The sequence below is a fragment of the Planktothrix agardhii genome, assembly GCF_904830935.1.
Taxonomy (GTDB): domain Bacteria; phylum Cyanobacteriota; class Cyanobacteriia; order Cyanobacteriales; family Microcoleaceae; genus Planktothrix; species Planktothrix agardhii.
Map to the genome: position 1 here is coordinate 1 of NZ_LR882952.1, position 115,343 is coordinate 115,343.

Below are 115,343 nucleotides of genomic sequence, written 5' to 3' on the forward strand. Positions count from 1 at the left end.
TTACAATCCTCTATCTTATCATATCTTTCACCAAATCTTACATAATTTGTTCACTAAATTACTTCTAATCAAGATTTGCGTTGGTGTAGCCTTCGGGTGTAGCCTTGAGCATAGCGAAATTGAAGGTCAACGGGATGAAAACGGCTATTGTTGTTTTTGATATTGATGGAGTAATTCGGGATGTCGGAGGTTCCTATCGACGGGCGATCGCAGATACCGTAGAACAGTTTACCAGTTCCTACCGTCCCAGCATCACCGATATTGATGATCTCAAATCAGAAGGAATTTGGAATAACGACTGGGAAGCCTCTCAAGAATTAGTCTATCGTTACTGGGAAGCCCAGGGACAAAACCGCGCCGAGATTTCTCTAAACTATCAACAGTTGGTTGATTTTTTCCAGTCCCGCTATCGTGGCTCAAATCCCGATGAATGGAGAGGTTATATTACCTCTGAGCCCCTACTGTGTACCCCTAAATACTTTCAAGACTTGACAGAAAATAATATTTCCTGGGGTTTCTTTAGCGGGGCGATGCGGGATGAAGCCCTCTATGTTTTACAGGGTAAACTGAATTTAGGTGATCCCGTATTAAGGGCGATGGAAGATGTCCCCGGAAAACCTGACCCGACGGGACTTTTTGAAGCGATCGCCGAATTAGAAACCGCAGAAAATTCACCAACTCCGGTTTTTTATGTTGGGGATACGGTGGCTGATTTATACACAGTAACAAGAGCAAAACAACTCCAACCCGATCGCATTTGGGTCGGTGTGGGGATACTTCCGCCCCATATTCAACAGGCTGATCCAGAACGTCGTCAAGCCTATCAACATAACTTAGAAACCGCCGGAGCAACAATAGTATTAAGTCATTTAGAAGCATTAACCCCAACAATAATTCAGCAATTAATAGTTTATAAATAATCCCGTTCTTGCGCTTGGGCGCACTCTTATTTTCTTATTTAATATGAAAAACACAATTGATATTGTCATCCTTTCTAATGGCCCAGGTGAAATCACAACTTGGGTATATCCCGTTATTCAAGCATTACGAAAACAGCTACAAAATAAATTTTTTCAGGTGAGAATTTCCCTAATATTATCTCCTTGTCCTAATGCTACAGGAAATGAAGTTAATATTGCTAGTTATTACCCGGAAATTGATCGAATTCAAGGCGCGGAATATTTTTGGCAATTTTTGTTATTCGGAAAAACCGCAGCTAATTGGGACTGGTATCAAAAAGGTGTGGTTTTATTTTTAGGAGGAGATCAATTTTTTACTTTAGTAATTAGTAAAAAATTGGGATATCGGAGCGTTATTTATGCCGAATGGGAAGCGCGCTGGTGGCGTTATATTGATCGGTTTGGGGTAATGAAATCAGAGATTTTAGATGATATTCCCCAACCCTATCAAGCTAAATTAGAAGTGATTGGAGATTTAATGGCAGATGTGACTTTATCGAGTTCTTCTGCTATTGTTTCTGAGGATATTATCATTGGATTATTACCCGGTTCTAAAGCTATAAAATTAGCTCAAGGAATGGCATTAACCTTAGCAATATCCGAATATTTACACCAAAAACGTCCCGAAATTAGATTAGTTATTCCCGTTGCTCCTACCTTGGATTTACAAACCTTAGCCAAATTTGCCGATTGTGAATCTAATCCTATTATAGCACAATTTGGCGGAATTTCGGGAAAATTACACTTAGGAAATCCGGCTTATTTGGAAACTCAAAATGGGGTTAAAATCGAACTTTATACCCAATTTCCCGCTTATGATTTACTCTCAAAATGTCAGATATGTTTAACTACAGTTGGAGCAAATACCGCTCAATTAGGAGCCTTAGCTGTACCGATGATTGTATTATTACCTACTCAACAATTAGATGCAATGCGGTCTTGGGATGGTATCCCCGGAATTTTAGCTAATTTACCAGGGTTGGGTGCTATTTTTGCTAAAATTATTAATAGATTAGTATTAAAACAGGGTAAATTATTTGCTTGGCCAAATATTTGGGCAAAACAGGAAATTGTTCCCGAATTAGTCGGAGAACTTCAACCGGAAGATATCGGAAATTTAGTCTTAAATTATTTAGACCATCCCGAACAATTAGAAGCAATGCGTCAGCGTTTACGACAAGTTAGAGGAAAACCAGGAGCAGCCCAAAAATTAGCAAATATTGTGATTAAGGAATGCTTAAAAATCACAACCTAGAACGATGTTTTATTTTACCCATAGCTTTACAAAATTCTCACGAATACATATAATATATGTATGCAAGTTGAATGGAATCCTGAAAAAGCTAAAAGCAATTTACAAAAACACGGGGTATGAAACCGGAATATGATTTTCATCAGGCTAAACGGGGTGCAATCGTCCCACAAGAAGGTAAAACTCGCATTACCATCTATATTGATAATGATATCTTAGAAGCGTTTAGACAAAAAGGAGACGCTGAAGGGAAAGGTTATCAAACAATGATCAATCAAGCGTTACGACAATCTCTTAATCAAGCTAAACTTCCCTTAGATGAAGATACACTACGCCGGATTTTTCAAGAAGAACTGCGGGCTGTAACTTTAACATCAGCAGAAATCCAAACAATTTTTTGAGAATTAGTTAATCAATAGAGTAGATTACAAAACTATAACCCAAAAATCACCATGCAAATCACCCTTGAACTCCCTGATGAAATAGTAGAAAAATTACAGTCTGTTAATATTTCTCGGCGTATTTTGGAACTAATCACCGCCGATTATTACCGTCAAGGTCAAATCGGTGCTTCTGAAGTAAGACGAATACTCAAATTTTCTTCTCGTTGGGAAACCTACGAATTTCTTAAGCAAGAAAAAGCTTATTTACCTTATACTGAAAATGATTTAGAACAAGATGTTCAAACTATTCGTCATCTTTTAGCTTCAGAATGATTATTATTTCTAATACTTCGCCGATTAATTACTTGATTTTAATTGGACAAATTGACTTGCTTCCGCAATTATTTTCACAAATTATTATTCCCTGTGCAGTTTATCAAGAATTATCAGCTAGAGATGCACCGGAAAATGTGAGAAATTGGATCATAAATACACCTAATTGGCTCAAAATTGAGACTGTTACTCAACCTGCTGACGAAATAATAGATTTACTTGATCCTGGTGAACGTGAAGCGATTCTTTTAGCACAACAACTTAATGCTGATTTAGTTATTTTAGATGATATGAAAGCAAGACGCATAGCGATAGATAGAGGTTTATCTATTACAGGAATACTGGGTATTTTGGATCAAGCCACAACGATGAAACTGATCAACTTATCTACAGCCATCGACAATCTTCAAAAGACATCTTTTTGGGTATCGGAAAGTTTGTTACAAAGATTGTTAGATAAACATAATTTGTAAAATAGATAATACCCACCCAAGCTGCAATAATAGAGTTAAACTAATATAACATCTTTAACTTATGAAAAAATATTCCACAAAGTTAATATCCTTTGGATAGATCAATAGTATTATTTAATATTAATCCCTCCTGACTATTTTGCATGGCTGTAATAATTTGTGGAGCTACACAAGTGGGAATAGTTTTCGCCGCAATATGAGGAGTTACAATAATTTGAGGATGTCTCCAAAAAGGATGATTTTCGGGTAAGGGCTCAATTGGAAAAACATCTAAACAAGCGCCGGAAAGTTGACCGGATGTTAACGCAGTTAATAGATCTTCCTCAACTAAATGCTTACCCCTAGCTACATTAATTAAATAAGCTCCTTGAGGTAAAGCAGCAAAGGTTTTTTGATTTAAAATTCCCTCGGTTTCGGGTGTTAAAGGTAATAAACAAACTAAAACCGAACATTCACTTAAAAATAGATTTAATTGTGTTTCTCCCGAAAAACAATTAATATTATCTAAAATTTTAGGTGTCCGACTCCAACCTCGCACCGAAAACCCCAATATATTTAATTTTTGAGCAATATCTGAACCCAAAACCCCTAACCCTAAAATTCCTACGGTACAATTTTCCGTATTTCTAGGGGATAAACCTCGCCATAATTGTTGATTTTGTTGAATTTTATAGTCCGCAAATTGACGATGAAACTGTAAAATTGCTAAGAGAATATATTCCGACATTTGGGAGGTTAAAGATTCATCTACTAACCGGACAATGGGAATATTAGCAGGTAAATTTGGATCTCGTAAAATATGATCCACACCCGCACCCGTTGAGATAATTACCTTTAAATTAGGGAATTTTTCAATAACTCCTAATGGGTGCATCCAAACTAAAACCGCGTCAATATCTGCTAAATTATCAACATCGGGATAAACTTCGATTTTTAAATCGGGTTGATGGGTTTTAATTGCAGAAATCCAAACTTGAGTATCTTCAAATTCCCCTAATAATAAGAGAGTCATTTTTTTTATCCTCTAAATAGTTATTAACCATTTTTGAAATTCACGCCGAACAGAAACTCGACCCGATTTAATATTATGTTTAATAATTTGTGGCAAACTTTCTAATGCTATTTCAGGAAAGACTAAACTTCTAGGTGTTTGTTGATAATCTTCACCCTGTAACTGATAAATTTTAAGTTTATTTTGATCACAACGCCAAACTTCAGGAATGCCTAAACGAGCATACATTGAACGTCTGGATAGAGATTTTTGGGTTAAATCAATTTCTAAGACTAAATCCGGGGGAGGATTTTCGAGTAAACTAATGGTTAATTGTTTCTCAATAGCAGATAGATTTTGAATATAAAAACAACTATCCACTTCTAAACTAATTTGTAAATCCGGTCGTTGCCATAATACCGAACCCAAACAACGATAATTAATGTTTTGTAAATCCAATAAAGCAATAATAAATTCTTCTAAAATTTCACGATATTCTTGATGTTCAAGTGAGGGGGTAATTAATTCTAAAGTTCTATTATCATAAGCAAGGAGCGTCTCGCCATTTTTTTGCCGTTTAAACAAAATCGTTTCTAAATCCTGCCAAGGGATATTTTTTAGGAGGATATTACCAGGATGAGAAGATTTAGACATTGCAGCCACAGGAAAACTATAGAATAATTTATGTGATTGTATCTGATCTTGGTACATCAATATAGACCAAAATGATCTAAAATAGGATAATCAAAATTTAATTATTTTGCGAAATCGTCCCATTTTAGGAGAAATTGACTTATGCCCAGAGGGTCTTTTGCACAATTGAACAACACCACGACAACACAAATCACCTTCTATTATGATAATGGTCATGAGGAATCTTTTAGCGTTCCGATTCCACCTGTGGAATTAGTTCAGCAACTCCCCCAACTTTTAGATCAATCATGGCTGACTTTTCACCTGATTGATCAAACTGTTATGATTAATATGGCTAAGGTGGATAAAGTGGAGTTAAAACCGCCAGTTCCTGAGTTACAAGGACAGGGAATTTTCCTCAATTCTCAACGGGTAACTGCCCTCCATCGGGGTGCTGTCGGTCGTTTAAAAATGACTGAATAAAGTTATTAAATAACCCATAAAATTCGGTGATTTATGCCAACTGTATCTTTAATTCGGACTCATTCTTATCACCCTCAAATATTAGAAACATCCCTGGAAACTTTACTCGAACCCATGGGAGGAATGACCGCTTTTGTGAAACCGGGCGATCGGGTTTTACTCAAACCAAATTTATTAACTGGAAGTCGTCCAACCAAAGAATGCGTCACGCGCCCGGAATTGGTGGCGGCGGTGGCTAAATCGGTGATTCAAGCGGGAGGAAAACCCTTTTTAGGGGATAGTCCTGCCTTTGGGAGTGCTTTAGGTGTCGCCCGGAAAAATGGTTATTTACCCTTAATTGAATCCTTGAATTTACCGATAGTTGAATTTAAAGGAAAACGCTATGAAACCGTCGGGGAAGGGTTCGATCATTTACGGTTAAGTAAAGAAGCCATGGAAGCTGACGTGGTGATTAATTTACCTAAATTAAAATCCCATGTTCAATTAACCCTAACCATGGGAGTTAAAAATCTTTTTGGTTGTGTCCCCGGAAAAATGAAAGCCTGGTGGCATTTAGAAGCGGGAAAAGATGTTGATCGGTTTGGGGAAATGTTAGTAGAAACTGCTAGGGCAATTAATCCCAATTTAACCATTTTAGATGCTATTATTGGTCATGAAGGCAATGGCCCCAGTAATGGAGAACCAAAGGAATTAGGGATTTTAGCCGCGGCGGATCATGTATTTTCTTTAGATAGAACTGTTGTTGATCTGCTTCAGGTTGATCCGAGTTGGGTTCCAACTATTATGGCTGCTCAACGATTAGGATTATGTACCGAATTAGCGGAGATTAATTATCCTTTATTAACCCCTAAAGAATTACAAATTTCCGATTGGAAATTACCCGCAGCTTTGGTTCCAATTGATTTTGGTTTACCTAGGGTTTTGAAATCTACTTTTCGACACTTTTATATTCGTTGGATTAAGGAACCGATGGAAACCTATGGTAATTCTAAGTGATTTATCTAGCCTAAAAATTCTAGGGCTTGATTAATTCCGGCTCTAACTGATGTGCTACATTCCATCAAAGCTTGATGTTCAGATTCGGTTAAATCGAGTTCCAAAATCCGTTCTACTCCCCGACAACCTAACCAGGCGGGAACCCCCAGAAAAATATCGTTTAAGCCATATTCCCCTTGTAAATAAGAACAGGCGGGTAATAATCTCAATTGTTGACGTAAAATAGATTCCACCATAATTCTAATCGAAGATGCCGGGGCAAAATAAGCTCCTCCTGTTTTTAATAATTGTACAATTTCTCCCCCGCCCTGACGGGTACGTTCGACAATTTTATTAATGGTTTTTTGATCAATTAATTCTGTAATTGGAATCCCATTAACAGTTGTATAACGGGGTAAAGGAACCATTAAATCCCCATGACTTCCTAATACGGTGGCATGAATATTCGCCATAGACATTCCTAATTCCATAGCGATAAACGTTTGAAATCTCGATGAATCTAAAACCCCAGCCATGCCCATCACGCGATGGGGTTCAATCTTTGTTGCCTGCCAAGCAATATAAGTCATAATATCTAAGGGATTAGTCACAATAATAAATACTGCATCCGGGGAATATTGAATTGATTTTTGAGCCGCATCGACAACAATTTTGGCATTAATACTAATTAAATTATCCCGCTTCATCCCAGGAATTCGAGGCTTTCCGGCAGTTATAACAATAATATCTGAATTAGCAGTATCGCGATAATCATTTGTGCCAGTTATTTGTCGATCATGACCTTCCACCGAACCCGCTTGCATTAAATCTAAAGCAATTCCTTGAGGCACTCCTTCTAAAATATCCAATAAAACAACATTAGCAATATTTTGTTCAATAATACGCTGGGCGAGGGTACTTCCGACTTTTCCCGCCCCAATAATAGAAACCCGAGTTGAATGACAAGAAGGAGGAAAAAATGGAATCGATAACATAATAGGTAATAGGTAATAGGTAATAGGTAATAGGTAATAGGTAATAGGTAATAGGTAATAGGTAATAGGTAATAGGTAATAGGTAATAGGTAATGGGTAATAGGTAATAGGTAATAGGTAATAGGTAATAGGTAATAGGTAATATTATAGAAATCCGCACCTTCGAGATAGTAAGTACCTAAACAAAATTAATTACACATCCTCCACCCTGTTCCCTCCCCCCCTAGCCCCCCGGGGGCTGTTCCCTCTCTCAACTAGGTAATTGATTTTGTGTAACTACTTATTTCTTCAACTGATAACTGATAATGCGGATGCTTGATGACTGATTAAGCTGATTCTAATTGATCCAATCTTAACCAAATATTAGGGGTGGGAACTTGTCCAAATTTAATCAGGGCGTAGTCCCCCCGCAATTCCATGATTTCCCCTTTAGTTTCAAAAATATAAGCAGAAAATCGAGGATCACTAGCTTTTGCTTCTAAGCTGTTTTCTAACTTTTCCCGAACCGCGTGAACAAAATCACCTTTTTTAATGCCCATAACTCGTTAACTTCCCATGGTTATAAAATCTTACCCAATTTTAAGGGTTTATCGGGGTATCCGAGCAACCATTGGTGTCAACTTAAGGAAAAATATAGGAGGCGATCGCAACGGGATTAAAATCCAAATTTTTCTGACGGGGGATACATCCTAGTTAAGAGCCTGTGAAATAAAGAATCCACTCGGCTTTAGCCAGTGGAGGTTCAACGACGCGGAGAAACTGGGGAGAGGTCACACCCGTTTTTGGAAAAAATCAAACAGCCCTGTCCCGATTCCCTCCACTGGGTGCTATAGTTTAGAATTGTCTGATGTTAAGTGGCTGTTTATTTTTAAACCTGCAATTATGCTACTGATTACCCTATTACTCTACACCGCTTTAGCGGGTGCTTATTTATTAGTGCTTCCGGCTGCCTTATATGCCTATATGAATGCTCGTTGGTATGTAGCCAGTTCCTTTGAACGAGCCTTTATGTACTTTTTAGTCTTCTTCTTTTTCCCTGGATTAATTCTTCTGGCTCCTTTTATAAATTTCCGTCCTCAACCTAGAAAAATTGCCAGCTAATGCGACGAATTGATGTTATTGCTATTGGAATGCTTGTCTTTTTGACAGGTGGATCGATCTACCTAATTTTACAATGGGTGGGTCTGAATAGCTTTGATGCTGGCATCTGGAGTCAAACGTTTTTAGTAGGTGGTTTATTTATTTGGTTACTCACTTATTTATTCCGAGTGGGAAGTCGAAATATGACCTATAACCAACAACTAAAAAACTATGAAGATGCCGTTTTACAAAAACGACTAGAAGAAATGACTCCAGAAGAACTGGCTCAACTTCAAGCGGAAGTCGAAGAAGAGAAAAACAAGTAAAAATTTTACTATTTTTTTCTTCTCTTGCTCTGCAATAATTGGATAATAAATTAGTCTATTTGAGTTTAATTTTAATGATTTCTGTTTCTCAATGCTTTGAAGCTTTAAGAACTTCGGACAAAAAAAACTGTGCTTTAATTCCGTTTATTACCGCCGGTGATCCGAACTTAGAAACAACGGCGAAAGCCTTACAAGTTCTGGATCAAAATGGAGCCGATTTAATCGAATTAGGAGTTCCTTATTCTGATCCGTTGGCAGATGGCCCAGTCATTCAAGCGGCTGCAACTCGCGCCTTACAAAAAGGAACTCGTTTAGATCAAGTATTAGAAATGGTGGCAACCGTTAGCCCAACGCTGAAAGCCCCCATTATTTTATTTACCTATTATAATCCCATTTTGCATCGAGGGATTAAACCCTTTTTAGAACAGATTTATCAAGCCGGAGCTAGGGGTTTAGTTGTCCCGGATTTACCTTTAGAAGAAGCAGAAACCTTACTACAACCCGCCCGTGAAATTGGCATAGAAGTCACGTTACTGGTAGCACCCACTAGCCCTAAAGAACGAATTGAATTAATCGCCCGTCAATCTCAAGGGTTTATTTATTTAGTCAGTGTCACTGGGGTCACAGGAATGCGATCGCAAGTTCAAACCCGTGTTGAAGATATCCTGAAGGAAATGCGGAGTCTTACAGATAAACCCATTGGAGTTGGGTTTGGGATTTCTCAACCCGAACAGGCTACCCAAATGCGAAATTGGGGTGCGGATGCGGTGATTGTTGGTAGTGCTTTTGTCAAACGATTAGCTCAAGGAACACCGGAACAAGCTTTAGCAGATATTGGTCAATTCTGTCAAGATCTAAAAACAGCTATCAGAAATTAGGCTACAAAACCAGGTTTGTAATTCACGGATCTGAGCGGTTAATTGAGGGGTTATGATGTTTTTTGAAGCTTAATGTAGCTTGTTCAACAATTTTTGTGTATAATTTCGCTAAGATGTGTTCCGATTAAACAAACACTGCGATCTACTTAATGTTTGAACTCTTGGCTTAATTTTTACGGGTTTCACAGAAAAAAGCAAGAACGCTGGAAGTATTGTGTTCCCATAAACACATTACCTCCAGCTCCTTGAAACCCTCGTAATGTGCCTTTCTGTTTTTTATTATTGCAAGCTGGCTTAGGGATTTCAAGAGGTCTTTTGCAATCACCCACTTTTTCTGGTAATGCAGTCTCTAAGTCTTGAGGGAAGGGGTTTTAAGCCATCAAGCGACCGAGCTTGACAGCAAATTACCAAAAGGCGGGTTCTCTCTTTAACCCTTCTCTGTGATTTTGAGTCAAATGATCTGGCAAAATAATTATTCAGCTTCACCAATTAAAGTAAACAAGGCGGGTTCTCTCTTTAACCCTTCTCTGTGATTTTGAGTCAAATGATCTGGCAAAATAATTATTCAGCTTCACCAATTAAAGTAAACGCCGCCCAATAATAAGGATCAGGATATTGATTTTTCATCGTTAACATCGCTTGTCGTAACGCTTGGGCTTTGTTGGGTGTCGTCTGTAAGTTCTGATAAAATTGTACCATCAATTGAGAGGTTTTTCGATCATCTATAGCCCATAACGACATCACTAAACTCGGAACTCCTGTATTCAAAAACGAACGAGATAACCCAATCATCCCATCCCCGGTTAACCGTCCAAGTCCAGTGTCACAGGCACTTAAAACCACTAATTCTGCATTTAATTTTAAGTCAAAAATTTCATCCGCCGTTAATAATCCATCCTCCGAACCCCCAGGAGTTAACGCTACGCTACTATTTAAAGGTTGAATATTATCAACAATTCCGTGAGTAGCAAAATGAATAATTCGAGCAGTTTTCAAGCGTTCAACTACCGTTGATTCTGTTGCATTGGCTCCAATTAAAGCCGAAGTATTGAACATTTTAGCAATCTCAATCGCTTCTTTTTCAGCATAGCGAAGGGAAGCTAACGGTTGAGGTTCTTCCCCTGGACTCGTTGCAAGTTTCGGCATTTGTGGATTACCCACAATCACAATATCTTGGGCAGAAGAAGACAAATTTTGCCGTTGTTTGTGAGTCGTTTCTAACACAGTAATGGCAGGAGACATTACAATTGTATGTTTTTCAATTAAGAATTTTCCTTCCTCATCTACCAAAGCCGCAAAAGGTAGATAAAATAAAGCGTCTGTGGGAACAAAAATTACTCGTTCATCTGGGTTAGTCGGTAATAAATCTTCAATGGGTTTAATTAACAGTTGATGGAGTTCTTTTAACTCTCGATATTGAGGAGGAGTGCTTGTCAAATTAGAACGAGTTACAACATTAGAACTAGCTGAAGCGGTAATAAAATCACTTCTACAGACATCATTACCAAAGCAACGCGCTGCGAAAATGAGACGACCTAGAGAAGTGTTTTGTTCTTGCCAAAGAAGTTTAAGATCGGTTTGTCTAAACTCAACTTCTCCAGTGGGCTTAATTACCCAAATATATAATTCTGACGCTAGGTATTGTTCTTTACCGTCTCGTGAAAATTGATCAAAAATCCTAGAATATTGAACAATTGTTGCATTTTGTTGTCGAGCAATGGCTTGGAGTTGGGCTAAAGAAACAACCGGAGAAAAGGGTTCTGAATTGGGGTTGAATCGTTGAGTTAATAACTCGACTAACGCTCTCCCCCGACCTCGTTCAGAAACTTCTAAAGCTGGCTCAGTTTTATTTTGAGCAATTAAAACTTGTTGAAGCAGATTATAGGAACTGCGTTGAGTGTCGGAAAGAGATACTTTATCGAGGTCGTCTTGAATTCCTTGTCGCAGAGATTCCCTGACTTCGAGACTAGAAAACAGATATTTTTCAGCTTCAGGAAAATTCTTCAATTTAAACAAAGCAAGACCCAAATTATTGAGAGCAAGTCCTTCTCCATTGCGATCGCCGATTTCACGGAAAATAGTTAAAGACTGTTGAAAAAACTCTATTGCTTTTTGATATTGTCCTAAGCGATTGTAAGCAAGACCCAAATTATTGAGAGCAAATCCTTCTCCATTGCGATTGCCGATTTCACGGGCAATAGTTAAAGACTGTTGATAAAACTCAATTGCTTTTTGATATTGTCCTAAGCTACGGTAAACAGAACCCAAATTATTGAGAGCAATTCCTTCTACATTGCGAGCGCCGATTTCACGGACAATAGTTAAAGACTGTTGAAAAAACTCAATTGCTTTTTGATATTGTCCTAAGCTACGGTAAACAGAACCCAAATTATTGAGAGCAATTCCTTCTACATTGCGAGCGCCGATTTCACGGACAATAGTTAAAGACTGTTGAAAAAACTCAATTGCTTTTTGATATTGTCCTAAGCGATTGTAAGCAAGACCCAAATTATTGAGAGCAAATCCTTCTCCATTGCGATTGCCGATTTCACGGAAAATAGTTAAAGACTGTTGATAAAACTCTATTGCTTTTTGATATTGTCCTAAGCTATTGTAAGCAATACCCAAATTACCGAGAGCAAATCCTTCTCCATTGCGATTGCCGATTTCACGGAAAATAGTTAAAGACTGTTGAAAAAACTCAATTGCTTTTTGATATTGTCCTAAGCGATTGTAAGCAATACCCAAATTACCGAGAGCAAATCCTTCTCCATTGCGATCGCCGATTTCACGGGTAATAGTTAAAGACTGTTGATAAAACTCAATTGCTTTTTGATATTGTCCTAAGTCACTGTAAGCAATACCCAAATTATTGAGAGCTTTTCCTTCTCCATTGCGATCGCCGATTTCACGATAAATGTTTAATGCAGTTTCTAAAGACTGAATTGCGGCTTGGTATTGGCTAGTTGTATTTTGTTGTCTTCCCTGCTCTAATAATCGGTCTGCTTCGGCTTTTCGTTCTGTAACCGTTTGGGCGAATACTCTATTACCCCTCTCAAATTTTTTCCCCAATAGGAGTGGAGAGGGAATTGTTAAGGTTAAACTGGTTAATAAAGTGAATAAAGCGATTAATCCTAGACGTGAGTTCATGGTACTGGGGTAGATACGTCGGGTATTAGTATCAATTTAACCTCGTTTTTGAGAATCGGCAAGATTTTTTGACAATTGTGATTCAGAGTTTATATGAAATTCCTAAATGTTTGCTACAAACCCCCCCTGTAGACCAGGGCTGTTTCATTCTGGAGACAGATTCCTGTGTGACCTCTCCCCCAACCCCTCTCCTGCAAGGAGAGGGGAGAAAAATTCCTAATATGAAATCTCTGAGAGATTTTAAAATATTAATTGCTCCCCCTTCCCTTGCAGGGAAGGGGGCTGGGGGGTTAGGTCACAGAGGTTTATAAAATCTTAAAGCCATCAAAACTCTTGTTGATGGCTTTAAGATCAGGAGTCAGTCTTGAGAAAAAACAGTCAACCTAACTGTATTGTTGACTAGAATTTTTTTCAGGTTCTAAATTAAACAAAGTTTGTAAAGTTTGCATCGCCCGACGTCGAGCTTCAATATCCTGTTGAGCGCGAAGTTGTACCATTGGATCATGAAGAATTTTATTAACAATTCCTCGCGTTAAAGCTTCAATCACTTCTTGATGTTTATCAGCAAATTCTGTCCCTAAGCGAGATAAAGCTTTTTCTAATTCCTGTTCTCGAATCGTTTCGATTTTATCGCGTAAACAGTTAATCACGGGTACTGTTTCTAAACTGCGCCACCAAACATCAAAGGCTTGTACTTCCTCTTCCAATAAAACTTCCGCTTCCTGAGCCATTTGACGGCGACTTTCATGGTTTTGCGCGACAACCGCTTTTAAATCATCCACATTATAAGCTTGAATATGGGCTAACTCATTCACATCAGTAGCGACATTCCGAGGAACAGAAATATCGACTAACATTAGGGGTTGAGATTGGGTTAAAATCGTTTCTAATTTAGCTCGGTCTATAATGGGTTCGGTCGCCGAGGTACTGGTAAATACAATATCAGAATTTGCCATTACAGACATCATTTCCGACATGGTATAAATTCGTAAATCAGCATCGGGAAATTGATTAGCTAATTCTTTAGCCCGTCCTAATGTCCGATTGAGAATAGAGATTTGGTTTGCACCTTTAGAGATTAAATGCTGAACCAATAGGCGAGACATTTTGCCCGCACCTAAAATGGCAACTCGATAATTACTTAAGTTCTGGACTTTCATCTGTACTAATTCGACCGCAGCCGAACTAATAGAAACTGCTCCTGTACCAATACTGGTCTCGGTTCTGACCCGTTTTCCGGCTGTTAATGCTTGGGTAAATAAACGGTTTAGAATGCGACTAATTCCTTTATATTGTTGGCTTAATTTATGGGTTTGTTTGACCTGGGATAAAATTTGTCCTTCCCCTAGAACTAAACTATCTAACCCGGCAGCGACCCTCATTAAGTGCATGATGGCATCATCATGAATTAGGGTAAATAAATGGGGGCGTAATTGTTGTAAAGGTAATTTACTTTTTTCCGATAAAAATTGAGTAACTTCCCGAATTCCCGGTTGAGTTTCTGTTGCTACTAAATAAATTTCTAAGCGGTTACAGGTGCTAAGAATTGCAACTTCTTCGATATGGGGATAACTTAATAAATGAGCGATCGCAGCATCCAGTTGAGGTTCGGGAATACTCAATTTTTCACGCACCTCAACGGGGGCAGTCTTATGACTTAGACCGACAACAGCAATATTCATACAACAGTTGTTATAAATACGGTTTCAAAAATCAGTAATCAGTAATCAGTAATCAGTAAATCGCTAATAGTTTTCCAGTGTTAGTTAAAAAACCAAAAACCAAAAACCAAAAACTGATGACTGATTACTGATGCTTAAATTTTAGTGCAACTGAATATTTTTGGGTTGGCCAAACATATGAACAGTATCGACAAACCGAGCAGTTTTAGACAGAGAAGAAATAACTAAACTTTGAGTCCGAGCACCACCACTAAAGAAGCGCACGCCTTGCATCAAAGTACCTGGTGTAATTCCACAAGCCGCAAACAACACCGTTTCACCGGAGGCTAATTCATGGGCATCATAGACCTTATCAGCATCATTGATTCCCATTTCTTCGAGGCGATTTAGATTACCTTCTCTGCTTTCCCCAATCAATCCGGTTTTCACCACTTCTGGATCATAGATTAACTGACCTTGGAAGTGACCGCCTAAAGCCCGCATGGCAGCAGCAGAAATTACTCCTTCTGGTGCAGCCCCAATTCCCATGAGTGCGTGAATATTGGTTCCCGAAAAGGCACAGGAAATGGCAGCAGAAACGTCTCCATCACTGATCAAACGCACCCGGGAGCCGGCTGTGCGAATTTCATTGATCAGGTCTTTGTGGCGGGGACGATCCATGACCACCACCACTAAGTCCTCAATGGAGCGGTTCATGCAGTCGGAAAGAATTTTCAGGTTTTCGGTGGCAGATTTGTTAATATCAACGTGATTCTTAGCCACCGCCGGGGCTGCTAATTTCTTCATGTAGAAATCAGGAGCCGCAAATAGACCGCCTTTTTCAGAAATTGCTAAGACGGCCATGGAGCCATTTTGACCATAGGCGACTAAGTTAGTTCCTTCGCAGGGGTCAACGGCGATATCAATTTCTAGCAGTTCGTCGGGGTTACAGAATTTGGATGGATCGTCTTGGGTACAGATCCCGACTTCCTCACCAATATAAAGCATGGGGGCTTCGTCTCTTTCTCCTTCCCCAATTACGATCCGTCCTCTCATGTGAATTTGGTTCATGCGTTTACGCATGGCTTCCACGGCCACATGGTCGGCCCCATTTTTGTCGCCTTTCCCCATTAAACGAGCCGATGCGATCGCAGCTTGCTCGACGACTTCAATAATCTCTAACCCAATAACATTATCCACAGAATTTTTTCCTCCCAAGAACTGAGATTGCCGAATTATTAGACACTCCCAGTGTTTTAGTCTATCAGAGGGGGGGATGCGGTTTTCATTTGGGGGAGTTTAGTTTTTGTTAATTTTTACTGCGAGTCAGGGGAGTCAGCATCTATTAAACGTCCTCTGGGCTAAAAAATCGCTGCTGTCAGCAAACAGGCTTCTAAATCCAGGGTGGCCAATTGGTTGTAAGCCTGATTAATCAAACGTTCTCCCCGTAAGGCTCCGGTATTGGCCCCCGGACAAATATGGTGCAGGGTATCGGAATTAAAGCCCTCTAATATTAATCGAATACTGTTTAATTGTCGTGGCCAATGGAAGGTTTTGGCGGTGCGGAGGGGAACAGGTTGGCCCTGGAGATTTGGTAATAGATGACGTCCGGTGAACAATACTCCCCCATGTCCACTAAAATAGAGGCAGGATGAACCCGGAGAATGTCCTGGTGTCCAAAAAACCGAACTCTGGGAACTCAACTTTAACTCAGTCTCAAAAGTGTTGACGTTGGACTCAGGTAGTAAATAGGCTTCTTGCTCTTGGATCAGAATATTGCATCCGGTGGATTTTTGAATTTCGCGCGATGAGCCAATAGCCGCCCGATGGGTAATAAATAACCACTGAAGGCCCCCTAGCTGCTCGATAAACTGCTGATTAGTCCGATTCCAAGGGGGAGCATCAATTAGGATATTCCCCTGGTTCTCTACAATGAAATAGGCTGTTCCGCCCAAGGTTTCCCGGTTGGGTGGGAAGGCATAAACATTTTCCAGCACAAGCTGGGGGGGTTTGGGTACAGAACGCTCCTGTAACATATTATTAGATTAATTTTTAGGGTTTGACACTCCCACCCCTACGCTACGCTAAAGGGGTGGGATTCTCGGATCTAGTCCAATCAAACAAAGATAGTTGAACATACTCTGTTTGATTGTTTTTCACCGAGTTCGGGGGTGTGCCAAACACCCCATCAGCTAAACCGGATGAATCCATTACAGAAGCATCTCTCTGTAGGTCTATTTGTTATAGGTACGATGGGTTTTACTCTGATTTAGCCATTTCACCATTACCATTCACGATGGTTCGGATACATCTTTACTTTACATTACACATGGACTTCTTGCTCGATAGTTACCGGATTTGGCTTCTAGTAGTTCTACCTTTTAACCCCGCTTTAGCCTGTTGGTTGCTACCCATACAAACTAGGGGTTATGCTTTCACCTCAGCACTTGAGGGATAGGACTTGACGCACAGCGTCTCACCTACAAATGTAATCAGTTATCACCAGTTTCATCAACTGGGTTGACCGTCCCGTAATCTTTTAGGCTTACTTTAGGTCAAACGAATCGTACTGAGGTATATGGTGCAGGTCTTTTAATTAATTTCAATCCTTTAAGAGCCAACTTATAATTAAGTTTTTGTTCCAAAGAATAATAAGACCAAGTGTGTCGAGATTGACCAGAATCAGAACGAGATTTCTGTCTCTGTTTCATTGTGTTTCGACAACCTTCTAAATCCTCTATAACAACATCGGCATTATGATATTCAGCAAAACGAAGAATTTTAATTTGATCGTCCGAGTTATCTTAGTCATGGCAACCATGATAACATAAGGTTGATGAATCGTGTGTATCGACAATGATCGACAATGACAGAAAATCAGTACAAAAGAAAAAACACATCAGTGAGCCTGATTAACTATCATTTTGTCTTTTGTCCTAAAAGACGGAAAAGGGTATTAGTCAATGAAGTAAGTAGAAAATTGGAAGAAATTATCTACCAAAAAGCAAAAAAGCTAGAGTGTGATGTCCTAGCTCTGGAGATAATGCCCGATCATGTGCATTTGTTTATTAGTTGCCACCCTTTAGTTGCCCCATATCAAATTATGTTTAGAATCAAAGGGGCATCATCAAGAATATTAAGAAAAGAATTTCCTCATTTACTTAAACTGCCTTCTTTGTGGACTAGGAGTTATTATTGTGGGACGGCTGGTTGTGTATAAGAGTGAAACTATCAAGAAATATATTGCAAACCAAAACTCTCATTAACCTTCACTCCGCCGAAAGGCGGGTATTCTACATCCCACGCTTGAAAGACGTGGGCTTTGAATACAGTTATTGTAATTGTCGATTTTAACTTAATTAAAACTACCGATGATCATGTTATTTTGGTTAATAATTTTGGGGTTGATGACCTACTGGCTTCTGCAAAGGGGTGTGGCTCAAATTACCCGGACTCCGGTTTGGTTACTTTGGTTGGTGATGATGACTCCGGCGTTCATTTGGGGGACTTGGATTTGGATCTACGATCAAAAACCGATTCCCGCCGAGTTAGTGATTATTCCCTTTATTGTTTGTCCCTGTTTATATTGGTTTTTGGTGCAGTGGGGGCGTCTTCCTCCGCCATCACCGGAATCAGATATTGCTACTCCAAAAAACTCGATTCTTCCCCTGGAAAAACCCAGTTTACCACGCCCCCTAGATCAACAGGAAGAAGACATTCTTCGCAGTTGTTTTCCTTGGACGGTGTTTCCCTTACATAATATTGAATATCGTTTACAATCGGTGATTTGTCGGGGTCAGTTACGGTCTAATCCTGATCGGGCTTATCAGACGATTAGAGACAATATTAAGGCTAAATTTAGCGATCGCTTTTTAATTGCTTTTCAACAGGATCTTCAAGATAAACCATTTTTTGCTTTAGTCCCTAATCCCTATCAAGAAAAGGCTGATTCGATTCAATCTCAACCATTAGGTCAGCCGATTTTGGCTTTATGTTTATTTTTAATTACTCTATTTACAACCACGGTAGCGGGTGTTGAAATGGCAAATATTCCCCTGGATGATTGGCAAGACAACCCCAGTTTATTATTGGCAGGACTACCCTATAGTATTGCTTTAATGGTAATTTTAGGGATTCATGAGTCCGCCCATTATTTAACGGCTCGCTGGTATAAAATCAACGCGACTTTACCTTATTTTATCCCGATTCCTTTTTGGTTAGGAACTGTGGGTGCTTTTATTCAAATGCGATCGCCTTTTCCCCATCGTCAAGCATTATTTGATATTAGTATTGTTAGAGTTTTATCTGGATTTATCATCAGCTTACCGCTATTAATTTTGGGGTTAAGTCAGTCAACGGTTGTTCCTTTTGATCCGAAAATTTCAGGATTTTTAAATTTTGAATCCTTGAATCCTAGTTTTTCATTTTTATTAACAGTATTAAGTAAGTTTATATTAGGTGCTGGGTTAACTTCTGAACACGCGATCAATTTACATCCAGTGGCGATCGCTGGATATTTAGGATTAATAATCACAGCATTTAATTTAATCCCAATCGGACAACTAGATGGCGGTCATATTGTTCATGCTATGTTGGGTCAAAAAACCAGTCTAATTATCGGTCAAGTGGCACGATTCTTAATCTTAATTTTAGGATTAATTCACAGTGAATTTCTGATCTTTGCCCTATTATTATTCTTTTTCCCTTTACAAGATGAACCCGCATTGAATGATGTCAGTGAACTCAATAATATTCGAGATATTATTGGGTTATCAACCTTGGGATTATTATTATTAATAATACTCCCGATGCCTTCTGTTATTGCTCAATTGTTGAATTATTAAGTAGGTAATGGGGATCACGGATTTAAGAGGATTTCACGGATTTTAATCTGCTATTCATTACCCATTACCCATTACCTATTTGAAAGATTATCTCATAAATGCCCGCGAAGCTGGATAATAGAATAGGGATTGAAATTTTGCTTGTCTTTCATTGGCGGGCTCGGGTGCTTCATCCCATAAACTTTCATAGAAAAAGAACGAAAACCCTAAGCCATTTTGACGCGCCGCTTGTATCTTAGCTTGAATTTGTTGCATCAAGATCGGTCGATTTCTTAAACCCGTTAAAATTCCTACTCCAGTCGGAATTTTTCCCCGCGCCTCTTGAATTTCTGGCTTAATTAATTCTCTAGTAAAACTCGGTAAATCGGGTCGATAAATCTGTACAATTAACTCATCAACTAGATTTTTTTTCACCCAACTAACCCAATCTTGCAGATGACTATTATAAGCAGTATGATAGGGATTGGGAGCAACGGAAAAAATCGCTTTAGGATTTTTCGCTTTCACGGTTTTATTCAATTTTTCCACAAATTCTGTAATTTTATTCGCACGCCAACGCACCCAAGTTGGGTCTTTTGGGTCTTTTGGAGGGAGTGAATTTGTTTGTTGCTGATACAACTTAACCGTATAGGGATCATAACCAAATTCAATCGGTAAACTCAAGTGATCATCAAATTGGATACCATCCCCCTGATATTGAGTCATGACTTCCAAAACTAAATTGGTAATTAATTGTTGTACTTCTGGATGAAAAGGATTTAACCAAACTACCTCTCCGGCGGCGCCTTCCCAGGTTTGAATTCCATCTTGACGGCTGGTTAACCACTGGGGATGATTTAAAGCTAATTCCGAAGATGGTGAGGTCATAAATCCAAATTCAAACCAAGGAATTACTAATAATCCTTTTTGATGACTTAGATTAATTAAATCTGCTAAAATATCTTGTCCCTGTAACCCTTTACGAATAAATGGTTGAAAACCTCCCGATTGAGCAACTCCACTGGGATAAAATACATAACCAGAATTCCAAACTACCGGATAAATCGTATTAAAATTGAGTCTTGCTAGTTGATTAACTGCTTCCTGTAATTTAGCATGATCTCTAACAATATCTGTATCATTTGTTGTCACCCAAACTCCTCGAATTTCTGGAAATATTTTGGGAGTATTCGCAATACCAGGGTGAGCAGATAATAAAACTATTAATCCCAGCCCCAAAATCATCAGAGAAATTGATTTAAGTATTTGTTTTGTGCCTTTTGAAAGACCATATCGCCACGAATTTTTCGCCATGAAACCCAAGTGTATAAGTTTAAAACAGAAATCATCAATTTAGCAGATAACCCTGTATTTTTAGAATATTTTAATAATTTACCAAATTTTAAAGATAATCTTAAGGGTTGTTTATTATTCCCATAATATAGCACAAAACCTGAACTTTAATCAAAGGAGTTAAACATGACCTATGTAGATGGTTTATCTATTGAACAATGGTAAATTAAGTAATAAATAAGCGATCGCACTAATTACCATTTAGAAGGATTATTCTGAACTACTTAATTGTTCAATCATGTCATAAACTTGATTAAGTTGTTCTTCTGTTAAATCCGCTATTTTTTCTTGAATCATTTTTTTTGTAACCATAGTCAATTGCCCAAACAACTATTAATTAGATCATAATCTATAAATCATCTTTTCTTGAAAATCCGTTTACCAGTAACTCCCGTAAACTTCCCATTACAATACAATAACTAAAATCAAGGTATTACAGGAGAACACCCCAACCTATGCTACAAGCCTATCGTCAACACGCCGAAGAACGCGCCCAACTGGGAATTCCGCCCCTTCCCCTCAACGCCGAACAAACCGCCGAACTCTGCGAACTCTTGAAAAACCCGCCGGAGGAGGAGAAAGAATTCTTGATGACACTACTCAGAGACCGTATCCTCCCCGGTGTCGATGAAGCCGCTTATGTCAAAGCCGCCTTTTTAACCGCCATCGCCAAAGACGAAATTACCAGCCCCCTGATATCCCATCAAGGTGCCGTTTCCCTTTTAGGTACAATGGTAGGCGGGTATAACGTCCAATCTTTAATCGACTTACTTAAAGCCCGTGATGAGAATATTGCCGCCGCCGCCGCTACCGCCCTCAGCAAAACGTTGTTAGTCTTCGACGCCTTCCATGATGTTCTGCATTTATCAGAGGTTAACCCCTTTGCTAAACAAGTTATTGACGCTTGGGCGGAAGCAGACTGGTTTATCGGACGTCCGAAACTGCCGAAAACCATTACCGTAACTGTCTTTAAAGTCCCAGGGGAAACCAACACCGATGACCTTTCCCCCGCTACCCACGCCACCACCCGCCCTGACATTCCCTTACACGCCTTAGCTATGTTGGAAAGTCGGATACCGGGAGGGTTAGAAACCATTGCCGAACTGAAGAAAAAAGGGCATTCTGTCGCTTATGTCGGAGATGTGGTTGGTACGGGTTCATCTCGTAAATCGGCGATTAACTCAGTGTTGTGGTATATTGGCAATGATATTCCCTACGTCCCCAATAAACGCTCAGGGGGTTATATTCTGGGGGGAAAAATTGCCCCTATTTTCTTTAATACCGCCGAAGACTCCGGCGCTTTACCCATCGAATGCGATGTTAGTAAACTGAATACTGGGGATGTGATTACTATTTATCCCTATAAAGGAGAAATTACCAACGAAGCCGGAGAGGTGATTTCTACCTTTACCCTCAAACCGGATACTATTTTAGATGAAGTCAGGGCCGGGGGTCGGATTCCCTTATTAATTGGTCGCAGCTTAACCGATAAGACCCGTCAAGCATTAGGTTTAGAACTTTCTAATTTATTTGTACGTCCAACCCCCCTTACTAAGGGGGGATCAAGGGGGGATCAAACCGCAAAAGGCTTTACCCTGGCCCAGAAAATGGTCGGAAAAGCCTGCGGGTTGGCGGGAGTACGTCCGGGGACATCCTGCGAACCGTTGATGACCACAGTAGGTTCCCAGGATACCACAGGCCCGATGACCCGGGATGAACTGAAAGAACTCGCCTGCTTAGGATTTTCGGCTGATTTGGTGATGCAGAGTTTCTGTCACACCGCAGCATACCCCAAGCCCGTTGACATCAAAACCCATCAACAATTACCCGATTTCTTCTCCACTCGGGGCGGTGTAGCCCTGCGTCCGGGGGATGGGATTATTCACTCTTGGTTAAATCGGATGTTGTTACCCGATACGGTGGGAACTGGGGGCGACTCCCACACCCGTTTTCCCCTGGGGATTTCCTTCCCTGCGGGTTCGGGGTTGGTAGCATTTGCCGCAGCACTCGGTGTGATGCCGTTGGATATGCCGGAATCGGTGTTAGTCAGATTTAAAGGAGAATTACAACCGGGTGTTACCCTACGCGATATTGTCAACGCCATTCCTTACGTTGCCATGCAGCAAGGCAAGTTAACGACGGAGAAGGCAAACAAGAAAAATGTTTTCAATGGTCGGATTATGGAAATGGAAGGCTTACCAGATTTAAAGGTGGAACAAGCCTTTGAATTAACCGATGCAACGGCAGAACGTTCCTGTGCTGGGTCTACGATTAAGCTCAGTCAAGAAACTATTGCTGAGTATTTACGTTCCAATGTTGCCCTAATGACTAATATGGTCGCCCGGGGTTATCAAGATGCTAAAACGATGATGCGACGGGTGGCAAAAATGGAACAATGGTTAGCAAATCCGGTGTTAATGGCAGGGGATGAAGATGCCGAATATGCTGATATTATTGAAGTGGATTTGAACCAGATCAAAGAACCCATTGTGGCGGCTCCCAATGACCCCGATAATATTAAGTTAATGTCCGAATGTACGGGAGACAAAATTGATGAGGTGTTCATTGGTTCTTGTATGACGAATATTGGGCATTATCGGGCGGCTGCTAAGATATTAGAAGGGGCGCCAAAAACCAGTGTTCGTCTGTGGATTTGTCCCCCAACTCGCATGGATGAAAAGCAATTGCGGGATGAAGGAATTTATGAGGTTTTTGATGCTGTTGGGGCGAGAACGGAGATGCCGGGATGTTCCCTTTGTATGGGAAATCAGGCGCGAGTTGCTGATGGGGTAACGGTGTTTTCAACCTCGACTCGTAACTTCAATAACCGCATGGGTAAGGATGCGCGAGTCTATTTAGGTTCGGCGGAATTAGCGGCGGTTTGTGCGTTGTTAGGACGAATTCCAACGGTTGAAGAATATCGGGAAATTGTGACTAAGAAAGTTGACCCGTTTGCGGCGGATTTATACCGTTATTTGAACTTTGATCAAATTGCTGGATTTGAAGATGAAGGTCGGGTAATTCCATTAGAAGAAATGCCGAAAATTGAAGATATTTTGGGTATTCCGGCGTTGACCTAACCCCCCTATCCCCCCTTCCGGTGCGAGGGAATGGGGGGATGATCTGGTAGACTTTTGTTGTGATTACAAACAACTATCTTACTCTCTTTTCCTGTAACACAATGATGGAATAATTGTATATACTGGTGTTGTGATCACAAATACTAATCTTGCTCCCCTTTCCTACTCCCTGCTATACTTAGGCCATTGATCCTGCGACAATAAAGTAGTATAGTTTTTAAGTCTTTCTCAAAGAGGTTATCAAGTAATTTTGCCCGAAATTATAGATTATGAAATTAGACGGGAATTATTAAGAGCGAATGCGGCTTATTATTTACTAAATTTAATAGGATAAGGGAGATTTGATGAATGATTCAAACCTTTAAAAATAAAGCTCTTGAAAAACTCTTTCAAGAAAATATTAATAAAGGAGTACCTCATAATTTAGAAAAGAAAATAAGAATTAGATTAGAGGTCATAGATTCAGCATTAATGTTAGAAGATATTAGATTACCAGGTTATGATTTACATGAACTTAAAGGCGATCGCCAAGGAACTTGGTCAATTAAAGTATCAGGAAATTGGCGAATTACCTTTAGCTTTGGGGATGGTGAGGTTTATGATGTCAACCTCGAAGATTATCATTAAAATAGTAAAGTATGTAATTCATCAGGAAGGTTAAATTATGATACAGAAAAGAGACAATTTGATCCAAGATAGACCCGAAAAACCAGTACATCCTGGCGAAGTTATTGCAGATATTTTAGAAGATTTAGCAATTACTCCGACACAATTTGCCGAAATTTTAGGAGTCTCTAATCAAGTTGTTAATGAGATTATTCAAGGTGAACAACCGATTACTGTTGATTTAGCTATTAGAATTGGTAAAGCTTTTGGTAATGGTTATAGACTTTGGTTAAATCTTCAGCAAAAAGTTGATGTTTGGAATGCTTGGCAAATTCATCAACAAGAATATGATCAAGTATTAACTTTAGTTTAATTAAAGTTAATATAGGGCTAAAGCCCAACTACAAACTTTAAAATTTAGTACAATTCATGGAGGTTTGATTATGGTTTTGAATTGGTAATTAATGACAAAAATCTTGATTTTCAAAGATAGTGTTTTGGAAACTCAAAAAACTGAAGAACTGAGGCAGAGCCTCATAGAAAGTATTCCCAAGCTGAGGCCTGGGAGCAAGCAAATATTTATTTCAATTAACTTACTATTTTAGTATATATAATTTCAACAATATCTCTTACCGTTTCTAAAGTCTCTGCTTCTGAGTCATTTATTTCTATATCAAATTCTTCTTCTAACTCGAATATTATATTTATATAATATTGAGAATATTCATCTGTAAATATTGTTGTTTGAAGAATTTTAATAAATAGTTTCTTATCAAAAATTTCATTAGAATCTAATTCATCAAACTCATCACACAAATCATATTCACAACATATTTTATATACTCTAATAAAAATATCTGATTTTGTTTCATCAAAATTTAATTCTGGTGGTAAAGTTTTAAGAAAATCAATATTTTTAATTTGCTTTTCAACTTTTTCAGCTTTAATTCTTATCATTTCAAGACGAGCTTTTTCTTCGGCTTCTCTTAGTTCAGCCTTTATATTTACAATTCGCTGATCTATTATATCTCTAGCAAAAGACATTGAAACTTTATATCCACTTTGACTATGAATTTTACTCACTATATCCCAGACCAATTCATCTTTATTTAACTCGATTTTTTTTAAATCTTCTTGAGAGTTAGTTAATTTTTGATCTAAATATTTATTGATCGCAATTTTTAAAACATGAGACTCATAAGCTTGATCTGAATTATTCATTATAATAATTTAACCTCAAAAATCAACAACATCTATTATAAAACAACATAGTTACTACTGATCACTTTTGTGAGGAAGTTAGGATGCGATCGCTTGTTGTAGGGGATATTGAGGTGCGTTAGCGCAGCTTACCGTAGGTATCCGCTTTTATGGGAAGTTGGGAGTGCGATACTAATTTCTGTTTTTCACTAGGAGATTGTTGTTCACTCGCAACTTCTAACCAACCTTCGATCGCCTCTTTCACCATTTCCATTAAATGTTCGTAACTCTCACCCCAAGTATGACAACCAGGTAACGCCGGAACACTCGCACACCAAACATTATCTTCTTGCCAAACAATTACTTTAATTTTCATATTTTGATTATTTATTAGTACAATTTAACTAATTTTATCACAATCCAATATTAACTGGCTACAGGAGAAGATCCCTTTGCTTTTCTAACTCAGTTCATTTGTTGAAATGCGATCTCGCCTGATAAAATGGATATTATGCTATAATAATATTACCGTTATCAATAATAATATTATGAAAACTAAAGAAATAATTATACAAGAATTAGAACAAATTCCCGCTTCTCAACTTGATGAGGTCTTAGATTTTATCCGTTCTCTCAAGCCAACATTCCAACCCAGAGAGAAACCCTATAAACCGATTTGGGAAGTCGCTGATGATATTATTAAGGATATTCCTGAAGAAGTCTTAAGCCAATTACCTAAAGATGGGGCAGAACATCATGATTTATACCTTTCTAAAAACCTTTATAAAGACTCATGAAAACTATTTTTGTAGATACATTTTATTGGGTAGCTTTAATTAATGTGGCTGACTCATGGCATCATTCTGTTAGAAATTATAGTCAGACTCTCAATAATGTTCAACTGGTGACAACAGAAGAAATATTAACAGAAACGATTAATTTTTTTGCCTCTTTTCCATCCCCGATGAAAAAAAGCAGTTTCTCAGTTAGTTGCCCAAATTATAGCTGATAGTAATATAACGGTTGTACCTCAAAGCCACGAATCTTTCACGGCAGGTTTGGCGTTATTTAATAAACGATTCGATACAGGATATAGTTTAACAGATTGTATTTCTATGGTGACAATGAAGCAACTCAATATCACTGAAGTTTTAACCCATGATAAGCATTTTCAACAAGAAGGTTTGATAATTTTGTTTAAAGATAGTTGAATAGATGCGATCGCACCTTTCCCTAATATTCTTATCAAAACAGCGATCGCTTTTTTCACGATTTCCATGTAATGTAGGAATACTCCCATGCCAAACATGATAGAGTCCTTTAGGACTCACTACATAGTAGTAAGCCCTGAAGGGATTAATCAGAGTCCTAAAGGACTCACTACGAAATTAATCATTGAAATGCTTAATAATTGCATCAGCAAATTCTGAACATTTCAAGGGTTCAACCGGGGGTTCCATTAACCGAGCTAAATCATAAGTGACTTCTTGATTAGCGATCGCTCCACTTAACCCTTTTTTAATCAAATCAGCGGCTTCTTGCCAACCCATATATTCTAACATCATCACCCCCGATAGAATCAGAGATCCTGGGTTAACCCGATCCAGTCCGGCGTGTTTGGGTGCAGTGCCATGGGTTGCCTCAAAAATAGCACATTCATCGCCAATATTTGCCCCTGGGCCCATGCCTAAACCTCCGACCATGGCGGCAGCCGCATCGGATAAATAATCCCCGTTTAAGTTCATCGTAGCCAGGATAGAATACTCATCGGGACGGGTTTGAATCTGTTGGAAAATACTATCGGCAATCCGGTCATTGACCATAATTTTTTCCTTCCATTTCCCATTACCGTGAGTTTCCCAAATGGTATTAAGAACTCCTTCCACTTCTTGAGAAATCTCCGCTTTTTTCTCAGGAGTTAGGGAATCATAACCTGGGTCAATCATCTTGGCATTATCTTCAATGGAAAGATCGGGATTTTTTTCTTTATTCCCTAAAATCCAAGATTCCCGTTCGGTGATACATTCATTACGAAATTCCGTAGTTGCCAGTTCATAACCCCAATCTCGGAAGGCTCCTTCGGTATATTTCATAATATTACCTTTATGCACCAGCGTCACCATTTGTTTATTTTTAGGTAGACGCAATGCTTGATAAATAGCCCGACGAACTAACCGTTGAGATCCGGTTTTACTAATGGGTTTAATTCCAATTCCCGAATCCAGGCGAATTTGTTTTTTCCCATGTTCAGGAGTCGCCGGAATTAACTCCGTATTCAGAAAATTAATTAATTTTTCCGCAATTTCGGTTCCCTGACGCCATTCAATTCCTAAATAAATATCTTCGGTATTTTCCCGATAGATAATCACATCTAATTTTTCTGGGGTTTTGTGGGGGGAAGGGGTTCCAGTGTAATATTTACACGGACGTACACAGGCATACAGATCATGAATTTGTCGTAATGCCACATTTAAAGACCGAATCCCGCCTCCGATGGGAGTAGTTAAAGGCCCTTTGATGGCGACACCATATTCCCTGATGGCGGTGGTGGTGTCTTCCGGTAAATATTGATAAGTGCCGTAGAGTTCGCAGGCTTCGTCCCCGGCGTAGACTTTAAACCAACTAATTTTACGTTGATCTCCGTAGGAGGCTGCAATAGCCACGTCTAAAACTTTCTCGGTAGCGGGCCAGAGGTCAATCCCTGTACCATCTCCCCGAATGAACGGAATAATCGGATTATTCGGGACAATGGGTTCGCCATTGTTGAAGGTAACTTTCTCGCCTGTGGTCGGTGGAGTGATTTTGTCGTACATATTCCTAAGAGGTGGAAAATAAATTTTCCCTATTTTGTCATGATTGTTTACACCGATTCCCATTATCGACTAAAAAATTTTAGTTTTTCTGTTAAAATTGGCACAAGTATTCTGAATATTTATATTATCCTAGGGGACTTAGGCAGGCACACTATATATGGTGTGCAGCAAGCCATCAAAAAAGAAAGGTAATTGTTAGAGTTATCGACTCCTCTGTAATTAACGATTGATTTAACTGAGGATCAGTATTTTTTGGTGGAATTACGTTCAGGAAGTGATGCTTTAAAACCCTTACAAAATAAAATGAAAGAATATCAAGAAAATGGGGCGAAATTATGCTGGCTAATTGATCTAAAAAATAAACAAGTTGAAATTTATCGTCCTGATCAAGAAGTAGAAATTCAGGAAAATCCTACAACATTATCCGGGGAAATATTCTACCCAGATTTATCTCGGATTTAACATCTATCTGGTAAAATGTAGTAAGCCATTCAGGGCTTCCATACTCAAATTAATATTAATTTAGGGAGCATGAAAACAGAAGCAGCACTGGCAATTTTAGCAAATCACACAGAAGAATTAAAAGATTTGAGAGCGATCGCGGGGATAAGACATAAACACCACCTTTCAGTTTCGGGTTTCGGGTCAGTGTTCTTGATATAATCCCTTCTCAGTAATATTGGAAACGGAAAGGGAAATCATGTCAGATTGGAAAGTTATTGAGGGTGGGGTGACTGCCCCTAGAGGGTATCGGGCTTCGGGAATTACTGCGGGATTGAAAGCATCGGGATTACCGGATTTAGCTTTAATTGTCTCTGATGTAGATGCGATCGCCGCCGGGGTATTTACCACCAGTCAAGTTAGAGCCTCCTGTGTTGATTATTGCCGTCAACAACTACAAACCAAACCCAGTGCCAAAGCCATTTTATGTAATTCAGGACAGGCTAATGCCGCGACAGGAGCCGCGGGTTGGACGGATGCGGTAGACTCGGCCCAAGCCCTAGCCCAAGTCCTCAATATTGCACCGGAATCGATTTTACTGGCTTCTACTGGAGTCATCGGTCAACGGATTAAAATGGATATCCTCAAGGCTGGGATTCCCAAGTTAGTTGAGGAATTGTCAGAGAATGGTAACGCGGCCGTGGCTAAGGCGATCATGACTACGGATTTAGTCCCGAAAACCATTGCCTTAGAAACCATGTTTGGGGATCGTCCCGTGAGAGTGGGGGGAATTTGTAAAGGTTCGGGGATGATTCACCCCAATATGGCAACTATGTTAGCTTTTGTCACCTGCGATGCGGTGGTTTCTCCTGCCCTCTGGCAAGAAATGTTAAGTCGTGCGGCTAACCGGAGTTTTAATCAAGTTACTGTGGATGGCGATACGAGTACGAATGATTGTTTAATTGCTTTGGCAAATGGGGCGTCTCGGACTCCAGCGATTACGGCTATGGGGCCAGAAGCGGAAAAATTAGAAGGAATGTTAACGGCCGTTTGTGAATATTTGGCCAAAGCGATCGCCCGGGATGGGGAAGGGGCAACCTGTTTAATTGAAGTTCAAGTTTCGGGGGCAGAAGATGAAGCCTCGGCTTGTAAAGTGGCTAAAACCATTGTAGGTTCTTCTTTGGTGAAGTCCGCCATTTTTGGTCATGATCCCAACTGGGGACGAATTGCGGCGGCTGCTGGCCGGGCGGGAGTCCATTTTGATCAGAATGATTTAGAAATCCAATTAGGGGATTTTGTTTTAATGCAGCAGGGTCAACCCCTACCTTTTGATCGGAATGCGGCTAATGAGTATTTAAAACAAGCCAAAACAGGAGAATATCTCAAAGAAGATACTGTATTAATTTCAGTTAAAATCGGTAATGGCTCCGGTGTGGGTAAAGCCTGGGGATGTGATTTAAGTTATGACTATGTAAAAATTAACGCTGAATACACCACTTAATCAGTGATCAAGTATCCGCATCATCAGTTATCAGTTTATTTCCTGTTCCCTGTTGCCTATTCCCTGTTCCTTCACAAAAAACACAGGTTTCTTCCCGTTGAATTTCCCCGGAACAATCTCGAATTTCTGTATAGCCTTTTCCCTGACAATGGGGACAGATTTGATCAATGATTTTATTTTTTTTCATAAGATTAAGCCCTGAAGGGCTTACTACGGTTTAATTATTCGTTCCTACCATGGGAAAGGATAATTGATTGAATTGAGTTATTTTTTCGGAAGTGGATTTTAAGGGGGTTTGATTTAAACTATCAAAAATATAGCGGGAAATTTTAGGGAAAACCTGTTCATTTTTTGAATAGGCGGGATCATCTCCAAATACGGCTAACACATAAATTGCTTTATCGTTTAAGGTTCTAACAAAGGCGACTTCTTGACGAGAACGACTGGTATAACCGACTTTAGAAGCATAGTAAATATCGGGAGGTAAGGATTCTCCTAAAAATCCAGCAACGGAGTTATAATCAATATTTTTCCAGGCTTTTGGGTTTAAATCACGGGTTAATAAATATGCCATTTTGGTACTAGCTAAGGGAGAAATAGCTTGTTTTGTGTAGATTTCATACATTAATCGGGCTGTTTGGTCGGTGGTGACGAAATTTCCTTTGGAATAGGCGGGATTTTCTCGTAATTGTAAATCTCGACCTGTGGGTTCTTCTCCTATCCCAGTAATTGGATAATTTTTAGTGGTTAAATTAATTCCAGTATAACCGGATTTCTCAAAGAATTGATTAACTTGACTGCGTTTTTCTACCCATTTATCTAATTCTGATTTGTCTAATTTTTCTCCTGATTCGGTTTTGGTAATCGCATCAACAATGCGGCTGGCTGAATCATTATCGGAAATTCGCAACATCTGGGATAGGTCGGTATAAAAGGGGGATTCCTTGGGAATATATCCTTTTTCTGCATAGCCAAAAAATTGAACCATCCAAAATAATTTGGCAACACTGGCGGGAAATCTGAGTTTAGTATTGTTATATCCGGCGATGTTATGGGTAGCAGATTTACTAACATCAATTAATGTAATAGATAGGGATTCTGTGGGTAATCCTTGGTTTTTGGCAATATCAACTGCACCATCAATAATAGTTTGTAAGTCTTGATTGGGGGCTAAATTAGGAGGAGTTTTAATATTATAAACTACGGTTTTATCGGTTTCGGTCGCCGCTGGGGCAGAAATGGTAATATTCTGAGTTTGGGGTTGCGGTTTTGCAGGTGGAAATAATAGCTTTAACAGTGCTCCGACTGTCCAATTAACGGTTAGTAATAGGGCAATTAAAAATATAATTCGAGGGTAGTTTAATTTGGCTAATCTATGAGGTGTTCTAGTCCCTACTCTAACAGGCGATCGCCTTAAAGAACGATTAGGAACAGTAGAATTTCTAACGGAACGACGACGTTGGGTAATATAAGCCATATTAGAGACAATAGGAAAATAAATCTAGGATAGCAGAAGTGGGCATTCATCCCAACAACGAAGTTTTTTAAGTTAACGATAATTATACCAACATATTTATTCCTCCACATCGGGTAAAGTTAAAGCAATTTGATAGATTTGACGACGGGGTAAGGAGGTAGCGTCTGCGAGTTGGCGACTGGCTTGAGAACGGGTAATCCCTTGTTGGAGTAGACATTGGAGTTCGGCCTTAATTTGATCTTCGGTGATCACGGTTGGGGTTTCGGTGACACCCGCAATAACTAATGTTAGTTCACCTTTGGGGTTGTGATCTTGATAGTATTGTACTGCATTTTCCAAGGTTCCTCGCCAAAATTGTTCATGGATTTTTGTTAATTCCCGTGCAATTACAATAGACCGTTTTGAGCCTAAAATTAGAGCTAAATCTTCTAAGGTTTCCACAAGACGATGGGGTGCTTCATATAAAATCAGGGTGCGAGATTCGGTTTGTAAAGCGCTTAAACGCTGTTGACGTTCTTTGTTTTTGGTAGGTAAAAACCCTTCAAAAATAAATCGATCTGTGGGAAGTCCCGCCGCACTTAAAGCTGTTATACTAGCACTAACTCCCGGAATCGGAATTACAGCAATATTTGCTTCAATACAAGCCTTAATTAGTTCATATCCGGGGTCAGAAATTCCTGGCATTCCCGCATCCGTAACCAAGGCAATTGTATGTCCCTGACTCAGAGATTCCACCAAACTCGGAATCCGGCGTTGTTGATTATGTTCATGGTAACTGAGTTGGGGAGTTTTAATCTCAAAATGGTGTAATAGCTTGCCCGTATGACGGGTATCTTCGGCGGCAATCCAATCGACACTTTGTAAAATTTTTATCGCCCGCAAGGTGATATCTTCTAGGTTCCCAATGGGAGTTCCTACAATATAAAGGGTTCCAGCTTGATTGGTCATCTTAAATTTAAGGCTCTACAGAAATATAAATGTGATATAAAATACACTTATTCAAGGATAATATCAGATATCCTTGAGAGTTGACACAACTACTTTATAGTTGTTATGCCCTTTATTTAAAAATACAAGAAAACATATAATTTCTTAGAGTTTTGATTTGAATTTGGTTTAAATAATCCCATGGTTAAAGGTTTATTTGTTGGATTGATTACACTCGATTTGATTTATTCCATTACTCAATATCCCCAGGAAAATCAAAAAATTGTTGCTTCTGATTATACCGTTGCAGCCGGAGGGCCAGCGACTAATGCCGCCGTTACTTTTAATAGTTTAGGCAACCAATCCATACTATTAGGTGGATTAGGAAGCCATGACCTAACTCAACTAATTAGAAAAGATTTACAACAATATTCTGTTAATATTATAGACTTAGATTCAACTCGTTTAGAAGCACCTCCTGTTTCATCTATTATGGTAAATAATACCACCGGAGAGCGCACCGTTATCTCAATTAATGCTACAAAATCTCAAATCTCAAACCACTCAAATTTATCCCAATATTTAGACAATATTGATATTATTTTAATCGACGGTCATCAAATTCCCATCAGCCAAAGTTTAATTCAACAGGCAAAAATCAAACAAATTCCTATTATTTTAGATGGCGGAAGTTGGAAAACAGGCTTAGAAACTATTTTACCAGATATTGACTATGCCATTTGTTCTAATAATTTTTATCCGCCCGATTGTCAAACCTCTGAAGATGTTTTTGCCTATCTTCAAGCTATGAATATTCCTAATATTGCCATTACCCAAGGAGAAAAACCGATTCAATATATTAGTCTCAAAGCAGGAAACGGTAGTATCCCCATTCCCACGATTCAATCAGTTGATACTTTAGGTGCGGGAGATATTTTTCATGGAGCATTTTGCCATTTTATTCTATCTGAAAACTTCCCCAACGCCCTAGCTAACTCCGCTCACATTGCATCTCAATCTTGCCTACATTTCGGTACTAGAAAATGGATTGAATGCTTAAATAATCACTAATTCTTGTAGACAACTGAGAATAATTAGGATATAATTAAAATATATTCTTACTTCCGGTTTTCACGAGTCAGATTTTTATTAAAATCTCTTATTATTAATATGACTGATATTCAACCCTTAAAAATAACCCTTCCCCCCTTACAAATTACCTTAAATGATCGCCAACAAGTCAGCTTGCAATGGCTTCCTCAATCCCCTGTAACAGAGTCTCCTCAACATCCTCAACCCCCGGAAATTCCTGAACCTCCTCCGCTTCCTGATGGTTGGAAAAAATGGATTGCAGCTAATAAGTTTCTGCATAAATCCGATGATGCCTTAATTGAATGTATGGTTAAAAATGGGATTGATGTTAAGTTGGCCGTTGAGGAAGTCACAAACCTCGCTAACCAACCCTATTTTCAAGCCGCACAGGAGGTTTTACAAAAGCTAGAAAAATTAGAATCTATTCTACAAATTCAAAACCAATTATCAGCTCTAGGATCTAATTATAATAGTATTCCTCGGATTCCGTTTCTATCCAAAGATGAATTTTTAGACCAATATTATTCCCAAAATAAACCCGTTATTTTAACAGGTATCATGAAAAATTGGGAAGCAATGGAACGATGGACACCAGACTATTTAAAAGAAAATTATGGCAATGTTAGTATTCAAGTCCAGGGAAATCGTGACTCCGACCCGAATTATGAAATTAATTTAGAACAGCATCGAAAAACGATGTTATTTGGAGATTATATTGATTGGGTAGTGCGGGCGGGAGAAACCAATGATTACTATATGGTTGCCAACAATAACACCCTGAATCGTGAAGAAATGCAGGGACTTTTTGAGGATATGGAGGTATTTCCCGAATATTTAGACCCAGCACAAACAGTGGGAAAAACGTTTTTCTGGTTTGGTTCAGCCGGAACTGTTACACCCTTACATCATGATACCATTAATATCTTTTTAGCTCAAGTTTCTGGGCGAAAATTAATTAAAATGATTTCCCCTGAACAGACCCCATTTATTTATAATAATATCGGGGTATTTAGTCCCATTGATCCGGCAAATCCTGACTATAATCGTTATCCATTATATCGAAATGTTCGATCTATTGATGTGATCTTACACCCTGGGGAAGTGATTTTTCTTCCTGTGGGATGGTGGCATTATGTTAAAGGTTTAGAAATGAGTATTTCCGTTTCTTTTATTAATTTTAAATTTCCTAATGATTATGATTGGAAAAACCCATCCGGAGTAAATAGTTATCAGTAAACAGTTATCAGTTATCAGTGGTTAGACGTGGCAAGGGCGCAGCTATTAGCGGGTCTTTACCCATTATCTTAGTAAATAAAAAATGCAAGCCTTAACTATTACACTGATAACTAATAACTGATAACTGATTACTGATTACTGATTATCCCCCGACGATAGATTTCCTTAGCATAATCTGTCCAGGTGCCCTGTCCCCAATAGCGAAAACAACTGGTTTGTAATAACAAATTGTACAATAGTGCTTGTTGATAGTGAGATTCCTTAGTAATATTTGGGTTTTCTTTAACTAGAGAATCATACTTTTGATGAAAGGCAATACTTAATTGTTTCATAGGTTCTAACACATTTTCATAACCTTGAACCCAACTTAAATTATTTGTCCATGATGCACCTTCCATTTGAAATTGGTGATCGGTTTGTTTTAAAATTGCGATCGCTTCTTCTACAGATTCTCGATGATTTAAGAGGGGCTTAAGCCCAACAACTGGATCAACTTTTTGCCAAATTTTATGCTGCTGAACCGCTTGACAAGTCGGATAATCTTCTGGGTTCACCCCCGCCGCTTCTAATATTTCTAAATATTCGGTTCCATTCATTGCCACCACCCCATTATTTTGATCCCGCAATTCATAGAAAATCCGCAAGAAATCACGAGGATATTCATTCATCATCACCCCGCCATTTTCTCCATCAGCAATTTGTGAAACTAACGGCGGAATATTAACCCCAGAAATAGATTGTTTTTCCTTGGTTTTGGCTTCAAAATAGGGCTGCATTTGGGCAACTAATTTAGTATCCGATCCCTGAGTTTTAATTAAAGCAATCATACTCAAGGTTTCCCCCTTAGAATTGCGGGCAATTAAACGATTAGGAATATATTTTTGGTCGTGGGGTAATCCCAAACCCTCTAAAGTTTCGACAGAATGTTCCTGAACCAATAACCAACGATAACCGCAGGCTTTCAAGGCTTTAATATACTCATATAAAGTATCAGGATGATTGGGTAAGTGCATTTCTGGAGGAGAAAAACCCTTGACTCGCTGTAAAGCATCTTCTCCAAAAATACTGGCAAAATGATGTTGCCAAGCTTGAATTTGGAGTAAAATATCAGGAATAGGAGTCGAAGGAATTACCCCATGACTCCACATAGTTCCCAACCATTCTACATAGGGTTGATATTTTGGATCACAGGTAATTTTTTTCAGATCATTGAGAATATCATCCCGGCCCATTTGGCGTAATCCCCATAACAAATTCCCCGAATAATCCAACATAATTCGAGGATTACACCCTTGGGATATTAATTGAGGAATAAATTCTCCCATCCGACGATAACACCAAGCAAAAACTTCCGCATTATGATTATCTCCCTCTTGGGGATGTTCAAACATATATTGTAGATTGCTGATTAATTCCCCATTAACGCCCCCTGGAATAGTGGGTTGATGAAAATGTAACCCACAGGCAAAACCGGCTTTAATTTGATCTAACTTTAAATTAGTTTGAGACAAAAATATAGGATGATTATGATTAACTAAGGCTTGAATTTCAGCTTCCCAGCCACAAAAATTAGGAAGACCAGAACGCAAGTCTTCTAAAATAGGTAAAGGAGCCAAAAGGTTAGATTTTGTCATAAAACTAAATCTTGAGCAATTGCCAGATAATAAAAATACAAATTTCATTATACTCTTAAATACAGATCCTAAAAAAACTTTTGATACTCTGCAATATTCCGTCAGACTTGAGTAATCTGTTTAATCCGTATTCGATTTCACAAAGTGGGGGTTTTAATTTTGACAATAAAACGTTATAATTAAATCACCAGTTATCAGTTACCAGTTTAAGAATTAATAAATTAACTGTATACTCTTTAACTGATTACTGATTACTGATTGGGTATGACTATTAATTTTGGACGAGAAATTTGCGGTGATTTACCGAGTTCAGAAACACGAGAATGGTTAGTTACCAATGGCATCGGCGGCTATGCTTCGGGAACAATAGCAGGCTTACTGACACGCCGTTATCATGGTTTATTAGTAGCGGCTTTAAACCCCCCATTAGGACGGACTTTATTAGTCACAAAAATAGACGAAATTGTAGAATATCACGAACAAACTTATCCCCTTTATACAAATCGTTGGAGAGGCGGTGCAATTAATGGTTATGGACATTATCATATTGAAAAATTTTACCTAGAACGTACCATACCCACCTGGAAATTTGCCTGCGCCGATGCCATCCTAGAAAAACGAATTTGGATGCAGCCAGAAGCTAATATTACTTATGTTCGCTATAACTTAACCCGCGCCTCTGGGCCAATTACCCTTAGGCTTAAAGCCCTAGTCAATCATCGAGATTATCATAGCGATACCCATGCTGGGAATTGGAAAATGCAAGTGGAAGCGGTGGAAAACGGGGTTTGTGTCACCGCCTTTCCCCAGGCTACTCCCTTCTATTTATTAACGGATCGGGCGACGGTACAACCTACCCATCAATGGTGTTATAACTTTGATTTATCTAAGGAACGCGATCGCGGCCTCATGGATCACGAAGATCACCTCCATATTGCCACCTTTACCGCCACCTTGCATCCTGGGGAATCCATAATTTTTGTCGCAAGTACCGAAGCTAACCCCAGTTTAAACGGGGAAGCCGCCCTAGAAGTCCGTCGTAGCTACGAACGCAAATTATTAGGATTTTGGCAAGATAGCTGTCCAGTCAATATTAGGGAAGTACCCGAAGGGTTACAACAGTTAGTATTTGCGGCCGATCAATTTGTGGTTAATCGGGGTACTCCTGAAAATCCGATCGGTAAAACCATTATTGCTGGATATCCCTGGTTTGGGGATTGGGGACGGGACACCATGATTAGCTTACCCGGTATTACCATCACCACCGGACGCCTCCAAATTACCCGTGCCATCCTCTATACCTACTCCAAGTATGTGAAGGAAGGAATGTTGCCCAACCGTTTCCCCGACGTCGGAGAAACCCCGGACTATAATACCGTTGATGCGACCCTGTGGTATTTTGAGGCGATTCGTCAATATTATGACCTCACCGAAGATATTGATATTGTCGAAAATTTATTTCCTGTTCTAGCCGATATTATTCAATATCACTGTCGTGGAACTCGCTATAATATTCACCTCGATCCCGCCGATGGTTTACTATACGCGGGGGAACAGGGATCGCAGTTAACCTGGATGGATGCCAAAATCGGCGACTGGGTTGTAACTCCCCGCATCGGAAAACCCGTGGAAATTAACGCCCTTTGGTATAACGCCCTACGAATTATGGGGAAATTTGCCCGTCAAATTGGCAGACCCTATCAAGAATATGATGCCCTGGCTGATCGCGCCTTAGCTCGGTTTGAACGGTTCTGGAATCCTGAACTGGGCTATTGTTATGACATCATTGATGGGATTTATGGCGACGATGCTTCCCTACGCCCCAATCAAATTTTTGCCGTTTCCCTCCCCCATAGCGCCCTATCCCACGAACAACAAAAAGCCATCGTTGAAACCTGCGGACGATTTTTGTTAACATCATCAGGATTGCGATCGCTGGCCCCGAATCATTTGCACTATCGGGGATATTATGAGGGAAATCCAGTACAACGAGATAGTGCTTATCATCAAGGAACGGTTTGGGCTTGGCTTTTAGGGCCCTTTGTCATCGCCCATTTACGGGTGTTTCAAAATCCCAATCTTGCCCGCAGTTTCCTAGAGCCAATGGTCAACCACCTGACCACGGGGGGACTGGGAACAATTAGCGAAATTTTTGATGGTAACGCCCCGATGCACCCCCGGGGTTGTATTGCCCAAGCCTGGTCGGTGGGAGAAATTCTCCGGGCTTGGTTAGCCACAGAACGTTAGATCAAAGGTTGTGGAAAACCATGGGTTTAAAGGCGGTTCTATTTGATTTTAATGGAATTATTATTAATGATGAGTCCATTCATGAACGACTCATTGCCGAACTTTTGTTGACAGAAAACCTCCGTTCCCAACCTGATGAAATTCGCAAATTTTCTTTGGGAAGGAGCGATCGCGCCTGTTTAACCGACCTATTAACCTATCGAGATCGCGCTGTTACTAATGCCTATTTAGATCAGTTAATTGAACGTAAATCTATTAGCTATCGCAATTATTTAGAACAATTAGCACAACTGCCCCTCTATCCAGGTTTGGAGAAATTGCTCCAACAGTTACAAGCGGCGGATCTGAAATTAGGAATTGTCACCGGGGCGTTATGGGCGGAAGTGGAATTGGTGTTAACTCGTAGTGGCTTGAAAGATTATTTTCCAATTATTGTGGCCGGGGATGAGATTACCCTAAGTAAACCTGAACCGGAAGGCTATTTGTTAGGCCTGCAACGATTAAATCAGGCTTACCCTCACCTAAATTTACAGCCATCGGAATGTCTAGCCATAGAGGATACCTGCGTGGGGATCATGGCGGCGAGGCGGGCCGGAATGCAAGTTATCGGTGTCGCCCATACCTATCCCCTGCATATCCTGCAACGCTGGGCAAATTGGGCCGTTGATCAGTTCAGTGATCTGGAATTGGAGCGGATGCAAAAAATATTTTTACAGGAACCTTTGCAATCTCAGGTTTAGTTATGTTAGGATAATATATTGGAGTCAAAGGTCATTCCTCACACTTTGATCCTTTGACTCGCACCAGGGGAATTAGCTCAGTTGGTAGAGTGCTGCGATCGCACCGCAGAGGTCAGGGGTTCGAATCCCCTATTCTCCATTATTCTCGTTGGTATGCTAGGATCAACGCCAATCAAGTCCAGCTTGAAGTTTTATAATACTGCCTGCCACATCTATTCTTTGATTGATCGTTATCTCAAATACTGACATTTTTAAATCTAAATGAAAGTCATCACTTTTTTCAATGTTTTGATCAATATAGGGTCAGTCAATGGCTAACTTTGAGTTTAGGAATAGCTTGTACCATCCCTTCCGATGAAATCTCCCCCTATGCCTTAATTGGGGCTGCGGATCAAGCCTTGTATCTAGCTAAACAGCAGGGACGCGCCTGCTATTATTGTGTTCAGGAAATGGCGGCTATCTAAAATTTTCCACCCTAGGGGAGTATCGTTTTTGAGGCCGTTATGATAAAATACTGTTGTGATGAAATTTTGGGGACTGAGCGCTCTGTTGAACTGAAAGGGGGAGAGCGCTCTTTATTCTTGTGATCTTAGGGAATTACGAATGGGTAATAGGTAATAGGTAATGGGTAATAGAAAGAGTTTACCTCCCCTGCTCCCCCTGCTCCTCTATTTAGGATTGCTATAGTTTTCTTCTAGGGCTTTTAACAATATTTCTCCTATTTGCTGACAACCGACTAATTTCATCCCCTCAGACATAATATCACCAGTCCGATATCCCCAATCTAAGACTTTTAAAACCGCATTTTCTAGTTTATCCGCCGCCACGGGTTGATCTAAACCATAGCGTAACATCATCGCCGCGCTAAGGACTTGGGCAAGGGGATTAGCCTTATCCTGTCCCGCAATATCGGGGGCTGAACCATGAACGGGTTCAAACACCCCAGGGCCAGATTCCCCCAAACTAGCAGACGGTAACATCCCGATACTTCCAGTTAACATAGCCGCAGCATCGGAGAGAATATCACCAAATAAATTCCCCGTCACGATCGTATCAAACTGTTTCGGGGCGCGAACTAACTGCATAGCCGCGTTATCAACATACAAATGAGATAGTTCAATATCGGGGTATTCAGAGGCAAGCAAGATAATCCGATCTCGCCATAACTGAGACACATCTAAGACATTTGCCTTATCCACAGAACAAAGTCTCCCCCGACGTTTCCGGGCGGTTTCAAATCCGACACGGCCAATCCGATCAATCTCAGATTCGGTATAGGCCATCGTATTAACACCCCGTTTTTCCCCGGTTTCCGTCTGAAAAATGCCCTTGGGTTGTCCAAAATAAATCCCCCCAGTAAGTTCGCGGACAACCATAATATCTACCCCTTCCACCACTTCTTTTTTCAAAGAAGAAGTATCAATTAAATGAGGCAAAATGGTAGCGGGACGCAAATTAGCAAATAATTTTAATCCAGCGCGTAACCCTAATAACCCGGTTTCTGGCCGTTGATGGCGGGGTAAATTGTCCCATTTGTATCCGCCAATCGCCGCTAACAGCACCGCATCACTCTTGAGACAATGTTCTAAGGTTTCTGGGGGAAGGGGTTCTCCGGTGGCGTCAATGGCAGCCCCTCCCATCAATGCTTGGTGAAAATCGAAAGTAATATTCAGTTGGTTGCCAACGACTTTTAACGCATCGACCGCCACCGCTATAATTTCAGGGCCGATTCCATCGCCAGGAAGGAGAGTAATGCGGTAGTTTTGACTCATAATCCTAAGAAAACAAAACAGACTAGTTTAGACGAGGGTGAACCGGGTTAGCGATCGCCCAGCCTCCAAATATAGCATTCTTTTATGAAAAAATATCATGTTTAGTTTAAAATAGGAAGTGGGAAATTAAACATTTTTAGACAAGAGATTTTAGAACTCGACCAATAACGGAATTAAACCAGTTAAGGAGGACAAGAATATGGCCTATCAAAAAATTTTAGTATCAATTGATCGAACTCCCCCAGCAGAGTTTGTTTTTGATCAAGCTTTACAACTAGCCAAACTGTACGAAAGTCAGTTAAAGCTGTTTCATTGTATTAGTGTATCACCGATGATTTTGGGTTCTCCGGGGGATTTATATGGTCAACGGTTAAACCAAGTCGCACAAATTCAACATGAATTAATTGAAAAAGAAATTAATCAAGTCTCTGGGTGGTTAGCCACCTTTGTTAGTTATGCTCAACAGCAGGGAGTTTCTATTGAAACGGAATATCAAGTGGGAGAAGCGGGATATTGGATACGAGAAATGACTAAAAAATGGGGTGCTGATTTAGTGATTGTGGGCAGACGCAACCGTTCAGAATTGGCAGAATTGTTTTTAGGGAGTGTGAGTAATTATGTGGTTCATCATGTCAAATGTTCCGTATTAGTTGTACAGCAACCTGAAGATTAAAAGAATTAATTTTAATTGATTGTAGAGACGAGCCACGGCGCGTCTCTTTTTCTATTTCTCTTTTTCTATTTCTCCTATTCGTGGGGTTCTCCAAATAGAATCATCGAACAAGGAAGTTGATGAATTACTGCACTGGTGACGCTACTGACTTCCAAACCTCCGGCGGTGCGGCGACGTTGCGATCGCAATATAATCAGATCAATCTGTTGGGTTTCTGATAAAATTACAGCAGACACATTATTAGAAGAAATAATTTTCAGATCCGATTGAACTTTGGGGCCAGCATTGTGTAAAATCTGATTGAGTTCACCTTGAATTGTGGCAATTTGTTCCGGTTGAGCTTGAGCCGAACAAACGTGCAATACCGTAATTTTTGCTTGGTTAGTATCGGCTAAAAGTTGAGCAAAACGAATCGTGCGAATAGTTTGTACGGTTAAGGTTTTAACAGGAACTAAAATTGTTTTAATCGCCAGAGGCTCTTTTAATAAGTCCATGACTGCGACCGGACAATGACTAGACCAAAATACACTGTCAATCAGATTTCCAAATAGTCGGGTTCTCAATCCCGTATTTTGACTCCATCCCATAATAATTAGACTGGCATTTTGTTCACAAGCCGTGCGCACAATTCCCGTTGCCACATCACTATCAATTCTAACTTGTGGCTTGGTTTCTACATTAAATTCCCGCCCAACTTTTAAGGCTTGATTCAGCAGGATTCGACTATTAATTAATGCTAATTGTAATTTCGGTTCATCCAAATGAATCTGGGCTTGGGTTGCAATTGATAGCGGAATAATTCCCCCCGATTCATGACGAGCGATTAACGCTGCCATTTCAATTAAATAGCGTTCTGTATTGGGGTTAGAAACCGGAACAACAACCCTAAAGGGAGAGGCAGATTCAGCGATAGAAACTTGAGAGCGATTTTCCCACCATAATAGGGATTCAGAGGTTTCTAATAAGGGAATAGTCAAGCGTAATTTCGGGGCGAATTTCTGGGTTAATAATGGCCCTAAAGTGGAAGTAACAACCATCATCACAATCACACTATTAAAAATAGCTTCTGTGAGTAATCCCACTTGTAAACCGACTAAGGTAGCAGCTAAGGTGGCAGCAACTTGGGGTAGAGATAATGACCACATCACCATGGTTTCATCCCAGTTATAACGATAAAGTTTTTTGGCAATCCAGGCGGCAATAAATTTACTCCCAATTAATCCTAAAACAATAGATAAGGTTAGTTCCGAACTATTGATGAGGGTAGAAATAAAAACCGGAACATTTAATAATAGTCCCATAGCTACAAAGAAAAAGGGAATAAATAATACGCTCCCCAGAAATTCCACTTTTTCTTTAACCGGGCTATTTCCCACCACTTCATTAATGGCTAATCCGGCTAAAAATGCTCCCACAATCATATCTACTTTAATAATTTGCGCTCCCACAGACGCCACAAATAAAACCATTAGAACAAATAGAAATTGATTACTTTCATCATCTCCCGTACGTTGGAAATAGATTTTTCCCAAACGACTAAATCCCAATAAAACAATCGCTGAATAAATTCCTAATAATGAAAATTGCCAAATTAATCCCTGGAAAGTAAACTCACCCGCATTAATTGAAACACAAATGGCTAAGACAAATAAAGCACTAATATCAGTAAAGACAGTTGCCCCAATGGTAACCACAACCGCTTCCGCTTCCACTAATCCCAACCGTTGAATAATGGGATAACCAATGGGAGTATGGGAGGATAAAATAGAACCCATTAAAATAGCAGAATTAAGCCCAAATCCAAAGGCAAAAGCCACTAACATCCCAGTGATGAGGGGAACAATAAATGTCGCTAATCCAAAGCCAAGAGAACGATGTTTATTTTTATGAAATTGTTCAAGATCAATTTCTAATCCCGCTACAAATAGTAAATAAACTTTACCAATATCTGAAAACAGTTTCATCGTTTCAGAAGTGGGTTCTAATAAATGTAATCCATTGGGCCCTAAAGCGACTCCTGCGATTAATAATCCGACGAGTCCCGGTAATCTTAATCGTTCAAACCAAGGAGGAATCGCCAGGGAAACTAATAATAAAATTGTGAAGGAAACAATTGGGCTATCAGGAAGCCAATTCAGGAATTGAGACATAAGTATTCAGTATTAGACATTCTAGCGACTGCTATACCATTCTAGCGACTGCGATAATCATGAACTCCAGCCCTAGTATCAAGCAAAAAAACCTGATTTCTGAATCAGAAACCAGGTTAGGGATGAATAAAAAACTAAAACAAAACTCCGTTAAAACTATTTGATGGAAACTTTAGCACCAGATTCTTCCAATTTTTTCTTGGTGTTTTCAGCATCATCCTTATTAGTAGCCTGTTTAACCGCTTTAGGTGCTGCTTCCACTAAATCCTTAGCTTCTTTGAGACCTAAACCAGTCAGTTCACGCACCACTTTCAGAACGGCAATTTTCTTATCAGCAGGGAATTCTTCCAGGATGACATCAAACTCGGTTTTTTCTTCAACTTCTTCAGCAGGAGCCGCCGCACCAGGAGCAACCATCGCAACACCCACAGGAGCCGCGGCGCTCACACCAAAAGCTTCTTCAATTTGTTTGACTAATTCAGACGCTTCTAACAGCGTTAAAGATTTCAGTTGTTCCAGAATTTGATCAGTAGTTGCAGACATTTCTTAAACTCCTAGACAATGTAACGGTTTGTATTTGAGACTTGTTGCCAAAGCCAGATAAAAACTAAGCAGCTTCGTCGTTTGAGCCATCTTGATCTTTTTCGACATAGGCGTTAAGTGCCCTTGCCAAAGATCCCGGAACCTCGTTGATACCGACGGCCAGTTGAGTCGCCACACCATTGATAGCCCCAGCAATTTGAGCCATAAGTTGCTCTTTGGAGGGTAAATCTCCTAATGCTTTAACGTCACTTTCACTCAGCAGCCTGCCTTCCATGACGCCGCCGCGAACTTCCGTCTTTTTAGAAACCTTTTGGAAGGCTTGGTAGGCTTTGATGGCACTACCGAAGTCTTCCTTGATTAATAAAAAGGCGTTAGAACCCTTGAGCAACCCATTCAACGGCTCCCAGTTGCTTTGACCTTGAATGGCAATTCGCATTAAGGTATTTTTTGTTACCTTGCAAACACTACCTGAAGGACGCAACTGTTGCCGTAAATTAGTGATTTCTGCAACGGACAGACCGTTATAGTCAATCACAATAGCCAGTTGTGAATCTTTAAGGGTTTCCTTAAGTTCAGCAACAATTTCTTGTTTATTTTCTAGGGTTCTTCCCATTCTTGTTGAACCTCCGTGTAGCATTGCAGCCCATTTTCATCTCCTCAAGGCGATGTAATGATCCACAACGGTTGACTCCTTCCCCGATAAAACAGCAGCGATTTCGCCATAAAAAACCTCGGTTTTTTCACCGAGGTCAAAACTTAAAACTTAAACATAAATCATCAACACAGACAGATTAATTGGGTCTGTAACCTGATTGTTTAGCTTTAAACTTATTGAACCTCGGCAGGAAATTAAGCGTTTCGCCCCTGCTGTCTGCGGTGAGTTAGTCGTTTATTGGTTTAAATACGCAGCCTTTAATCATTGCATATTTTATGGGATTTGTCAACCCCCAATTCCGACTAGATCACCAAGGAAATCAGAACATCCTCTAGGCGAATTACACCCACAGGATGGCTGAAATCCTTAGATTAAACGATGTCCGCAATTTTCAGTTCTCGCAGTGCCGTAATATCCACTTCAATTGACGGCCCCATCGTAGACGCGACAAACACACTACGCCAGTAACGACCCTTAGCCCCAGAAGGACGGTTGCGGTCAATACACTCTTGCAGAGTGGATAGGTTCACCAGCAAATCTGCTGCGGAGAATGCAGTTTTCCCAAACATAACGTGAACGATGCCGGTACGATCAGCCCGAAATTCTAACTTCCCAGCCTTAAATTCGGCGATCGCCTTTGCCACATCCGTTGTCACCGTTCCCCCTTTAGGAGAAGGCATTAAGCCCTTCGGCCCCAATAAACGCCCCAGTTTCGCCACTTGAGGCATCATATCCGGCGTGGCAATTAAGCAATCAAAATCCAGCATTCCCTTCTGGATATCATTAATTAAATCTTCAGATCCAACAACATCAGCCCCGGCTGCTTGAGCTTCGGTGACTTTTTCCCCTTTTGCTAATACCGCCACCCGGATCACTTGACCCGTACCTTTGGGTAAGCTCACCGTTGTTCGGAGTTGTTGGTCGGTATATTTGGGGTCAATACCTAAACGAATATGGGCTTCGGCTGATTCAGGAAACTTAGCTGTAGCGGTTTCCTTCAACAGATTAATCGCCTCTAAAGGTTCGTAAGGTCGGTCTTCAACCTTTTTTCTGAGTTCTCGTAATCGACGGGATTGTTGTCTTGCCATTCTATTCTATATCTCCTGGGGTGATAACGAAGATGTACCTCTCCCCCAATAAAGGGTTAACGGAAATTCCCTAAACTACTAGGAATTAATTGACTTGTTGCCAATAGGCTACTTATTGAGACCACCAACAGTTTGAATGCCGTGATCAGTCACAAATAAGCTTAATCAACAACGGTCACACCCATATTGCGGGCGGTTCCAGCCACAATTTTCATGGCCGCTTCCACATCATTCGCATTTAAGTCGGGCATTTTGGTTTCTGCAATTTCTCGTAACTGAGCTTGCGTAATTTGGCCAACTTTCTTGCGGTTCGGTTCTCCCGATCCCCGTTCAACTCCAGCGGCTTTACGAATTAATACCGAAGCCGGAGGAGTCTTGAGAACAAAGGTAAAACTCCGGTCTTCAAAAACCGAAATTTCTACCGGAACTACAAGACCTACTTTATCTGCGGTTCTGGCGTTATACTCTTTGCAAAACGCCATAATATTCACCCCATGTTGACCCAAGGCTGGGCCAATTGGGGGTGCAGGGTTGGCTTTGCCCGCAGTAATTGCCAACTTAATAACTGCTACAACTTTCTTTGCCATTCCTTAGCCTTGTTTTTCAACCTGATTAAACTCTAATTCTACTGGAGTATCCCGTCCAAAAATCGAAAGTAGAGCTTTAAGCTTACTCCGCTCTGGACTAACTTCAATCACATCTCCTTCAAAGTCTTTAAAAGGCCCTGAAAGCACGGTGATATGATCCCCAATCGCCATTGCTGCCTTGACAATCGGTTCCTGTTGTTGCGCTTGTCTGAAGATTCGTTCCACCTCAGCATTGCTCAGTGGTAGAGGTTTAACGTGACCTCGACCCCGACCGGAATGCCGTTTTTGTTCCGCCCCAACGAAGTTGATAACGTGCGGTGTGTTCTTGACCACCTGCCAAGCTTCATCGTCAATTTCCCAGCGATTGAGTTCGTTATTCCATTTTAGTCTCATCTGGATAAGAACATAACCTGGAAATACTTTCTCCTCACCATGTTGACGACTGCCATCTTTCCGCAGTTTAATCATTGGGGTGTGGGGAATTTCCACCTTCAAAATTCGTTCCGCAACATCTAGGGTTTGTACCCGTTGTTCCAGGTTCGCTTTGACTCGTTTTTCACAGCCAGAAGCTACCTGAACAGCATACCAACGTCGCTCTCCGTGTGAAAACTCCTGGGAACGTTCGTCCGTATCTGCCATGAGGTCTGAATGTTGTGATTCGTCTGATGTAAAAGTCATCCGAAGATTTGCCCCGACGCCCAACGAAGGAAGTTGTCTGCTAAATAGATCAAGCTAGCCGAGAGAGTGATCATCAACAATACCCCTGCCGACTCACTCAGTAGTTGCTGTCGGCCAGGCCAGACCACTTTGTCTAATTCCTCTTTCGTTTCTTTGAGGAACGTAGAAGCGTTAAAGCCAGAAGTCGTTCCTTCAATTGCAACTTCTTCTTTCTTGTTGACCACCATGAACTCCCCTTGCGATCTTACGGTATCTGATCCTGATCTTAGCTGGAAGATGGTCACACAGCCGCCCAAACTTTTAAAACTATCATACTGAACCCATCAACACAATGTCCCGATTTGTTGCTTTTCGGAACAATGCCCAGACGAAAGTAATCTTGCGTCTGGGCATTGGAGGTATCCAGCGCGCCCTGGAGGACTTGAACCCCCGACATCAGGTTTTGGAGACCTGCGTTCTACCAACTGAACTAAGAGCGCATAGCGGAGTGGCTGATCTTCCACCTTATTTAGCTTAACACAAATTACAGACTTTAGTTAAACTTTTTTTCTGATCATCACCAGGGGAATCATGGAATCTCTGGCGTTGCCCAAATTACAGACTCCGATCAAACCGTTGTTTAACGCGAGTGGCTTTACCAATGCGATCGCGGAGATAGAATAGTTTCGCCCGTCGGACTTTACCTCGACGGATAACTTTAATATCCGCAATTCTCGGAGAATGGATTAAGAAAACTCTCTCAACTCCTACTCCTTGAAAAATCTTCCGCACAGTGATGGTGGCGTTAATTCCGCCATGACGTTTAGCAATCACAACCCCCTCATAGGGCTGAATTCGCTCTTTGCCACCCTCTTGAATTTTCACCGCAACCTTGATCGTATCACCGACATAAATATCGGGAAGATCGGGTTTATTGAGTTGCTGTCGGAGGCTTTCGATTTCTTCCGTTTCAATAGAACGGATAATTTCTCCCGCTTTCATGATAATTTTCCAAAACTCACAAGATCTGATTATAGATCGAAAAGGACTGTAAAATCCATAGCATTCACCTGGATTCACAAAGATGTTAGAACAATCCATGACCGTCTTCGTTGAAATTGTGTTGCTGTGCGGGTTAGCTTTCTATGTTGCCTGTAATCTAGGGGCTAATGATGTGGCAAACTCGATGGGGACGTCGGTGGGTTCCAAGGCATTGACCCTGAAACAAGCGATTATCGTCGCCGGGATTTTAGAGTTTAGCGGGGCGGTATTTTTTGGAGAGCGAGTCTCTAAAACCTTAGCGACGGGGGTTGTTAACCTGGAAGTTTTTATCTCCACGCCTCAAGTCTTTGTGATTGGGATGGTATCGGTATTGCTTTCGGCGGGATTATGGTTACAAATTGCCACCCTGAAGGGATTGCCCGTATCTTCGTCCCATGCGGTGGTGGGAGCGATCGCTGGATTTAGCTGTATTGCTGCTGGGGTCAAGGCGGTAAACTGGCAAACTATCGGTTTAATTTCCCTGACTTGGTTAGTCACTCCGGTGATCAGTGGTTTAATTGCAGCGTTATTTTACAAACTGATCAAATATTGGATTTTAGACCAACCCGATCCCGATCGCCAAATTCAAGAATGGATTCCCTGGTTAAGTAGTATCTTAATCGGAATTTTTGGGGTGATTGTCTTCCCAATTTTGAGTTCGCCCTTGCAAACAATCTTAACCCAATGGGGGTGGACGTTACCTGTCCATGATATTTTTTTAGCCCTGGGTGGAATCGCGGCGGTCAGTTTAACTGGATTCAGTTGGCGACAATTAGATCAACAGCAGCAGGATTCTAGTTCTAATCCCATACCGGAAAAATTCCCTGGGATCGAAAAACAAATGGCAGGATTTCAGGTAATTAGTGCCTGTTTTGTCGCTTTTGCCCACGGGTCAAATGATGTAGGAAATACTATCGCGCCCTTAGCCGCAATTTTAGCGGTAATTAAAACGGGTTCAGTTCCCCTAGATGATATTGAAATCCCGATTTGGATTTTACTGTTGGGGGGGAGTGGGATTGTTACCGGACTCGCCATCTGGGGTAAAAATGTGATTAAAACCGTCGGAGAAAATATTATTTCCCTGCTTCCGAGTCAGGGATTTTGTGCGGAATTGGCCACGGCTACCACCGTATTATTGGCATCCCGTTTAGGATTACCCGCTTCTACCTCCCATGCGTTGGTGGGGGGTGTGGTGGGCATTGGACTGGTACAGGGGGGAAAAGAGGTGCGCTTGGATACCGTCCGTTCCATTGCCTTAGCCTGGGTGATTACGGTTCCTAGTGCGGCTATAATCAGTGGGATTCTATTTAAAATATTCAATAGATTATAAATAAAATGTGGCACATTGGAAACGAGCGTGTCTTTACACGCTGAGTGAGCTATTGTTTAGTTTAGGTTTTTGGGGATAATTCTTCCCTGGCTTTGCCATTTTTCCCGTTGTGCCTTTATCGGTCAAGACTAGGATTTTCTAGTCTATCAATTGTGAAACCCGGTATGCAGCGTTGGTATGAGTGGCGTCATAGCTGAATCAGCAGATCAATAAGAGGTTAATCACGAATGGGGACACAGGAGAATCAACCGCCACCTTTAGGATCGGGAGAAACCACATCCGCAGAAATTATCCTAAGTTCGGTGATACAGGAATTAGAAACCTTCCATCACCAGATTAAGGAAAGATATCTGTCGGATATCCAACGACTGGAAACGGATAAAGTTCGTTTAATTGAGGATATTGAAAATCTGCAAACGGAATATCGGCGACTGCAATCTGTGCAGTTACAAACGCTGTCCGATCGCCTTCCTCCCAATCGAGCTTGGCTAAAACAACTGACTCAAATTGTGGCGCGTGATGTAGAACAAGCTTTGATCGCCCGCATTAATCAAATTAAAGTAGCCAGTGATCCGCCTTTATTGGCGGCTGATTCGAGTGGACTGCTTCCGAGTGGCGATCTCGGTGAGGAAAATTTCAATAATCGAGAGTTGGAAGCGGTTTTGGAAACCAGTCTGAACCAAACTTTTCAAAGCTTACAGCAGGAGTTAGGTCACTATCAAAGTAACCTATCTCAACGTTTGAACAATATGCAAACCTTGGAACAGCAGGTTGAAGCCTTGCTGGAAACCCTAGTTCATCGTTTGCAAGAACAGGTGGAACAACCCACCATAAGGGGGGATAATTCCAGACGGGAACTTCCGGGCGACGGTCATCAGGCCCTTCCCCCTGGAAATACGGGACTTACAAATCGCGCGGAATCCGTTGCTAGTCCTAAACCTAAGTCTTCTCCAGTGCAAGTGGGTTTATTTTTGGCGTTACTTTCGGCGGTATCTCTATCGTTGTTTAACGTTTGTTTAAAGATTATTCTCAAAGGGCCACAACCCCGAGAAATCTTTGGCATATTTTCCTTAGAAGGAATTATTTCTCCGGGGATCGGGAATTCTTTATTAATCTTGTTACTCCGCATGATTGTGGTCATGGGACTGATGCCGATTGTGGCAACGTTCCTTTATCCTCCGGTGTGGGGTGATCTGCGACGTTTTCTTCATTCCGGTGATCGTCGTTTAATGTTAACGGTGATTGGTAGTGGATTTTTCTTGTTTTTATCCCAGGTCGCTATCTATGTAGCCATTGGTGAGATTCCGACCGGAATTGCGATTACGATTTTCTTTATCTATCCGATTGTAACGGTAATTGCCTCTTGGGGTTTATTTGGAGATCGACCGACCATAATTCGGGTGATTGCCATGATTATTATTCTGGCTGGAGGGATTCTCTGTTTACCAGCCCGAAATCCTAATATTGCCATGGGCAATGTACAGGTGGGGGTGATTGCTGCGATCTTTGCGGGTGTGGCTTTTGCCGGGTATGTTTTGCTAACTCAGGTGGCTGCGGGAAAACTCCATCCTATTCCCTTTAGTTTGGTGAACTTTGCATCAATTTTTGTCTTTTCTTCTGTGAGTTTAATGATACTACCCGATAGTTTGGGGGTTAATATTGAACCGGGAGTTTGGAATGGATTAATGATTGGGGGTGTGGTTTTAGGTGTTCTCACTCTATCAAGTTATTTATTAAATAATTTCGCCATTCGCTCGGCGGGAGCTTCCTTAGCCTCCATTATTGGGACAACCGGGCCAGCGTTAACCGCGTTGTTTGCTTTCTGGATTATCGGTGAGGAAATTAAGCAGCAACAAATCTATGGGATAGCCTTAGTAATTTTGGGTGTGGGGGCGATGAGTGTTGAACGGATGATTGGCTCAAAGCGGAAATCTACTTAACAGTATTCAGTTATAGCAGGGAACACCGGAACAGCCCCCCCAAACCCCCGTGCACGGGGGGCTTGGGGGGGAGGGAACACCGGAGGAAAAGACTTCACCGTCTAGCTTTGCTGCATCACTCTTTGTCCTAATAGGTCTGGCGACTGCTATAACAGTTAACAGTAATCAGTTATCAGTCGGTGGACGAGCCTTAGTCTACTTGGAAAATATTCCGGTTCCTCTGAGGACGTCCAGAAAAGCAAAAACCGCCGGGACATGGAACCCATTTGACCAGAGGGCGGCTCCGATGACTCTTTCTAGGGGAACAGGTAAGGCTCTGACTTGGACTTGGGTAGGAATGGGTAAAGCAGCTAAACGGGGTAAAATGGCGGCCCCTAATCCCTGAGCTACCATACTGACAATCGTTGAATCTTCTTTAATTTGATAGGCGACTTTTAACGATTGTCCCCATTTTGACCAATGTTCCCGCACCGCAGAAGTACATTCGGCATAATTGAATAAAATAAAAGAGTAGGTCGAGAGTTCTTCCCAGCTTAGGATTTCGGGAATTTGACCCGCTCCCCCCAAACCTGCTGTAGACGGGGAGCTAGGGAGGTTGGGAAGTAAAACTACATATTCATCTCTAGCAATTTCCCAAGTTTCAAATTCTTCCGAACGGGGTAAGGGAAGTAACCCAATATCTACTTGGCCTGTGCGTAAACTTTGTTCAATCCCTAGGGGATCGGTTTCGGTAATGGTGATTTCTATGTCAGGAAAACGACTGCGAAACTGGGCTACTTTTGAGGGAAGGATATGGGTTGCTGCACTACGAAAGGAGGCAACTCGAATTTTCCCTCGATGTAAACCTTTTTCTAAATTGACTTCATGATCGATTTTTTCACGCAGTTCTAAAATTTTACTGGCGTGTAAGATCACCCGTTCTCCGATCAGGGTAGGACGAGCGCCAAAGCGTCCTCGCAGTAGTAAGGGAATGCCGAGTTCATCTTCTAAAGCTGCGATCGCCCGACTGACGGAGGATTGAGAGGTACTTAAACTCAATGCTGCTTCTGAAAAGCTTCCTTGTTCTGCTACCGCTAGTAAAATTTCAAGTTGATCAATATTCATCTTGCTTTTAACTGTTAGCGACCCGCCATGAGCTTCCATACTCATTGAGAAAATTTTAACTTGAGTTGCTATAAATTATATTATAGTAAATCTTAGTAATTTTTTTACTCAAAATCCCTAGAGCAAACTCTGGATGATTGACTGAGATTGCTCATCTGTTTAGATTGAATTAGTAATTAAAAATATGTCTAAGTTTAATTTCTTAAATTCCCCAAAAAAATGGCTATATTTATCTTTTTCTGGTATATTTTTAGTTCTATTGATATTGGGTTTGTTTCATTTTGATAACAAAATCCGTAGGGGTCATCAAGCCCAAGGTAGATCGATTTTAAAAACTTTGATTAAAAATCAAGATCAACAGTTTAAAACCTATGGTAAATTTACACCTAACTTAGAAAACTTATATCGAGGGACTTCAAAAGGAATCGGAACTTATAAATTTAAAATGACGGTAGAATCGGATCAGGTATTATTTGAAGCCATTCCGATTATTTGGCGTCGGGTTAGTTACTCTGGAGCTTTATTTAAGATTAAAACAAATAACTCTGTCGTACTGGTGGGAGGAATTTGTAAAAGTCCTAATTCCTCGATGACTGCTCCAACTCCAATTCTACCTCCTGTTCCCAACTTTTATCAAGTCCGTTGTCCTCTTGATGCTGAATTGATGGAATCCATGAAGTTTTTCAGGTAAAATATAAAATCAAGATTAATGTCTAAATCTAAATCATTTTCTCCTAAAAATTCAACCGTTTCGTATTATTCTATACTTATCCTCTTCTATATTCCCAAAAATTGCTAACTAACTAAAATTTGAGTAAAATGAATCAATCTAAAAAAAGTTTAGGTAAAGTATATTTAGTTGGTGCTGGGCCGGGAGATCCCGGTCTGTTAACCGTTAAAGGAAAAACTTTATTAGAATTAGCAGATGTGGTAATTTATGATGCCTTAGTTAGTGATCAAATCTTGGATTTAATTAACCCCGAAGCCGAAAAAATTAATGCCGGAAAACGGCGAGGTAAACATTCATTATTGCAGGAAGAAACAACTCAAATATTAATTGAAAAAGCTCAAATTCATGCGGTTGTTGTGCGACTTAAAGGAGGAGATCCGTTTATTTTTGGTCGCGGTGGGGAGGAAATGCAAGACTTAATTCAAGCCGGAGTTTCTGTGGAAGTTGTCCCCGGAATTACTTCGGGAATTGCGGCGCCTGCTTATGCGGGAATTCCCTTAACCCATCGAGATCATAGTTCATCAGTTACCTTTGTAACGGGTCATGAAACCGCCGGAAAATATCGGCCGCAGGTGAATTGGGAAGCGATCGCCAAGGGTTCAGAAACTATTGTAATTTATATGGGGGTTCACAATTTACCCTATATTATTCAACAGTTAACTAATGCTGGACAGCCCCTAGAGACTCCGATCGCCTTAATTCGTTGGGGAACTCGACCGGAGCAGGAGGAGTTAATTGCCACCTTAAAAACGATTGTTCAAAAAGTAGCAGAAACGGGTTTTGAAGCTCCGGCGATCGCTGTAATTGGTTCAGTTGTTAATTTAAAAATGTGTTAACTTTTGACTGATGTTCATAATAATTAATCTCTAATAATCTGAATTAAACTTTCAGCTAGGATATTTTTGATCAACATTTTCGGTGAAGTTTTGCTATACTATAAAAAAATAGTTTTAATTTTATCTAAAATTAAAATGGGGAAAGATGAGAATTTTATTAGTTGAAGATGATGAACGGATTACGAAAGCCTTAGCAGAAGCGTTAATGGATCATCATTATGTGGTGGATGTCGTTCATGATGGTCAGATGGGGTGGGAGTTTGCAGAATCGGCTGCTTATGATGTAATTATATTAGATGTGATGTTACCCGGACTGAGTGGGATTCAGTTTTGCCAACGATTAAGACAACAGGGGAAAACTACACCCGTATTGATGTTAACGGCAAAAGATACCAGTGCTGATAAAGTTTTAGGCTTAGATGTGGGAGCGGATGATTATGTGATTAAACCCTTTGATTTACAGGAGTTATTAGCAAGAGTTCGGGCTTTATTAAGACGGGGAAATTCGGCCTTACCTCCGGTGTTAGAATGGGAAAGTCTTCGTTTAGATCCGAATAGTTGTGAAGTCACTTATGCAGAAAAACTTTTATCTTTAACACCTAAAGAGTATGGTTTATTAGAGTTATTTTTACGCAGCCCCGGACGAGTGCTTTCTAGGGAAATAATTTTAGAGCATCTCTGGTCTTTTGAGGATATTCCGGGTGATGATACGGTGAAAACCCATATCAAAAGATTAAGACAAAAACTTAAAATAGTTGGTGTACCCTCTACATTAATTGAAACAGTTTATGGTTTGGGATATCGGCTCAAAACGCAAGGAAATTAACCCTCAATTTAGATATTTAAGTTGGCGGTTATTGCTTTCCTATTTAGGAGTGATGATGGCAATTTCAGGAATATCAATGATTACCGTTTATGAGTTTTTTTCCCTGAGTTTATATCAACAATTAGATCGTCAATTGTTAATATTAGCAGATGCAGCTACCCATAGTTTATCAGAGGTTAAAGAACATAAAGAAGCATTTGAAACCGATGATTTTAGAGGATTAGATGATGATGGTGATCTAGATATTCCTTGGCAAAATATTCAGCAAGCCAGTCAAGGAATTGAATGGTTTGATCAAAACCGCCAACTGATTGCTAAAACCGGAAAAGTGTTTCCTCCTATTGATTTATCCCATTATCATTGGACTTATATAGTTGACGGCAAAAAAATTCGTACTCTAACTTTACAGATTAATAAAGAATCAGAATTACAAAAACAGATTATCGGTTATGTACGGGTCAGTGAGTCTACAAAACCCGTGGAAAGGGTGTTGATAAAATTAAGATTAGGAATGATGTTAGGGGGAATATTAGTATCAGGATTAACTGCTTTTGGAGGAATGTGGTTAACAAAACAATCTTTAAAACCGATTGAACAAAGTTTTGAAAAACTCAAACAATTTACCGCCGATGCTTCTCATGAATTGAGAAATCCTTTAGCGGGAATTAGGACTTGTGTGGAAGTTATGCAGAGTCATCCAGAACGAATTCATCCTGCTGATATTGATAAATTAAAAGCGATCGCCAGTGGCGTCAATCAAATGACCAGCTTAGTAGAAGATTTATTACTTTTGGCTCGCACAGATCAAGATTCTATATCGATTATGGCGTGCTGATCAAGCTCGAAATCGCAGAAAAGGGGGATCGGGGTTAGGGTTAGCGATCGCTCAAACTTTAGCCCAAAATCATCAAGCAGAAATCACAGCCACCAGTCAGTTAGGAAAGGGTAGCTGTTTTTCTGTGCGTTTTCCCACTCTAGCCAACAGCTAATTAAAATCCCATCATTTAATCCCTAATATTTCCATCTGTCACCAGTTTGTCACTTTTTAGCTTTATTCTAAAACTCAGGGTGAAGGCAAAAGTCCTTTTGCTATTGGATCAAGAACCATTCACTTTGTAATCTGGCAACTTTTAGAGACGTAAAAAATTTACATTTCTACCTACTTATAATTATTGAGGTTAATAATAATGGCAAATCTACAGTTTTTTAAATCTCATCAGCTTTGGAAACTTCATCGCAAAATTGCACCGATTATATTTATTCCTTTCTTTTTAACTGCTTTCACAGGAATGGGTTATCGCCTGGGAAGGACTTGGATGGGAATGCCAAAAGATCAAGCAAATATTTTTCTGATGATTCATCAAGGAGAATTTTTAGGAGAACCCTTAGTTCCGATTTATGTATTATTGGTAGGTTTAGGACTAATTGCCATGCTTGTCACGGGAGTGACCATGGTTCGGTTAACGCAAAAAAAACGTAAAAATCCCCCCAAAGATCAGCCTTTAAATAATAGAAAAGTTCATCAAATTTTAGCACCAATTGTATTTTTACCATTATTTATAAGTGCGTCAACAGGCATTTTGTATCGACTTGGTGAGGATTGGTTTGGTATGTCGAGTGATGCTTCTAAACTCTTATTAACCATTCATCAAGGTTCATATTTTGGCTCCTTTGGAAGATCAATTTACGTTGCTTTAATTGGTGTAGGATTAATTGCCATGTTAATTACAGGAATTAATATGACGGGAATTTTCCGTAAAAAACGGGCTAAAGCTTCTTCAGAAGAATCTTAAGTTTAAACGAAATCTACACTATGTAGAGACGTTCCATGGAACGTCTCTACATAGTGTAAACTGGATTTCAGATGAGGTTAATTATTTTTTTTGACAATTCATAATCAGCAAGATTATTAACCCTAAAAAATACCTAGATTATCGTGTAGGGGGGAGGCGCGCCTCCCCCCTACAATGAATTGGATTTATCGCTATATTTCTGATGAAAATAATGAAATTTATCAATCAATTTCTTCATTAATTAACGATTGAATTGCGATCGCACCCACAGCCGAAATCCTCGCCGTGCGGCACTAGCACCTATTATTTCACTTTCCTGTAAAAACAGTAAAATTCCTTCAATAATTTGAAAATTGCTAAAGATCGGGCTAGTTTCTACTTGTTGATATTCTTGATCAATTAAAACAAAAATTTGCAGTTTTCCTTCTGTATAAATCCACAATTCTGGTACAGCTAAAGTTAAATAAGCATCGAGTTTAGTTTTTGAGGTAACATCTACTTCAATCGCTAAATCAGGGGGCGGATCAACGGATAAATTAACTCTTTGCTTTCCGATCATCAGAGGAGAATTTTGAATATAAAAACAATCATCTGGTTCTAAACCAACAGCCATTTCAGGGCGTTTAAAAGTTGTTGATCCGTAGGGTTCCCAATCAATTTCTAACTCATCTAACAAGATTTTAACAAATTCGCCAATCATGATTTTGGCTTTTTCATGTTCTGGTAATGGCATCTGAATTTCTAACACCCCTTGATAGTAAGCGACCCGTGAAGCGCGATGTTCTCCCATTTCCTCTAAAATGGCTTCAAATTCCTTCCAACTCACCTGACGCAAGATTAGGTGTTGTCCGGGTTGAATATCAATTTGGCGTAATTGCAAAGTAACAACCATTTCAGTCTCCCTAACTCGCTATTTTTGTTAATTCCAAACTTCAGTTAAATCTAACATAAACCCTAGTAAAATATCTTCTCCTGATAAGATTAATGGATGATTTAATAATTCTACATCATGATTTTGTCGATAAATTTCTACGGTTTTATTTTTGCGATCAATTAACCAACCCAAACTAGCTCCATTTTCTATATATTCTATCATTTTGGCTTGCAACTTGTCTAGCGCGTCATTTTTTGAACGCAATTCTAATACAAAATCAGGGCAAATTGGCGCAAAGATTTCCCGTTCCTCCTGTGTTAGTAAATCCCATCTTTCTTGACGTATCCAAGAGGCATCAGGAGAGCGATCAGCACCATTGGGAAGATGAAAACCTGTTGAAGAATCAAAAGCTATTCCTAATTGATTTTGACGGTTCCATAACCAAAGTTGTCCGGCGATATCAAGATTTCGATTTCCGGTTTCGCTTCCTGTTGGTGGCATTACAATTAACTCTCCTGTAGCAGTTCGTTCTAATTGTAAGTCTCGATTTATTTGAGCTAACTGAACGAAATTTTCATGGGTGATCGATAATATTAATGAGGGTAGAATATTGACGGCAAGCGGTTGTAAAAAGTTAGCTTGTGTCATGATTTTTTCCTGTATAGGGTAGGGAATAGGGAATTACGAATTACGAATGGGGAATGGGGAATAGGGAAAAAAAGTTTACCGCCCTTGGTTTCGGCATCAGTCTATATCAATCACCGTATTTTAGCAATTTTAATCAATTAAGACAATCCCTAAAACAGCTTGAAACCCAGTTTCAAGTAAAAATAGTAAGTTTGCCATTCAATCTTTACTAAAAAACTGAGTTTCTATCTCAAAATTAGTTATTTTTGATCAAATTAACTAACTTTAGATGGTTGTTTTTTCTGGATAAAAAAGGCTTCTCGAATTTGTTCAGAAATTTGAGAACTGGTTAACCCTAAATCAGCAAAAGATTCATTAGGTTCGGCATGATCGACTAAAATATCAGGAACCCCGAAACGCTTCACAGGAACTACCACGTTATTATCTAATAAAGCTTCAGCTACGGCGGAACCAAAACCACCCATTAAACAACCTTCTTCTATAGTTACAACTTTACCAATTTGTTTGGCTAAAGGCACAATTAATTCTACATCCAAAGGTTTAACAAAACGGGGATTAATTACAGTAGCTTCAATGCCATGTTCACTCAGAATTTCTGCGACTTGCATAGACATATTCACCATACTGCCATAACCCATTAATAACAGATCATCCCCATGTCTTAAAATCTCTCCTTTGCCGATAGGTAAAGGTTCCCAACCTTCTTCCATTAAAGGAACACCTAAACCCGATCCGCGAGGATAACGCATGGCAATTGGGCCCTGTGTATGCTCAATTCCGGTGACTAACATCCGTTGTAATTCGGCTTCATCTTTGGGAGCCATAATCACTAAATTGGGTAAACATCGGAGATAGGAAATATCATACATTCCCTGGTGAGTGGGGCCGTCTACCCCAACAATTCCCGCCCGATCTAAACAGAAGAAAACTGGAAGTTCTTGAATACAAACATCATGAATAATTTGATCATAAGCCCGTTGTAGAAAGGTGGAATAAATAGCAACCACTGGACGCATTCCTTCCGTTGCTAAACCCGCCGCCATGGTAACAGCGTGTTGTTCGGCAATACCGACATCGATATATTGTTTTGGCAGTTTTTTCTGGAGAATATCTAACCCAGTTCCCGTTGCCATTGCCGCCGTAATTCCCAGAATTCGAGAGTCATTTTCGCACAATTTAACTAAGGTTTCCCCAAAGACTTTAGAATAACTAGGAGGTTTGGGTTTACTCGCCGGAACAGCTTTTCCAGTGGCTAAATTAAAGGGGTTTTGAGCATGATAACCGACTTGATCTTTTTCAGCGATCGCATAACCTTTTCCCTTCACCGTGGCGACGTGAACTAACACTGGCCCTGGTATTTTATGGGCTTGTTGAAAGGTATTAATTAATTCTTTTAAATCATGACCATCAACCGGCCCGACATAGGTAAAACCTAATTCTTCAAACACCGCCCCGACTTTAGAAACTGCTAACCGTTTCATCCCCTCTTTCATCCGTTCCATTTCTGGGGTGAGGGCTTCTCCCACAAAGGGTAAATGCTTAAATTGTTCTTCCAAATTATCAGTTAAAAACTGAACTGGAGGAGACAAACGCATTTTATTCAAATAACGAGAAATTGCCCCCACATTGGGAGAAATTGACATCTCGTTATCATTAAGAACTACCATTAAATTAGTATTAGGTAAATGTCCGGCGTGGTTAATAGCTTCTAAAGCCATGCCTCCGGTTAAAGCCCCATCGCCAATAATGGCAACAACTTTGAAATTTTCTCCTTTCATATCCCGGGCGATCGCCATTCCTAGACCCGCAGAAATGCTGGTAGAAGCGTGTCCAGCCCCAAAATGATCAAATTTGTTTTCACAGCGTTTTAAATAGCCTGCAACGCCGTCTTTTTGTCTTAAAGTGTGGAAATTTTGATAACGTCCGGTGATTAATTTATGGGGATAGGCCTGATGTCCCACATCCCAAATCACTTTATCTCGATCTAAGTCCAGGGTTTGATATAAACCCAATGTCAGTTCCACAACTCCCAACCCTGGCCCCAAATGTCCTCCGGTGGCGGCAACGGTTTCTAGGTGTTTTTCCCTGATCTCGCGGGCAATTTGTTCGAGTTGATGGATCGACAAGCCATGGAGTTGATTGGGATGAGTAATTTCACTTAGGTGCATATTTGTTAAATGCCTGCATTTACTATAAAGTCATGGTAGCACCGGACGAGTTAGGGAGAGCAGGGCAGGGCTGTTTCATGTTGGATCATGTCAGATCTCAACCTCTGGTTCTAAATTATTGGTAATACTCTGAAACAGTTGCAAAGCCGCTTCTAAATCTTCCATAATTTCCGTTGCTAAAACCAACGGTGTTGGGAGGTTATCAGAGTCCTCTAAACTTTCATCTTTCAGCCAGAAAATATCGAGACTGAGTTTATCCCGTTGCATTAATTCCTCATAACTAAACGCCTTAAATCGCTCTGTTTCTTGACGTTCATAACGATTTTCAACATTAAAACACTGGATAAAATCTAGTAAATTCTCAGACCGTAAAGGATTAGTTTTTAAAGTAAAATGTTGATTGGTTCTAAAATCATAAATCCATAGTTTTTTTGTCCAAGGTTCAGCACTGGCGGGTTTACGGTCAAAAAATAAAACATTGGCTTTCACCCCTTGGGCGTAAAATATCCCTGTCGGTAATCTTAATAAAGTGTGAACATCACAACTATGAAGTAATTTTTTCCGAATCGTTTCCCCTGCACCGCCTTCAAAAAGTACATTATCAGGAACAACAACAGCCGCTTTCCCATTAATTTTTAACAAAGTTTTAACGTGCTGAATAAAGTTTAATTGTTTGTTAGAAGTTGTTGCCAAAAAGTCATCGCGTAGATAAACAATTTTTTCTTTATCTGCTTTTCCCTCATCATTAAAAACCGTAATACTGCTTTTTTTCCCAAAGGGAGGATTAGTTAATATCAGTTCAAACCTATCACCAGGGTCAGCCCTTAAACTATCTTTAGCTTCAACGGGGCTTTCATCGCCACTAATACCATGTAAATGCAGATTCATCGCACATAACCGCACCACTCCATCCGCCACATCCTAACCTTTAAACGTTTGATGTTTAAGAAACTGCCTTTCGGCTTTATCGAAGGGTTTTGCGGTATTGAATTTCTAAAGCATCCCCATCTTTTAATAGTAAGATTTGCCAGTCATATTCCTTGGGAATAGTAGAAGGTTTGCCCAAGGGTGCAGGGAGTTGGGCTTGTTCATCTACCATTTTTAAAAATAGCAAATAAGTCAACTGTTCTACATAGTCGCTATAACTTACGCCGTCATCTCGGAGGACGTTGCAGTAATTCCAAAGTTTTTGAACGATAGTAGATGATAGGTTACTCATGGGATTTTAAATAATAATTAACTTTGATTATCTGATGAAATCTGAGGAATTTCCTCTGCGGTTAAGGTGACAACTTTTCCATCTTGCCAAATACTAATTGATTCTCCTAATTTCCGATGTTTTTCTAAAGCTTTAGCAATAGCCAGTTTTACACCTGTGTCAATTTGGCTTGATAATTTATCAGGAATAGGTTTATTCATCGTTAGAAGTTGTAATTTGTGTCCACAATTGAGGTTGATAAATAATCGGGTCTTGGTTTAAAGGACATTCAGCTATAATTTGCAAATTCAGACTAGAGTTATCATAAACTATCCAGCGATTACAGAGGGGTAAATATAAATCAGTTAGGTTTTTGCGTCCCCGTTCATAACGGCGGCGAATAACATCTTCTGGGATATTATGACCCCCGCTTTCTACCCGTCTGCGTACCCTTGCGAGTGCTAATTCCGGGCTTTGTAACCAAAAATAAATTAAGTTAATCTGATACCCTTTATTTTTACAGTTTCTCAAAAACCGGGCATAACTGCGAGTTGCTAAAGTGGTTTCAAAAGCAAAATCAACTCGATTATTAACTAAACTTTCTAACCTTTCTAACATTAATCGTCCGGCTTGAATAGCTACGGATTCAGGGTTAAAAGGTGAAAGTCCCGCAGCAATTTCATCAGCGTTGACGTATTCAAACACTTCAAGGCAATAAGGGAGAATTTGCAAAGCTGAGGTAGTTTTACCTGAACCATTTGCCCCACCAATTATATACAAATTTGGCATTATTTTAAGGGTATTTCAAGTTGAAAATCTGATTGTTTTTTTGATTGGGTCTTTTTTTTAGTTTTAGTTGTTGTCTGTTTAGCTTTTTCGGCTTTAATCCGTTCTAACAGTTTTTCGGCGGGTTCGTCGTTGGGGTCTTGGGGAACGAGTTTACCTTCAAAGGCTTGTTTTAAGATACTTTGGCGGAGTTTTTCAGCACGTTTGAGGTTGGAATCTATTGTTTTTTCTAGTTGGTCTGTAATAGAAAACTTTAACTGTAATTCCTCTGCTATTTTGTATTGTTCTTTGAGAGGAGGACAAGGGAAAACCATCAACTGAACACGATTTTTATTTAATGCAGGTTGATTATTACCTGAGCCTAATTTTCTGGTGCGTTCATATTCACCTTCTAAAAAATAATAAATGTACTCTGGAGGCATTCCAGTTTCAGAGACACGAATTGCCGCAGAGTTTTGATTATGGCAAGCTGGAATATCTAAGATAGCTACTTGTCCACGAGTTTTACCTTCTCCTATCATTCCTAATAGAACGGTTCCAGGAGGATGAATCTCAGTAGATGAATTTTCAAGTCCTAATTGAGTAATTTTTTCTTCCGTATTATAAATCCGACAAAAAGCAACTTCTCCACTACTTACCCAAGGTATTGTTCCTTCCCAAAAATCTAAACGTTTTCTACTTGGAGTTGCTCCTACATAAACATTAAAAGCTTGACCAAAGGACTGCCAACACCACCCATCAGGTAATTCAGGTAATTCAGAAGTATCGGGTGCAATGGGTTCTTTATATTTCAGCTTCCAACTGTCATCTTTAGGGGTTTTTCCCTGTGCTTTCATTTTTGCCAGTTGTTCGGCTTCCCACTTCTCCCGTCTCTGCTTGAGAATGCGTTCAAGTAATATTGAAGCGGGTTCTAATTTCCCTTGATTTGCTGTGCGCCATTCTTTAGTTAAATTTCCTTCAACTGCCGATTTTAACACCGCCTGACGGTAGCGTTTTAATTTAACTTTTAGCTTTTTAAGTAACTCTACCCCGGCATCAAGTTCGGTGAATATTTCCTCAATTTTGTCAACGATGCGAAGTTGTTCAGGGAGTGGGGGAAAGGGGATAAGAAATCCACCTAAACTTGTTAGTGAAACATTTGCTCTTCCCACCCCTACAACAGATTTTAATGCTATATCCTGAATGAATGGAGATTTTAGAAAATAAAAAAGATACTGATAATTGATAAAATCCCAAGAACATCTAATAATAGCTAAAGCCTGATTTGTATTAGCTGGTAAAACATTATGATTAATGATTCCTACTCTACCAATAGTTCCCGCAATTGAAAATAGGACATCATATTCTTGTAAAATTGAACGACTTAAAAATTTGTTAGCATCTTCACTTATATAGTCATTAATATTTTTTATTTTCCCACTAGCATCAAAATTTTCTGTCTTAATAAATTTTATTCCTTCTTGCTGATAAGAATAGCCATAAGTAGTAGGAGTGCTACCTTTTGTAATAACAAGGCTAATATCTCTTAACTCTACCCACACCCACCCTTTGGGCAACTCATATAATTCCTCACCCATTACGCTGCTAACACCTCATTCAACTCATCCAAAATATCCATTAAACCATTCCCAAATAATTGATAACCCTTAAAGGCTTCTTGGGGCATTTCTTGTAAATCCTCTACATCAATTCTCACACTCGTAATAATATGCTCCTTAATCTTTTCCAACCAACAAACCTGCTCAGAACTAAACGTTTTACCCATTAACCACTGCTGAAACTTCTCCTCAACTGTCACAGCAAAAGGTTCTAACGTTTCCGTTTCCCCCATCGCAAAGCGTACCAGAGAAATGATATCCGTCAATAACTTTTGTACCCCTGCACCCCTGACCTTATCCGCTTGTAGCTGGGCGTAGGCTTGCCATACTTTCTCAGGTGTCAGGTTGCAGGGTGGACGTTCTAGGGCATTCGCTAACTGCTTAATCTGCTCATAAGTTAACCGCCGTTGTCCGTAGGGCTGATTATATAGGATTTGGAGAGCGGTAATTTCATCTTTTTTAGCCTCAAGACATTGGCGAAAAGTCTCCACTGTCGCCATCGCCTTATCCCTAGCAGTCGTATCAAACCCAACAAATAACACCACATCCTGACTCACAGTATCAACAATCTGTTCATTTTTAGTTTTAATTTCCCTCAACAAATTTCTAAACTGGGGATTATCAAACGGTTGACAAGCTTGATTAATTAACACCTCTGTTGCTTGCTGTTGTTGTGCATCTGTTGGGGTTTGAGTTTGAAATTGTTTAACCGCTTGTTCAATTTGCACATCAGGATTTACAGCCTCTAATAAATCTCTAGTAACTTTTTGAATTGACTTTCCACCAGCCGCATTTTTTAACTCAGTTCGTTCATCATCATTGAGTTTTTTCTCTAATTTTGCTAACCGTCCAGCTAATGACATTAAAGTGTCTTCATCTCGTACATCCGTTGCTACATTTTGCAAAAGTTGATGAAACGGAACACTGCGTTTTCTCTCTAACGGTCGAGAATCTGTTTTATCTGATTCACATACCCCCACCGCATCTACAATAATAAACTGTTCTTTCACCTCAGCATCACGGGTAACAACTTGAAAATCAGTCGGGTTAATCGTGCGGGTTCCTCGTCCTTTCATTTGTTCAAAATAAATCCGCGATTTCACATCTCGCATAAATATTAAACATTCTAAAGGTTTAATATCTGTTCCCGTCGAAATCATATCAACTGTAACCGCAATACGAGGATTATAAAAGTTGCGAAAACTAGCGATTAAATCTTTTGTTTTCTCCCCCGTCGTGCGATAAGTAATCTTTTTACAAAACTCATTTCCCTTGCCAAATTCCTCCCGCAAAATTCGCACAATATCTTCAGCATGGGAATCATCCTTAGCAAAAATCAAAGTTTTCGGAACATCTGTTCTATTAGGAAAAATCTCAGTAAATAATCGTTCTTTAAACGTGCGAATCACCGTGCGAATTTGGTCAATAGCCACAACCGACCTATCCAACTCCTTCCCAGCATAACTTACATCCTCATCCAACTGTTGCCACCTGACTGCACGGGTTTGACGATTTCTCCTATCAATATAAAACCCCGCTTGAATCGTGCTACCTTGTTCGGTAATCTGAGTTTTAATCCGATAAACCTCATACCCGACATTCACCCCATCGGCTACCGCTCGTTCATGGGGATATTCCATCACTAAATTTTGATTAAAAAAGCCAAAAGTTTGCTTAGAAGGCGTTGCCGTCAATCCAATAATAAACCCATCAAAATATTCTAAAACCTGTCTCCACAGATGATAAATCGAGCGGTGACATTCATCAGTAATAATAAAATCAAAGGTTTCAAGCGGTATCTTAGAATTATAAACAACATCCTTGGGTTGTTGGTTTTCTTCCTGGCTATCAAATAGCGATTCTTCCTCACTTTCAGCCTCAAATTCAGTCTCACCCCGCAACATTGAATAAAGACGTTGAATCGTCGTAATACAAACTTTATTCACCGGAGCAATGGTATTAGAACTTAACAACTGCACGTTATAAAGTTCAGTAAACTTTCGCCCATCATCAGGGGTAACATACTGTTGAAATTCTTTCTCGGTTTGCCCTCCTAAATTCTTCCTATCTACTAAAAATAAAACCCGTTTCGCCCCGGCTATTTTAATCAGCCAATAGATAAAACTAACGGCCGTATAGGTTTTCCCTACCCCCGTCGCCATTTGAATCAATGCTCTTGGGCGGTTTTCCTTCAAGGAATTAAATAAACCTGCCAGGGCTTCTTTTTGACAATCTCGTAAATCCTCAGTCTCAATTATTGGTAACTGTTGCAACCGACTTCTAAGGGTGTCGGGTTGTCCTAACCATTCCTGTAAGGTTTCCGGTTTATGAAACGCAAACACCGACCTTGAGCGATAATCAGGATCACGGGAATCTCGAAAATAAGTTTCTCCCCCGGTGCTTTCGTAGATGAAGGGTAAGGGTTTTTGGTGACAGGACAGGGTTTTGGGCAAATTAAAGGAATATTTATCGGATTGCAGTTCCACTCCACTGAGGGCAAACCCGACAGGTTTAGCTTCAATAATTCCAACCGCTTTACGGTTAATAAATAAAAGGTAGTCCGCGAACCCAGAGTTGAGGTGATATTCTCGCACGGCTATTCCTAACCCGGCGCTCAAGTTGATTTGTTCATAGTCTTGAACCTGCCAACCTGCGTCAGTGAGGAGTTGGTCAATTTTCTGCCTTGCTTGTGCTTCGGGCTTCATAATAAATGCAATCTCTACTAGCCTATTATGCTTTATTTTTTAGGAATATAGGATTTAAGCTGGGTATCAATATTTTTAATATGGTTGACAAACCAATCTACTAACTCTCGTTTAACCTGAACTCGAATTAATTCTAACGGTTGCTTTTGATCAATTTTACTATTAATATCTTGTAAGGTTGTTAAAAAATTAGTATGGGCTTTTTTATTATCGCAAGCAACGGGACATTTATAGTTATTCATGCAGGATTCTTCATAATTAAAATGATTATTTGTATACATTTTTAGAAATCCCATAATCCCGCGAATTTCTTGATCGCCTTTGTGATTATCCATGGCAGTTAATAACTGATCCATTTGATCTAATAACTGTTCATGTTGACAGTCTAGTAAGGGGATACCAATTTTTAAAGAATCATTCCATGTTCTCATATTTTTATCCTGATTTTGGTGCTGGAGTATGGACTTAAGGCGATCGTTTCCTATTCCGTTTCTCAAACACTAATCTAGCATACTCAGTACCTCAGAACTATTTTTTACCGATCAACCAATAGGTAGTCATTTCTCCTTTTCCTTTAATGGAAATTATGCCCCGTTTTTCAAAGTTATATTGATCTTTAATTCTGTGATAAGTTGCTTCTGTGACTTGAATTCGTCCGGGATCACCGGAAGATTCCATCCGAGAAGCAATATTAACTGCATCCCCCCATAAATCATAAATAAACTTTTTAATTCCGATCACCCCCGCTACTACAGATCCAGTATTAATCCCAATTCTAATTTGAAATTGAGAGTCGATATTAAATCTTTCTAAGGGTACTTTAAATTCAGCCATGGCGGCTTGCATTCCTAATGCCATATCGGCGATCGCTTCAGCATGATTGGCTTTGGGTAAGGGCAAACCTCCCACTACCATATAAGCATCACCAATGGTTTTGATTTTTTCCAGACCATTTTTTTCAGCTAAATGATCAAAAATCGAAAACATTTCATTCAGAACACTAACTAATTCTATCGGCGGAATTTGAGAAGATAGGGGAGTAAATCCTACCACATCGGCAAATAAAATGGTCACTTCTTCAATCGCAGAAGCGATGGCTTTTGTATTATGTTTGAGTTGATTGGCAATAACTTCGGGTAAAATATTTAATAATAATTGTTCCGATCTTTCTTTTTCTAACCTTAAATCGGCGGTGCGTTCTTCGACCCTTTGTTCTAATTCGGCATTGGTTTTTTCTAACTCATTAAAAGAGGCTTTTAACTGTTGGGTCATAGTATTAAAAGAAGTAGCTAAAATCCCTAATTCCTTAATGGGTTCGACCGGGATTGTTTGTTCTAATTCTCCACTGGCGATCGCTTGACTAGCTTGACTCAAACGCAAAATTGGGGTACTAATCCAACGGGCGGTAAAAATACCACATAAGGTGGCTACTAATAACGCCACAATACATAATAAAATAGTTGTCTGAGTATTAGTATGAATTTCTGCCATAAAATCCGATTCCGGTACGACAACGATAATTAACCAATTAATTCCCCGTTGATCAGATAGGGGAGTAACTTGTAAATATTGTTGTTTTCCATTAATCTCAAAGGTCAGTTGAGTTGAGGTTTTAATCTGATCTAAATTACCAAAATATTGCAGTAAATAACTAGAGGTAGCCTGAGTTAAAATATCACTACTTTTAATTCCTTTAATCCGTTTGGTTTCCTTCTCTTTTTTATGAACAATAAAGGTTTCTTCTAGGGTTGAGGTGGCGACTAAATATCCGTTTCTTTCCATGACAAAGATTTGTCCGGTTTTACCAATTTTTAAACGGTTTAGAAATTGACTAATGCGTTCTAGGGTTAAATCGGTACTCGCTACTCCTAATAACTGTTTATTGCGATTATAAATAGGTTGGTTGGCGGAAATTACTAAAACTTTAGAACCAAAATAAGCATAAATTTCACTCCAAACGGGTTTTCCTGCTTTGACTCCCGCTTCATACCAAGGACGAACTCTAGGATCATAATCTTCTCTAACACTTAATAATTCTTGGCGATCGCTTTGATTATTAGTTAACCATTTATGAAACTTTCCGGCGGTACTTTTATCAACAATATCAAATTCTATCGTACCATCATCATTACGATTAGCGCCTACATAATAGCCATTTTGTAATCCAATTCCAATATAACTAGCGGTTTTAAATTGTTTTAACTGACTCCACAGATACTTTTCCATCTGGGGAATATTATCCACACTAATTAATCCCATTCTCAGGGTATCAACATTAATTTGATTGATGATGTGGGGGGTTTCTAAATAAGTATTAAGTTCCTGTTGGATGCGGTTACTTAATTCAATTCTTAATTGAGTTGCTAAATCATTAACGACTATCGAACCATTTCTAAAAGACAACCATCCTGTTAGTCCGACGGATGCAAAAATTTGGATCAGAAAAGGAACCACAAAAACAACCCGCAGGGATAGTTTAGGTGCTTTTTTATTCAATCCTAATAGACGACGAGATAGAGATGCCATAGTGATTGTCCCTGATATCAAAATCAACGATTCGCACCCCCCCAACTATAGGTAATGGGTAATGAGTAATGGGTAATGGGTTTTTGATCCACTTATTAAAGCGTTTGCGCCCTTAACTGCCCTAACTAATCGTCTCTAAAGTGACATACTTAAAAGATAAGGATCTAAACCCATTACCCATTACCTATTACCCCTTACCCAAGGTTAATTGACCTAATCTTAACGAATAATTATTAATTATTGGATTTGGGTAGTTAATTTCTCGCCTAGTTTGGGTTCTGTTCCTTTGAGAATTCGATCAATATTAGTCCGGTGTCGCCAGATGACGTAAATTCCCCCGGCGATCGCAAAAATTTGATAGGGCAGAGGTTCCCCAGTTATAATCATTAAAATGGCAATCCCGATCGCTCCGAAAATTGAACTCAAGGAAACAATTCGAGAAATTGCTAAAACCAGGGCAAAAATTCCTAGGGTTGCTAGGGCTAATTTCCAATCTAAGGCAAATAAAACTCCCAGACTAGAAGCAACAGATTTTCCTCCTTTCCAGCCGATCCAAATAGATTTTGTATGACCAATAATTACAATTAATCCACTAGAAGCAGCTATCCAATATTGTAATATATCAGGATGTTGGATTCCGGCATGGGTAGCGAGTTCGGAGGTAAAAGAGAGGGAATAAATCCAAAAAACCAGAAGAACTGCTAAGGTTCCTTTTAAAATATCAATCAATAAAACCAGTAAAGCCGGGAATTTTCCCAAGGTTCGCAGGATATTGGTTGCCCCCGTAGAACCGGAACCCTCAGCCAACATATCAACTCCATAAAACCAGCGTCCGATGGCGTATCCCGTGGGTATGGAACCCAAGAAATAGGCCGTTACTAATAATCCGGTATTAATTAATAACCATTCAATCATGTTTAAAAGACCGTTATTTTCAAGTTGCCGAAGTTGTTAAAACCGTTCAGTAGGTGGTTGTTGGGTTTGGGGGTCGGGGGCCAGGGCCAACCAGAGGGGAAATTGCAGTAAAGATAGACTAATTCTATCTTCCATATCATCAATAATAATGAAGGGTAAGCGTCCTTCTTTGACCAAACGATCGGCTTTTTGAGAAAGAACTTCCGCTTCTTCAAATAAAACAATTCCCTGTTCTGGGCCGAAATCTCTACGGTCAATCCCTAAACAATCTTGGAGACCGCGGCGCCATTCTCCCAACCGTTCGGGACTATTGGCTAAAACCAGGGTTCTTAGGCGGTTTCCATAGATATTTCTCAATATAGAAATCGTTGCCGAGGCGACTAATATATTCTGTAAACGACTGCCCATGGTGCGTAAGGCGCCCCGTCCTCCTTGGTTAAAAAACCAATTGGAAACCCGTTTGGCGTGAATGGGTTCAAAGGTGCGGCGCAGTTGCCAAGGCGGGCCATAATAGTCGGGAGCGTTGCGATATTGATCGAGGAGTTGGCGAATTCGTTGGGTTTGTTCGGCAAAACCCGGTTCTGAAAATTGTGGGTTTGCAGTGTTTTGAGGATTTTCTACGGGGATGATCACCTTCGCCACCTCTCGCGGTTGGGCGGGGATTGGGGGTTCGGGTGGGTTTTCGGGTATGAGTTCTAATTGTTCGGTGGTGGCGACTAAATCCTGTAAACTCCCGACTAAATAATCCTTAAATCCCTGGACTCGGATAGCGAGTTCTTGGGAGACGCCCGCAAAGGAGGTTCGCATTTCTTTTTGGATGCGATCGCGACGACGTTCGAGTTTTTCGATTTCGATTTGTAAGGTTTGTTTGCGTTGTTCTAATTGATCTAAGGCGGAGGAGATCAATTTTCCCATGGACTGGGTTAATACCAGTTGTTCTTGTTGGATACGTTCGTTGGTCTCCTGTAACCCGATAATTCTTTTTTGTAGTTCCTGTTCTTGAATCTGTAATCGTTTCACCCGTTGGTCTAACTGGGTGGTGACTTCTTCTATGGGTTCGGACATTAGACGTTCGGACAAGCTCGGTGAGGTTGCGAAATTTGATCCCGGTTCAGGATTGTGGAGTTCGTTGGACTCCCAGGGGTCAGCGATGGGTAAAGGATTCATATTAATTGAGTTCCCTCCGGTTTCTCCAAGAGAGGGATTAAAGGGTGGCGTTGATGAAGAAGTTACCCCGCTTACAGGTGGGTTTTGATCTCGGATTTGAGTTTCGTCTGAATTCATGCAATTGAGCGTCCCGGTCTAAACACAAGGGGATGTAATGGGTGAAAGTATAGCGTTTTGTTCGGTTATTGGGGTGTTTAGACAGGTTTGTTACCCTGACCTGTTAGAGTGATTGTAGCATTACTTCAACTTCTGAATTAATTCAATGACTGACTATGGAATCATCTGTATCGGCATAGCTTTGCAAAGGCACGTCCCTACACTGATAACTGATAATGCGGATACTTGATAACGGAAAATGGGAATAGAATTACGCAGTTACGTCTATTTAGATAATCTTCAACGGCAACACGCGGCCTATATTGGTACGGTGTCCCTGGGTTTTTTGCCTTTACCTGGGGATTCTTCTTTGTGGATTGAAGTTTCTCCTGGGATTGAAATTAACCGGATTACGGATATTGCTTTGAAAGCTACCTCGGTGCGTCCTGGGGTGTTGTTTATTGAGCGGCTTTATGGTCTTTTAGAAATTCATTCGAGCCGTCAAGGAGATACAATTACCGCAGGACGGGCAATTTTGGATTTTTTAGGGTTACGAGAAAGCGATCGCCTCAAACCTCAAGTTATGTCTAGTCAAATTATTCGTAATCTTGACCCCCACCAAGCTCAATTAATTAATCGTAACCGTCGAGGACAATTAATTTTAGGCGGTCAAAGTTTATATATTTTGGAAGTTCAACCCGCAGCTTATGCTGCTTTAGCGGCGAATGAAGCGGAAAAAGCCTCGTTAATTAATATTCTGCAAGTGACGGCCGTTGGTAGTTTTGGACGGCTGTATTTAGGGGGAGAAGAACGGGATATTATGGTAGGTTCACAAGCGGCTTTAGAAGCGATTGAAAATGTATCGGGACGAGAATACGGAGGCAGTTTTAATCCCGAATAAATAGGAGAAAAAATATGGCAAATCCAGAATATTTAGCTTTATTACAATGGGGATCTCAACGTTGGCAAATATCGCTTAAATTAATATTCCCTTTGATTTGGTGCACTTGCCTGTACCGTGATGTTTGATCAAACCTTCACCACGGGAACAAACTCCTCTAACTGCACTTGTAAGTCATCCACGAGCATTAAACGATACCTTTCTGTAGATTTCAACTTTTGGAAAACATAACTAGCAAAATCATTACACCAATTTTGCCTATCAAATTCAGTGGAGATATTCAGTGCTCTGATTGATAAATTATAAGGGTATTCTTCAAATTTGATATCGTGATCGTTTTCAAAATCATGCTTTCCTATAGTCAGAGTGATGGTTGAGTTACGAAATTCATACCAGTTATCAGTCCCATCAGAAAAAAGCTCGAACTTTAGAGCCAATATCAACTCTAATTCTTTGATTAAATATTCGATTTTCTGGGGAAAGTCTACAAAAATATCTAGTGTGCGAGACATAAAAACCTCCTTTATTGAAACTCAGTAAAAGTGATGTCATAGCGATCGCCAATAATTCGGACGCGATCAATTTTTCCGCGTGTAATATTTTTCGCCCTCTCCAAACCTCGTTCTGCCTCAGACTCTATCAACCCAGATGTCCTAGCATCTATAATTATATCCCTAGCTTGTCCCCCTCGTCTAATCGAGTTGTTGATCTGATTTTTTACTGTTGCGCTTGTAGCACCAAAATCCAGACTTTTAAATTCAGTAGGTTTTCCATCTACCTCAGCATCGGGATTTCTACCTCCATCGGTTTTTTCTGCTAAGGCTTTAACATTTTTTCCCTCTCTTTCGAGAAATTCCGCGATCGCTCTTTCGGTTGCACCAAAAGCTCTTTCTGATTCATCAATACTGCCACAATTAGCCGAATTTTGCTTAGGGGTTTGGTTAGTCCCGTTATTCACCATTTTTTGTTCCTTAAAACTTGGGCTGGTGTCATGATCGTATCCCGCCCTGGACTTTCCAATTATCCCCTAAATTAATATTTTTATTACCGATATAAAGGAGTTACTTGAACTTTTAGCATCTCCCAAGTTTGTCTTTCCATATTCAAGATATTGCCCACTTCTTGCAAGAGTTCATAACTCTTTAAATCTATGGAAATTTCTTCTTCAATGAGGATATCACACAAAGTCTCTAAGGCTAAATTCCACTCGCCCGCATGAATATCAGAAACTATAAATTCTATTTGAGTCTCTGACAGTTGTGGTTTTACGATATTAATGACTTGATGGAGTTTACTTTCTATAACTTTATAGTCAAACATTTGTTTAGCTCCTGACAAAATTGCTAGGGATTTTTAGGTAGATTCGTTGGGACTCCTGGAATCGCACTATTGTACTTTTACGGTAGTTTCTCCCGCAGGTTAAGCCAAGTATTTAGTTTTTCATCTAAAACATATTTATCGCTGTCAGCGAGTGCTGCGATAACTTTCAATCTATTTTTTAGTTGTCTTAATTCGCGAATTTCTGTAATGGGTAGCATTTTCCAATTAGCCGCCTTTTTTTCCACATCTTCGGGCGACTCTTTGATGTTATCCCAAAACCATTGTAAAATTAAGTTAACATCAAGAACGCAATGATCGGAAATTACTCCAAGTTTCGCGATCGCGCCAGCCCGGAGCATCATTGAGGAAATCCTAAAAGACTTACCACTTCCTGTTTTTTTGTGTTCGGCATTATCGGCTAGGCGATCGTAAATTGTGGTGGCTACTTCTGCCCATTGGCTATCAGGTAAATCAGAATTATTTTGACCTTTTCGAGCCTTAGCAGAGGAAACATCAGCTAATAATAACCAGTTAAACTCTTGTAGTTGGGTAGCTTGATCTGAAAATATATTTTTTACCCAAATCAGTACGGATTCGGCATCTTGTTCGAGAATGCTATCAATTGATATTGTCGTAGGAGATTGAGTCATAATTTATCTACTCCACATATTCGATATCAGCATTACTTGTGTCAACTCCTTGCTGCCTAAAGGCTGTTATTCCTAGTTCTAAACTCTCTGAAGTGGGTCAAAAATGGCCACTGTGATTGCTGATAGTTAGCAAAATATATAAACCGTTGCTGCCGACAATCTCGGCTTCTCCCGCAGCCAAAACAGGCTCACCCAGAGTTATAACTGTATGGTAGATTTCATTGTTAACATCTAAAAATTTCGGAATTACAAAGAGTTCTAGTTTTGTTGTTACTGCCCATTTGACAGTCCCTTCATTAATTATATCGTCAAATCCTGCTTCTCCCACTTTAATAGGTCTGATGCCTAAATCTTCTGCTGACCGAAGTTCATCATTTAAAGTCCCAGGAGACTGATTGGAAAAGCGAGGGATGGGAGCATTATTTGAAAATGATTGTGTCACAACAGAATTTAACGAGAATCCACTTTATATTCAAAGACGCATATCTTATAGTACATATATACCGGGTTCAGCGTCATTCCCAGGGATAATTTCTTGGCTGCTTTTCACCCCTTTACTTTCGCACAGATCGGCAAAAGATTCTAAACTTTCTAATCTGGCTGAAAGTTCGCTCAAACTATCTAAATATTCAGCTATAGCAATTTGGCGATAAGTCCAGGCTAGATCAAATTTAGTAGCACTATAGGACATATCAAATTCCACATCAACATGAGTTTTTTTGCTTCTAATTTGGTCAGGAGATAAGGCGCGATCGCTTGTTGATATTTTCGTAATTCGTTCTACTCGTTCTGGGGTAATATGGTTATTAAATCGAGAATTACTAAAGCGATAAGCGGTAGATAAATAAGAGTTTTCATTATTGATTAATGCTTGACCCCATCTTTCCGCTACTTGTTTAAATTGGGGGACTTCTATCGCCAGTAATTCTTTAGCTTCTTGATGTTTTCCTATTTCTAGGAGAAGATTGGCTTCTGTTGCTATGGCTACAGCCCAACCTTGAATAGAAACATCAGCATTAAGCATAATTTCAGCATCTAATTCTGGGGTAGCTTGTATGGCTTGATTACTGAGAAATAATCGCACTCTGGAAGCGGTTTTAATGTTCGATCTTGGTGATTCATTAGGAAAATGAGAGCGATCGTCAAGTTCAGCTTTTAAAGCGGCAATTTCTTTAATTAGCATGGCTTGATGAAGATGGGAAATCGCTTTGGCGAGGCTTTTTTGCTTTTCGCGGCTATCTTCTACTAATAAATATAGATAGGCTAATTGTCCAGAGATAATATCTAAGCCCTCGTCAACCCGATTTAAGCGCTGATCAAGATGATTAAAACCCGCGTTTAAGTTGTTTTCAATCCGATTTAAGTCAGCTTAAACTCGATTAAAACCTGCTTCCATTGATTGTTGAATATTGCCTAAAGTTTTTTGGATTTGGTGCAGTTTATAGCCCATATAGGCAAAACCAGCAATACTAACACCAAGGTTTAAAACACTCGCTCCCGCAGCAATTTGAGTTAATCCCATTACTGAGGATAAAGTTTTTTCAATACCCATTAATTTATGATAGGTAAGCCCATGACCAATAATATCAACTCCTCCCAAGATGGGAGAAAAGGGAAGTGTCATCAGTTTGCTAGTTAGTCCGGGCGTTTCGGCTAAATGGCGAACAATTTGACCACCATTTGCATTACCCGCAGCCCATCTAATAACGCTTCCATAGCGTGTCATTGAGCCATCGAGTAAACCCTTGATGATTTCTGGATTGTGAACTAAAAGAGTGGTATCAATAAGCATTTTAATTACTCCTGTTTAGCGATTATAAACTTCAAGTTTTTCGTAAGCTTTTATTTGCAATCTCTCAGATACTTTAACCTCAACTGCTAAATCATTTAACTTACGAAACGCATCATATCTATCAATTTGATTGACATTAGGCTTAAATCCTTCTTCATCTTGCTCCAGTTTAATCTTAACTAAGTAAATATTATATTCTGATTCTGCTCCTTTGGCGACTGAATACTGATTGATATCATGTATTTTCTGAGAAAGTTCAGTTTCAGATCCTAGCCATAAATATCTAGTAATTTGGTAAAGTTGTTCTCCCTGACTAACATCAATATGATTTTTGCCTTTTAGAGATTCAAGAAACTCTGATTGTGAGGCAGAAATAACTAAAACTAAAACCGAAGATTGTTTAGTATTTTCCTGAACTACAGGAGTTTCACCTCCCGGAGATGGAGGATTAATAACCGATTTTCGCTTTTGTGATTCTTCCTCTTGTTGCTTGTTGAGATAAAGTGCTAATGCTCCTCCTACTATCATTAAAAATGTTAATAAAAATCTCATTTTTCAACTCCTGAATTTCATTAGGTCTAAAACTTGCTTCACTGACGAAAAATCTCTTGTAACTTTTCACAATCTGCTGTTGCATGATTTTTTTTAACTTCAAAATCACGCCAGAACTGTTTTTCTTGCTCAAAATTGCCCTCAATAATACTTGATTGTTGCTGCAAAGCGCGTTCAGCTAGATTGGTAACCTCATCAACGGATTCTTCAAAGATACTGCTAACATCATCTAACCGTTTAAGAATCCAGTCAAGCAAAATATCCCACAAACTTCCTTTCCCTTTCTCAATTCCACTTGACCATTGTTTTGCCATTAAGTCGTGAGGCGGAAGGAAAAGTTCGATGTATTCAACATCTTGGGTAATATCACGAGTTACAGATTCTTGGTAAGTACGAGTGACAGGTCGTGTTTTTGTTCTTGTTTTTGTGGTTTTCAAGCAAGACCCATTCTTATAAGATTCTTCATACTCCTCCTGTTCTGTTTTGGTGCGTGTCTCTTTTTCTGTTTTTTGTCCCACTACTTCTGTTTTTTTAGAACTGTTTGGCTTGAAATTATCTTGCAAATCAAAAAACTTTTCTGGTAATTTTGGTAAATCTTGAGCTAACTTTTTGCGTAAATCACTGATGGCTGCTTGTTCAAGATTAATCGAAGAAAAATTGCCCTCGGTCAAAAAAACTTTTAGTTTCTTAACTTGTTCATCAACTAATGATTCTAAAGCTTGTTCAAACTGTTTTGCTTTTGATTGTAGAACAAACTCTGCCCTTGCAGATATAGCTTCTCTCATCCTGTGATATAGCAAGCGAACATCCCATTGATCACGCTCAAGTTCTTTTTTTCCTTTATCATCATCAGCCCGTACACGCTTAACTAAGTATTCTGACTCAGAAGAAAATTTACTGAGTCTTAGACTAACATTATCATAGGCTTTAGCAATATCATCAGCTAATACGGGCGATGTCACTTCCCCTAGTTTATCTCTTAACTCAAAAGCTCCTTGATTATTTTTAAACGCATCCCGAACTGGAACAATTAAAACTTGAATTAAGTCTCCTTCTACTTCTCTAACAGCATCAAAAATTTGCTGAAATCCCTTACGTCTAATTTGGTCAGCCTCCCATTTGACTTTATCATTAGTCGTAGGGTGATTTTTTTTAAGATTTTCGATTAATTCCTTAATTTCTACCTTAAATTCTTTCCCAATTTTCTTGATATTTTTCTGCAAATCTTGACGAATGTTAGCGATTTTATCTTTTTCTTGTTCAACCTGTTTTTTATTGTTAATTTTTCGAGCCTGAATCAGAACCTCTAGTAATTTTTCCAAAGCATCATAATTATTGAATACTTCCAACAATGCAGGAAGTATTACCAGTTCTGAAAATGATTCTTGAACCCGCACACGGAAACGATCCCAAAGTTCTCTACCTCCACTCCATTCTAAAGAATAGTGGAGAATTTTTCGCATAGTTTCATCATCAATAGCCTCATTGTCTTCTACTTGATCTTCAACATCACGAAACCAATGCTTTAAATCTCGATTCCCCTTACAATTTAATTTAATAACTCCTGCACAATCTTGAAACATAGCCTTAAGGAGTTTTAACCGTACTTCCTGATTTATCAGTGATGGTTCGTTAAAAGATCCCGATCCCCAAGCACATTGAGCATAATATAAAAGACGAGCATTAAAAGGCAGGACATCAGGAAGTTCTTTAAGTGGTGATAAAACCTTTTTAATTTCCTCTCTTAACTTATCAATCTGCTCTGACAGAGGTAAATCATCCGCTCCTCGGTTATCGACCCGATTTAAGATAAAAATCATCGAATCCGTGCGTCCCTGTAGATATTCGACAACTTTCTTTAACTCTTCCAAGAGGAGTTTTCTGTGGTCATCATCTACCTGCATATAGTCCAAAGCCACTAAACTAAAAGCTTTATTAACTTGCCCTTGGATAGTTGCTAAATTAGTCCGATCTTGAACTGATTTTAATCCAGGTAAATCAATCAATTCAACTCCTATTCCGTTGGGTAAACCCAGTAAGGAACTATTACAAGCAGGTAAAATAGAAACCTGAGCAGTTATTTGTGGCTCAACATAATCCCGCTTTTTCCGTGCATCGTGATAGGAGTGCATCACCGTGCTAATTCGCTGGTATAAATCCTCATCACTTAATCCTGTCCATTCACCCGTATCCCAAACCGCATCCTCTGTTTTTTCAATGATTAATTTTTGTTCCTGAGAATGTTTGATGGTTAATACACCCCCACTCATTTCTCCGGCTTCAATCGGTGCAATTTTTCGACCAATCAGCGCGTTAACAATCGTTGATTTTCCAGAGGAAGTTGTGCCCAGAGTAGCAATCCGAAAACTAGGATTTTCTAGCCGTTGGACAGCTTCTTGATAAACTGTTAAAAAGTCTTGTAGGCAAGATTGAATCCCTGGATCAGCAAAAACATCAGGGGACGAGTTGACTAAGTTAGAGACTGAGTTACCTAATTCTTGTAAAAGTTTGCGGGTGTTGTTTAACTTAGATTCAATATTTAGTTCCACTGGATACCTCTGTAGTTAATGATTTTGGTTAATTCCACTAAGTCTTAAAAATTTAACGGGAGATGGAGTTATCACTCCTTCAGGTATAGGTGGTTAGTGATGCTTGAGTTTCCCAGATATTGACGAAAAAAGGAACAGCCTGATCAGGGTTGTTTTCAGCAAAATCGAAGAATGACTGAATTTGTTCTCCTATATTTCTAAAGCTATCGGGTAGATCGCTGTTATCTGGTATTTTTGAGAGCTTATTGCTCATAGGCTTAAATGAGATAGACGCGAGGGCATTGATAAATTATAACTGTTGCAGTCGAGTTTGAACCAATTTTTTGAATATTTGTGGCAGAGATTCACCGGATTTACGGATGGTAACGGTTTAACCAGGCTTTGATATTGCTTTGCTACCCTCAAAATGAGATAATTACTAGGTAGTTTTAATCCCGAATAAATTAGTAAAAAAATATGGCAAATTCAGAACATTTAGATTTATTAGAATCTCGAATAAATTTTATGAGTTTGCTAAAATTTATGGGGATAAAACCCAAGAGAAAATTAGCGATGCCTTCGGCAATCTTCGCTAACGCAAAATTTCAAGAGCTTTTAAAAAAAAGGAGATGGGGTGAAGAATTCATAATATTAAATATCTTGGAGATTGACAAATATTCACTATCCCTCCTTCCCCATAAGGGAAGAAGGTTAAGGGATTAGGTCTTCAGGGTTTCAGTTTAAGTAATACTCGCATTCCTTACAACAACCTCGCACAAAGCCCACGCACTTCAGTCGTGGGATGTAGTGCGACCCCCTTTAGGGGGTGTGAGGGTTTTAATGTAATCCATAAGAACTTCAGCCATTGATAATCCTTCTGACTCAGCATGACTTTTGAGACGTTCATATTCTTTCTCGTTAACATTAAACTGAATTTTCTTTTCCCTTGACATACTCTATTTAAGACTCTATTATCAGAGTATAGCAAGGATGTTCCTCGCTTATCTGGTCAGATGTTCTGACCTCCTTAAAAACAAGTTGTCAATGGCGAGAAAAAGGCAACCACTGTGATTATCCCTGTTGACTACAGAAAGCTCCGAAAAATCTTGGCAGAGCCAAAGACTGTAATAGTCGTAGCCGTCAATTGGGACGAGGTACTTGGCATTCCTCAGAGTCTCGTACTCTCCTCTAATATTGCTGTGAAGCAATTCTGGAAACAGTAGGGGGCAACTCCATGAATACCGAGCAATCGGGGCTAGACAGGAGAATCCCACGCGGTTCACCCGTGGGAGTGTCAAGGACGCAAAATTAGGGCAACTTCCTTAGCGAAATAAGTGAGAATTAAATCAGCCCCAGCCCGTTTAATACTGGTGAGGGTTTCTAACATGACCTTTTTCTCATCAATCCAACCCATTTTTCCAGCCGCCTTAATCATCGCATATTCCCCACTGACGTTATAGGCCGCCACAGGTAAATCCGTTGCCGAACGCAACAGATGAATAATATCTAAATAGGCTAAGGCGGGTTTAACCATGACAATATCGGCGCCTTCGGCTTCATCTAAAGCCAATTCTGTCAAGGCTTCTCTGGAGTTAGCCGGATTCATTTGATAGGTTTTCTTATCGCCAAATTTCGGGGCCGAATCCAAGGCATCCCGAAAGGGGCCATAATATGCCGAGGCATACTTAGCGGTATAGGCTAAAATCGCTACTTGAGTATATCCCGCTTCATCTAGCCCTTGACGAATCGCCCCAATCCGACCATCCATCATATCCGAAGGTGCAACGATATCGGCCCCGGCCTGGGCATGGGAAATCGCCTGTTTAACTAAAACTTCCACGGTTTCATCATTGAGAATTTCGCCCTCCTCGCTGACGATACCATCATGACCCTTACTGGAAAAAGGATCAAGGGCAATATCCGTGATGATCATAATATCAGGAATCGCCTGTTTAATTGCCCTGACAGTGCGCTGAATTAAACCATCTGGATTATAACTTTCAGTTCCGGCGTTATCTTTTTTTTCTTCGGCCACTAGGGGAAATAAGGCGATGGCGGGGATGCCTAATTCCCAAGCTTCATTGACTTCTTTTAATAGTAAATCTAAGGTATAGCGGTAACTTCCGGGCATGGAAGAAACCTCAACCTTTTGATTTTCTCCCTCCATGATAAACAGAGGATAAATTAAGTCATTGACAGTAAGCCTTGTTTCCGTAACCATCCGCCGTAGGGCATCGGTGCGACGCAGACGACGGGGACGTTGAACCAGATTTAGGGCATTTTTATGAGATTCTGAAGACATAAGAAACGGGGTAAAAATATTTTTAGTAAAGACCAATTATTGATTATCTCATTCGGGTGGGTTTTGGATGTCCCTAATTTGTTAATAAATGTAACAATCTTAAAAAAAGATTGAAATTACTGGGATTACAACCCTTTAACCCGAAAATCAGCCTACAATAACTCCAAGAATCTGTATATCCTTTTTAAGTTATGATTAGCAACCTATATATTACTAGCATTGAACCCGATAGCGGTAAATCCTTAATTCTGTTAGGAATTATGGAATTACTCTCGAAACGCATCCGAAAATTAGGATTTTTCCGTCCAATTATTCAGGCGGGAATTAAGCCGGATAATGATATTGAGCTAATTCGCAGTCGCTATCATTTAGAGTTTCCCTATCAAGATTATTATGGCGTTACCCATGAAGAAACCAGGGCTTTAATTGCGGAGGGACAGTTTGAAGAAATCCTGAAACGGATTATTGAGAAATATAAGGCTTTAGAAGAAAAATGTGATTTTATTGTCTGTGAAGGCACGGATTTTACTGATATTATTTCTGCTTTTGAATTTAACTTTAATGCGGAAATTGCTAATCAATTAGACGCACCGATTTTATTGGTAGCGAATGGACAGGGAAAAAGCCAAGAAGATGTGATTAGTAGTGTTAAAAGTGAACGAAAAGCTTTTATAGAAAAAGATTTAACTCTGGTAGCAACAATGGTTAATCGGATTTCTTCAGAACAATTTCAATCCGTTACCCAGGAATTAGAACAGATTTGGTGTTATGATGATCCGGTATTTATTTTACCTGAAATAGAAGCTCTTTCTAAACCTACTGTTGGGGAAATTATTACTGCCCTTGACGCTAAATTTGTCCATGGCGATCCTGAACAATTAAAACAGGAAGTGTTATCGTTTAAGGTGGCGGCGATGCACGTTCCTAATTTTCTTTATCATATTCGAGAAGGCTGTTTAATTGTTACCCCTGGAGATCGGGCTGATATTATTTTAGCTTGTTTAGCGTCGGCTTTTTCAGAAACTTACCCCAATATTGCCGGAATTATTTTAACTGGGGGGTTTGAATTGCCTCCTTCCCTGCAAAAACTGATTCAAGGATTTAAAAAATGGACAGTGCCGATGTTTACGGTAGAAACAGATACCTATAATACTGCAACCATCATTAATAATATTCACTCAAAAATTACCCCCGACAATGAACGAAAAATTGCTTCTGCTTTAGGACTTTTTGAAAACCATATTGATAGCTCTAAAATTGAAAAACGGATTTCTCTATCCCGTTCTTCCCATATTACTCCGATTATGTTCGAGTACGAACTGGTCGCCCGGGCGAAAAAACAACGTCAACATATTGTCTTACCCGAAGGCACAGAAGAACGAATTTTAAAAGCCACTGAAATTCTATTAAGACGGGGAATTGTCGATATTACTTTATTAGGAAATCCCGAAGAAATTCGCGAAAAAGCAACTTCACTAGGCATAAAATTAGAAGGGGTAAATATTGTTAATCCCATGACCTCCCCCTGGCATGAAGACTATGCTCAAACCTATTATCAACTGCGAAAACATAAGGGAATTACGGAAGATTGTGCCTTAGATGTGATGCACGATTTAAGTTATTTTGGCACGATGATGGTTCATAAAGGCATGGCTGATGGCATGGTTTCTGGGGCTATTCATACCACTGGACATACTATTCGTCCCGCCTTAGAATTTATTAAAACTCCACCGGGATGTTCAATTGTTTCCAGTGTGTTTTTTATGTGTTTAGAAGACCAGGTTTTAGTCTATGGAGATTGTGCGGTAAATCCTAATCCTAACCCCCAACAATTAGCCGATATTGCCATTAGTTCGGCCTTAACTGCTCAACAATTTGGAGTTGAACCTTTAGTAGCAATGTTATCCTATTCTACCGGAGAATCAGGACAAGGTAAAGATGTGGATAAAGTTCGAGAAGCCACATTAATTGCCCGTCAATTACGCCCCGATTTAAAAATAGAAGGCCCCATCCAATACGATGCGGCCGTTGATGAAGGGGTAGCTCAAACTAAACTACCAGGAAGCGAAGTGGCTGGACACGCAACGGTATTTATTTTCCCCGATTTAAACACCGGAAATAATACTTATAAAGCCGTACAACGGTCTGCGAATGCTGTTGCCATTGGCCCGGTTTTACAAGGTTTAAATAAACCCGTTAATGATTTAAGTCGGGGCTGTACGATTACCGATATTGTGAATACCGTTGCGATTACCGCTATTCAAGCCCAGGGAATAAATTAGTTTTAATTGATTCCCTGAACTTAACTGTTAGTCAATATTGTCATTTTAATAAATTTAATTGATTAAATTTCTGGGTCGGGACTAGGAATAGAAGGAATCATTTCCAGTCGATTTCGGTTCACCCAGCGATTGACAAATTCATTATTATTCCTACAAAACTTAATTTGTACTTGCTTAGAACCTAGCTTAAAAATTTCCGCCGGAACTTTTTTGAATTGTGAGGCTTGAATAATTTTGATTAATCCCATTAAACACAAACAGCTAGTGATTAAAGCAACGGGACTCAAAGAAGCACTATCAAGGATAATAAATACACCTAAACCAATTAATACAAAGGGCACAAAATGATTCCCATAACGGGCGAGTAAATTGGAAATATCCCGTTGACAAGTTAATTTATAGGTCATATAACACCAAACTCCAACCAGTAGCAAAAAGACTGAAATAATAATCAGTAAACTAGAGATACCCGTAGAAGCAAATAAGGGCATATAGATACTGATATTGTCGCTACCATTGGCAATCGTAATCGCTGCTACACTATAAGCCGGAGGAGAAATTAAACTAGCTAAACCAGAAGCGGGGGAAATTTTAGTATCCAATTCCGGCTCAGAAGATGAATCATTATCATCATCAGGATTGAGTAACCGATTAAGTCCAATGGTAATGGGAACTAAACCTAAAAGTCCAATCCATTCGGCGGGTAATATTAAGCCCCCAAAAAAACCCACCAAACTAGCAAGAATCAAAGTACAAAAACCGAGATACTGACCGATAACAATATGGTGACGACGAAAGGTGGCATTAACTTGAGAAAACAACAGGGTGAGGATAACTAAATCATCCAAATTTGTAGCAGTAAAAGCTGTAATACCAGTAAAAATAGCAGTAAAAATCTCATTCATTTTTATCTCTCCTTAATCTGTTGAATATTTCACCTGTAAATATTTGTTTCAATTTGGGTTCCCCCTATAACTTCTAATTTACCCCGATTAAACGATAGAAACAAATGTTCTTTCTTTTTAAAATGATAAATACAAATAATCGTAAGTCGAATTAATATTAGTTATAAAAATATAGAGCAATGTTGAGTCCTGCGGTATTAGGTGGACACTCAGAAATGCCCGGGATGTAAATAAACCTGGACGCAAAGGTCAATATTCTGATTAATGATTACTGTTCATCAATCACTATTTCTTTGACCTATAGCAATCCTAAATAGGTTGTAACATTTTAATATGGCGAATATCGGCTATATTGGTAATCCCTCCCGCCGTTTGTAACGCCCGGGTAACCGTGGGTAAATTGATTCTGACTGCTGCTGTTGCTGTGTTTCCAGAACTGCTACTGGTAGTATCGGTTCCACTTGCTTCTGAAGTTAAGGAATAAGCCCCCGGACGAAAGACCGCCCCGACAACTACCACCTGAATTGATTGGCTGGCAGACCTGGCTAAACTATAAGAAGCGATTTGGCGCAGTAGAATTATCAGAGGTTATCCACCAGAGTCCTTATTCATCTATTCTAGCTAACAATTCTCAACCCTTGAAAATCCAGACAACAGAATAACTTGCCTTATTCTCAAACTCAACGGAGAGATATTGGGGTTGACAAACAGTAAAAAGCTGTGTTATATTAATCAATTGTGCGGGCGATTAGCACAGTGGTAGCGCACTTCCTTCACACGGAAGGGGTCATGGGTTCAAATCCCGTATCGCCCATTAAATTTCATAAACTAAATCTTAGGCTCTATCGAGCTTTTCGCCCGTGACCCTTCCGTGTAAAGGAAGTGTTACCCTATTCTTTGGATCTCATCTATCCTGTTTCAAATTCAGCTAGAGTTAGCGATCGCACTGTCTAAGCCTTGCTATTGTATCATTTTTTTTAAAATTATGGAAATTCTCAATATTTTATTTTAACCATTGATAATATTTGATAGCTTCTGATTTAGATAAAATTTATTCATCTTATTTTCAGGATTAAATAATAGCTTATTATGTACTAATTTAGTAGAGATGACCTGACTCTTTAAGGTTAATTTGTGAATACTCTGTTCTTTCAGCCGCGAGTCCCCAGAAATCATAAACGCTTTAGAGCAACTCGATCAAGTTTCTGAAGATCAGATTATTCAGGCTGTTGCAGCACCTCCTAACGAATGGGGGCTTACAATGGAAGAACGAGTTACGATGGTGGAATACTTAGTTAAGAGGCAAAAAGAGTTAATCAATCTTCTGTAATCTATCCGATGCAGATGTTTTACAACAAGATCAAGTACCAGACTGGGTAGAACAGAAATTGAACCCAATTAAACACAAAATCCTTGAATTGGTTCATCAAACTTAACTGTAAATAATTCAATAGAGACGCTATACTCAACGCCTCTACTAACAAATTAAAATCCCATTACTGTTGCAACAGCTTCCATTTCTGGTGCAATTCCGGCTTTGAATTTATTGTTGCTGTGGGTAATAGCCGTATCGGGATCTTTTAACCCATTTCCAGTTAACACACAAACAATTTTAATTCCTTCTGGAACCTGATCTTTAACTTTCAATAATCCGGCAACGGACGCGGCACTAGCAGGTTCACAAAAAATCCCTTCCCCAGAAGCTAATAACCTATAGGCGTCGAGAATTTCGGCATCGGTGACGGCGTTAAAACTACCCTTACTGGCATCTTTAGCAGCCACCGCAAAGTCCCAACTGGCCGGATTTCCAATCCGAATGGCCGTTGCTAAGGTTTCGGGGTTTTCCACCGGATAGCCAAAAACTAATGGTGCGGCTCCGGCGGCTTGAAATCCCATCATTTGGGGTAAACGGGAACATTTACCAACGGCATGATATTGACAAAATCCCATCCAATAGGCGCTAATATTCCCGGCATTTCCCACGGGAATACATAACCAATCAGGGGCATCTCCCAGGGCATCCACCACCTCAAAGGCGGCCGTTTTTTGACCTTCCAAACGATAGGGATTGACCGAATTAACTAAAGTAATCGGATAATGTTCGGCCATCTCCCGCACAATATTAAGGGCCTTGTCAAAATTGCCCTTAATTGCTAAGACCTCCGCCCCATATAATAAGGCTTGGGCTAGTTTCCCCAAGGCCACATAACCATCGGGAATCAAGACAAAAGCCTTCATTCCGGCTCGACGGGCATAGGCTGCTGCGGCCGCCGAAGTATTTCCGGTACTGGCACAGATAACGGCTTTGCTGCCTTCCTCTTTGGCTTTAGAAATCGCCATGGTCATGCCGCGGTCTTTGAAACTGCCTGTGGGGTTGAGTCCGTCATATTTCAGATAGACCTGCACCTGTTTGCCAATTATTTCGGCAATGGTTGGGGCCGGAATCAGGGGCGTGTTGCCTTCTTGTAGGGTGATAACGGGTGTCGATTCAGAAACAGGTAAATAGTTGCGGTAGGCTTCAATCAGACCGGGCCAGCACTTTAATGAGGACTGGGTTGTAGGCAAAGTCAACGTCATCTCGGTAGTCATTAATAATAAACGAAAAATAATCCGGCTAAGGATTGACAAATTAACAGATTCATGATACCAAAGAACCCATTCAACGGTTTAAATCCGTAAACTGTATTAGTTGACAGGATCAGCCGTTGGGTGTATTCCTTAATTTAGTTTACCTTCTCGTTTACATTCCGTGAAAAAACTAATCAATTTTGATGTTTTTTTCAATGGGAGTAGACCTTGAGGGTAAAATATAGTTAAGATTTGTTGAGCTAATATTTTTAGATGTCAAATCAACTGCTGATGCCCACTCGTTCATCCACCGTATCTGGGACTCAAACCTTAGATGCCCCTTTAAGTCGGACTTCCGGTTCTGTTATGTCTAAGCCGCTGACGATTGATACGATGAAAAATCTGTACAACGCCGATCAGCAAGTGAAGTTTCTACATTTGCACGCTGAAGTTGAAACCTTGCTTCTGGAATTGCAAACCATCAAGCAACAGCGCCAAGAAACAGCCTCACCCGTAAATTGAGTTATCCTCTAAGTTCAACTCCCCCGATCATTACTAGCTGGGTTTAGCAAAAACAGCTAAACACCCTAGTTTTTGATTGACTCTATTTAGAGGAGGGTTAATATCGGAGTTGGAGTTAAATGGATCAACGGAAAGTGCCTGTTTTTCCCATGCAGGTGAAATTTTTGTTGTCAAATTAGGTAATTGATCAGACTACCCAAAAATTGGGAAGATAAAACCACGTAACCTTAGTATTACCCTGGCCCCCAGTGCTGAGGGATTTAAAAGTTTAAAAGATTCTATGACATTATCCTCTGTTCAACCTCAAACCCTAGCATCTTCTTCTGCTAGTTTTCCATCGGATTTACGTTTAAAGGACATTATCAAAAGTCTCCCTAGTGAAGTTTTTCTTAAAGATCAGAAAAAAGCTTGGTTGACGGTTTTTATTAATGTTCTTCTGGTTGTTGCGGGCTATTTTGCGGTTGCTTACTCTCCCTGGTTTTTTTTACCCTTAGCTTGGGTTTTTACAGGGACAGCATTAACGGGGTTTTTCGTCATTGGTCATGACTGTGGACATCGTTCTTTTTCTAACCGTCGTTGGGTGAATGATTTAGTCGGTCATCTGGCATTTCTTCCTTTAATTTATCCCTTCCATGGTTGGCGTTTAGGACATAATCATCATCACAAACATACTAATAAACTGACTGAAGATAATGCTTGGGAACCCTGGAAAATTGAAAATTATGAAGCGTCCCCTAAAATCGTAAAAATTGCTTATAAATTAACCCGAGCTAGACTGTGGTGGTTAGGTTCAATTTTGCATTGGGCAATTGTTAACTTTGATTGGCGCAAGTATGAAGGAAAAGGACAGGAACAGGTTAAATTTTCTGCTTTATTTGTGATTGGATGTGCGGCGATCGCATTTCCTACGATGATTTTTACTCTCGGAATTTGGGGCTTTGTCAAATTCTGGTTAATGCCTTGGTTAGTGTACCATTTCTGGATGAGTACCTTCACAATTGTTCACCACACTGCCCCCGATATTCAGTTTCAAGAACCTGAAGATTGGAATGAAGCCCTAGCCCAATTATCGGGAACAGTTCACTGCAATTACCCCGCTTGGGTTGAGTTTTTTTGTCACGATATTAATGTTCACATTCCTCACCATATTTCTACGGCTATTCCTTCCTATAATTTACGGAAAGCCTATAAAATTATTCAAGACAATTGGGGTGAATATCTGTATCCTGAATGTGATTTTTCCTGGTCTTTAATGACTCATATCGTAGATCAGTGTCATTTATATGATCCTGAAAATGCTTATGTTTCTTTCAAGGAATACAAGCAGTAATTAGATTTAGTAGTGAGTCCTTCAGGACTCTCTATATTTGAGTCCTGAAGGACTCACTACTTTTTAGTAGTAAGTCCTTTAGGACTCTCTATATTTGAGTCCTGAAGGACTCACTACAGTTTTAAATTAATTCATCCGTATTTTGTTCTTGTTTTTAAGTCAAATAAAATTACAGAAAATAAGTAATTACACTGATGTTATTTGCTGATTAGGCAGATATAATAAGACAAAAGTGCATCTGTTCACTTCATGCTATTAACAAATTCAACGCTTTCTCAAGGGTTTACATCAATTACACCCGCCAGTAGTGAATCGGATATTGAGCAAAATATTATTATCCCTCTATTGGAAAGTTTAGGGTATAATGCTCAGGACTGGCGGGAACAAGCCGTTATTCGTAAAGTTAGAGTTGATTTTTGTGTTCATCCTCATGAAGCAGTTGCACCTCATCCCCCCTATTTAATCATTGAAGTTAAAGCACCTCAGAAAAAAATTTTTTATTCGAGTTGGCAGATTCATGATTATATGAGAAAGTCGGGAGCTATTTTGGGGTTATTAACCAATGGCTATGAGTTTAGAATTCTCTATAATTATAGTGGGGATATCCAGACAATTTTAACCTATTCTCAATCCCAACTGATTCAAGACTTTGAACTTGTACATAAATTATTGGGTAAAAAAATAGGATTAAAATTTAGTCAAGCGTTACAAAGAAGTCAACAAAAAGTTCATGCTCGGTTTTTAAGGGCGATTGCCAATTCATTCCAAAATCCAACTATGTTAGGATTATTTAATCGGAGTAAAAAGCCTAATTCCGAACCTCCTAAATCATCAGGAAAAAATTCGGAGCAGCCAGAATCAAAATTTATTGCTAATTCTAATCAGGAGAATAAATCGATGATCATTACGGTGTTTAATAATAAAGGTGGAGTGGGGAAAACCACGATGACGATTAATTTAGGAGCCGCCTTAAATCATTTAGGTTATAACGTGCTTTTGATTGATATAGATGCTCAAGCTAACTTAACAATGGGTTTAGGAATTGATCCGTTAGAGGATATTGAAAATCAAGGGAAAAAAGATATTACCCATTTATTAATTGATCCAAGAGTTAAACTAGAAGATATAGTGATTGAAAAACAATGGGGAAATCTGAAGTTACATTTAGTTCCGTCCCATATTCGATTAAGTTATAAGGAACCGGATTTATTGAGCACTGTTGATATTGATAGAGTTTTAGCTAAGAAGCTTAAAAATCATCATTATGATTTTGTTTTAATTGATCCGCCTCCGTCTTTTAGTAAAGTGAATGCGATTTCCTTGATGGCTTCTTCAGGCATTTTAATCCCCACACAACTATCTGCTTATCCCGTCAGAGCCTTAGAATATGTGATTGAAAAAGCTCGTAAAATTGGGGAATATAAAGAAGAACCTTTACCAATTTTAGGAATTGTTGTCAGTATGTATGATCAACGTTCTTCTAGTTTTAATCTTTCGATGGGAAATCAAATTTTTGAGATATTAGATAAAATCGGAGAACAGGATAATATTGATTTATTCCCAGAACATACTTGGGTTCCTCGACTGAATATTGTTTCTAACTGTCCCGATAAAGGATATCCAATTTTTTCCTCGGAATTTGATGATCAATTGACCTTTCCAGAAAAGGAAGCCGCCCAAAAAGCCTGTGAACGTTATTTGGACTTAGCTCAACACTTAGTTAAAGTTTCTATTTCTAAAACAGGGAATTAAAATCGATGAGTTTATCAGAGCGTCAGATTCAAATTGGTTCTTATTTAGGAATTCAACCTATTATTCATGGTCAAATTCATACGTTTCAAATTGCTATACCGAATGCAGAAACGATAGAAATTTTACCAGAAAGACGAGAAATTTTAGCACAAACACTCAAGGAACATCAAAGTAATTTAGGGTCTTTAGTTGTACGACGAACTAAAGCTTATGATGATAAAAAAGAATATGAAATTGTTTATGGTGCAGATTGGTGTATCGTCGCTGAAGAATTAGAAATTGAACGTCTTTGGGTTTGGGTTTTTGATTTGACAGATGAACAAGCAATTACCATGAAAACTGAAATGGAAAAATTGTTTGGTGGTGATTCTATTCAACCTATAACTCCAGAATTTCAAACCTTATCTCAAATGATATCTTCTGAAAATACACAAATTAACAACCGATTACAACAGCTTAAAACTACTGTTAATAATTTAACGGCTAATCTTGATAATTTGACTCAGTTAGTTGAACAGATTATTATCATTATACCTCCACCACCTCCCACTCCCACTCCTCCACCTCCCCCAACTAAAAAACTCAACCTACAAAATGCTAATCCTCAAGAAATTCGACAAAAACTTGAAAACGTTGGAGTCAAAGATCTTTATATTGAAGCTGCATTAAACGCAATTGATCATTGGAAAAAAGTTGAAGGTGGATTAACTTGGAAAAACCTTAAAAAATCAACTAAATCAGGTAGAGACAAAATTAAAAACTTTGGTGACTCGACCTATAAAATGCTTGCACAGATTGGTGAAATTTCTAATACCTGATTTTCCCTCAATCCTAAAAAGTAGTGAGTCCTTCAGGACTCTCTATATTTGAGTCCTGAAGGACTCACTACGGGTTATTTGGGTTGATTTGGGGTAAATATCATTACCCCAGATCCTTGATTTGTTTTATAGTTAATTTGTAGTTTACCTTCAGAATTAATCTGAAAAGTTTGAGTTTTTTCTAAAGCTGAGAGAAATTGATCTTCTTGCTTCATAATTTCTTCTGGACAGGCCATTTGAGTTCTCCCGGCTACACCAAATTTTAATTGTTCATCCTCAAGGGTGTAGGATGCAAAGTAACGGTTACAACTCGATGAACCACTAATTTGATTATTTTCAAATTGTAGGGTGATTTCCGTTTCATCTAGGGGCGTTTGGGTGGATTTTTCATTGCCCCAGGATATTAATTTCCAAGAGGTTCCACTGAGAGCATCAGAAGCCATAGAAGGGTTAATCATAGACAGAATGGATAGACTAGCAACGGATAGGGATAGGAGTAATTTTTTCATAGGGTCAGTTTATTTTTTAATTGTCCAAAAGGGTAACTGTTGAGTTAATTGTAACCGAATATTGTCAATTCCGTTTTTAGCAAAAACATAGGTTTTATCTTGCCAAAGGGGAATATAAGGCACATCTTCGGCGAGAAGTTCTTGAATTTCCTGAAAGATTAATTTGCGAGTTTCTGGGTTTTGTTCTTGTCGCTGTTGGGCAATTAATTGGTTCATGCGATCGCTATAATAGAAAGAACCCTGATATTGACTGGAACCCTTGACACATCCAGTTTCAACTGAACCTTGACTACATTCTAAAAAGGGTTGAATATAGTTATCAGCATCGAGAAAATCCGCATACCAATCTAAGATAAAAGTCGGATAAATTCCCTCCTCTAAATATTTAAAGGCTGTAGTCGATTCTACACTATTGAGTTGTAATTTTAGTAACCCGCCTAAATCCCTATCTGCTAAGGCTTTTAAGGTTAATCCTAAAAACCCTTTATTAGAGGAATTAGACGCATACCAAAGCTCAACGATGGCCGGATTTTCTGGCGTATATCCAGCTTGGGTTAAAAGTTGTTTGGCTTTTTCAATATTACCATCACCGTACTTTAAATAAAAGGTGGGTTTATAATCGCTAAAGGTAGTAGGAATTAAACTAAATAATTTTTCTCCTTGATTTTGTAATACCCGTTCATTAATAATAGAACGATTGATTAAAGCGGCTAGAGCTTGTCTAACTTCTATCCGATTTAAGGGTTCGGATTTAACATTAATTAGGAGATAATTAATCGTATTTCCATTAGCAGAAATCATTTGCCAATTCCCTGCTTCGGCTCCTTTTTGTAAACTCGAAATTTGATCGGGATTTAAGGATAAATAGGCAATATCAACCGCACTACTTCTAAAGGCATTAAATAAATTAGAGGAACTAGAAAAACGTTGAATATCAATACCTGTATTAGCAGGTTTTTCGCCCCAATATTGGTCAAAAGCATCTAAGCGAATTACATCTATCCCTAAAGATTTTAATTTATAAGGCCCGGTTCCGACAAATTCATTGGGTTTAAATTTCCCTTCTCCAATTTCATAAAATTGGGGAGAAACCGCCGTAATTCCTGAAAAAGCTAATAGGGAAGGAAAGGCGGCAAAGGGTTTTTTTAGTTTAATTGTTAATTCATAGTCTCCTGTTGCTTGAACAGTATCAATTGTATCTGCTAATAATGAGGAGGGAGACCCAGCATTTTGAATAAATCGTTTAATAGAAAATTCCATCGCGGCGGCATCAAAAGGGGTTTGATCATGAAACAAAACGCCTTTTCTGATCGGAATAGTATAGGTTAATCCATCGGAACTCAGGGTGGGTAAAGCGGTGGCTAATTTAGGGATAAGTTGATTGGTTCCTATTTCATAATCATAGAGGCGATCGCCTAAATTATACAGGATATTTCCTGAAATAACTTCATAGGCATCGGCCGGATCAAGGGTGCGGAGTTTTAAGGTTGTTCCAATAGTAATTCGTCCATTATCCGATGAGGATGGAGAGGAAGAACTAATCCTTTGCTGGGAACTACAACTAACAAGAATTAGACAAAATAAGCAAAATAAACCTATCCATTTAGTCAGAAATTTTCGGGAAAATGGATGCAGATTTTGTAATTGATTCCACAGGTTTACCATCGGTTAAAAATATTAAGGATAAATCTAATCTTTGATCATAGCATTTTACAGCCCCATCAGCTTTCTGAATCCGAATTTTTATCTTTTTCTTCCTCAATAATTACCATTCCCGGTTTTAAGGGGATATCAGTTGGAGGAATTACTAAGGTATCACCCACTTTTAAACCGGATTTAATTTCAACTTTAGTTAAATCTTTTAATCCCAGGGTGACGGGTTGTTTTTGAACTTGATTATTTGCGTCTAATTTCCAGACAAAAGATGATTTTCCTTCGGATTGAATTAATTCTGTATTAATCGCAATCACGTCTTTTTGTTGTTCTAAAATAATCTCAACACTCACCTGACCCCCTGGAATTAATACCCGGGTTGGTTGATCTAATCTTACCGTAGCAGGAACGGTTGGTTGACCCGATGAACTACCAGATTGACTCTTTTCGGGGGTTGCTTGTAAATTCACCCATTCTACTCGTCCTTGAAAGGGTTTAGAATTAGGGCCGATAATTGTAATTCGTGCGGATTGATTGGGTTTAACTTGAGCAGCATTCAGGGTAGATAACTGAAGTTGAACTAATTCTTGATCGGGATCTCCTATGGTAATTAAATCATCTCCTAGCTTGATACCATCCCCCGGTTTCACATTAATATTTAGCACAACTCCTTCTAAGGGTGAAGTTACTAGATTATTCTTTAACTGTGATTTTTGTTCCTTATATCCTACTTTAAGTTTCTGGAATTCACTTAAACTTTGTTGAAGTTCAGACTGAGCAGTTAGGAGTTCGTTTTTAGCAGTTAAGATATCATTGGTGGGATCTGAGGTTGGGTCAAATTTATTTTTACTGTTTTCTAAGTCAAGAATATTATTTTTTAAGGTTAATTGTTCATTTTTTAAATTTGCTTCTTTTGTCCGAATATCTGCTTTCTTTGGATCTAAGTCCGTTTGTGAAATGAACCCTTTTTCCAAGAGATTATTTGATTTATTTAACTCCGCTTCTGCGACGGTTAAATCTTCTTGCGCTTCAATAACTTTCTGTTGTTGACGTTCCAATTGAGCTTGATTCTTTTGAATTTCAATCCTTTGACTGATTTGTTTGGATTTAACTTGCTGTTGATACTTTTCTAAACCATTTTTATAGGTAATTTTAGCAATTTTTAATTTATTTTGTGCTTCTTCTACTTTTTGGCGATTTCGTTCTATTGCAAGTTCTTGCTTCTGAATCTCTAATTGTTTTTGTAGTAAGGAATTTTCCCCTGCGGTAGACCTCAACAGAATTAAATTTTGCCCCCGAATAATTGGATCACCTACCTTAACAAAAATCTTCTCCACCGCACTATCAGTAGGGGATTTAATCGTTCTTTGGCCACCTAATTCAACGCTTCCCCCTTCACTAATTTTATTTTCAATCGTTCCTAATTCGACTTTCTGTAACCCAGCGGCAACCGCTTCTGCCTCGTTTTTTTGTAGTTTATAATACAAAGCCACACCCACTAAACTGACCCCAGTAAATAGAGTCGCAATAATTAGCCATTTAACTCCTCGTTGATAGGCTCTTTTTGCTTGGTAATCTAGGCTTGACACAGATTTATAACCTCCGCCTTTAAATTAAAATAGGGGTAATTGTCATTATATCCTAAAAAAATGACTAAGTTTATCTTCAGGGGACAATCAATCGTTAATTTCCATTGTGTATTATGAAGATTTATATAGTTTAACAAAATGATCATAACACAGGAAAAAATTGGTTTTAGGTAGGGTATAATCAATTTATGTGATGAATCAATGCCACCAAAACAATCCATTCTAAAATATGCCTAATGTTAATGACTTAGAGAATAAAATGGAGCAGTCAATATGTATACATCTGTAAAATCTCAGAGTACAGTTCTCGCTGTTGATGATAGCATTCCTGTGCAAAAACTGGTGAAACGGATGTTGGAAAAACACTATCAGCTAGTTTTTGCAAACAATACCACCGAGGCTTTAACGGTACTCCATCAGCAGTCCATTGACTTAATGCTTTTGGATATCTCTATGCCCGGAATGGATGGTTTAGAACTGTATGGATGGTTTAGAACTGTGTCGAGTTTTGCGAGGATTGCCCAATTTCAGCCACCTCCCGATTGTGATGCTCACATCCCGGAATGGGGCTCAGGATCAGGTAGAGGGTCGATTATCCGGGGCGACGGCATATTTGACCAAGCCTTTCTCTAAAGAAAAACTACTGCATACGATTGCAAAAATTCTGAATCAGACAGTTAGTCTAATGTCTGAATTATAATGGATTTGGGTAAAATATAGACCATATCCTTTGACATTGGAGATTCAAAAAATCCTAGGAAACGATATAATTTCTTTAGGTTTTCGGATGTACCTTTAACATGACCAGTACAATTCCACAGGGTGAGCAGTATCAAGTAGATCTGCATCAGATCGCCGATAATTTGCCGGGGGTAATTTATCAATTGCTGCTACACCATGATGGTTCTCAAGAGTATGTATATATTAGTTCTAGTTGCCGAAGAATTTACGAGCGAGAACCCGATGAAATTCAGCATAATGCCGCTTTAATGTGGGGATTGATGAATGATCGGGATCAACAGGTTTTTACTCAATCCCTTGTAACCTGCGCTCAAAAATTAATTCCTTGGCAACGGCAATGGCAATATCAAACTCCATCGGAAAAAATCAAATATTTATCTGCGATCGCCCAACCTTGTCCTCAACCCAATGGCGATCTAGTTTGGGATGGATTAATTTTAGAAATTCCACCCCAAACCCTCGATAATTCTTGTCGCTGTCACCCTGAAACCTGCGAGATTGAAAGGATTACAACCAATAAAATTGAACAAGTTTTAAGCCGATTTGACTCCTCAGATGACTCAATAGAACCGGAAAAAATAGAAGCAGTTTTAGAAGAAAAAGAAGAATTTTTAAGAAATATTTATAACGGCGTAGAACAGGTTATTTTTATTATTGCGGTTTTTAATGAAAAGAACTTTCGATGTTTGGGTTGGAATCCTAAAACCGAACAAATCACAGGACAAAAATCTACCCAAGTTTATGGAAGAACCTTTACAGAAATTTTTGGTTTAGTGGAAGGGGAAAAAATGCTCCAACATTATCGAGATTGTGTTCAGGCAAAAACCTTAATTCAATATGAAGAAGAAATTTGGTTTGAGGATAAACAAACCTTTTCTTTAACCACCCTCAATCCTATTTCAGATTCCAGTGGGAAAATCTATAGAATTATTGGGACTTCTCTGGATATCACCGCCAGAAAAAATGCAGAAATAGCGTTGCAAAATTCACAAATCCGCTTCCAACAATTAGCAGAAAATGTCCCTGGTGTTACCTATCAATATCATCAATATAATCATCAAGGACGGGGCTGTTTTACCTATTTAAGCCCCAAATGTTTAGAATTAACAGAAATTAGACACGAAGTGATTTTAAAAAATGCTGATTTCTTGTGGAAACTAATTCATCCTGATGATCTGAATAGCTTTGTCGATTCCATGGCTCAAGCTGTAGATACGGGAAAACCTTGGCAACATCAATACCGTTTAATTACTCCTTCGGGCAAAATCAAATGGATTCAAGCCGGAGGAAGTTTAGGTAAACAACCGGATGGATCAATTGTTTGGGATGGTTTACTTTTAGATATTAGCGATCGCAAACAAACCGAAGCAGCTTGGCAAAATTCAGAACAACAATTGCGGGAATTAGCCGAACGAGAAAAGATGCAAAACTGCATCGGTAATTTGATTAGAAATTCCCTAGATTGGAATACCATTTTAGAGACAACGGTAGAAGAAATTCGTCAATTATTAGGAGTTGATCGCTGTTATTGTGTCGGATATAACTTAGAATTAAATCCTCCAGAATGGGAAATGCTCAAGGAATCTAAAGCCCCTAATTTAATCAGTATTTCTGAACTATATCCAGGGAATGCCCTCCACCCCATTAGTGAAATTATTTTACAAGAAAAAATTATCCAAATTGATCAGGTAATTACCTATGAAATTCCATCGGTGCGGAATTTTTTAATGGTTTTAGAATTAGAATCCGTTTTGATTTTGCCGATAAAACTTCAATCCGGTGATATTTGGGTTTTAGTCTTAGCCCATTGTCAGGAGCCTCGACCATGGAAACCCCAGGAAGTTGAACTTTTACGCTTTATTATCAATCAGTTAGAAATTGCAATTAATCAATCAAAACTCTATACAAAATCTCAAGAATCTGCTATAATAGCCACAGCAAAAACTCAAGAATTAGAACAAACAGTTTCTAAATTGCAACAAGCTCAAATCCAGTTAGTCCATTCCGAAAAAATGTCAAGTTTAGGACAAATGGTTGCTGGAATTGCCCACGAAATCAATAACCCAGTCAGCTTTATTTTTGGAAATCTTACCTATGCTAAAGAATATCTGGATGATTTATTTTCTGTCATTAGACTCTATCAAAAACACTATCCCCATCCTGACTTAGAAATAGAAGAAAAATTAGAAGATGTCGAACTCGATTTTATTGCAGAAGATCTCCCTCAATTATTGAATTCAATGAAAACTGGGGCGGAGCGAATTAGAGATATTGTTAAATCCTTGAGAATTTTTTCTCGTTTAGATGAATCAGAACTGAAAAATATTGATTTACATGAAAATTTAGATAGTACCTTAATGTTATTGGAAAGTCGCCTCAAAGAACAACCCCATCATCTAGCTATTCAAGTGATTAAACAATATGGAAACTTACCCCCTGTTGAATGCTATGCAGGGGAACTAAATCAAGTTTTTATGAATTTATTGGCGAATGCTATTGACGCCGTGGAACAACGCAATAAACAACGATCATTAAAGGAAATTATTGCCGATCCGGGGATGATTTGGATCACGACCTCATTAACAGATTCCCAGCGCGTACAAATTAGAATTGCTGATAATGGAATTGGGATGTCCGCCGAGATTTTAGCGAAAATTTTTGATCCGTTTTTTACAACTAAAGATGTCGGGTTAGGAACAGGTTTAGGAATGTCTACCAGTTATAAAATTATCGTTGAAACCCATAAAGGTCAATTATCCTGCGTTTCAGAAACTGGGTTGGGGACAGAATGTGTGATTGAAATTCCCAAGTTACAAGCGGGTAATGGGTAATTGGTAAAAGTAGGAATTTTAGGTTAAAAAGATAGTAAAATTTGAGTTATTGTTGTTTGTATTTATAGCAATAAATCCCTAATTAAATTAACTAAATTTTCATCTATTTCTAAAGGTGAAATTAAATCAAATTTAACTGTGGGGAATTGTTCAGAAAACTGTTTAATTGATTGGGCGATCGCATCGCTTATTCCACCGGAAAACATAAAATAAGGAATAATTCCAATTCGGTTAACTCCCGATGCAATCAATACTTGAATTTGAGTTTCTAAATTCGGAGTAACCGACCAATAGGCAGGAATTGCCCCGATTTGAGCCGCTAATTGTTCAATGGGTTGATTTCCCTCCAGATGGCGACTTCCGTGGGCAATTAAAATCCAATTATCTATTTCAACCGTTGCCATTTTTGTGGAGATCAAAGGGGCTAAACGGTTGACTTTAGAACCAAAATAAGGTAATAAATTGAGTTGAATTTCCGAGCCAATTTGTGCTTGAGCGATCGAAATTTCTTCGGGTAAATCCGTGTTAACATGAACACCCGACGAGAGAAATAACGGTAAAATTTGTACTTGAGAATATCCCCAATATTGACTTAACTTGGCAAAATTTTGAATCTGTTGATGTAGAGGAAGGGGAGCTAATTCTAAAGTTGCAGTTCCAACTAAAGAACAGCCTGGAAGTTCCCCTAAATGTTTAGCCAATTGATTTAAGGCTTGTTGGGGACGAGGATCGCGGCTACCATGGGCAACCAGTAGAGATGGGGATAACAAGGGTTAGGATCAATCCTGAATATGCGGTTAACGATTGATATTGTATCGAAAATTGATCAACTTCAACAAATTTGGGAATAGAAAGCACAAACCAAAATAATTTTTTTAAAAAAAGTTGCTGATCATGTTTTAATTCTAAAACCATCAACTACATATCTACCAACTTCACCCAACCTCTGCGAACATTGTAAAGTAATCGGTTAATAATTGCCTTTTCGTCTTCAGTCAAACTATCTCCTAAAATGGCGGATCTCAGGTTTTGGCGATCGCTACGAGTCACCACACTAGAAAACATAATTTGACCAAAAAGCTCCTCCAGGGGGATCGGGCAGTATGTCATCATAAATCACCTCTACTTAGAATGGCTTGCTCAAAGATAAAAGTCTGTGAGCTTGTATATATTCATTGTGAACTTTTTGTACAGAATATTCAGTGATTCAAAGCTATGTAAATTTGTGATTGATCTGGATAACCGTTGTGATTTGAGTCAATGGGCCGATGAAGTTTGACAGTCCAACCTAGAGGGGGAAAGATTTCCCCCCATTCCCCGTCCTACAAACATTTTTCTAAGGTAGCCACAACTGATTGAGATAAACTGGGCAAATCATAACCACCTTCGAGTCCAAAGACAATTTTAGACGTCAGTTGTAGACAGTATTCGGTAAAAAGTCCGTAATCTTCTGGTTGTAGGGCAATACTGGCTAAGGGATCATCCGCGTTGGCATCATACCCGGCACTCACAATCAGTAAATCCGGCTGAAATTGACGTAAAAAGGGCATAATATAATCTTCAAAGGCAGGTTTGTATAACCCAATGGTGCTACCCGGAGACATAGGAATATTCAGAACATTTTTATGAGATCCCTGCTCATCCGCATATCCCGTCCCCGGATAACAGGGAGATTGATGTAAAGAACAGTAAGCAATCCGAGGATTATCTTCCACTAACCCTTGAGTTCCGTTCCCATGATGGACGTCCCAATCTAAAATAGCTACCTTATTAATTCCCGGTTTTTTCAGGGCGTAATAGGCTGCGATCCCCGCATTAGAAAACAAACAAAATCCCATCCCTCGATCTTTTTCCGCATGATGTCCAGGGGGACGAGCTAAAACAAAAGCCGGACGTCCGTTATCCAAGACCCGATCCACCCCATCCAACCAAGCACTCACCGCCAAAAGTGCCACATCATAACTTTCCGCCGACATCGGGGTATCCCCATCTAAATAACCACCCCCCCGATCCGAGATCGCTTTCACCTGCTGAATATAGGTCGGAGTATGTACTTTTTCCAAGAGCTTAATTAAAGAGTCCAGGCGATCGGCCACCGGAGTCGGCTTTTGCCATCGTAACTGTTCTCTCCAAGACAAGGATTTTAGAGCATTAACAATCGCCGTTAACCTTTCTGGTCGTTCGGGATGGAATAATCCCGTCTTATGATTGAGGAATTCATCAGAATAAATAACTGTTAGCATTTGTCAAGAGTTTTTTGCAATTTTAAATCCCAGATTTTACCCCCAAAAAGAAGGCAAATTATGGTAGAATTTTAAGCATTAGTCACTAATTTTATAACCCCTACCGAAAGTAATTTTTTTTCTATTAATATTTTCGGTTAAATGTGACTAATTTTAAATTGTAATGGAGTTTTTGAAGGTATGAGTACCTCTGAGTCGAGAATTGTCCCGACGGATCTCAGAAATGAAATGCAGCAGTCCTACCTAGAATACGCCATGAGCGTAATCGTAGGCCGAGCGCTGCCAGATGCACGGGATGGTTTGAAACCCGTTCACCGTAGGATCTTGTACGCGATGAACGAACTGGGCTTAACACCCGATCGGCCCTTCCGTAAATGCGCCCGTGTGGTGGGGGAGGTACTCGGTAAATATCACCCCCATGGAGATGTGGCCGTTTATGACGCCTTGGTGCGGATGGCACAGGATTTTTCCATGCGATCGCCTTTAATTAACGGTCATGGCAACTTTGGATCGGTGGATAATGATCCTCCGGCGGCTATGCGGTATACGGAATGTCGTCTACAGGCCTTAACCAGTGATTCTCTCCTGCGAGATATTGATTCAGAAACCGTGGCCTTTGGCGATAACTTCGATGGATCTCAACAGGAACCCTTAGTTTTACCCGCACGAATTCCCCAATTACTATTAAATGGATCTTCGGGAATTGCTGTGGGGATGGCGACTAATATTCCCCCCCACAATTTAGGAGAATTAATTGATGGTTTACTGGCATTAATTCATAATCCTGAGATTACTATTGCCGAATTAATGCGCCATATTCCCGGCCCAGATTTTCCTACTGGAGCGCAAATTTTAGGCACATCGGGCATTAAAGAAGCCTATAATGATGGTCGGGGTTCGATTACCATGCGCGGGATTGCTACCATTGAAACCATCGAACATAAAGGTAGACCCGATCGAGAAGCAATTATTGTCACCCAACTACCTTATCAAACCAATAAAGCCGCGATGATTGAACGCATTGCTGAAATGGTTAATGATAAGAAATTAGAGGGAATTTCCGATATTCGTGATGAAAGCGATCGGGATGGGATGCGGATCGTAATTGAACTCAAACGGGATGCTTACCCCAGAGTTATCCTCAATAACCTCTACAAACAAACGCCCCTACAAACCAATTTTGGGGCGAATATGTTAGCCCTAGTTAATGGTCGTCCTGAGATTCTCACCCTCAAACGCTTCTTAGAAGTATTCCTGCATTTTCGGGAACAAACTATCCGCAAACGCACGGAATATGAACTCAGAAAAGCTCAAGAACGGGATCATCTTTTACTGGGATTATTAATTGCCTTAGACAATTTAGATGCAATTATTGCCTTAATTCGTCATGCGGCAGATATTCCCATAGCTAAACAAGAATTAATTACTAACTATGGGTTATCTGAACAACAAGCCGATGCCATCTTACAAATGCAATTGCGACGGCTAACAGCTTTAGAATCCCAAAAAATTGACCAAGAACACCAAGAATTACAAATAAAAATTGCTGATTTAGAGGATATTTTAGCTAGACGAGAACGAATTTTAGTAATCGTTGAAGATGAAGCCCTAGAAATCAAACAAAAGTTTAATACCCCTCGTCGTACTGTGATTGAACATACAGAAGGCGAGTTAGAAGATACCGATTTAATTGCCAATGAAAAAGCCTTAATTCTGTTAACAGAACAGGGCTACATGAAACGAATGCCTGTTAATACTTTTGCTGCCCAAAGTCGAGCCACAAAAGGTAAACAAGGCACAAAAATGAAAGAGGATGATGGAGTTGAACACTTTATCACCTGTTGCGACCATGACACGATTTTATTCTTTAGTAATCGTGGTGTAGTTTACAGTATTAGAGCCTATCAAATCCCGGCTTCATCCCGCACAGCCAGGGGGGTTCCGATCATCCAAATGTTACCCATTCCCAAGGAAGAACGGATCACTTCTATTGTTCATGTTAGCGAATTTAGCGATGATGAATACTTAGTAATGTTAACCAAAGGTGGATTTATTAAGAAAACTCAATTATCCGCCTTTAGTAATATTAGAACTAATGGTTTAATTGCTATTTCCTTAGAAGATGGAGACGAATTACGCTGGGTGAGACGGGCAAAAGTTGACGATGGTATTATCATTGGTTCCCGTCACGGTATGGCAATTCATTTTAAAGCCAATAATAAACAATTGCGACCGTTAGGAAGGGCAACCCGCGGCGTTAAATCCATGAAATTGAAAGGGGATGATACCTTAATCAGTATGGATATTTTGCCCAGTGCAATTATTTCTAATTTCGCTGAAGCGGAGGGAGAAGAAATTGAAACCGATGACGAATTGATGCTCACAACGGTAGCAATTACCGAGGAAGAAAACGAAACAGAAACCGAAGTAGTAGCGGAGGTTAACTCCCTAGGACTATCGGTTTTAGTCATAACCGCTAGTGGTTATGGAAAAAGGGTTCCAGTGTCTCAATTCCGCTTACAAAATCGGGCTGGAAAAGGGATTATTGCCACCAAGTTTAAACCCCATGCTAAGAAAGATGAAGTAGTGGCTTTAAAAGTCGTGGATGAAACCCATGAATTAATGTTAATTAGCAGTCGAGGGATTATTATTCGTCAAGTCGTGAATGCCATTCCCCTACAATCTCGAAGTGCTACTGGGGTTCGTGTTCAGCGATTATACGAGGAAGATTCCATTGCCGCGGTGGCCATTGTTCCCGCTTCCGGGGAAGAAGACGTGGAAAGCCTATCCAATTCTGAAGAATCTGGAGAATCTGGGGAGTCTGGGGAAGAAGAATAAAAAATAACCCACTAAAAAAAGGGGTTGGGGGGATAATAGTCCCCCTTTCCCTCCGAAACCTCCCGTCCAGGGGGCAGGGGGGTCAGATCCCTGCTAAAATCAAAGTTTTTCAGGGTAAAGTTAGCGTCAAAAACCCTAACTCACCCTGAAACCAGATAAATAATCTAACGGGCTAGGAGGGATTCGAACCCCCGACACCGTGGTCCGTAGCCACGTGCTCTAGTCCACTGAGCTACAAGCCCCCGTCAGTTCAGCACAACAGTCTCAAAAATTAGCTTTTTTTGACTGCTTTATTAGCATAACACATTTTTCCCAAATGGCAAACATTTTTTCAGATTCCTCCGATCGCCTCTCCCACCTGGATGAAACCGGGGAAGCGAGGATGGTGGATGTGTCGGGGAAGGTAGCAACTCGTCGCCAGGCGATCGCCGGGGGACAAGTCCGAATGTTAAAGGCCACCTTTGCCGCTATCGAAGCCGGAAACGCACCGAAAGGGGATGTTTTAGGGACGGCGAAACTGGCCGGAATCATGGCTGCCAAACAAACAGCCCAGTTAATTCCCCTATGTCATCCCTTGCCCTTAAGCAAAATTGATGTCCAAATTCTGCCCGATCCCAAATTACCCGGGTATCAGATTCGGGCGGAAGTTATTACCAAAGCGGAAACCGGGGTGGAAATGGAGGCATTAACGGCCGTTTCCGTGGCGGCTTTGACCCTCTATGACATGGCTAAAGCCCTAGAAAAATCCATTGTGATTGAGGCAATTCGCCTGTTGAGTAAAACCGGGGGAAAATCAGGGGACTACCAACAACAGATAGAAGTCAATCCCAGTTAGGCCTAAAATGGAATAGAAAATCTTGGGAACTTATTGTCTATGCCTCCTCGTTGGCCCCGTCAACCTGACCGGAAAGATCCAGATTATCGTCGTTTGGATGATCGGATGAATTTTGCCACCCATGTTGCTATTTTTGCCACGATTAATTCGGGTTTATGGTTTTTCCATAATCTGCAATCCACGGACTGGTCTTGGTTAACCCCATTTACCCTGGTTTGGTTATCTGCGATCGCCATTCATGGCCTTTATATTTTTGCGATCGCCGACTATTCTCCAGTCACACCCAATCGATAAAATTTAGGTTAACGATTCATCGTTAACCCCCAATAATTTAGGAGTTTAATTATGTCTGTTTTAGATACAAGAAACCTGGAAAAATTAGCCTCTGAAATTGGAGAAAATATCTATATTGATATTGCTAAATGGCGTCTCTATTTAGCTGAAGCTCATTTGCATACACAATTAGCCGAACAACTTTATCCGCTTTTAGATCAAGGAGATTTTAGTGAAAGTGAAGTTCAACAGGTTTTACAAAAAATTCATGTAAATTTAGGGGGAGGAAAACAGACGACCTCCTTAGTGAATTTAATTCCCAATACAGGGATTCAAGACCTGATCAAAATTTTAAAAGACTTCCAAGAAGACCTGTAAACTTCGTAGTGAGCCCTTCAGGGCTCCATCAAATTCTAACTATAGCAATAAGATTTCAATTAAATTTAGCTCAGGTGAGTAGGTATAGCAATCCTAAATAGTTGTAACATTTCAATACTGATATGAAACCGTCAGAAGTATTACCCCTGTTCCCTGTTCCCTTTTGATCAGGAATTTTGAACACAACTCAAATAGGATTGCTATAGATTGAAATTTCATTCGGAGCAACCCAGTTAACTTTTCGTTACATACTTGTCGATTTTCTCGCCCACTTACACTTACTTAATGTAAAGTTTTATAATAATTTTCAACACGTCTAAGAAAAAGGCATCGGTCAGTTATACTAGAGTAAGTAATATTGATTAGGATATTCTCTAATAATCTCCAGGGTGTGCATAAAACCCTAGAGATTGTCCTTCCCAAGCATCACCGAAACTGGGTGCAATCTCCTGGCAATCACCTATAATCTTTTGACTCCTCCAGCCGAGAGGTAGGTTTTGCAATTGATAAACTCCCCTAACTTTCCAACCCATTCAGACTAACCTAAAACTATTTCAGGTAATAGAAAATAAAGGATTGCTCATGAACACCGTTAATTTTGGCCTAAGTTCAGCCTCCACAGACAATATATTACTGATCATTGATTCATCCGTTCCGAATATCCCCCAATTATTAGACGCAATGGGTGAAGATGTTGATTTTATTATCCTCTCAAAAAATGAAGATGGAATTCAACAAATTACCAATATTTTATCAAGCTACAAAAATTTAAAAGCTGTTCATCTGTTCACCCATGGAAGTTCAGGAATACTACATTTAGGGAATACCACCCTAAACATCAATAATATTGAAAAATATGCACCCCAACTGAAAACTTGGCGACAAACTTTTACAGAAAATACCGATTTTTTAATCTATAGTTGTGAACTCGCATCGGATAACGGTGGGTTTCTGTCTCGTCTTCATAAGTATCTAGGAGTTAACCTAGCGGCTTCGCGTCAAAAAGTGGGTTATACTCCCTTGGGAGGAAGTTGGAACCTAGATGTTATCTTAGGAAAAATTACCACGCCATTTCCGTTTGATCAAGAAAAAATTACTGCTTACCCAGCAATATTAGGGACTTATAATGTCAGTACCGTTGATGAGCTAAAAACAGCTATTAACACGGCTAACACCACAGCAGAAGACGATGTTATTAATTTAACAAAAGGAGTCTACAGCTTAACAACTGTTGATAACAACACCTCCGATGGTTGGGCTAGTGATGCTAACGGTTTACCCACTCCTACAGATATAACCGTTGGTGGAAAACTGACCCTTAACGGGAATGGGGCTATTATTGAACGAAGTACCGCAGCACCTGCTTTCCGTTTCTTTTATGTTCCCTCCAATAGTAACCTCACCCTCAATAACCTCAGCTTTAGGAATGGGGAAGCAGACAAACGGGGGGGAGCAATTTATGTCAGTAGTAGCCTAGGCAACCTTACCGTTAATAATAGTACCTTTGCCAATAACAAAGTCACAGGCGACGGAGGAGAGGGCGGCGGGGCAATTTTTATTTACTACAATAGTACCGCTACTATTAATAATAGTACCTTTTCCGGTAACAGTGTAGAAGATAGTGGCGGTGCTATTTATAATATTGGCGAGTTATTTGTTACCAATAGTACCTTTACGAACAACAAAGCCGATACTAATACGAGTAATAATAGCTCTTATGATAGTGGTGGAGCCATTTTTCAAGATAGTGGAACAGCCACCCTTAAAAACACATTAATTGCCGGAAATCAAGACCTGTCAACAGATATTAAAAACCCCGATATAGCGGGAGGAACTTGGACAGATGGGGGTGGAAATTTAATCGGAGATAATAGCAGTGTTGAAACAACATTTCCAACCAGTAGCTTAGTGGGAACAGCCACCAATCCTTTAGATGCTAAATTAGGCCCTTTACAAGATAATGGCGGATTAAGTTTTACCCATGCTTTGTTAGCAGGAAGCCCAGCGATTGATACAGGAAATACGACTAATGCGACAGGATTAACAACCGACCAACGAGGCATTGGATTTGCTCGAATTGTTAATAGTATTGTTGATATTGGTGCGTTTGAATATGCTCCCCCAGAAATAGAAGTCTTAGACGGAATCACCAATATTATTGATGGAACCCCAACAGCCATTAATTTTGGTCAGATATCCCTAGGAGGAAGTCTCACTAAAACCTTCACGATTAAAAATACAGGATTAGGGGATTTACTGTTAACTAATCCGATAACTTTTAGCGGAACAGGTGTTACCGGATTAGGAAATTTTACCACCACTACACTTGCTCCTAATGGGAGTACAACTGTTGATGTTACCCTCACACCGAATCAAATCGGAACACTACAAGGGGAATTATCTTTTATTAATAACGATGGAGATGAAAACCCGTTTAACTTTCCTTTTGAACTGCTTGCTTCTGCGGTAGAAATTAGTAAAGTTCAAGCTCCTCCTGCGATTACCTTAAAAGCTGGAGATAACCTCGATTTTGTGGTGACATTTACTCAGCCTGTCACGATTAATAAAGGCACAGGAAATGTTAATATTCCCGTTACTTTAGATACAGGCGGAATTGTTAATGCGACGTTATTGGGCACAGGAGCAGCAAATACTCAGCATATTTTCCGTTACAATATTGGTTTAGGAAAAGAGGATAATAATGGCCTCGTTACAGGAACAGCGTTAACCTTAACGGGGGATGCAACTGTTAAAGATAGTGGGGGAAATAACGTTAATTTAACCCTGAAAAATGTGACTGATACGACAGCCATTAAGATAGATGCAGTCACACCAACAGTGAGTAGCATTATTCGTCAAACTCCGACAACAGAAATCACCAATGAGAATACTGTTGTTTATCAAGTTAATTTTAGTGAAGGGGTTAAAGACTTAGATATTAGTGATTTTATTATCACCCCAACAGGAACAGTAAACGGTACAATTGCTAGTGTTTCTACGGTAACGGGAAATAGTGTTAATGTCACCGTGAATAATATTAGCGGAAACGGAACATTACGACTGGATACCGCAGCAACTCCAACAATTAAAGACCTGGCTGGAAATGCCTTAACAACAGCCTTTAATACAGGTGAAACTTATACGTTTGACAGAATTCAACCAACAGTTAGTAGCATTATTCGTCAAACTCCAATCACAGAAATCACCAATGGAAATACCGTTGTTTATCAAGTTAATTTTAGTGAGGGGGTTAAAGATTTAGATATTAGTGATTTTATCATCACCCCAACAGGAACAGTAAACGGTACAATTGCTAGTGTTTCTACGGTAACGGGAAATAGTGTTAATGTCACCGTGAATAATATTAGCGGAAACGGAACATTACGACTGGATACCGCAGGGACTCCGACGATTAAAGATCTTGCTGGAAACGCCTTAACAACAGCCTTTAATACAGGTGAAACTTATACAGTTGAGGTTATAACGCCCACGCCCACGCCCACGCCCACGCCCACGCCCACGCCAGCACCCACACCCACACCAACGCCAACTCCAGCACCCACACCAGAGCCAACTCCAGCGCCGACAATAGCGCCAACTCCAGCGCCGACAATAGCGCCAACTCCAGCGCCGACAATAGCGCCAACTCCAGCGCCGACAATAGCTCCCACACCAGAGCCAACTCCAGCGCTGACAATAACTCCCACACCAGAGCCAACTCCAGCGCCGACAATAGCTCCCACACCAGAGCCAACTCCAGCGCTGACAATAACTCCCACACCAACGCCTACACCAGCGCTGACAATAGCTCCCACACCAGAGCCAACTCCAGCGCTGACAATAACTCCCACCCCAACACCATCACCAACGTTAGCCCCAACCCCAACGCCCTCACCGACGTTAGAACCGACCCCAACGCCCTCACCAACCTTAGCCCCGACCCCAACCCCATTACCTCCTGGTGATACCACTCCCCCGACAGTTACCATTACGCAAAATCGTCCCTTCTCTAACAATACTGTTTACTTAAAGGTTGAATTTAATGAACCTGTGAACGGGTTTGAAGGTAATGATCTCCTCTTAGGGGGAACTGCGAACCCCAAAACCGCAACCATTACAGGTAGTGGTAGCAGCTATGAAGTAGCGATCGGAGGAATGACAGCATTTGGGAATATTTCGGTTACACTTCCAGCCAATACTGTTACCGATGAAGCGGGCAATTTTAACCAACAGAATACCGTCATTGATCAACTGACTAACTTTAGCCCACCAGACAAGCCAGAAACTCTAAATTTCCTTCAAGGTCTTGCTGTGGATCTGAAGATTTCTCTAGAACAACTAAACAAAACACCACTGGTTTTAGCAGCAAATACCACTAACGATCCCGTCAAGACACTTGAAGCATTTGCATCTAAATTGAAGGATACTCGTCTATTTAGTATTGACGCATTTAATAATTCTGCCTTTGTAAACCAAATAGCAGGAGCAGCAAGTTCATCTGATATTGTAACAGCATTGAGCGGACTAAGTGCTGAACGATTTGCTTTGCTATATCGGTTAGGTTTTACGCAGTTTGCCAGTTCACCCATACGTCGAGCTGAGGTATTTAGCAGAATAAGATACTTCAACATCTCGTTAAGTCAGGTGATGACTGATAAATTTACCAGCGTCCGTTTCTTAGGCCCAGGCGGGAGTATTGTGCCTGGCCTCTTTAATAAGGTTAATCAGGAGGACAGAGAAGCTCGCGAAAACTTAATCGCACCTCAATATGATGTGATATCCTTGGTTGATGACCTGGCACCAGAGAATTTTAATTCTATCCCCCTGTTAGATCCAGGAGACGATACATTTTCTCAGCATTATTATGTATTGAATTCCAATGGGGGTATGGTATTCCCTCTGGAAGTTACCCAGAAATTGAGTATTTCTGAACAACCGATTAACGCCAACGCGACGAATCAGGAAATCTTTGAACATTTCAATCGAGAAAGCTTTGAAGTTTCTGTCCCTGAAAAGATTGGCGGTGCAATGTTAACGGAAAATAATCGCACCTTGCAAAATTTACAAACAGATCTTCAAGAAACTCTAGGAACTGAATCTCCTGAACTAAATCAATTTGCTCAACAAATTTCAACTCGGTTTGATGCCAATACCCCATGGGATTTCTCTATGCTTGCTCCTTTCTCTGAATCTCCGGGGGATTTGCCGAGTAGTTCCCCAATTCTTCTGCAAGCAAATGTGGCTTTATCCGAACAAACCGGACGCGGAAATCAACAAATTAGCTTGATTGATAGTACGGATTTACCCAATTCTATTATTCAACTCAAAAATATTAATGTTGCTTTATTAAGGGGGCCAATGCAACTGGTGGGGGATACCGGAAAAAACATTGTTGTTGGAGATAAACTAGCCCAAACCATTAGACATCTCCGAAAATTCCCAAATGCTCTCTATCGCTACTTTTTGAACCTCTAGCACTCCTGTGCCTGGTTCTCCCAAAGTAACGGATTCATAGGCTTTTTCAGTTACATTAATAATAATTAATGAATTTTATCTCTGATATTCAATCATTTTTTAAAAGCATTCTGGGCAATTCTTAGATAATAATACAATCGCTCCTATTCGCCATCTTATTAGTCCACATACTGTCAAGATTACTGCTTCATAATTTTGGCTCTTTAACCGAAATCTTTCTGAAGCAACTCGATAAATTTTTATCAGTCTTATTAAATGTTCGACTACAATCCTTTGTTTGGCTTTTAACCGATTTTCTTCTCGATGTTCAAGCGATATTTCTTGATTCCTCGGTTTCTTATATGGTGTATTAATTGCTGTTTCCCCTACATAAGCTTTATCCCCTCTGTATTTTTGATTATTCCCCAATTCCTCCCTTCTTTCTCTCCACAATTTTAGATCGCTTGTTGCTCCGGTATAACCCACAGCTATATCCACTATTTCTTTCCCGTTTGGCATGACAATGACTTGATTTTTAAAGGTATGTGTTTTTTTCTTTCCTGAGTAATATTTTTTTTGCTCTTCATTGTCTGTTGGTCTTTGCATGGGCTGTTCATAGCTATCTACTACTAACTCAAATTCCAGCAGAATTTTTTCTACCCACTCCCAATCACTCTCGTTTTTTTTTATTTGCTCAACTAAACTGGCTGGCAGTAATTCTCTCAAGATTTTTATCTTGTTATGGAAAATATCATTCGCTGTTGATTCACTCACTTCAAACTGTAACCCTAACATTTGAAATGTCGGCATCTGATGCAGATAAATTAGAGTTAGTAAGATTTGTTCCTCCACAGACAATTTCTGGTGACGACCCCCGCCTGCTTTAATCAACCTGATCTTAGCTTTTTCCTGTTCCTGCCGTCTTTCTTGCTCTAATAACTCCGCGGCTTGAATAAGTTTTATTAGCTGTTCGTATTCCATCCCTAATAGCCTTTTTGCTTGCTGGGGATTCTTGTCCAGATAGTCTCTTAATTTACTCATCTCTCATTGGGGTAAAATCCAATTTTACCATCTTGCTATCCCTCCCCGTTTCTATTTTGGAGATGTCTATTGCGTTAGGTCAAGGAGAAGATGAAGGTCATGGCGGTGCCGCCGGAGATCTTCTCTATGGTGGAAAAGACAATGATTTGCTATTTGGAAATCAAGACAATGATAACTTGTTTGGAGATTTAGGAAATGATAGCCTTTATGGTGGACAAGGGGATGATTTATTAGATGGAGGAGAAGGGGATGATCACCTATTTGGAGATTTAGGAAATGATATTTTAATCGGTGGGAAAGGACGCGATCGCTTTTATATTGCAGCCAATACAGGAGTAGATATCATTAATGATTTTACTCTAGGTGAAGATCAAATTCAGTTAACAGATGGATTAATCTTTAACCAGTTGCAAATCACAACAGTTGATGGCAATACAATCATTAAACTTGCCAATACGGGAGAGGAACTTGTTAAACTGTTAGGTTTTGATAGTACCGTGAATTACTCTGACCTGCTACGCTGAGGTCGGAGTTTCCTGCCCAACAGAAAGCACAACAGTAGATTTCTTGCGTCCTCCACTGTTGTGTCTGACATCTGGACAACAGGCTGACTCGCGCTTTTCCTAACGACAAAACTCACAGTCCTTTAATCGACTAACCTAATAAGGTTTTAAACAGTTTAATTCCATCGGTATTTCCTAACATGGGATCGGAGGCTCTTTCGGGATGCGGCATCATGCCTAAAACGTTGCCTTGAGGGTTACAAATTCCCGCAATATTATTCAAAGATCCGTTAGGATTTTCTTCGGGTTTCGGGGTTTTATCAGTTCCATAACGGAATAAAACTTGATGATTTGTTTCTAATTCTTCTAGGGTTTTTTCATCAGCATAATAACAGCCTTCCCCGTGGGCAATGGGTAAATTAATTACTTCCCCAACTTGATATTCAGAAGTCCAGGGAATATTACTATTAATTACCGTCAAAGGAGCAGACTCACAAATAAAGTGTAAATCCCGATTTCTAACTAATGCCCCGGGTAATAATCCGGCTTCGGTTAATACCTGAAATCCGTTACAAATTCCTAGAACAAATTTACCTTGGTTGGCGTGTTCAATTGTGGAGCGCATGATCGGAGAAAAACGGGCGATCGCACCACAACGCAAATAATCCCCGTAACTAAAACCCCCCGGAATTACCACCACATCAATATCCGATAAATCCGTATCTTCATGCCAAATCATCCGGGTCGGTTGTCCCAATAATCCTTGAGTGACCCAAGCCACATCTCGATCGCAATTAGAACCCGGAAAAACAATAACCCCAAATTTCATAATGTATTAATCTAGTAAATTATCAATAGAAACAAGTTGATCAAAAAAGATTTTTAGTTCATTTTTGATCAACCAAAATGTTCATCAAATTAATGAGTAACGGCCGCAACTTCCGTTAGATCAAATCTATAGGTTTCAATCACCGGATTTGCTAACACTTGATCGCAAATTCGGTCAAGTTGAGTTTTTGCTTCCGTTTCATCCGTTGCTGAAAGCGTCATTTCAATATATTTACCAATCCGCACCTGTTCAACATTGTCATATCCCAGATGTTGAATACCAGATTTCACCGCCACGCCTTGAGGATCAAGAACAGAAGGACGGAGAGTAATATAAATTCTAGCTTGGTAGTGATGGGTCACAACAATCCCTACTTTAATGGCACAGTATTGATTATCCCTCAAAGATTGAAAAAACGAACCTGTAAGTCTAATTTTCCGTCTGTATGGTTTAAATGGAGTGCATTAACTGTAGGAGAAACTTAAAATGAAATTACGCCATTTAACCCTGATGGGATGGGTTTTTAGCCTGGTTTTAGCCCTTGCTCCCAATGCCTGGGCTAATCTGCAACAAATCAGTCCAGGGGCCTCCGTCTCCCTCTCAGGAACCTCTGGGGGGCCTGTGAATAGTCAGGATTGTGGGTTTATTGCCCAAACCCCAAACCACGTTATTCAAGTTACTGATGATTTACCCTATTGGCGAATTATGGTGACTACATCGGGTTCACCGACCCTATTAATTGATGGCCCCACCGGACGTTATTGTATGTTACCCGAAGGTTCTGCAAATAGCGGTGTTTTACAATATTCGGGTTACGGAACACCCGGTAATTACAACATCTATATTGGCGATCGTCAACAGGGTCAAAACCCTTATCGGATATCAATTTCCGATCAAAAATAAGAGTTTAGTTCCGAAAAAATTGCTCTGATTTAGATTAACAAAGCTGTTAAATATCCCCTGCGAAGTCACCAAACTCATACTGTACAGCGCTTGTCTGTCTGAATAGTTTACTGATAAATATTAAACACCAAAAAACGCCCCCCTTTCGGAGAGCGTCTTTTGTATTATTTAGGTTAAAAATTAACCATTGATTTGAGGAGCAATCAAAGCCACAGGAGCAGATTCACCAGAAGCTAAGTCTAAGGGGAAGTTGTGAGCGTTGCGCTCGTGCATTACTTCCATACCCAGGTTAGCGCGGTTTAACACATCAGCCCAGGTATTGATCACGCGACCGGTAGAGTCGATGATTGACT

General features: G+C 39.7%; 114 protein-coding genes, 4 tRNA genes, 2 pseudogenes and 1 other annotated feature (1 of these 121 running past the window's edge). Of the genes and pseudogenes, 53 read left to right on the plus strand and 67 right to left on the minus strand.

The window, feature by feature from the left end; translation table 11 throughout:
• The first annotated feature begins 134 nt into the window (after positions 1 to 134).
• The 5 genes from NMG88_RS00005 (at position 135) to NMG88_RS00025 (ending at position 3,400) form a co-directional block, all read left to right on the plus strand.
• On the plus strand, positions 135 to 920 hold the full coding sequence (locus tag NMG88_RS00005) for a TIGR01548 family HAD-type hydrolase (RefSeq protein ID WP_027249510.1): 786 nt from the start codon (positions 135 to 137) through the stop codon (positions 918 to 920).
• A gap of 43 nt (positions 921 to 963) precedes the next feature.
• Complete coding sequence (locus NMG88_RS00010; protein WP_042156703.1) at positions 964 to 2,214, plus strand: glycosyltransferase family protein; 1,251 nt, start codon at positions 964 to 966, stop codon at positions 2,212 to 2,214.
• A gap of 116 nt (positions 2,215 to 2,330) precedes the next feature.
• Complete coding sequence (locus NMG88_RS00015) at positions 2,331 to 2,612, plus strand: BrnA antitoxin family protein (RefSeq protein WP_042156705.1); 282 nt, start codon at positions 2,331 to 2,333, stop codon at positions 2,610 to 2,612.
• Between the two features lie 51 nt (positions 2,613 to 2,663).
• Positions 2,664 to 2,927, plus strand: a complete 264-nt coding sequence (locus NMG88_RS00020) for a UPF0175 family protein (RefSeq protein ID WP_042156707.1) — start codon at positions 2,664 to 2,666, stop codon at positions 2,925 to 2,927.
• A complete protein-coding gene (locus NMG88_RS00025; RefSeq protein WP_042156710.1) occupies positions 2,924 to 3,400 on the plus strand; it encodes a PIN domain-containing protein in 477 nt (158 codons plus the stop codon). Before NMG88_RS00020 ends, NMG88_RS00025 begins: the two co-directional genes overlap by 4 nt.
• An 82-nt stretch (positions 3,401 to 3,482) precedes the next feature.
• Here the strand turns inward: NMG88_RS00025 and NMG88_RS00030 are convergent, their stop codons facing one another.
• The gene (locus tag NMG88_RS00030) at positions 3,483 to 4,412 is read right to left on the minus strand and encodes a 2-hydroxyacid dehydrogenase (protein WP_042156711.1); all 930 of its coding nucleotides are present in this window, start codon (positions 4,410 to 4,412) and stop codon (positions 3,483 to 3,485) included.
• Positions 4,413 to 4,424: 12 nt separating this feature from the next.
• Positions 4,425 to 5,045 carry a Uma2 family endonuclease gene (locus tag NMG88_RS00035; RefSeq protein WP_254034971.1) on the minus strand — a complete coding sequence of 207 codons (621 nt, stop codon included), beginning with the start codon at positions 5,043 to 5,045 and terminating at the stop codon, positions 4,425 to 4,427.
• A gap of 141 nt (positions 5,046 to 5,186) precedes the next feature.
• Here NMG88_RS00035 and NMG88_RS00040 point away from each other — a divergent pair, with 141 nt between their 5' ends.
• Both NMG88_RS00040 and NMG88_RS00045 read left to right on the plus strand, forming a co-directional pair.
• A complete protein-coding gene (locus tag NMG88_RS00040) occupies positions 5,187 to 5,507 on the plus strand; it encodes a hypothetical protein (RefSeq protein ID WP_026787364.1) in 321 nt (106 codons plus the stop codon).
• Between the two features lie 33 nt (positions 5,508 to 5,540).
• Positions 5,541 to 6,503, plus strand: coding sequence for an Npun_F2552 family protein (locus tag NMG88_RS00045; protein ID WP_042156713.1), 963 nt, complete (start codon positions 5,541 to 5,543; stop codon positions 6,501 to 6,503).
• Between the two features lie 5 nt (positions 6,504 to 6,508).
• Here the strand turns inward: NMG88_RS00045 and mdh are convergent, their stop codons facing one another.
• Positions 6,509 to 7,477 carry a malate dehydrogenase gene (mdh, locus tag NMG88_RS00050; protein WP_042157987.1) on the minus strand — a complete coding sequence of 323 codons (969 nt, stop codon included), beginning with the start codon at positions 7,475 to 7,477 and terminating at the stop codon, positions 6,509 to 6,511.
• Between the two features lie 326 nt (positions 7,478 to 7,803).
• A complete protein-coding gene (ndhO, locus tag NMG88_RS00055; RefSeq protein ID WP_026787367.1) occupies positions 7,804 to 8,016 on the minus strand; it encodes an NAD(P)H-quinone oxidoreductase subunit O in 213 nt (70 codons plus the stop codon).
• A 343-nt stretch (positions 8,017 to 8,359) separates the two neighbouring features.
• Between ndhO and ndhL the strand changes: the two genes are divergently transcribed.
• The 3 genes from ndhL (at position 8,360) to trpA (ending at position 9,761) form a co-directional block, all read left to right on the plus strand.
• Complete coding sequence (gene ndhL / locus NMG88_RS00060) at positions 8,360 to 8,578, plus strand: NAD(P)H-quinone oxidoreductase subunit L (RefSeq protein ID WP_036834481.1); 219 nt, start codon at positions 8,360 to 8,362, stop codon at positions 8,576 to 8,578.
• Positions 8,578 to 8,883 carry a DUF3007 family protein gene (locus NMG88_RS00065; protein WP_026793531.1) on the plus strand — a complete coding sequence of 102 codons (306 nt, stop codon included), beginning with the start codon at positions 8,578 to 8,580 and terminating at the stop codon, positions 8,881 to 8,883. The genes ndhL and NMG88_RS00065 overlap by 1 nt, the downstream gene beginning before the upstream one ends.
• Before the next feature lie 74 nt (positions 8,884 to 8,957).
• Positions 8,958 to 9,761, plus strand: a complete 804-nt coding sequence (gene trpA, locus NMG88_RS00070) for a tryptophan synthase subunit alpha (RefSeq protein WP_026793530.1) — start codon at positions 8,958 to 8,960, stop codon at positions 9,759 to 9,761.
• 561 nt (positions 9,762 to 10,322) lie between these two features.
• On the opposite strand, the gene NMG88_RS00075 is transcribed toward trpA, so the two are convergent.
• The 5 genes from NMG88_RS00075 to NMG88_RS22625 form a co-directional block, all read right to left on the minus strand.
• A complete protein-coding gene (locus NMG88_RS00075) occupies positions 10,323 to 12,911 on the minus strand; it encodes a CHAT domain-containing protein (RefSeq protein ID WP_254034972.1) in 2,589 nt (862 codons plus the stop codon).
• Positions 12,912 to 13,294: 383 nt separating this feature from the next.
• Positions 13,295 to 14,593: a glutamyl-tRNA reductase gene (locus NMG88_RS00080; protein ID WP_042156716.1), complete on the minus strand. Its 1,299-nt coding sequence runs from the start codon at positions 14,591 to 14,593 to the stop codon at positions 13,295 to 13,297.
• Between the two features lie 141 nt (positions 14,594 to 14,734).
• Positions 14,735 to 15,772, minus strand: coding sequence for a class II fructose-bisphosphatase (glpX, locus tag NMG88_RS00085; protein WP_042157991.1), 1,038 nt, complete (start codon positions 15,770 to 15,772; stop codon positions 14,735 to 14,737).
• Between the two features lie 161 nt (positions 15,773 to 15,933).
• Entirely contained in the window at positions 15,934 to 16,608 is a 675-nt protein-coding gene (locus NMG88_RS00090; RefSeq protein WP_227364688.1) for an MBL fold metallo-hydrolase, read from the minus strand.
• 519 nt (positions 16,609 to 17,127) lie between these two features.
• Positions 17,128 to 17,358 (minus strand): IS200/IS605 family accessory protein TnpB-related protein, encoded by a 231-nt coding sequence (locus NMG88_RS22625; protein WP_081846435.1) that lies wholly within the window; start codon positions 17,356 to 17,358, stop codon positions 17,128 to 17,130.
• Between the two features lie 80 nt (positions 17,359 to 17,438).
• Here NMG88_RS22625 and tnpA point away from each other — a divergent pair.
• Positions 17,439 to 17,838: pseudogene (gene tnpA, locus NMG88_RS00095) on the plus strand (IS200/IS605 family transposase).
• A 105-nt stretch (positions 17,839 to 17,943) separates the two neighbouring features.
• Positions 17,944 to 19,416: a site-2 protease family protein gene (locus tag NMG88_RS00100; RefSeq protein WP_042156718.1), complete on the plus strand. Its 1,473-nt coding sequence runs from the start codon at positions 17,944 to 17,946 to the stop codon at positions 19,414 to 19,416.
• Between the two features lie 87 nt (positions 19,417 to 19,503).
• On the opposite strand, the gene NMG88_RS00105 is transcribed toward NMG88_RS00100, so the two are convergent.
• Complete coding sequence (locus NMG88_RS00105) at positions 19,504 to 20,709, minus strand: glycoside hydrolase family 10-like protein (RefSeq protein ID WP_042156719.1); 1,206 nt, start codon at positions 20,707 to 20,709, stop codon at positions 19,504 to 19,506.
• 494 nt (positions 20,710 to 21,203) lie between these two features.
• Between NMG88_RS00105 and acnB the strand changes: the two genes are divergently transcribed.
• The 3 genes from acnB to NMG88_RS00120 all read left to right on the plus strand — a co-directional run bounded on the left by acnB (position 21,204) and on the right by NMG88_RS00120 (position 24,807).
• Positions 21,204 to 23,828 (plus strand): bifunctional aconitate hydratase 2/2-methylisocitrate dehydratase, encoded by a 2,625-nt coding sequence (gene acnB / locus NMG88_RS00110; protein WP_042156720.1) that lies wholly within the window; start codon positions 21,204 to 21,206, stop codon positions 23,826 to 23,828.
• A gap of 348 nt (positions 23,829 to 24,176) precedes the next feature.
• Positions 24,177 to 24,455, plus strand: coding sequence for a type II toxin-antitoxin system RelE/ParE family toxin (locus NMG88_RS00115; protein ID WP_042156721.1), 279 nt, complete (start codon positions 24,177 to 24,179; stop codon positions 24,453 to 24,455).
• A 37-nt stretch (positions 24,456 to 24,492) separates the two neighbouring features.
• On the plus strand, positions 24,493 to 24,807 hold the full coding sequence (locus NMG88_RS00120; RefSeq protein ID WP_235759345.1) for a HigA family addiction module antitoxin: 315 nt from the start codon (positions 24,493 to 24,495) through the stop codon (positions 24,805 to 24,807).
• 215 nt (positions 24,808 to 25,022) lie between these two features.
• Here NMG88_RS00120 and NMG88_RS00125 read toward each other — a convergent pair whose 3' ends face one another.
• Positions 25,023 to 25,655, minus strand: a complete 633-nt coding sequence (locus NMG88_RS00125) for an acyl carrier protein (protein ID WP_254034973.1) — start codon at positions 25,653 to 25,655, stop codon at positions 25,023 to 25,025.
• Between the two features lie 118 nt (positions 25,656 to 25,773).
• The gene (locus NMG88_RS00130) at positions 25,774 to 26,010 is read right to left on the minus strand and encodes a type II toxin-antitoxin system HicB family antitoxin (protein WP_254034974.1); all 237 of its coding nucleotides are present in this window, start codon (positions 26,008 to 26,010) and stop codon (positions 25,774 to 25,776) included.
• A gap of 172 nt (positions 26,011 to 26,182) precedes the next feature.
• Here NMG88_RS00130 and NMG88_RS00135 point away from each other — a divergent pair, with 172 nt between their 5' ends.
• From NMG88_RS00135 to NMG88_RS22630, 3 genes are read left to right on the plus strand one after another with little or no spacing between them, the layout of a single operon-like run.
• Positions 26,183 to 26,431 (plus strand): DUF2281 domain-containing protein, encoded by a 249-nt coding sequence (locus tag NMG88_RS00135; RefSeq protein ID WP_227364693.1) that lies wholly within the window; start codon positions 26,183 to 26,185, stop codon positions 26,429 to 26,431.
• Entirely contained in the window at positions 26,428 to 26,643 is a 216-nt protein-coding gene (locus NMG88_RS00140; protein WP_227364694.1) for a hypothetical protein, read from the plus strand. Before NMG88_RS00135 ends, NMG88_RS00140 begins: the two co-directional genes overlap by 4 nt.
• Before the next feature lie 7 nt (positions 26,644 to 26,650).
• A complete protein-coding gene (locus NMG88_RS22630) occupies positions 26,651 to 26,845 on the plus strand; it encodes a type II toxin-antitoxin system VapC family toxin (RefSeq protein WP_367187061.1) in 195 nt (64 codons plus the stop codon).
• Between the two features lie 177 nt (positions 26,846 to 27,022).
• Here NMG88_RS22630 and NMG88_RS00145 read toward each other — a convergent pair whose 3' ends face one another.
• Entirely contained in the window at positions 27,023 to 28,447 is a 1,425-nt protein-coding gene (locus NMG88_RS00145; protein WP_254034975.1) for an NADP-dependent isocitrate dehydrogenase, read from the minus strand.
• A 255-nt stretch (positions 28,448 to 28,702) separates the two neighbouring features.
• On the opposite strand from NMG88_RS00145, the gene NMG88_RS00150 reads away from it, so the two are divergent.
• Both NMG88_RS00150 and argJ read left to right on the plus strand, forming a co-directional pair.
• Entirely contained in the window at positions 28,703 to 28,909 is a 207-nt protein-coding gene (locus NMG88_RS00150; RefSeq protein WP_423213073.1) for a Uma2 family endonuclease, read from the plus strand.
• A 238-nt stretch (positions 28,910 to 29,147) separates the two neighbouring features.
• Positions 29,148 to 30,389 (plus strand): bifunctional ornithine acetyltransferase/N-acetylglutamate synthase, encoded by a 1,242-nt coding sequence (gene argJ / locus NMG88_RS00155; protein ID WP_254034976.1) that lies wholly within the window; start codon positions 29,148 to 29,150, stop codon positions 30,387 to 30,389.
• Between the two features lie 7 nt (positions 30,390 to 30,396).
• On the opposite strand, the gene NMG88_RS00160 is transcribed toward argJ, so the two are convergent.
• The 3 genes from NMG88_RS00160 to rsmI form a co-directional block, all read right to left on the minus strand.
• Positions 30,397 to 30,576 carry a hypothetical protein gene (locus NMG88_RS00160; RefSeq protein ID WP_042156730.1) on the minus strand — a complete coding sequence of 60 codons (180 nt, stop codon included), beginning with the start codon at positions 30,574 to 30,576 and terminating at the stop codon, positions 30,397 to 30,399.
• Positions 30,577 to 30,606: 30 nt separating this feature from the next.
• A complete protein-coding gene (locus tag NMG88_RS00165) occupies positions 30,607 to 31,866 on the minus strand; it encodes a serine hydrolase (protein WP_254034977.1) in 1,260 nt (419 codons plus the stop codon).
• A 96-nt stretch (positions 31,867 to 31,962) separates the two neighbouring features.
• On the minus strand, positions 31,963 to 32,814 hold the full coding sequence (gene rsmI / locus NMG88_RS00170; RefSeq protein WP_026787398.1) for a 16S rRNA (cytidine(1402)-2'-O)-methyltransferase: 852 nt from the start codon (positions 32,812 to 32,814) through the stop codon (positions 31,963 to 31,965).
• A gap of 180 nt (positions 32,815 to 32,994) precedes the next feature.
• Between rsmI and NMG88_RS00175 the strand changes: the two genes are divergently transcribed.
• Both NMG88_RS00175 and NMG88_RS00180 read left to right on the plus strand, forming a co-directional pair.
• Positions 32,995 to 33,864 carry a sugar kinase gene (locus tag NMG88_RS00175; RefSeq protein WP_254034571.1) on the plus strand — a complete coding sequence of 290 codons (870 nt, stop codon included), beginning with the start codon at positions 32,995 to 32,997 and terminating at the stop codon, positions 33,862 to 33,864.
• A 99-nt stretch (positions 33,865 to 33,963) separates the two neighbouring features.
• Positions 33,964 to 35,121, plus strand: a complete 1,158-nt coding sequence (locus NMG88_RS00180) for a cupin-like domain-containing protein (protein ID WP_042156733.1) — start codon at positions 33,964 to 33,966, stop codon at positions 35,119 to 35,121.
• A gap of 128 nt (positions 35,122 to 35,249) precedes the next feature.
• Here the strand turns inward: NMG88_RS00180 and NMG88_RS00185 are convergent, their stop codons facing one another.
• Entirely contained in the window at positions 35,250 to 36,755 is a 1,506-nt protein-coding gene (locus NMG88_RS00185; protein ID WP_254034978.1) for a glycosyl hydrolase family 57, read from the minus strand.
• 264 nt (positions 36,756 to 37,019) lie between these two features.
• Here NMG88_RS00185 and NMG88_RS00190 point away from each other — a divergent pair, with 264 nt between their 5' ends.
• The 4 genes from NMG88_RS00190 to NMG88_RS22430 all read left to right on the plus strand — a co-directional run bounded on the left by NMG88_RS00190 (position 37,020) and on the right by NMG88_RS22430 (position 40,206).
• Positions 37,020 to 39,002 (plus strand): amylo-alpha-1,6-glucosidase, encoded by a 1,983-nt coding sequence (locus tag NMG88_RS00190; RefSeq protein WP_254033644.1) that lies wholly within the window; start codon positions 37,020 to 37,022, stop codon positions 39,000 to 39,002.
• A gap of 20 nt (positions 39,003 to 39,022) precedes the next feature.
• Entirely contained in the window at positions 39,023 to 39,742 is a 720-nt protein-coding gene (locus NMG88_RS00195; RefSeq protein ID WP_042156735.1) for an HAD family hydrolase, read from the plus strand.
• Positions 39,743 to 39,808: 66 nt separating this feature from the next.
• Positions 39,809 to 39,881: transfer RNA gene (locus NMG88_RS00200), tRNA-Ala, on the plus strand.
• A gap of 103 nt (positions 39,882 to 39,984) precedes the next feature.
• Positions 39,985 to 40,206, plus strand: a complete 222-nt coding sequence (locus NMG88_RS22430; protein WP_227351541.1) for a diguanylate cyclase domain-containing protein — start codon at positions 39,985 to 39,987, stop codon at positions 40,204 to 40,206.
• A 204-nt stretch (positions 40,207 to 40,410) separates the two neighbouring features.
• On the opposite strand, the gene leuB is transcribed toward NMG88_RS22430, so the two are convergent.
• Positions 40,411 to 41,514 carry a 3-isopropylmalate dehydrogenase gene (gene leuB, locus NMG88_RS00210; RefSeq protein ID WP_042156736.1) on the minus strand — a complete coding sequence of 368 codons (1,104 nt, stop codon included), beginning with the start codon at positions 41,512 to 41,514 and terminating at the stop codon, positions 40,411 to 40,413.
• 199 nt (positions 41,515 to 41,713) lie between these two features.
• Between leuB and NMG88_RS00215 the strand changes: the two genes are divergently transcribed.
• Positions 41,714 to 42,187 (plus strand): universal stress protein, encoded by a 474-nt coding sequence (locus NMG88_RS00215; RefSeq protein ID WP_227351369.1) that lies wholly within the window; start codon positions 41,714 to 41,716, stop codon positions 42,185 to 42,187.
• 74 nt (positions 42,188 to 42,261) lie between these two features.
• Here the strand turns inward: NMG88_RS00215 and NMG88_RS00220 are convergent, their stop codons facing one another.
• The 9 genes from NMG88_RS00220 to rplS form a co-directional block, all read right to left on the minus strand.
• A complete protein-coding gene (locus NMG88_RS00220) occupies positions 42,262 to 44,337 on the minus strand; it encodes a cation:proton antiporter domain-containing protein (RefSeq protein WP_254034979.1) in 2,076 nt (691 codons plus the stop codon).
• 156 nt (positions 44,338 to 44,493) lie between these two features.
• Entirely contained in the window at positions 44,494 to 44,880 is a 387-nt protein-coding gene (gene rplL, locus NMG88_RS00225) for a 50S ribosomal protein L7/L12 (protein WP_254034980.1), read from the minus strand.
• Between the two features lie 64 nt (positions 44,881 to 44,944).
• Positions 44,945 to 45,493, minus strand: a complete 549-nt coding sequence (gene rplJ / locus NMG88_RS00230; RefSeq protein ID WP_042156739.1) for a 50S ribosomal protein L10 — start codon at positions 45,491 to 45,493, stop codon at positions 44,945 to 44,947.
• Positions 45,494 to 45,594: 101 nt separating this feature from the next.
• Positions 45,595 to 45,775, minus strand: a sequence feature (ribosomal protein L10 leader region).
• Positions 45,776 to 45,906: 131 nt separating this feature from the next.
• Positions 45,907 to 46,623, minus strand: a complete 717-nt coding sequence (rplA, locus tag NMG88_RS00235) for a 50S ribosomal protein L1 (RefSeq protein ID WP_254033643.1) — start codon at positions 46,621 to 46,623, stop codon at positions 45,907 to 45,909.
• A 161-nt stretch (positions 46,624 to 46,784) separates the two neighbouring features.
• Positions 46,785 to 47,210, minus strand: a complete 426-nt coding sequence (gene rplK, locus NMG88_RS00240) for a 50S ribosomal protein L11 (RefSeq protein ID WP_026787411.1) — start codon at positions 47,208 to 47,210, stop codon at positions 46,785 to 46,787.
• 3 nt (positions 47,211 to 47,213) lie between these two features.
• Entirely contained in the window at positions 47,214 to 47,888 is a 675-nt protein-coding gene (nusG, locus tag NMG88_RS00245; protein WP_227351371.1) for a transcription termination/antitermination protein NusG, read from the minus strand.
• Positions 47,885 to 48,115, minus strand: a complete 231-nt coding sequence (gene secE / locus NMG88_RS00250; RefSeq protein WP_026787413.1) for a preprotein translocase subunit SecE — start codon at positions 48,113 to 48,115, stop codon at positions 47,885 to 47,887. Before secE ends, nusG begins: the two co-directional genes overlap by 4 nt.
• Before the next feature lie 179 nt (positions 48,116 to 48,294).
• A tRNA-Trp gene (locus tag NMG88_RS00255) sits at positions 48,295 to 48,367 on the minus strand.
• A gap of 115 nt (positions 48,368 to 48,482) precedes the next feature.
• Positions 48,483 to 48,869 (minus strand): 50S ribosomal protein L19, encoded by a 387-nt coding sequence (gene rplS / locus NMG88_RS00260; RefSeq protein ID WP_026787414.1) that lies wholly within the window; start codon positions 48,867 to 48,869, stop codon positions 48,483 to 48,485.
• A gap of 82 nt (positions 48,870 to 48,951) precedes the next feature.
• Between rplS and NMG88_RS00265 the strand changes: the two genes are divergently transcribed.
• Entirely contained in the window at positions 48,952 to 50,238 is a 1,287-nt protein-coding gene (locus tag NMG88_RS00265; RefSeq protein ID WP_227351372.1) for an inorganic phosphate transporter, read from the plus strand.
• Between the two features lie 227 nt (positions 50,239 to 50,465).
• Positions 50,466 to 52,178, plus strand: a complete 1,713-nt coding sequence (locus NMG88_RS00270; protein ID WP_254034981.1) for a DMT family transporter — start codon at positions 50,466 to 50,468, stop codon at positions 52,176 to 52,178.
• 195 nt (positions 52,179 to 52,373) lie between these two features.
• Here the strand turns inward: NMG88_RS00270 and NMG88_RS00275 are convergent, their stop codons facing one another.
• Positions 52,374 to 53,327 (minus strand): LysR family transcriptional regulator, encoded by a 954-nt coding sequence (locus NMG88_RS00275; protein WP_227351373.1) that lies wholly within the window; start codon positions 53,325 to 53,327, stop codon positions 52,374 to 52,376.
• Positions 53,328 to 53,466: 139 nt separating this feature from the next.
• Here NMG88_RS00275 and NMG88_RS00280 point away from each other — a divergent pair, with 139 nt between their 5' ends.
• The 6 genes from NMG88_RS00280 (at position 53,467) to NMG88_RS00305 (ending at position 57,467) form a co-directional block, all read left to right on the plus strand.
• A complete protein-coding gene (locus NMG88_RS00280; protein WP_026787418.1) occupies positions 53,467 to 53,973 on the plus strand; it encodes a type IV pilin-like G/H family protein in 507 nt (168 codons plus the stop codon).
• A gap of 128 nt (positions 53,974 to 54,101) precedes the next feature.
• Entirely contained in the window at positions 54,102 to 54,848 is a 747-nt protein-coding gene (gene cobA, locus NMG88_RS00285; RefSeq protein WP_193372717.1) for a uroporphyrinogen-III C-methyltransferase, read from the plus strand.
• A 145-nt stretch (positions 54,849 to 54,993) separates the two neighbouring features.
• Positions 54,994 to 55,674 (plus strand): response regulator transcription factor, encoded by a 681-nt coding sequence (locus tag NMG88_RS00290; protein ID WP_214560966.1) that lies wholly within the window; start codon positions 54,994 to 54,996, stop codon positions 55,672 to 55,674.
• Positions 55,637 to 56,509: a sensor histidine kinase gene (locus tag NMG88_RS00295; protein ID WP_254034982.1), complete on the plus strand. Its 873-nt coding sequence runs from the start codon at positions 55,637 to 55,639 to the stop codon at positions 56,507 to 56,509. The genes NMG88_RS00290 and NMG88_RS00295 overlap by 38 nt, the downstream gene beginning before the upstream one ends.
• Positions 56,484 to 56,663: an ATP-binding protein gene (locus NMG88_RS00300; RefSeq protein ID WP_254035796.1), complete on the plus strand. Its 180-nt coding sequence runs from the start codon at positions 56,484 to 56,486 to the stop codon at positions 56,661 to 56,663. Before NMG88_RS00295 ends, NMG88_RS00300 begins: the two co-directional genes overlap by 26 nt.
• 198 nt (positions 56,664 to 56,861) lie before the next feature.
• A complete protein-coding gene (locus NMG88_RS00305; RefSeq protein ID WP_227398168.1) occupies positions 56,862 to 57,467 on the plus strand; it encodes a PepSY domain-containing protein in 606 nt (201 codons plus the stop codon).
• A gap of 241 nt (positions 57,468 to 57,708) precedes the next feature.
• Here the strand turns inward: NMG88_RS00305 and NMG88_RS00310 are convergent, their stop codons facing one another.
• The 13 genes from NMG88_RS00310 to NMG88_RS00370 all read right to left on the minus strand — a co-directional run bounded on the left by NMG88_RS00310 (position 57,709) and on the right by NMG88_RS00370 (position 72,169).
• Positions 57,709 to 58,359: a Uma2 family endonuclease gene (locus tag NMG88_RS00310; RefSeq protein ID WP_254034983.1), complete on the minus strand. Its 651-nt coding sequence runs from the start codon at positions 58,357 to 58,359 to the stop codon at positions 57,709 to 57,711.
• 27 nt (positions 58,360 to 58,386) lie between these two features.
• Entirely contained in the window at positions 58,387 to 58,989 is a 603-nt protein-coding gene (locus tag NMG88_RS00315; RefSeq protein WP_227351377.1) for a Uma2 family endonuclease, read from the minus strand.
• Between the two features lie 254 nt (positions 58,990 to 59,243).
• On the minus strand, positions 59,244 to 61,157 hold the full coding sequence (dxs, locus tag NMG88_RS00320) for a 1-deoxy-D-xylulose-5-phosphate synthase (RefSeq protein ID WP_227398170.1): 1,914 nt from the start codon (positions 61,155 to 61,157) through the stop codon (positions 59,244 to 59,246).
• 90 nt (positions 61,158 to 61,247) lie between these two features.
• A complete protein-coding gene (locus tag NMG88_RS00325; protein ID WP_254034984.1) occupies positions 61,248 to 62,075 on the minus strand; it encodes an HsdM family class I SAM-dependent methyltransferase in 828 nt (275 codons plus the stop codon).
• 46 nt (positions 62,076 to 62,121) lie between these two features.
• Entirely contained in the window at positions 62,122 to 62,376 is a 255-nt protein-coding gene (locus NMG88_RS00330) for a type I restriction-modification system subunit M N-terminal domain-containing protein (RefSeq protein ID WP_235752095.1), read from the minus strand.
• 17 nt (positions 62,377 to 62,393) lie between these two features.
• Complete coding sequence (locus NMG88_RS00335; RefSeq protein WP_227381072.1) at positions 62,394 to 62,576, minus strand: hypothetical protein; 183 nt, start codon at positions 62,574 to 62,576, stop codon at positions 62,394 to 62,396.
• The gene (locus NMG88_RS00340; RefSeq protein WP_254034985.1) at positions 62,569 to 63,144 is read right to left on the minus strand and encodes an ATPase; all 576 of its coding nucleotides are present in this window, start codon (positions 63,142 to 63,144) and stop codon (positions 62,569 to 62,571) included. The genes NMG88_RS00335 and NMG88_RS00340 overlap by 8 nt, the downstream gene beginning before the upstream one ends.
• On the minus strand, positions 63,144 to 64,718 hold the full coding sequence (locus NMG88_RS00345) for a restriction endonuclease subunit S (protein WP_254034986.1): 1,575 nt from the start codon (positions 64,716 to 64,718) through the stop codon (positions 63,144 to 63,146). The genes NMG88_RS00340 and NMG88_RS00345 overlap by 1 nt, the downstream gene beginning before the upstream one ends.
• Positions 64,718 to 67,444, minus strand: a complete 2,727-nt coding sequence (locus tag NMG88_RS00350; RefSeq protein ID WP_254034987.1) for a type I restriction endonuclease subunit R — start codon at positions 67,442 to 67,444, stop codon at positions 64,718 to 64,720. Before NMG88_RS00350 ends, NMG88_RS00345 begins: the two co-directional genes overlap by 1 nt.
• 32 nt (positions 67,445 to 67,476) lie before the next feature.
• On the minus strand, positions 67,477 to 67,875 hold the full coding sequence (locus NMG88_RS00355) for a bacteriohemerythrin (RefSeq protein WP_227381069.1): 399 nt from the start codon (positions 67,873 to 67,875) through the stop codon (positions 67,477 to 67,479).
• A 97-nt stretch (positions 67,876 to 67,972) separates the two neighbouring features.
• Complete coding sequence (locus tag NMG88_RS00360; RefSeq protein WP_235757511.1) at positions 67,973 to 69,970, minus strand: adenylate/guanylate cyclase domain-containing protein; 1,998 nt, start codon at positions 69,968 to 69,970, stop codon at positions 67,973 to 67,975.
• A gap of 237 nt (positions 69,971 to 70,207) precedes the next feature.
• Positions 70,208 to 70,885 (minus strand): glycerol-3-phosphate 1-O-acyltransferase PlsY, encoded by a 678-nt coding sequence (gene plsY / locus NMG88_RS00365; RefSeq protein WP_227351380.1) that lies wholly within the window; start codon positions 70,883 to 70,885, stop codon positions 70,208 to 70,210.
• Between the two features lie 36 nt (positions 70,886 to 70,921).
• On the minus strand, positions 70,922 to 72,169 hold the full coding sequence (locus tag NMG88_RS00370) for a DUF3086 domain-containing protein (RefSeq protein ID WP_042156752.1): 1,248 nt from the start codon (positions 72,167 to 72,169) through the stop codon (positions 70,922 to 70,924).
• Positions 72,170 to 72,407: 238 nt separating this feature from the next.
• On the opposite strand from NMG88_RS00370, the gene ccmP reads away from it, so the two are divergent.
• Positions 72,408 to 73,049, plus strand: a complete 642-nt coding sequence (ccmP, locus tag NMG88_RS00375; RefSeq protein WP_042156754.1) for a beta-carboxysome protein CcmP — start codon at positions 72,408 to 72,410, stop codon at positions 73,047 to 73,049.
• Positions 73,050 to 73,177: 128 nt separating this feature from the next.
• Here the strand turns inward: ccmP and NMG88_RS00380 are convergent, their stop codons facing one another.
• The 10 genes from NMG88_RS00380 to NMG88_RS00425 all read right to left on the minus strand — a co-directional run bounded on the left by NMG88_RS00380 (position 73,178) and on the right by NMG88_RS00425 (position 80,165).
• Positions 73,178 to 73,561 carry a hypothetical protein gene (locus NMG88_RS00380; RefSeq protein ID WP_227381067.1) on the minus strand — a complete coding sequence of 128 codons (384 nt, stop codon included), beginning with the start codon at positions 73,559 to 73,561 and terminating at the stop codon, positions 73,178 to 73,180.
• An 11-nt stretch (positions 73,562 to 73,572) separates the two neighbouring features.
• Positions 73,573 to 74,010, minus strand: coding sequence for a CdiA C-terminal domain-containing protein (locus NMG88_RS00385; RefSeq protein WP_227381066.1), 438 nt, complete (start codon positions 74,008 to 74,010; stop codon positions 73,573 to 73,575).
• A gap of 83 nt (positions 74,011 to 74,093) precedes the next feature.
• Positions 74,094 to 74,369: a MafI family immunity protein gene (locus NMG88_RS00390; protein WP_042156760.1), complete on the minus strand. Its 276-nt coding sequence runs from the start codon at positions 74,367 to 74,369 to the stop codon at positions 74,094 to 74,096.
• A gap of 77 nt (positions 74,370 to 74,446) precedes the next feature.
• Positions 74,447 to 75,019 (minus strand): hypothetical protein, encoded by a 573-nt coding sequence (locus NMG88_RS00395; protein ID WP_254034988.1) that lies wholly within the window; start codon positions 75,017 to 75,019, stop codon positions 74,447 to 74,449.
• A gap of 97 nt (positions 75,020 to 75,116) precedes the next feature.
• Positions 75,117 to 75,461: a hypothetical protein gene (locus NMG88_RS00400; RefSeq protein WP_254034562.1), complete on the minus strand. Its 345-nt coding sequence runs from the start codon at positions 75,459 to 75,461 to the stop codon at positions 75,117 to 75,119.
• A 45-nt stretch (positions 75,462 to 75,506) separates the two neighbouring features.
• Complete coding sequence (locus NMG88_RS00405) at positions 75,507 to 76,202, minus strand: hypothetical protein (protein WP_254034989.1); 696 nt, start codon at positions 76,200 to 76,202, stop codon at positions 75,507 to 75,509.
• Positions 76,203 to 76,388: 186 nt separating this feature from the next.
• On the minus strand, positions 76,389 to 76,811 hold the full coding sequence (locus NMG88_RS00410; protein ID WP_254034990.1) for a hypothetical protein: 423 nt from the start codon (positions 76,809 to 76,811) through the stop codon (positions 76,389 to 76,391).
• A 15-nt stretch (positions 76,812 to 76,826) separates the two neighbouring features.
• The gene (locus NMG88_RS00415; protein WP_254034991.1) at positions 76,827 to 77,363 is read right to left on the minus strand and encodes a hypothetical protein; all 537 of its coding nucleotides are present in this window, start codon (positions 77,361 to 77,363) and stop codon (positions 76,827 to 76,829) included.
• A 38-nt stretch (positions 77,364 to 77,401) separates the two neighbouring features.
• Positions 77,402 to 79,912, minus strand: coding sequence for a dynamin family protein (locus NMG88_RS00420; RefSeq protein ID WP_254034992.1), 2,511 nt, complete (start codon positions 79,910 to 79,912; stop codon positions 77,402 to 77,404).
• A 79-nt stretch (positions 79,913 to 79,991) separates the two neighbouring features.
• The gene (locus NMG88_RS00425) at positions 79,992 to 80,165 is read right to left on the minus strand and encodes a hypothetical protein (protein WP_254034993.1); all 174 of its coding nucleotides are present in this window, start codon (positions 80,163 to 80,165) and stop codon (positions 79,992 to 79,994) included.
• A gap of 203 nt (positions 80,166 to 80,368) precedes the next feature.
• On the opposite strand from NMG88_RS00425, the gene NMG88_RS00430 reads away from it, so the two are divergent.
• On the plus strand, positions 80,369 to 80,614 hold the full coding sequence (locus NMG88_RS00430) for a hypothetical protein (RefSeq protein WP_254034994.1): 246 nt from the start codon (positions 80,369 to 80,371) through the stop codon (positions 80,612 to 80,614).
• A 68-nt stretch (positions 80,615 to 80,682) separates the two neighbouring features.
• Here the strand turns inward: NMG88_RS00430 and NMG88_RS00435 are convergent, their stop codons facing one another.
• Both NMG88_RS00435 and hemB read right to left on the minus strand, forming a co-directional pair.
• The gene (locus NMG88_RS00435; RefSeq protein ID WP_227398175.1) at positions 80,683 to 80,844 is read right to left on the minus strand and encodes a CopG family transcriptional regulator; all 162 of its coding nucleotides are present in this window, start codon (positions 80,842 to 80,844) and stop codon (positions 80,683 to 80,685) included.
• Positions 80,845 to 81,185: 341 nt separating this feature from the next.
• The gene (gene hemB, locus NMG88_RS00440) at positions 81,186 to 82,193 is read right to left on the minus strand and encodes a porphobilinogen synthase (protein ID WP_214561142.1); all 1,008 of its coding nucleotides are present in this window, start codon (positions 82,191 to 82,193) and stop codon (positions 81,186 to 81,188) included.
• A 191-nt stretch (positions 82,194 to 82,384) separates the two neighbouring features.
• Here hemB and pta point away from each other — a divergent pair, with 191 nt between their 5' ends.
• Entirely contained in the window at positions 82,385 to 84,475 is a 2,091-nt protein-coding gene (gene pta / locus NMG88_RS00445) for a phosphate acetyltransferase (protein WP_254034995.1), read from the plus strand.
• Positions 84,476 to 84,537: 62 nt separating this feature from the next.
• Here pta and NMG88_RS00450 read toward each other — a convergent pair whose 3' ends face one another.
• Complete coding sequence (locus NMG88_RS00450) at positions 84,538 to 85,380, minus strand: cadmium resistance transporter (protein ID WP_081846437.1); 843 nt, start codon at positions 85,378 to 85,380, stop codon at positions 84,538 to 84,540.
• A gap of 309 nt (positions 85,381 to 85,689) precedes the next feature.
• Positions 85,690 to 85,899, minus strand: a complete 210-nt coding sequence (locus NMG88_RS00455; protein ID WP_042156776.1) for a polysaccharide biosynthesis/export family protein — start codon at positions 85,897 to 85,899, stop codon at positions 85,690 to 85,692.
• A 223-nt stretch (positions 85,900 to 86,122) separates the two neighbouring features.
• On the opposite strand from NMG88_RS00455, the gene NMG88_RS00460 reads away from it, so the two are divergent.
• Positions 86,123 to 86,194: transfer RNA gene (locus tag NMG88_RS00460), tRNA-Val, on the plus strand.
• A gap of 671 nt (positions 86,195 to 86,865) precedes the next feature.
• Here the strand turns inward: NMG88_RS00460 and thrC are convergent.
• A complete protein-coding gene (thrC, locus tag NMG88_RS00465; protein ID WP_027254597.1) occupies positions 86,866 to 87,957 on the minus strand; it encodes a threonine synthase in 1,092 nt (363 codons plus the stop codon).
• A 282-nt stretch (positions 87,958 to 88,239) separates the two neighbouring features.
• On the opposite strand from thrC, the gene NMG88_RS00470 reads away from it, so the two are divergent.
• The 4 genes from NMG88_RS00470 (at position 88,240) to NMG88_RS00485 (ending at position 92,370) form a co-directional block, all read left to right on the plus strand.
• Positions 88,240 to 88,470, plus strand: coding sequence for a hypothetical protein (locus tag NMG88_RS00470; protein WP_026793470.1), 231 nt, complete (start codon positions 88,240 to 88,242; stop codon positions 88,468 to 88,470).
• A 280-nt stretch (positions 88,471 to 88,750) separates the two neighbouring features.
• Entirely contained in the window at positions 88,751 to 89,800 is a 1,050-nt protein-coding gene (locus tag NMG88_RS00475; RefSeq protein WP_254034558.1) for a fatty acid desaturase, read from the plus strand.
• Positions 89,801 to 90,049: 249 nt separating this feature from the next.
• Positions 90,050 to 91,552: an AAA family ATPase gene (locus NMG88_RS00480; protein WP_235753191.1), complete on the plus strand. Its 1,503-nt coding sequence runs from the start codon at positions 90,050 to 90,052 to the stop codon at positions 91,550 to 91,552.
• Positions 91,553 to 91,557: 5 nt separating this feature from the next.
• Positions 91,558 to 92,370 carry a hypothetical protein gene (locus tag NMG88_RS00485; RefSeq protein ID WP_235753192.1) on the plus strand — a complete coding sequence of 271 codons (813 nt, stop codon included), beginning with the start codon at positions 91,558 to 91,560 and terminating at the stop codon, positions 92,368 to 92,370.
• Between the two features lie 74 nt (positions 92,371 to 92,444).
• Here NMG88_RS00485 and NMG88_RS00490 read toward each other — a convergent pair whose 3' ends face one another.
• Genes NMG88_RS00490 through NMG88_RS00500 form a run of 3 tightly spaced genes read right to left on the minus strand, consistent with a single transcriptional unit; the run spans position 92,445 to position 96,121 of the window.
• On the minus strand, positions 92,445 to 92,879 hold the full coding sequence (locus tag NMG88_RS00490; RefSeq protein ID WP_084613205.1) for an META domain-containing protein: 435 nt from the start codon (positions 92,877 to 92,879) through the stop codon (positions 92,445 to 92,447).
• A 9-nt stretch (positions 92,880 to 92,888) separates the two neighbouring features.
• Entirely contained in the window at positions 92,889 to 94,544 is a 1,656-nt protein-coding gene (locus tag NMG88_RS00495) for an ABC transporter substrate-binding protein (protein WP_254034996.1), read from the minus strand.
• Between the two features lie 56 nt (positions 94,545 to 94,600).
• A complete protein-coding gene (locus NMG88_RS00500; RefSeq protein WP_254034997.1) occupies positions 94,601 to 96,121 on the minus strand; it encodes an efflux RND transporter periplasmic adaptor subunit in 1,521 nt (506 codons plus the stop codon).
• 351 nt (positions 96,122 to 96,472) lie between these two features.
• Between NMG88_RS00500 and NMG88_RS22550 the strand changes: the two are divergent.
• From NMG88_RS22550 to NMG88_RS00510, 3 genes and pseudogenes are all read left to right on the plus strand, one after another.
• Positions 96,473 to 96,523 (plus strand): annotated as a pseudogene (locus NMG88_RS22550) (hypothetical protein); the annotation flags it as partial.
• 79 nt (positions 96,524 to 96,602) lie between these two features.
• Positions 96,603 to 96,821: a response regulator gene (locus NMG88_RS22555; protein WP_310995383.1), complete on the plus strand. Its 219-nt coding sequence runs from the start codon at positions 96,603 to 96,605 to the stop codon at positions 96,819 to 96,821.
• 100 nt (positions 96,822 to 96,921) lie between these two features.
• On the plus strand, positions 96,922 to 99,693 hold the full coding sequence (locus NMG88_RS00510; protein WP_052369708.1) for a PAS domain-containing sensor histidine kinase: 2,772 nt from the start codon (positions 96,922 to 96,924) through the stop codon (positions 99,691 to 99,693).
• Between the two features lie 62 nt (positions 99,694 to 99,755).
• Here the strand turns inward: NMG88_RS00510 and NMG88_RS00515 are convergent, their stop codons facing one another.
• The 3 genes from NMG88_RS00515 to NMG88_RS00525 form a co-directional block, all read right to left on the minus strand.
• The gene (locus NMG88_RS00515) at positions 99,756 to 100,463 is read right to left on the minus strand and encodes a sirohydrochlorin chelatase (protein ID WP_026797385.1); all 708 of its coding nucleotides are present in this window, start codon (positions 100,461 to 100,463) and stop codon (positions 99,756 to 99,758) included.
• 148 nt (positions 100,464 to 100,611) lie between these two features.
• Positions 100,612 to 100,803, minus strand: a complete 192-nt coding sequence (locus NMG88_RS00520; protein ID WP_026797383.1) for a hypothetical protein — start codon at positions 100,801 to 100,803, stop codon at positions 100,612 to 100,614.
• Positions 100,804 to 101,015: 212 nt separating this feature from the next.
• A complete protein-coding gene (locus NMG88_RS00525; protein WP_026793463.1) occupies positions 101,016 to 101,936 on the minus strand; it encodes a histone deacetylase family protein in 921 nt (306 codons plus the stop codon).
• A 180-nt stretch (positions 101,937 to 102,116) separates the two neighbouring features.
• On the opposite strand from NMG88_RS00525, the gene gyrA reads away from it, so the two are divergent.
• Entirely contained in the window at positions 102,117 to 104,774 is a 2,658-nt protein-coding gene (gyrA, locus tag NMG88_RS00530) for a DNA topoisomerase (ATP-hydrolyzing) subunit A (RefSeq protein ID WP_227351400.1), read from the plus strand.
• 168 nt (positions 104,775 to 104,942) lie between these two features.
• Here gyrA and NMG88_RS00535 read toward each other — a convergent pair.
• A tRNA-Arg gene (locus NMG88_RS00535) sits at positions 104,943 to 105,016 on the minus strand.
• Positions 105,017 to 105,090: 74 nt separating this feature from the next.
• On the opposite strand from NMG88_RS00535, the gene moaC reads away from it, so the two are divergent.
• The 4 genes from moaC to NMG88_RS00555 all read left to right on the plus strand — a co-directional run bounded on the left by moaC (position 105,091) and on the right by NMG88_RS00555 (position 111,735).
• A complete protein-coding gene (gene moaC / locus NMG88_RS00540) occupies positions 105,091 to 105,609 on the plus strand; it encodes a cyclic pyranopterin monophosphate synthase MoaC (RefSeq protein WP_042156800.1) in 519 nt (172 codons plus the stop codon).
• Positions 105,610 to 105,648: 39 nt separating this feature from the next.
• Positions 105,649 to 105,903 carry a 2TM domain-containing protein gene (locus NMG88_RS00545; protein WP_083622026.1) on the plus strand — a complete coding sequence of 85 codons (255 nt, stop codon included), beginning with the start codon at positions 105,649 to 105,651 and terminating at the stop codon, positions 105,901 to 105,903.
• A gap of 51 nt (positions 105,904 to 105,954) precedes the next feature.
• The gene (locus NMG88_RS00550; protein WP_254034998.1) at positions 105,955 to 106,260 is read left to right on the plus strand and encodes a DUF3181 family protein; all 306 of its coding nucleotides are present in this window, start codon (positions 105,955 to 105,957) and stop codon (positions 106,258 to 106,260) included.
• Between the two features lie 582 nt (positions 106,261 to 106,842).
• Positions 106,843 to 111,735, plus strand: coding sequence for a DUF4347 domain-containing protein (locus NMG88_RS00555; RefSeq protein WP_254034999.1), 4,893 nt, complete (start codon positions 106,843 to 106,845; stop codon positions 111,733 to 111,735).
• Positions 111,736 to 111,834: 99 nt separating this feature from the next.
• Here the strand turns inward: NMG88_RS00555 and NMG88_RS00560 are convergent, their stop codons facing one another.
• Entirely contained in the window at positions 111,835 to 112,755 is a 921-nt protein-coding gene (locus NMG88_RS00560; protein ID WP_042154442.1) for a transposase family protein, read from the minus strand.
• Positions 112,756 to 112,817: 62 nt separating this feature from the next.
• Between NMG88_RS00560 and NMG88_RS22435 the strand changes: the two genes are divergently transcribed.
• A complete protein-coding gene (locus tag NMG88_RS22435; RefSeq protein WP_278047047.1) occupies positions 112,818 to 113,279 on the plus strand; it encodes a calcium-binding protein in 462 nt (153 codons plus the stop codon).
• Between the two features lie 130 nt (positions 113,280 to 113,409).
• Here the strand turns inward: NMG88_RS22435 and purQ are convergent, their stop codons facing one another.
• Positions 113,410 to 114,087 carry a phosphoribosylformylglycinamidine synthase subunit PurQ gene (gene purQ / locus NMG88_RS00575; RefSeq protein ID WP_254035000.1) on the minus strand — a complete coding sequence of 226 codons (678 nt, stop codon included), beginning with the start codon at positions 114,085 to 114,087 and terminating at the stop codon, positions 113,410 to 113,412.
• An 89-nt stretch (positions 114,088 to 114,176) separates the two neighbouring features.
• Positions 114,177 to 114,449: a phosphoribosylformylglycinamidine synthase subunit PurS gene (gene purS / locus NMG88_RS00580; protein WP_254035001.1), complete on the minus strand. Its 273-nt coding sequence runs from the start codon at positions 114,447 to 114,449 to the stop codon at positions 114,177 to 114,179.
• 124 nt (positions 114,450 to 114,573) lie between these two features.
• Between purS and NMG88_RS00585 the strand changes: the two genes are divergently transcribed.
• Positions 114,574 to 114,990, plus strand: coding sequence for a hypothetical protein (locus tag NMG88_RS00585; protein ID WP_254035002.1), 417 nt, complete (start codon positions 114,574 to 114,576; stop codon positions 114,988 to 114,990).
• Between the two features lie 180 nt (positions 114,991 to 115,170).
• Here the strand turns inward: NMG88_RS00585 and psbA are convergent, their stop codons facing one another.
• Positions 115,171 to 115,343, minus strand: the end of a protein-coding gene (gene psbA, locus NMG88_RS00590; RefSeq protein WP_026787323.1) for a photosystem II q(b) protein. The gene runs 910 nt beyond the window's last position; the window shows 173 of its 1,083 coding nt (coding positions 911–1,083); its start codon lies beyond the right edge, outside the window; the stop codon is at positions 115,171 to 115,173.

What these genes read in the sequence shown, in the direction of transcription:
- NMG88_RS00005 (WP_027249510.1), top strand. Translation starts at nt 135, where the DNA reads ATGAAAACGGCTATTGTTGTTTTTGATATTGATGGAGTAATTCGGGAT.
- NMG88_RS00080 (WP_042156716.1), bottom strand. Translation starts at nt 14,593, where the DNA reads ATGAATATTGCTGTTGTCGGTCTAAGTCATAAGACTGCCCCCGTTGAG.
- NMG88_RS00415 (WP_254034991.1), bottom strand. Translation starts at nt 77,363, where the DNA reads ATGAGATTTTTATTAACATTTTTAATGATAGTAGGAGGAGCATTAGCA.
- thrC (WP_027254597.1), bottom strand. Translation starts at nt 87,957, where the DNA reads ATGACGTTGACTTTGCCTACAACCCAGTCCTCATTAAAGTGCTGGCCC.
- NMG88_RS00350 (WP_254034987.1), bottom strand. Translation starts at nt 67,444, where the DNA reads ATGAAGCCCGAAGCACAAGCAAGGCAGAAAATTGACCAACTCCTCACT.
- NMG88_RS00045 (WP_042156713.1), top strand. Translation starts at nt 5,541, where the DNA reads ATGCCAACTGTATCTTTAATTCGGACTCATTCTTATCACCCTCAAATA.
- NMG88_RS00075 (WP_254034972.1), bottom strand. Translation starts at nt 12,911, where the DNA reads ATGAACTCACGTCTAGGATTAATCGCTTTATTCACTTTATTAACCAGT.
- NMG88_RS00430 (WP_254034994.1), top strand. Translation starts at nt 80,369, where the DNA reads ATGGCAAATTCAGAACATTTAGATTTATTAGAATCTCGAATAAATTTT.
- NMG88_RS00020 (WP_042156707.1), top strand. Translation starts at nt 2,664, where the DNA reads ATGCAAATCACCCTTGAACTCCCTGATGAAATAGTAGAAAAATTACAG.
- rplA (WP_254033643.1), bottom strand. Translation starts at nt 46,623, where the DNA reads ATGGCAAGACAACAATCCCGTCGATTACGAGAACTCAGAAAAAAGGTT.
- NMG88_RS00480 (WP_235753191.1), top strand. Translation starts at nt 90,050, where the DNA reads ATGCTATTAACAAATTCAACGCTTTCTCAAGGGTTTACATCAATTACA.
- NMG88_RS00450 (WP_081846437.1), bottom strand. Translation starts at nt 85,380, where the DNA reads ATGAATGAGATTTTTACTGCTATTTTTACTGGTATTACAGCTTTTACT.
- mdh (WP_042157987.1), bottom strand. Translation starts at nt 7,477, where the DNA reads ATGTTATCGATTCCATTTTTTCCTCCTTCTTGTCATTCAACTCGGGTT.
- NMG88_RS00295 (WP_254034982.1), top strand. Translation starts at nt 55,637, where the DNA reads ATGGTTTGGGATATCGGCTCAAAACGCAAGGAAATTAACCCTCAATTT.
- pta (WP_254034995.1), top strand. Translation starts at nt 82,385, where the DNA reads ATGATTAGCAACCTATATATTACTAGCATTGAACCCGATAGCGGTAAA.
- trpA (WP_026793530.1), top strand. Translation starts at nt 8,958, where the DNA reads ATGATTTCTGTTTCTCAATGCTTTGAAGCTTTAAGAACTTCGGACAAA.
- NMG88_RS00370 (WP_042156752.1), bottom strand. Translation starts at nt 72,169, where the DNA reads ATGAATTCAGACGAAACTCAAATCCGAGATCAAAACCCACCTGTAAGC.
- nusG (WP_227351371.1), bottom strand. Translation starts at nt 47,888, where the DNA reads ATGACTTTTACATCAGACGAATCACAACATTCAGACCTCATGGCAGAT.
- NMG88_RS22435 (WP_278047047.1), top strand. Translation starts at nt 112,818, where the DNA reads ATGTCTATTGCGTTAGGTCAAGGAGAAGATGAAGGTCATGGCGGTGCC.
- NMG88_RS00195 (WP_042156735.1), top strand. Translation starts at nt 39,023, where the DNA reads ATGGGTTTAAAGGCGGTTCTATTTGATTTTAATGGAATTATTATTAAT.
- NMG88_RS00115 (WP_042156721.1), top strand. Translation starts at nt 24,177, where the DNA reads ATGATTCAAACCTTTAAAAATAAAGCTCTTGAAAAACTCTTTCAAGAA.
- dxs (WP_227398170.1), bottom strand. Translation starts at nt 61,157, where the DNA reads ATGCACCTAAGTGAAATTACTCATCCCAATCAACTCCATGGCTTGTCG.
- NMG88_RS00140 (WP_227364694.1), top strand. Translation starts at nt 26,428, where the DNA reads ATGAAAACTATTTTTGTAGATACATTTTATTGGGTAGCTTTAATTAAT.
- NMG88_RS00340 (WP_254034985.1), bottom strand. Translation starts at nt 63,144, where the DNA reads ATGCCAAATTTGTATATAATTGGTGGGGCAAATGGTTCAGGTAAAACT.
- ndhL (WP_036834481.1), top strand. Translation starts at nt 8,360, where the DNA reads ATGCTACTGATTACCCTATTACTCTACACCGCTTTAGCGGGTGCTTAT.
- NMG88_RS00495 (WP_254034996.1), bottom strand. Translation starts at nt 94,544, where the DNA reads ATGGTAAACCTGTGGAATCAATTACAAAATCTGCATCCATTTTCCCGA.
- NMG88_RS00555 (WP_254034999.1), top strand. Translation starts at nt 106,843, where the DNA reads ATGAACACCGTTAATTTTGGCCTAAGTTCAGCCTCCACAGACAATATA.
- NMG88_RS00435 (WP_227398175.1), bottom strand. Translation starts at nt 80,844, where the DNA reads ATGTCAAGGGAAAAGAAAATTCAGTTTAATGTTAACGAGAAAGAATAT.
- NMG88_RS00220 (WP_254034979.1), bottom strand. Translation starts at nt 44,337, where the DNA reads ATGTCTCAATTCCTGAATTGGCTTCCTGATAGCCCAATTGTTTCCTTC.
- rplJ (WP_042156739.1), bottom strand. Translation starts at nt 45,493, where the DNA reads ATGGGAAGAACCCTAGAAAATAAACAAGAAATTGTTGCTGAACTTAAG.
- NMG88_RS00315 (WP_227351377.1), bottom strand. Translation starts at nt 58,989, where the DNA reads ATGACACAAGCTAACTTTTTACAACCGCTTGCCGTCAATATTCTACCC.
- NMG88_RS00270 (WP_254034981.1), top strand. Translation starts at nt 50,466, where the DNA reads ATGGGGACACAGGAGAATCAACCGCCACCTTTAGGATCGGGAGAAACC.
- NMG88_RS00335 (WP_227381072.1), bottom strand. Translation starts at nt 62,576, where the DNA reads ATGAATAAACCTATTCCTGATAAATTATCAAGCCAAATTGACACAGGT.
- NMG88_RS00035 (WP_254034971.1), bottom strand. Translation starts at nt 5,045, where the DNA reads ATGTCTAAATCTTCTCATCCTGGTAATATCCTCCTAAAAAATATCCCT.
- cobA (WP_193372717.1), top strand. Translation starts at nt 54,102, where the DNA reads ATGAATCAATCTAAAAAAAGTTTAGGTAAAGTATATTTAGTTGGTGCT.
- NMG88_RS00305 (WP_227398168.1), top strand. Translation starts at nt 56,862, where the DNA reads ATGGCAAATCTACAGTTTTTTAAATCTCATCAGCTTTGGAAACTTCAT.
- NMG88_RS00165 (WP_254034977.1), bottom strand. Translation starts at nt 31,866, where the DNA reads ATGGCTTATATTACCCAACGTCGTCGTTCCGTTAGAAATTCTACTGTT.
- NMG88_RS00330 (WP_235752095.1), bottom strand. Translation starts at nt 62,376, where the DNA reads ATGAGTAACCTATCATCTACTATCGTTCAAAAACTTTGGAATTACTGC.
- NMG88_RS00485 (WP_235753192.1), top strand. Translation starts at nt 91,558, where the DNA reads ATGAGTTTATCAGAGCGTCAGATTCAAATTGGTTCTTATTTAGGAATT.
- purQ (WP_254035000.1), bottom strand. Translation starts at nt 114,087, where the DNA reads ATGAAATTTGGGGTTATTGTTTTTCCGGGTTCTAATTGCGATCGAGAT.
- NMG88_RS00010 (WP_042156703.1), top strand. Translation starts at nt 964, where the DNA reads ATGAAAAACACAATTGATATTGTCATCCTTTCTAATGGCCCAGGTGAA.
- NMG88_RS00470 (WP_026793470.1), top strand. Translation starts at nt 88,240, where the DNA reads ATGCCCACTCGTTCATCCACCGTATCTGGGACTCAAACCTTAGATGCC.
- NMG88_RS00545 (WP_083622026.1), top strand. Translation starts at nt 105,649, where the DNA reads ATGCCTCCTCGTTGGCCCCGTCAACCTGACCGGAAAGATCCAGATTAT.
- NMG88_RS00130 (WP_254034974.1), bottom strand. Translation starts at nt 26,010, where the DNA reads ATGAAAATTAAAGTAATTGTTTGGCAAGAAGATAATGTTTGGTGTGCG.
- NMG88_RS00135 (WP_227364693.1), top strand. Translation starts at nt 26,183, where the DNA reads ATGAAAACTAAAGAAATAATTATACAAGAATTAGAACAAATTCCCGCT.
- NMG88_RS22555 (WP_310995383.1), top strand. Translation starts at nt 96,603, where the DNA reads ATGGATGGTTTAGAACTGTGTCGAGTTTTGCGAGGATTGCCCAATTTC.
- hemB (WP_214561142.1), bottom strand. Translation starts at nt 82,193, where the DNA reads ATGTCTTCAGAATCTCATAAAAATGCCCTAAATCTGGTTCAACGTCCC.
- NMG88_RS00265 (WP_227351372.1), top strand. Translation starts at nt 48,952, where the DNA reads ATGTTAGAACAATCCATGACCGTCTTCGTTGAAATTGTGTTGCTGTGC.
- NMG88_RS00090 (WP_227364688.1), bottom strand. Translation starts at nt 16,608, where the DNA reads ATGTTACAGGAGCGTTCTGTACCCAAACCCCCCCAGCTTGTGCTGGAA.
- NMG88_RS00510 (WP_052369708.1), top strand. Translation starts at nt 96,922, where the DNA reads ATGACCAGTACAATTCCACAGGGTGAGCAGTATCAAGTAGATCTGCAT.
- NMG88_RS00475 (WP_254034558.1), top strand. Translation starts at nt 88,751, where the DNA reads ATGACATTATCCTCTGTTCAACCTCAAACCCTAGCATCTTCTTCTGCT.
- ndhO (WP_026787367.1), bottom strand. Translation starts at nt 8,016, where the DNA reads ATGGGCATTAAAAAAGGTGATTTTGTTCACGCGGTTCGGGAAAAGTTA.
- NMG88_RS00030 (WP_042156711.1), bottom strand. Translation starts at nt 4,412, where the DNA reads ATGACTCTCTTATTATTAGGGGAATTTGAAGATACTCAAGTTTGGATT.
- ccmP (WP_042156754.1), top strand. Translation starts at nt 72,408, where the DNA reads ATGGGAATAGAATTACGCAGTTACGTCTATTTAGATAATCTTCAACGG.
- NMG88_RS00190 (WP_254033644.1), top strand. Translation starts at nt 37,020, where the DNA reads ATGACTATTAATTTTGGACGAGAAATTTGCGGTGATTTACCGAGTTCA.
- NMG88_RS00015 (WP_042156705.1), top strand. Translation starts at nt 2,331, where the DNA reads ATGAAACCGGAATATGATTTTCATCAGGCTAAACGGGGTGCAATCGTC.
- NMG88_RS00125 (WP_254034973.1), bottom strand. Translation starts at nt 25,655, where the DNA reads ATGAATAATTCAGATCAAGCTTATGAGTCTCATGTTTTAAAAATTGCG.
- rplK (WP_026787411.1), bottom strand. Translation starts at nt 47,210, where the DNA reads ATGGCAAAGAAAGTTGTAGCAGTTATTAAGTTGGCAATTACTGCGGGC.
- NMG88_RS00215 (WP_227351369.1), top strand. Translation starts at nt 41,714, where the DNA reads ATGGCCTATCAAAAAATTTTAGTATCAATTGATCGAACTCCCCCAGCA.
- NMG88_RS00280 (WP_026787418.1), top strand. Translation starts at nt 53,467, where the DNA reads ATGTCTAAGTTTAATTTCTTAAATTCCCCAAAAAAATGGCTATATTTA.
- NMG88_RS00025 (WP_042156710.1), top strand. Translation starts at nt 2,924, where the DNA reads ATGATTATTATTTCTAATACTTCGCCGATTAATTACTTGATTTTAATT.
- gyrA (WP_227351400.1), top strand. Translation starts at nt 102,117, where the DNA reads ATGAGTACCTCTGAGTCGAGAATTGTCCCGACGGATCTCAGAAATGAA.
- NMG88_RS00145 (WP_254034975.1), bottom strand. Translation starts at nt 28,447, where the DNA reads ATGTACGACAAAATCACTCCACCGACCACAGGCGAGAAAGTTACCTTC.
- NMG88_RS00360 (WP_235757511.1), bottom strand. Translation starts at nt 69,970, where the DNA reads ATGGCATCTCTATCTCGTCGTCTATTAGGATTGAATAAAAAAGCACCT.
- NMG88_RS00160 (WP_042156730.1), bottom strand. Translation starts at nt 30,576, where the DNA reads ATGAAAAAAAATAAAATCATTGATCAAATCTGTCCCCATTGTCAGGGA.
- NMG88_RS00390 (WP_042156760.1), bottom strand. Translation starts at nt 74,369, where the DNA reads ATGTTTGACTATAAAGTTATAGAAAGTAAACTCCATCAAGTCATTAAT.
- NMG88_RS00120 (WP_235759345.1), top strand. Translation starts at nt 24,493, where the DNA reads ATGATACAGAAAAGAGACAATTTGATCCAAGATAGACCCGAAAAACCA.
- NMG88_RS00355 (WP_227381069.1), bottom strand. Translation starts at nt 67,875, where the DNA reads ATGAGAACATGGAATGATTCTTTAAAAATTGGTATCCCCTTACTAGAC.
- NMG88_RS00585 (WP_254035002.1), top strand. Translation starts at nt 114,574, where the DNA reads ATGAAATTACGCCATTTAACCCTGATGGGATGGGTTTTTAGCCTGGTT.
- NMG88_RS00100 (WP_042156718.1), top strand. Translation starts at nt 17,944, where the DNA reads ATGATCATGTTATTTTGGTTAATAATTTTGGGGTTGATGACCTACTGG.
- NMG88_RS00560 (WP_042154442.1), bottom strand. Translation starts at nt 112,755, where the DNA reads ATGAGTAAATTAAGAGACTATCTGGACAAGAATCCCCAGCAAGCAAAA.
- NMG88_RS00185 (WP_254034978.1), bottom strand. Translation starts at nt 36,755, where the DNA reads ATGACAAAATCTAACCTTTTGGCTCCTTTACCTATTTTAGAAGACTTG.
- NMG88_RS00175 (WP_254034571.1), top strand. Translation starts at nt 32,995, where the DNA reads ATGGTTAAAGGTTTATTTGTTGGATTGATTACACTCGATTTGATTTAT.
- argJ (WP_254034976.1), top strand. Translation starts at nt 29,148, where the DNA reads ATGTCAGATTGGAAAGTTATTGAGGGTGGGGTGACTGCCCCTAGAGGG.
- NMG88_RS00410 (WP_254034990.1), bottom strand. Translation starts at nt 76,811, where the DNA reads ATGCTTATTGATACCACTCTTTTAGTTCACAATCCAGAAATCATCAAG.
- plsY (WP_227351380.1), bottom strand. Translation starts at nt 70,885, where the DNA reads ATGATTGAATGGTTATTAATTAATACCGGATTATTAGTAACGGCCTAT.
- NMG88_RS00290 (WP_214560966.1), top strand. Translation starts at nt 54,994, where the DNA reads ATGAGAATTTTATTAGTTGAAGATGATGAACGGATTACGAAAGCCTTA.
- NMG88_RS00550 (WP_254034998.1), top strand. Translation starts at nt 105,955, where the DNA reads ATGTCTGTTTTAGATACAAGAAACCTGGAAAAATTAGCCTCTGAAATT.
- NMG88_RS00105 (WP_042156719.1), bottom strand. Translation starts at nt 20,709, where the DNA reads ATGGCGAAAAATTCGTGGCGATATGGTCTTTCAAAAGGCACAAAACAA.
- NMG88_RS00525 (WP_026793463.1), bottom strand. Translation starts at nt 101,936, where the DNA reads ATGCTAACAGTTATTTATTCTGATGAATTCCTCAATCATAAGACGGGA.
- moaC (WP_042156800.1), top strand. Translation starts at nt 105,091, where the DNA reads ATGGCAAACATTTTTTCAGATTCCTCCGATCGCCTCTCCCACCTGGAT.
- rsmI (WP_026787398.1), bottom strand. Translation starts at nt 32,814, where the DNA reads ATGACCAATCAAGCTGGAACCCTTTATATTGTAGGAACTCCCATTGGG.
- NMG88_RS00405 (WP_254034989.1), bottom strand. Translation starts at nt 76,202, where the DNA reads ATGCTAATTAAAGAAATTGCCGCTTTAAAAGCTGAACTTGACGATCGC.
- NMG88_RS00310 (WP_254034983.1), bottom strand. Translation starts at nt 58,359, where the DNA reads ATGGTTGTTACTTTGCAATTACGCCAAATTGATATTCAACCCGGACAA.
- NMG88_RS00065 (WP_026793531.1), top strand. Translation starts at nt 8,578, where the DNA reads ATGCGACGAATTGATGTTATTGCTATTGGAATGCTTGTCTTTTTGACA.
- leuB (WP_042156736.1), bottom strand. Translation starts at nt 41,514, where the DNA reads ATGAGTCAAAACTACCGCATTACTCTCCTTCCTGGCGATGGAATCGGC.
- NMG88_RS00520 (WP_026797383.1), bottom strand. Translation starts at nt 100,803, where the DNA reads ATGACATACTGCCCGATCCCCCTGGAGGAGCTTTTTGGTCAAATTATG.
- acnB (WP_042156720.1), top strand. Translation starts at nt 21,204, where the DNA reads ATGCTACAAGCCTATCGTCAACACGCCGAAGAACGCGCCCAACTGGGA.
- NMG88_RS00180 (WP_042156733.1), top strand. Translation starts at nt 33,964, where the DNA reads ATGACTGATATTCAACCCTTAAAAATAACCCTTCCCCCCTTACAAATT.
- NMG88_RS00380 (WP_227381067.1), bottom strand. Translation starts at nt 73,561, where the DNA reads ATGTCTCGCACACTAGATATTTTTGTAGACTTTCCCCAGAAAATCGAA.
- NMG88_RS00395 (WP_254034988.1), bottom strand. Translation starts at nt 75,019, where the DNA reads ATGACTCAATCTCCTACGACAATATCAATTGATAGCATTCTCGAACAA.
- NMG88_RS00275 (WP_227351373.1), bottom strand. Translation starts at nt 53,327, where the DNA reads ATGAGTATGGAAGCTCATGGCGGGTCGCTAACAGTTAAAAGCAAGATG.
- NMG88_RS00425 (WP_254034993.1), bottom strand. Translation starts at nt 80,165, where the DNA reads ATGAGCAATAAGCTCTCAAAAATACCAGATAACAGCGATCTACCCGAT.
- NMG88_RS00490 (WP_084613205.1), bottom strand. Translation starts at nt 92,879, where the DNA reads ATGAAAAAATTACTCCTATCCCTATCCGTTGCTAGTCTATCCATTCTG.
- NMG88_RS00040 (WP_026787364.1), top strand. Translation starts at nt 5,187, where the DNA reads ATGCCCAGAGGGTCTTTTGCACAATTGAACAACACCACGACAACACAA.
- rplL (WP_254034980.1), bottom strand. Translation starts at nt 44,880, where the DNA reads ATGTCTGCAACTACTGATCAAATTCTGGAACAACTGAAATCTTTAACG.
- rplS (WP_026787414.1), bottom strand. Translation starts at nt 48,869, where the DNA reads ATGAAAGCGGGAGAAATTATCCGTTCTATTGAAACGGAAGAAATCGAA.
- secE (WP_026787413.1), bottom strand. Translation starts at nt 48,115, where the DNA reads ATGGTGGTCAACAAGAAAGAAGAAGTTGCAATTGAAGGAACGACTTCT.
- NMG88_RS00345 (WP_254034986.1), bottom strand. Translation starts at nt 64,718, where the DNA reads ATGGGTGAGGAATTATATGAGTTGCCCAAAGGGTGGGTGTGGGTAGAG.
- NMG88_RS00385 (WP_227381066.1), bottom strand. Translation starts at nt 74,010, where the DNA reads ATGGTGAATAACGGGACTAACCAAACCCCTAAGCAAAATTCGGCTAAT.